At 48.8% G+C, this 115,343-nt stretch carries 106 protein-coding genes, 1 pseudogene and 1 riboswitch (1 of these 108 cut by a window edge); of the genes and pseudogenes, 81 read left to right on the forward strand and 26 right to left on the reverse strand.

The window, feature by feature from the left end:
• The 3 genes from abc-f to AC6ESO_RS03880 all read left to right on the forward strand — a co-directional run.
• A protein-coding gene (gene abc-f, locus AC6ESO_RS03870; RefSeq protein WP_497090215.1) for a ribosomal protection-like ABC-F family protein crosses the window boundary here: on the forward strand, positions 1-533 show its end. The gene continues 1,234 nt to the left of window position 1, outside the view; 533 of the gene's 1,767 nt are visible here — the last part of the coding sequence; its start codon lies beyond the left edge, outside the window; its stop codon occupies positions 531-533.
• Between the two features lie 234 nt (positions 534-767).
• The gene (locus AC6ESO_RS03875) at positions 768-1,487 is read left to right on the forward strand and encodes a hypothetical protein (RefSeq protein ID WP_497090216.1); all 720 of its coding nucleotides are present in this window, start codon (positions 768-770) and stop codon (positions 1,485-1,487) included.
• 47 nt (positions 1,488-1,534) lie between these two features.
• Complete coding sequence (locus AC6ESO_RS03880; protein ID WP_497090488.1) at positions 1,535-1,975, forward strand: GNAT family N-acetyltransferase; 441 nt, start codon at positions 1,535-1,537, stop codon at positions 1,973-1,975.
• Between the two features lie 66 nt (positions 1,976-2,041).
• Here the strand turns inward: AC6ESO_RS03880 and AC6ESO_RS03885 are convergent, their stop codons facing one another.
• Complete coding sequence (locus AC6ESO_RS03885; RefSeq protein WP_497090217.1) at positions 2,042-2,881, reverse strand: 3'-5' exonuclease; 840 nt, start codon at positions 2,879-2,881, stop codon at positions 2,042-2,044.
• A gap of 210 nt (positions 2,882-3,091) precedes the next feature.
• On the opposite strand from AC6ESO_RS03885, the gene AC6ESO_RS03890 reads away from it, so the two are divergent.
• Both AC6ESO_RS03890 and AC6ESO_RS03895 read left to right on the forward strand, forming a co-directional pair.
• Entirely contained in the window at positions 3,092-3,967 is an 876-nt protein-coding gene (locus AC6ESO_RS03890; RefSeq protein WP_497090489.1) for a permease, read from the forward strand.
• The gene (locus tag AC6ESO_RS03895; RefSeq protein ID WP_497090218.1) at positions 3,964-4,869 is read left to right on the forward strand and encodes a TIGR03943 family putative permease subunit; all 906 of its coding nucleotides are present in this window, start codon (positions 3,964-3,966) and stop codon (positions 4,867-4,869) included. Before AC6ESO_RS03890 ends, AC6ESO_RS03895 begins: the two co-directional genes overlap by 4 nt.
• An 88-nt stretch (positions 4,870-4,957) precedes the next feature.
• On the opposite strand, the gene AC6ESO_RS03900 is transcribed toward AC6ESO_RS03895, so the two are convergent.
• The 6 genes from AC6ESO_RS03900 to AC6ESO_RS03925 all read right to left on the reverse strand — a co-directional run bounded on the left by AC6ESO_RS03900 (position 4,958) and on the right by AC6ESO_RS03925 (position 16,081).
• Positions 4,958-6,628 carry a hypothetical protein gene (locus AC6ESO_RS03900; protein WP_497090219.1) on the reverse strand — a complete coding sequence of 557 codons (1,671 nt, stop codon included), beginning with the start codon at positions 6,626-6,628 and terminating at the stop codon, positions 4,958-4,960.
• Complete coding sequence (locus tag AC6ESO_RS03905; protein WP_497090490.1) at positions 6,625-13,344, reverse strand: CLIPPER-2 domain-containing protein; 6,720 nt, start codon at positions 13,342-13,344, stop codon at positions 6,625-6,627. The genes AC6ESO_RS03900 and AC6ESO_RS03905 overlap by 4 nt, the downstream gene beginning before the upstream one ends.
• A gap of 72 nt (positions 13,345-13,416) precedes the next feature.
• On the reverse strand, positions 13,417-14,049 hold the full coding sequence (locus tag AC6ESO_RS03910; RefSeq protein ID WP_497090220.1) for a methyltransferase domain-containing protein: 633 nt from the start codon (positions 14,047-14,049) through the stop codon (positions 13,417-13,419).
• Positions 14,050-14,181: 132 nt separating this feature from the next.
• The gene (locus AC6ESO_RS03915) at positions 14,182-14,682 is read right to left on the reverse strand and encodes an NlpC/P60 family protein (RefSeq protein WP_494817451.1); all 501 of its coding nucleotides are present in this window, start codon (positions 14,680-14,682) and stop codon (positions 14,182-14,184) included.
• Between the two features lie 239 nt (positions 14,683-14,921).
• Positions 14,922-15,377: a cupin domain-containing protein gene (locus AC6ESO_RS03920; RefSeq protein WP_497090491.1), complete on the reverse strand. Its 456-nt coding sequence runs from the start codon at positions 15,375-15,377 to the stop codon at positions 14,922-14,924.
• A 149-nt stretch (positions 15,378-15,526) separates the two neighbouring features.
• Positions 15,527-16,081, reverse strand: coding sequence for a superoxide dismutase family protein (locus AC6ESO_RS03925; protein WP_497090221.1), 555 nt, complete (start codon positions 16,079-16,081; stop codon positions 15,527-15,529).
• A gap of 205 nt (positions 16,082-16,286) precedes the next feature.
• Between AC6ESO_RS03925 and AC6ESO_RS03930 the strand changes: the two genes are divergently transcribed.
• From AC6ESO_RS03930 to AC6ESO_RS03950, 5 genes are all read left to right on the forward strand, one after another.
• On the forward strand, positions 16,287-17,276 hold the full coding sequence (locus tag AC6ESO_RS03930) for a Gfo/Idh/MocA family protein (RefSeq protein WP_497090222.1): 990 nt from the start codon (positions 16,287-16,289) through the stop codon (positions 17,274-17,276).
• A complete protein-coding gene (locus AC6ESO_RS03935) occupies positions 17,277-18,146 on the forward strand; it encodes a sugar phosphate isomerase/epimerase family protein (protein WP_497090223.1) in 870 nt (289 codons plus the stop codon).
• Positions 18,147-18,273: 127 nt separating this feature from the next.
• The gene (locus AC6ESO_RS03940) at positions 18,274-18,675 is read left to right on the forward strand and encodes a DUF2203 domain-containing protein (RefSeq protein WP_497090224.1); all 402 of its coding nucleotides are present in this window, start codon (positions 18,274-18,276) and stop codon (positions 18,673-18,675) included.
• Between the two features lie 190 nt (positions 18,676-18,865).
• Complete coding sequence (locus tag AC6ESO_RS03945) at positions 18,866-19,975, forward strand: SH3 domain-containing protein (protein WP_497090225.1); 1,110 nt, start codon at positions 18,866-18,868, stop codon at positions 19,973-19,975.
• 83 nt (positions 19,976-20,058) lie between these two features.
• Positions 20,059-20,160: riboswitch (purine riboswitch) on the forward strand.
• Between the two features lie 80 nt (positions 20,161-20,240).
• Complete coding sequence (locus AC6ESO_RS03950) at positions 20,241-21,200, forward strand: EamA family transporter (RefSeq protein WP_497090226.1); 960 nt, start codon at positions 20,241-20,243, stop codon at positions 21,198-21,200.
• Between the two features lie 83 nt (positions 21,201-21,283).
• Here the strand turns inward: AC6ESO_RS03950 and AC6ESO_RS03955 are convergent, their stop codons facing one another.
• Positions 21,284-21,472 (reverse strand): hypothetical protein, encoded by a 189-nt coding sequence (locus AC6ESO_RS03955; RefSeq protein ID WP_494817459.1) that lies wholly within the window; start codon positions 21,470-21,472, stop codon positions 21,284-21,286.
• Positions 21,473-21,674: 202 nt separating this feature from the next.
• Between AC6ESO_RS03955 and AC6ESO_RS03960 the strand changes: the two genes are divergently transcribed.
• Positions 21,675-22,370, forward strand: a complete 696-nt coding sequence (locus AC6ESO_RS03960; protein WP_497090227.1) for an N-acetylmuramoyl-L-alanine amidase family protein — start codon at positions 21,675-21,677, stop codon at positions 22,368-22,370.
• A 45-nt stretch (positions 22,371-22,415) separates the two neighbouring features.
• Here AC6ESO_RS03960 and AC6ESO_RS03965 read toward each other — a convergent pair whose 3' ends face one another.
• Genes AC6ESO_RS03965 through AC6ESO_RS03985 form a run of 5 tightly spaced genes read right to left on the reverse strand, consistent with a single transcriptional unit; the run spans position 22,416 to position 25,964 of the window.
• Entirely contained in the window at positions 22,416-22,820 is a 405-nt protein-coding gene (locus tag AC6ESO_RS03965; RefSeq protein ID WP_497090228.1) for a DUF350 domain-containing protein, read from the reverse strand.
• Positions 22,813-24,153 carry a glutathionylspermidine synthase family protein gene (locus tag AC6ESO_RS03970; RefSeq protein ID WP_497090229.1) on the reverse strand — a complete coding sequence of 447 codons (1,341 nt, stop codon included), beginning with the start codon at positions 24,151-24,153 and terminating at the stop codon, positions 22,813-22,815. The genes AC6ESO_RS03965 and AC6ESO_RS03970 overlap by 8 nt, the downstream gene beginning before the upstream one ends.
• Before the next feature lie 3 nt (positions 24,154-24,156).
• Entirely contained in the window at positions 24,157-24,459 is a 303-nt protein-coding gene (locus tag AC6ESO_RS03975) for a hypothetical protein (RefSeq protein WP_497090230.1), read from the reverse strand.
• Entirely contained in the window at positions 24,460-24,936 is a 477-nt protein-coding gene (locus tag AC6ESO_RS03980) for a hypothetical protein (protein ID WP_497090231.1), read from the reverse strand.
• Positions 24,936-25,964, reverse strand: coding sequence for an ion channel (locus AC6ESO_RS03985; RefSeq protein WP_497090232.1), 1,029 nt, complete (start codon positions 25,962-25,964; stop codon positions 24,936-24,938). The genes AC6ESO_RS03980 and AC6ESO_RS03985 overlap by 1 nt, the downstream gene beginning before the upstream one ends.
• 369 nt (positions 25,965-26,333) lie before the next feature.
• On the opposite strand from AC6ESO_RS03985, the gene pyrH reads away from it, so the two are divergent.
• The gene (gene pyrH / locus AC6ESO_RS03990) at positions 26,334-27,071 is read left to right on the forward strand and encodes a UMP kinase (protein WP_494817466.1); all 738 of its coding nucleotides are present in this window, start codon (positions 26,334-26,336) and stop codon (positions 27,069-27,071) included.
• 102 nt (positions 27,072-27,173) lie between these two features.
• On the opposite strand, the gene AC6ESO_RS03995 is transcribed toward pyrH, so the two are convergent.
• The 4 genes from AC6ESO_RS03995 to AC6ESO_RS04010 all read right to left on the reverse strand — a co-directional run bounded on the left by AC6ESO_RS03995 (position 27,174) and on the right by AC6ESO_RS04010 (position 30,015).
• Positions 27,174-27,296 carry a hypothetical protein gene (locus AC6ESO_RS03995; RefSeq protein WP_256208255.1) on the reverse strand — a complete coding sequence of 41 codons (123 nt, stop codon included), beginning with the start codon at positions 27,294-27,296 and terminating at the stop codon, positions 27,174-27,176.
• Positions 27,297-27,385: 89 nt separating this feature from the next.
• Entirely contained in the window at positions 27,386-28,849 is a 1,464-nt protein-coding gene (locus AC6ESO_RS04000; RefSeq protein WP_497090233.1) for an MDR family MFS transporter, read from the reverse strand.
• Between the two features lie 119 nt (positions 28,850-28,968).
• The gene (locus tag AC6ESO_RS04005) at positions 28,969-29,583 is read right to left on the reverse strand and encodes a thymidine kinase (RefSeq protein WP_497090234.1); all 615 of its coding nucleotides are present in this window, start codon (positions 29,581-29,583) and stop codon (positions 28,969-28,971) included.
• A gap of 144 nt (positions 29,584-29,727) precedes the next feature.
• Positions 29,728-30,015, reverse strand: coding sequence for a hypothetical protein (locus tag AC6ESO_RS04010; protein WP_497090235.1), 288 nt, complete (start codon positions 30,013-30,015; stop codon positions 29,728-29,730).
• A 170-nt stretch (positions 30,016-30,185) separates the two neighbouring features.
• Here AC6ESO_RS04010 and AC6ESO_RS04015 point away from each other — a divergent pair, with 170 nt between their 5' ends.
• The 6 genes from AC6ESO_RS04015 (at position 30,186) to AC6ESO_RS04040 (ending at position 39,212) form a co-directional block, all read left to right on the forward strand.
• Positions 30,186-31,286, forward strand: a complete 1,101-nt coding sequence (locus AC6ESO_RS04015) for a threonine aldolase family protein (RefSeq protein ID WP_497090236.1) — start codon at positions 30,186-30,188, stop codon at positions 31,284-31,286.
• A gap of 136 nt (positions 31,287-31,422) precedes the next feature.
• Positions 31,423-33,000 carry a spore germination protein gene (locus tag AC6ESO_RS04020; protein WP_497090237.1) on the forward strand — a complete coding sequence of 526 codons (1,578 nt, stop codon included), beginning with the start codon at positions 31,423-31,425 and terminating at the stop codon, positions 32,998-33,000.
• A complete protein-coding gene (locus AC6ESO_RS04025; RefSeq protein ID WP_497090238.1) occupies positions 32,997-34,109 on the forward strand; it encodes a GerAB/ArcD/ProY family transporter in 1,113 nt (370 codons plus the stop codon). The genes AC6ESO_RS04020 and AC6ESO_RS04025 overlap by 4 nt, the downstream gene beginning before the upstream one ends.
• Complete coding sequence (locus AC6ESO_RS04030) at positions 34,106-35,230, forward strand: Ger(x)C family spore germination protein (RefSeq protein WP_497090239.1); 1,125 nt, start codon at positions 34,106-34,108, stop codon at positions 35,228-35,230. Before AC6ESO_RS04025 ends, AC6ESO_RS04030 begins: the two co-directional genes overlap by 4 nt.
• Positions 35,231-35,371: 141 nt before the next feature.
• Complete coding sequence (locus AC6ESO_RS04035) at positions 35,372-36,928, forward strand: ABC-F family ATP-binding cassette domain-containing protein (protein ID WP_497090240.1); 1,557 nt, start codon at positions 35,372-35,374, stop codon at positions 36,926-36,928.
• Positions 36,929-37,127: 199 nt separating this feature from the next.
• Positions 37,128-39,212, forward strand: coding sequence for a transglycosylase domain-containing protein (locus AC6ESO_RS04040; RefSeq protein WP_497090241.1), 2,085 nt, complete (start codon positions 37,128-37,130; stop codon positions 39,210-39,212).
• Positions 39,213-39,276: 64 nt separating this feature from the next.
• On the opposite strand, the gene AC6ESO_RS04045 is transcribed toward AC6ESO_RS04040, so the two are convergent.
• Positions 39,277-40,869, reverse strand: coding sequence for a phytoene desaturase family protein (locus AC6ESO_RS04045; RefSeq protein ID WP_497090242.1), 1,593 nt, complete (start codon positions 40,867-40,869; stop codon positions 39,277-39,279).
• A gap of 214 nt (positions 40,870-41,083) precedes the next feature.
• On the opposite strand from AC6ESO_RS04045, the gene AC6ESO_RS04050 reads away from it, so the two are divergent.
• The 4 genes from AC6ESO_RS04050 to AC6ESO_RS04065 all read left to right on the forward strand — a co-directional run bounded on the left by AC6ESO_RS04050 (position 41,084) and on the right by AC6ESO_RS04065 (position 43,056).
• Entirely contained in the window at positions 41,084-41,320 is a 237-nt protein-coding gene (locus AC6ESO_RS04050) for a helix-turn-helix domain-containing protein (protein ID WP_497090243.1), read from the forward strand.
• 70 nt (positions 41,321-41,390) lie between these two features.
• Positions 41,391-41,951: a 50S ribosomal protein L25 gene (locus tag AC6ESO_RS04055; RefSeq protein WP_497090244.1), complete on the forward strand. Its 561-nt coding sequence runs from the start codon at positions 41,391-41,393 to the stop codon at positions 41,949-41,951.
• Positions 41,952-42,101: 150 nt separating this feature from the next.
• The gene (locus AC6ESO_RS04060; RefSeq protein ID WP_494817478.1) at positions 42,102-42,383 is read left to right on the forward strand and encodes an autorepressor SdpR family transcription factor; all 282 of its coding nucleotides are present in this window, start codon (positions 42,102-42,104) and stop codon (positions 42,381-42,383) included.
• The gene (locus AC6ESO_RS04065; RefSeq protein WP_497090245.1) at positions 42,376-43,056 is read left to right on the forward strand and encodes an SdpI family protein; all 681 of its coding nucleotides are present in this window, start codon (positions 42,376-42,378) and stop codon (positions 43,054-43,056) included. The genes AC6ESO_RS04060 and AC6ESO_RS04065 overlap by 8 nt, the downstream gene beginning before the upstream one ends.
• A 119-nt stretch (positions 43,057-43,175) precedes the next feature.
• Here AC6ESO_RS04065 and AC6ESO_RS04070 read toward each other — a convergent pair whose 3' ends face one another.
• Positions 43,176-43,604, reverse strand: a complete 429-nt coding sequence (locus AC6ESO_RS04070) for a hypothetical protein (protein ID WP_497090246.1) — start codon at positions 43,602-43,604, stop codon at positions 43,176-43,178.
• A 198-nt stretch (positions 43,605-43,802) separates the two neighbouring features.
• Here AC6ESO_RS04070 and AC6ESO_RS04075 point away from each other — a divergent pair, with 198 nt between their 5' ends.
• From AC6ESO_RS04075 to AC6ESO_RS04105, 7 genes are all read left to right on the forward strand, one after another.
• Entirely contained in the window at positions 43,803-44,363 is a 561-nt protein-coding gene (locus AC6ESO_RS04075) for an RNA polymerase sigma factor (RefSeq protein WP_497090247.1), read from the forward strand.
• Positions 44,347-45,012 carry a hypothetical protein gene (locus AC6ESO_RS04080; protein ID WP_497090248.1) on the forward strand — a complete coding sequence of 222 codons (666 nt, stop codon included), beginning with the start codon at positions 44,347-44,349 and terminating at the stop codon, positions 45,010-45,012. The genes AC6ESO_RS04075 and AC6ESO_RS04080 overlap by 17 nt, the downstream gene beginning before the upstream one ends.
• A 169-nt stretch (positions 45,013-45,181) precedes the next feature.
• Positions 45,182-45,682 (forward strand): LURP-one-related/scramblase family protein, encoded by a 501-nt coding sequence (locus AC6ESO_RS04085; RefSeq protein ID WP_497090249.1) that lies wholly within the window; start codon positions 45,182-45,184, stop codon positions 45,680-45,682.
• A gap of 213 nt (positions 45,683-45,895) precedes the next feature.
• The gene (locus AC6ESO_RS04090; protein ID WP_497090250.1) at positions 45,896-47,308 is read left to right on the forward strand and encodes an MFS transporter; all 1,413 of its coding nucleotides are present in this window, start codon (positions 45,896-45,898) and stop codon (positions 47,306-47,308) included.
• A 172-nt stretch (positions 47,309-47,480) separates the two neighbouring features.
• On the forward strand, positions 47,481-49,049 hold the full coding sequence (locus AC6ESO_RS04095) for a spore germination protein (protein WP_497090251.1): 1,569 nt from the start codon (positions 47,481-47,483) through the stop codon (positions 49,047-49,049).
• 52 nt (positions 49,050-49,101) lie between these two features.
• Entirely contained in the window at positions 49,102-50,280 is a 1,179-nt protein-coding gene (locus AC6ESO_RS04100; protein ID WP_497090252.1) for a Ger(x)C family spore germination protein, read from the forward strand.
• Complete coding sequence (locus tag AC6ESO_RS04105) at positions 50,277-50,507, forward strand: hypothetical protein (RefSeq protein ID WP_497090253.1); 231 nt, start codon at positions 50,277-50,279, stop codon at positions 50,505-50,507. Before AC6ESO_RS04100 ends, AC6ESO_RS04105 begins: the two co-directional genes overlap by 4 nt.
• On the opposite strand, the gene AC6ESO_RS04110 is transcribed toward AC6ESO_RS04105, so the two are convergent.
• Complete coding sequence (locus tag AC6ESO_RS04110; RefSeq protein WP_497090254.1) at positions 50,496-51,602, reverse strand: GerAB/ArcD/ProY family transporter; 1,107 nt, start codon at positions 51,600-51,602, stop codon at positions 50,496-50,498. The two genes, AC6ESO_RS04105 and AC6ESO_RS04110, sit on opposite strands and share 12 nt — an antisense overlap.
• Positions 51,603-51,734: 132 nt before the next feature.
• Here AC6ESO_RS04110 and AC6ESO_RS04115 point away from each other — a divergent pair, with 132 nt between their 5' ends.
• From AC6ESO_RS04115 to AC6ESO_RS04150, 8 genes are all read left to right on the forward strand, one after another.
• Positions 51,735-52,907: a YbfB/YjiJ family MFS transporter gene (locus AC6ESO_RS04115; RefSeq protein WP_497090255.1), complete on the forward strand. Its 1,173-nt coding sequence runs from the start codon at positions 51,735-51,737 to the stop codon at positions 52,905-52,907.
• Positions 52,908-52,962: 55 nt separating this feature from the next.
• A complete protein-coding gene (locus AC6ESO_RS04120) occupies positions 52,963-53,535 on the forward strand; it encodes a TetR/AcrR family transcriptional regulator (RefSeq protein WP_497090256.1) in 573 nt (190 codons plus the stop codon).
• Positions 53,536-53,644: 109 nt separating this feature from the next.
• Positions 53,645-53,968, forward strand: a complete 324-nt coding sequence (locus tag AC6ESO_RS04125) for an NIPSNAP family protein (protein ID WP_497090257.1) — start codon at positions 53,645-53,647, stop codon at positions 53,966-53,968.
• A gap of 221 nt (positions 53,969-54,189) precedes the next feature.
• Positions 54,190-54,927 carry an SDR family NAD(P)-dependent oxidoreductase gene (locus AC6ESO_RS04130; protein WP_497090258.1) on the forward strand — a complete coding sequence of 246 codons (738 nt, stop codon included), beginning with the start codon at positions 54,190-54,192 and terminating at the stop codon, positions 54,925-54,927.
• Between the two features lie 85 nt (positions 54,928-55,012).
• Entirely contained in the window at positions 55,013-55,564 is a 552-nt protein-coding gene (locus AC6ESO_RS04135) for an NAD(P)H-dependent oxidoreductase (RefSeq protein ID WP_497090259.1), read from the forward strand.
• Entirely contained in the window at positions 55,561-56,196 is a 636-nt protein-coding gene (locus tag AC6ESO_RS04140) for a DsbA family oxidoreductase (RefSeq protein ID WP_497090260.1), read from the forward strand. The genes AC6ESO_RS04135 and AC6ESO_RS04140 overlap by 4 nt, the downstream gene beginning before the upstream one ends.
• Before the next feature lie 16 nt (positions 56,197-56,212).
• On the forward strand, positions 56,213-56,449 hold the full coding sequence (locus tag AC6ESO_RS04145; protein WP_497090261.1) for a tautomerase family protein: 237 nt from the start codon (positions 56,213-56,215) through the stop codon (positions 56,447-56,449).
• A 188-nt stretch (positions 56,450-56,637) separates the two neighbouring features.
• Complete coding sequence (locus AC6ESO_RS04150; RefSeq protein ID WP_497090262.1) at positions 56,638-57,102, forward strand: WGxxGxxG family protein; 465 nt, start codon at positions 56,638-56,640, stop codon at positions 57,100-57,102.
• A gap of 71 nt (positions 57,103-57,173) precedes the next feature.
• Here the strand turns inward: AC6ESO_RS04150 and AC6ESO_RS04155 are convergent, their stop codons facing one another.
• Entirely contained in the window at positions 57,174-57,548 is a 375-nt protein-coding gene (locus tag AC6ESO_RS04155; RefSeq protein ID WP_497090263.1) for a hypothetical protein, read from the reverse strand.
• A gap of 173 nt (positions 57,549-57,721) precedes the next feature.
• On the opposite strand from AC6ESO_RS04155, the gene AC6ESO_RS04160 reads away from it, so the two are divergent.
• The 8 genes from AC6ESO_RS04160 (at position 57,722) to AC6ESO_RS04195 (ending at position 66,045) form a co-directional block, all read left to right on the forward strand.
• Entirely contained in the window at positions 57,722-57,991 is a 270-nt protein-coding gene (locus AC6ESO_RS04160) for a CPCC family cysteine-rich protein (RefSeq protein ID WP_497090264.1), read from the forward strand.
• Positions 57,992-58,110: 119 nt separating this feature from the next.
• Positions 58,111-58,905, forward strand: a complete 795-nt coding sequence (locus tag AC6ESO_RS04165; RefSeq protein WP_497090265.1) for a COG4705 family protein — start codon at positions 58,111-58,113, stop codon at positions 58,903-58,905.
• 144 nt (positions 58,906-59,049) lie between these two features.
• Complete coding sequence (locus AC6ESO_RS04170) at positions 59,050-60,174, forward strand: glycosyltransferase family 4 protein (protein WP_497090266.1); 1,125 nt, start codon at positions 59,050-59,052, stop codon at positions 60,172-60,174.
• 178 nt (positions 60,175-60,352) lie between these two features.
• Positions 60,353-61,126: a pirin family protein gene (locus tag AC6ESO_RS04175; protein ID WP_497090267.1), complete on the forward strand. Its 774-nt coding sequence runs from the start codon at positions 60,353-60,355 to the stop codon at positions 61,124-61,126.
• 12 nt (positions 61,127-61,138) lie between these two features.
• Positions 61,139-61,612, forward strand: coding sequence for a MarR family winged helix-turn-helix transcriptional regulator (locus AC6ESO_RS04180; protein WP_497090268.1), 474 nt, complete (start codon positions 61,139-61,141; stop codon positions 61,610-61,612).
• Positions 61,613-61,632: 20 nt separating this feature from the next.
• Positions 61,633-62,187: an NAD(P)H-dependent oxidoreductase gene (locus tag AC6ESO_RS04185; RefSeq protein WP_494817502.1), complete on the forward strand. Its 555-nt coding sequence runs from the start codon at positions 61,633-61,635 to the stop codon at positions 62,185-62,187.
• Positions 62,188-62,335: 148 nt separating this feature from the next.
• A complete protein-coding gene (locus tag AC6ESO_RS04190; RefSeq protein ID WP_497090269.1) occupies positions 62,336-63,730 on the forward strand; it encodes a sialate O-acetylesterase in 1,395 nt (464 codons plus the stop codon).
• Positions 63,731-63,879: 149 nt separating this feature from the next.
• The gene (locus AC6ESO_RS04195; protein WP_497090270.1) at positions 63,880-66,045 is read left to right on the forward strand and encodes a GMC family oxidoreductase; all 2,166 of its coding nucleotides are present in this window, start codon (positions 63,880-63,882) and stop codon (positions 66,043-66,045) included.
• 100 nt (positions 66,046-66,145) lie between these two features.
• Here the strand turns inward: AC6ESO_RS04195 and AC6ESO_RS04200 are convergent, their stop codons facing one another.
• Complete coding sequence (locus tag AC6ESO_RS04200) at positions 66,146-67,369, reverse strand: epoxide hydrolase family protein (protein ID WP_497090271.1); 1,224 nt, start codon at positions 67,367-67,369, stop codon at positions 66,146-66,148.
• Positions 67,370-67,596: 227 nt separating this feature from the next.
• Between AC6ESO_RS04200 and AC6ESO_RS04205 the strand changes: the two genes are divergently transcribed.
• From AC6ESO_RS04205 to AC6ESO_RS04225, 5 genes and pseudogenes are all read left to right on the forward strand, one after another.
• On the forward strand, positions 67,597-68,160 hold the full coding sequence (locus AC6ESO_RS04205) for a TetR/AcrR family transcriptional regulator (RefSeq protein ID WP_497090272.1): 564 nt from the start codon (positions 67,597-67,599) through the stop codon (positions 68,158-68,160).
• 262 nt (positions 68,161-68,422) lie between these two features.
• A pseudogene (locus tag AC6ESO_RS04210) lies at positions 68,423-68,632 on the forward strand (SDR family NAD(P)-dependent oxidoreductase); the annotation flags it as partial.
• An 86-nt stretch (positions 68,633-68,718) separates the two neighbouring features.
• Positions 68,719-68,898 carry a hypothetical protein gene (locus AC6ESO_RS04215; RefSeq protein WP_497090273.1) on the forward strand — a complete coding sequence of 60 codons (180 nt, stop codon included), beginning with the start codon at positions 68,719-68,721 and terminating at the stop codon, positions 68,896-68,898.
• Between the two features lie 159 nt (positions 68,899-69,057).
• A complete protein-coding gene (locus AC6ESO_RS04220; RefSeq protein WP_497090274.1) occupies positions 69,058-69,387 on the forward strand; it encodes an antibiotic biosynthesis monooxygenase family protein in 330 nt (109 codons plus the stop codon).
• Between the two features lie 155 nt (positions 69,388-69,542).
• Complete coding sequence (locus AC6ESO_RS04225; protein ID WP_497090275.1) at positions 69,543-71,582, forward strand: Na+/H+ antiporter; 2,040 nt, start codon at positions 69,543-69,545, stop codon at positions 71,580-71,582.
• 324 nt (positions 71,583-71,906) lie between these two features.
• Here the strand turns inward: AC6ESO_RS04225 and AC6ESO_RS04230 are convergent, their stop codons facing one another.
• Positions 71,907-72,809 carry an AraC family transcriptional regulator gene (locus AC6ESO_RS04230; RefSeq protein ID WP_497090492.1) on the reverse strand — a complete coding sequence of 301 codons (903 nt, stop codon included), beginning with the start codon at positions 72,807-72,809 and terminating at the stop codon, positions 71,907-71,909.
• A gap of 195 nt (positions 72,810-73,004) precedes the next feature.
• On the opposite strand from AC6ESO_RS04230, the gene AC6ESO_RS04235 reads away from it, so the two are divergent.
• A complete protein-coding gene (locus tag AC6ESO_RS04235; RefSeq protein WP_497090276.1) occupies positions 73,005-73,742 on the forward strand; it encodes an SDR family oxidoreductase in 738 nt (245 codons plus the stop codon).
• 61 nt (positions 73,743-73,803) lie between these two features.
• Positions 73,804-74,271 (forward strand): hypothetical protein, encoded by a 468-nt coding sequence (locus AC6ESO_RS04240; RefSeq protein WP_497090277.1) that lies wholly within the window; start codon positions 73,804-73,806, stop codon positions 74,269-74,271.
• Between the two features lie 439 nt (positions 74,272-74,710).
• Here AC6ESO_RS04240 and AC6ESO_RS04245 read toward each other — a convergent pair whose 3' ends face one another.
• Complete coding sequence (locus AC6ESO_RS04245) at positions 74,711-75,214, reverse strand: RrF2 family transcriptional regulator (RefSeq protein WP_497090278.1); 504 nt, start codon at positions 75,212-75,214, stop codon at positions 74,711-74,713.
• 227 nt (positions 75,215-75,441) lie between these two features.
• On the opposite strand from AC6ESO_RS04245, the gene AC6ESO_RS04250 reads away from it, so the two are divergent.
• From AC6ESO_RS04250 to AC6ESO_RS04335, 18 genes are all read left to right on the forward strand, one after another.
• Entirely contained in the window at positions 75,442-75,885 is a 444-nt protein-coding gene (locus AC6ESO_RS04250) for a carboxymuconolactone decarboxylase family protein (protein ID WP_497090279.1), read from the forward strand.
• A 15-nt stretch (positions 75,886-75,900) separates the two neighbouring features.
• Entirely contained in the window at positions 75,901-76,284 is a 384-nt protein-coding gene (locus tag AC6ESO_RS04255; protein WP_497090280.1) for an NAD(P)H-dependent oxidoreductase, read from the forward strand.
• Entirely contained in the window at positions 76,281-77,216 is a 936-nt protein-coding gene (locus AC6ESO_RS04260) for an EamA family transporter (RefSeq protein ID WP_497090281.1), read from the forward strand. The genes AC6ESO_RS04255 and AC6ESO_RS04260 overlap by 4 nt, the downstream gene beginning before the upstream one ends.
• Positions 77,217-77,234: 18 nt before the next feature.
• Positions 77,235-77,696, forward strand: coding sequence for a carboxymuconolactone decarboxylase family protein (locus AC6ESO_RS04265; protein WP_497090282.1), 462 nt, complete (start codon positions 77,235-77,237; stop codon positions 77,694-77,696).
• Between the two features lie 83 nt (positions 77,697-77,779).
• Entirely contained in the window at positions 77,780-78,484 is a 705-nt protein-coding gene (locus tag AC6ESO_RS04270) for a YjjG family noncanonical pyrimidine nucleotidase (protein ID WP_497090283.1), read from the forward strand.
• 19 nt (positions 78,485-78,503) lie between these two features.
• The gene (locus AC6ESO_RS04275) at positions 78,504-78,785 is read left to right on the forward strand and encodes a hypothetical protein (protein WP_497090284.1); all 282 of its coding nucleotides are present in this window, start codon (positions 78,504-78,506) and stop codon (positions 78,783-78,785) included.
• Positions 78,786-79,028: 243 nt separating this feature from the next.
• Positions 79,029-81,686 carry an NPCBM/NEW2 domain-containing protein gene (locus tag AC6ESO_RS04280; RefSeq protein WP_497090285.1) on the forward strand — a complete coding sequence of 886 codons (2,658 nt, stop codon included), beginning with the start codon at positions 79,029-79,031 and terminating at the stop codon, positions 81,684-81,686.
• A gap of 189 nt (positions 81,687-81,875) precedes the next feature.
• Positions 81,876-83,033 (forward strand): mandelate racemase/muconate lactonizing enzyme family protein, encoded by a 1,158-nt coding sequence (locus AC6ESO_RS04285; protein ID WP_497090286.1) that lies wholly within the window; start codon positions 81,876-81,878, stop codon positions 83,031-83,033.
• 278 nt (positions 83,034-83,311) lie between these two features.
• Entirely contained in the window at positions 83,312-85,030 is a 1,719-nt protein-coding gene (locus tag AC6ESO_RS04290) for a sensor histidine kinase (protein WP_497090287.1), read from the forward strand.
• Between the two features lie 27 nt (positions 85,031-85,057).
• Positions 85,058-86,569 (forward strand): response regulator, encoded by a 1,512-nt coding sequence (locus AC6ESO_RS04295; protein WP_497090288.1) that lies wholly within the window; start codon positions 85,058-85,060, stop codon positions 86,567-86,569.
• An 88-nt stretch (positions 86,570-86,657) separates the two neighbouring features.
• A complete protein-coding gene (locus AC6ESO_RS04300; protein ID WP_497090493.1) occupies positions 86,658-88,628 on the forward strand; it encodes an ABC transporter substrate-binding protein in 1,971 nt (656 codons plus the stop codon).
• Between the two features lie 94 nt (positions 88,629-88,722).
• Positions 88,723-89,721, forward strand: a complete 999-nt coding sequence (locus tag AC6ESO_RS04305) for an ABC transporter permease subunit (RefSeq protein ID WP_494817524.1) — start codon at positions 88,723-88,725, stop codon at positions 89,719-89,721.
• Between the two features lie 24 nt (positions 89,722-89,745).
• A complete protein-coding gene (locus tag AC6ESO_RS04310; protein ID WP_497090289.1) occupies positions 89,746-90,570 on the forward strand; it encodes an ABC transporter permease in 825 nt (274 codons plus the stop codon).
• A 1-nt stretch (position 90,571) separates the two neighbouring features.
• Positions 90,572-91,531, forward strand: a complete 960-nt coding sequence (locus AC6ESO_RS04315) for an ABC transporter ATP-binding protein (protein WP_497090290.1) — start codon at positions 90,572-90,574, stop codon at positions 91,529-91,531.
• A 64-nt stretch (positions 91,532-91,595) separates the two neighbouring features.
• The gene (locus AC6ESO_RS04320; RefSeq protein ID WP_497090291.1) at positions 91,596-92,642 is read left to right on the forward strand and encodes an ABC transporter ATP-binding protein; all 1,047 of its coding nucleotides are present in this window, start codon (positions 91,596-91,598) and stop codon (positions 92,640-92,642) included.
• A gap of 22 nt (positions 92,643-92,664) precedes the next feature.
• A complete protein-coding gene (locus AC6ESO_RS04325) occupies positions 92,665-93,768 on the forward strand; it encodes a glycoside hydrolase family 172 protein (protein ID WP_497090292.1) in 1,104 nt (367 codons plus the stop codon).
• Between the two features lie 84 nt (positions 93,769-93,852).
• Complete coding sequence (locus AC6ESO_RS04330; protein WP_497090293.1) at positions 93,853-94,557, forward strand: DsbA family protein; 705 nt, start codon at positions 93,853-93,855, stop codon at positions 94,555-94,557.
• A 93-nt stretch (positions 94,558-94,650) separates the two neighbouring features.
• Entirely contained in the window at positions 94,651-95,358 is a 708-nt protein-coding gene (locus AC6ESO_RS04335; protein ID WP_497090294.1) for a DNA alkylation repair protein, read from the forward strand.
• A 497-nt stretch (positions 95,359-95,855) separates the two neighbouring features.
• On the opposite strand, the gene AC6ESO_RS04340 is transcribed toward AC6ESO_RS04335, so the two are convergent.
• On the reverse strand, positions 95,856-96,224 hold the full coding sequence (locus tag AC6ESO_RS04340; protein ID WP_497090295.1) for a VOC family protein: 369 nt from the start codon (positions 96,222-96,224) through the stop codon (positions 95,856-95,858).
• Between the two features lie 124 nt (positions 96,225-96,348).
• On the opposite strand from AC6ESO_RS04340, the gene AC6ESO_RS04345 reads away from it, so the two are divergent.
• The 11 genes from AC6ESO_RS04345 (at position 96,349) to AC6ESO_RS04395 (ending at position 108,726) form a co-directional block, all read left to right on the forward strand.
• Positions 96,349-97,404, forward strand: coding sequence for a phosphotransferase (locus AC6ESO_RS04345; protein ID WP_497090296.1), 1,056 nt, complete (start codon positions 96,349-96,351; stop codon positions 97,402-97,404).
• A 553-nt stretch (positions 97,405-97,957) separates the two neighbouring features.
• A complete protein-coding gene (locus AC6ESO_RS04350) occupies positions 97,958-99,991 on the forward strand; it encodes a galactose-binding domain-containing protein (protein ID WP_497090297.1) in 2,034 nt (677 codons plus the stop codon).
• Between the two features lie 389 nt (positions 99,992-100,380).
• A complete protein-coding gene (locus tag AC6ESO_RS04355) occupies positions 100,381-101,214 on the forward strand; it encodes a sugar phosphate isomerase/epimerase family protein (protein WP_497090298.1) in 834 nt (277 codons plus the stop codon).
• A gap of 59 nt (positions 101,215-101,273) precedes the next feature.
• Positions 101,274-101,792 (forward strand): GyrI-like domain-containing protein, encoded by a 519-nt coding sequence (locus AC6ESO_RS04360; protein WP_497090299.1) that lies wholly within the window; start codon positions 101,274-101,276, stop codon positions 101,790-101,792.
• 147 nt (positions 101,793-101,939) lie between these two features.
• A complete protein-coding gene (locus AC6ESO_RS04365; RefSeq protein ID WP_497090300.1) occupies positions 101,940-102,332 on the forward strand; it encodes a sulfatase-like hydrolase/transferase in 393 nt (130 codons plus the stop codon).
• Complete coding sequence (locus AC6ESO_RS04370; protein WP_497090301.1) at positions 102,281-103,402, forward strand: sulfatase-like hydrolase/transferase; 1,122 nt, start codon at positions 102,281-102,283, stop codon at positions 103,400-103,402. The genes AC6ESO_RS04365 and AC6ESO_RS04370 overlap by 52 nt, the downstream gene beginning before the upstream one ends.
• A 127-nt stretch (positions 103,403-103,529) precedes the next feature.
• Positions 103,530-104,534 (forward strand): copper amine oxidase N-terminal domain-containing protein, encoded by a 1,005-nt coding sequence (locus AC6ESO_RS04375; RefSeq protein ID WP_497090302.1) that lies wholly within the window; start codon positions 103,530-103,532, stop codon positions 104,532-104,534.
• Positions 104,535-104,925: 391 nt separating this feature from the next.
• Positions 104,926-105,255 (forward strand): ArsR/SmtB family transcription factor, encoded by a 330-nt coding sequence (locus AC6ESO_RS04380; RefSeq protein WP_497090303.1) that lies wholly within the window; start codon positions 104,926-104,928, stop codon positions 105,253-105,255.
• Positions 105,252-105,647: an SRPBCC family protein gene (locus AC6ESO_RS04385; protein WP_497090304.1), complete on the forward strand. Its 396-nt coding sequence runs from the start codon at positions 105,252-105,254 to the stop codon at positions 105,645-105,647. Before AC6ESO_RS04380 ends, AC6ESO_RS04385 begins: the two co-directional genes overlap by 4 nt.
• Positions 105,648-105,737: 90 nt before the next feature.
• Complete coding sequence (locus AC6ESO_RS04390) at positions 105,738-107,993, forward strand: ATP-binding cassette domain-containing protein (RefSeq protein ID WP_497090305.1); 2,256 nt, start codon at positions 105,738-105,740, stop codon at positions 107,991-107,993.
• Positions 107,994-108,378: 385 nt separating this feature from the next.
• On the forward strand, positions 108,379-108,726 hold the full coding sequence (locus AC6ESO_RS04395; RefSeq protein WP_497090306.1) for a CD3324 family protein: 348 nt from the start codon (positions 108,379-108,381) through the stop codon (positions 108,724-108,726).
• 65 nt (positions 108,727-108,791) lie between these two features.
• On the opposite strand, the gene AC6ESO_RS04400 is transcribed toward AC6ESO_RS04395, so the two are convergent.
• Positions 108,792-114,725 carry a discoidin domain-containing protein gene (locus AC6ESO_RS04400; protein WP_497090307.1) on the reverse strand — a complete coding sequence of 1,978 codons (5,934 nt, stop codon included), beginning with the start codon at positions 114,723-114,725 and terminating at the stop codon, positions 108,792-108,794.
• Positions 114,726-115,343 lie beyond the last annotated feature (618 nt).

Genomic DNA, 115,343 nt, shown 5'->3' on the forward strand with positions numbered 1-115,343 from the left:
AAGCGAGGACGATGCTGGCTAATATGGGCTTTGATGCTTCCATGCTGCAGAAGCCGATCGCGCAGCTAAGTCTCGGAGAGCGGACTCGTATTAAGCTGTCGCAGCTTATGATGCGTGAACAGGATCTGCTCATTCTGGATGAGCCGACGAATCATTTGGATTTGCACAGCCGTGAGCAGCTTGAGGAGACGTTATCCGACTATCGCGGAACGCTGATTGTGGTCTCCCATGACAGGTATCTGATGGATAAGATCTGTACGAAGCTGCTTGTCTTCCAAGATGGCGGGATCAAGCGGATCGAATCCGGTTACGAGGCGTTTCGCGAGAAGCCGCAATTACAGTCCGGCGAGAACAAGAAAATGAATGGGGATGCAAAGCAGCAGCTGGAGGAAGAGAAGATGGTTATCGCGAACCGAATCGCCTTCCTACTCGGGGAGTTCAGTTTGCTGAAGCCTACAGATAGCCGTTATATGGAGCTCGACGCAGAGTATAAGCAGCTCCTTGCCCAGAAGAAGCAGTTGAATACACGATAACATTCATGATGAGTTATGTTGGCCTTTTATGGTGCCGCATAACTCTTTTTTTATGGGCGAGCAGCAACCCGGTCATGTGCTTCAATTGCTTGAAAATGAGAAACGACTTCACAGGTTTCGAATATAATATCTTAACGTTTGCAGCAGTGAATGACAACGTATTCACCGCCGCATACTAAGTGCTGACGGTCGCACTAGCATATTCGGCCAACACAACAGGGCGGTGACAACAGCATGCAGGCAGATGTTACCTTGGATTGGGATGTCTACTTATTGGCGGGCGTAGGCTCGAGTCGTACTATTTTTGCGGAATGTGTGAAGGAACTGCAGCGTCGCTATGCCGAAGCCGGTAAAGCTTCGAGCATCAGGGAGCTATTCCCGTATGGCGATCACACACATAATTTCTTTCAACAGCTGGTGAGGGTGCGGAAGGATTTATACCGAATCCGGCGTGCGGTACAGTTTGGAGCTCGCGCCGTCGCGGGGCAGGTGCGCAAGCAATCCTCAGGCAAGCCCGTGCTGTTCATCGGGCATAGCGGAGGGGGCGTAGCCGCTTACCAAGCCGCTGTCATGCTGCATAAAGAAGGCGTGATTCCGGATTGGCGAGTTGTGCAGGTGGGGTCACCAAAGATGCCGATTGCTGCGGACTACATTAGTAAAGTACATTATGTCGTGGCGGTAAACGAGAAAGGTGCGTGTGCCGATTTAATAACGCGGCTTGGCAGTTGGGGCGGCATTAGCCGAAACCGGTATGGCATGTGGTACTGGAATCGTGTAAAATATGCTCCGAAACATATTATTCCGCTTCCGTTGATCGGAGGGCATCAACACTATTTCCGCAAAGAAGCGCCATACATTCATCCCGAGCGCGGCTCTAACCTGGTTGTCATGATCGACATGATCTGGGAACGGGTGGCCAGGGAACTGGCACTTGCAGCTTCGAGTTTGATGTAAGCGCGGTATTGCAGGGCAAGAAGGGGATTTGCGCCATGATCCGTACCATTCAAACGTACCAAGCGACGATGCATGACCTTCCGGAGCTAGCCAATTTATTTGATCTATATCGGCAGTTCTACGGCCAGTCTACCGATCGAGAAGGCGCGCTGCGGTTTCTGAAGGAGCGGTTCGTTCATCGTCAATCGGTCGTATTTGTCGCAACGTGTGATGATCAATTGATCGGTTTTACACAGCTGTATCCGACCTTCTCCTCCATCTCCATGGAGCGGTCGTGGATTCTAAACGATCTCTATGTCCTGGATGCCTATCGGAGCGCAGGGGCCGGGCAGCTTCTGCTCGATGCCGCGAAGCAGTACGGCGAGCAGACAGAGGCGAAAGGAATCGAACTGTCCACCGCGGTTGATAATAGGGCGGCACAGCGCCTTTATGAGCGAAATGGCTATGAGAAGGACGATCATTACTTGCACTATTTCCGTAAATTATAAGAAAAAGCTTGGTTAGCAACGCATCTGCCATGCATTGCGCGCACCAAGCTTTTTTCTATGCTTCGATTAGGCTTCTGTTGTGGATTCGCTGCTGCTGCTAGTGGATTCACTGGTCTCGCTCGTTTCCGCTTTGCTCGAGCTGCGGATTTTGCGCGGGCCTTTAGCCATTTCAGAATTGAAATAGGCTTCAAGCTCAGCAACTTTACGCGGGTCCTCAAGTGTAACTTTACCGCTTAGGACATGCTCCACAATCATCGCCCAAGTCGGCGTAACTTTCTGGGATGCGATAATGCGGATCGCGTTCTTGACGATTTTGCGTTCCTTCGCGTTTGAATAGACGTCCTTGAACTGCTGAATCCGCTCGAAATCCATATGTTCAAATACAGCGCGGAAGATATCCGCCGTCATCCGAGCATCCTCTAACGCACGATGGGCATTGTTCTCTTCACCGCCAAGACCCAGCTCGTTGAGTGCCGTTTCAACGCTTACATCGTTCGTGACGTCCTTGTAACGAATATAGCCTTTCAACAAATCGAAGTAATTAACCGCGATCCAATACGCATCGTCCATCTTATGCATGCGCGTATCGAACACGATCCGCTTCATATCTTCGCCGCCCCAAGTGACGAACAGAAAGTTCTCATTAGAGCCGAGCCAGTTCATAAAGTCGCGAATGACGGCCGGGAAACCTTCTGCCGCATCGATACCTTCTTGCGGAATGCCGGTTTTCTTCTTAATAAATTCGTTGAGCTTGGCAAAATAGACCGGTTTGACTAATGCCGAGAATTCAGCAATGGGCTGCAATTCCGCATTCAATCTGACCGCTCCGATTTCGATAACCTCCATCGGCAATTCACTTGCGAATTTGCGTCCGTTAAACTCGATGTCTAAAATAATGTAGTCCAATTACGAAACCTCCGCTGCATTGTTGTCGTCCTTCATTGTAACAGAATTAAGGCCATGCTGTCTTGCATAGTCGGAAGTCGCAGCTTTATTCGTAATTCTAGCATTTTGAGCCGGATTGATAGATAATGGAGTCCGAATAACCGTTCGTTCGGTACATAGCAGGAGGTGCCTGTGGTTACGTTTCTACAGCTCAATACGATATTTTTAAGCATGATTATGGAAGCGATTCCTTTTATCCTGCTCGGCGTCATCATTTCGGGACTTATCCAGACGTTTCTGTCTGAACGTTGGATCGCACGAATCCTTCCGCGTAACCGTTACTTGGCTTCCTTAATTGGCTGCGGCGTGGGACTGTTCTTCCCGGCCTGCGAGTGCGGGATAGTTCCCATAACAAGGCGGCTGATTCGCAAAGGTGTACCGCTGCATGCGGGCATTGCGTTCATGCTGACCGGTCCGATCATTAATCCGATCGTGTTGTTTGCTACCTATATCGCATTCGGCAACGATTGGAGAATGGTGCTGATCCGCGGTGGAATGGCAATCGTTGTCGCGTATATCACGGCAATCGTCATTTCATACCTGTATCCGAAGCTGCCGCTTAGAGGGATGGAGGGAGCGGGTGCTGAAATTGCAGCCAGTGCCGACATTATTCCTGCTGATAACGTTGGTGTGCCGTTGCGTTCACGCTTATATGAAGTGATGCTGCATGCGATTGACGAATTCTTCTCGGTCGGAAAATATTTGGTATTAGGTGCATTCATCGCGGCTTCGATGCAAACCTTCATTCCTACTTCCACGCTGATGCATATCGGCAGCACGCCAATTACAGCCTCTCTGATGATGATTGGACTAGCGTTCGTGATGTCGCTGTGCTCGGAAGCCGATGCTTTCATTGCTTCCTCGTTTCGGAGTACATTCTCGATCGGTTCCTTGTCTGCTTTTCTCGTATTCGGACCCATGATCGACATCAAGAACACGCTTATGCTGCTGGCTGTTTTCCGTGGAAGGTTCGTTTTCGTACTCATTGGACTGGTTGCGGCTTGCACGCTGGCTTCGTCGTTACTTGTAGGGAGGTTGATGGGATGATTCGTCTCTATGTGCTTGCCGGTTTCGCATGCTTGTTTATTATGATGCACCTCGGCGGCAATTTGAATAAATACATTAATCTGAAGTACGCCTATTTGACGCAAAGCGCGATCGTGATGTTAATGATTCTGTTTCTGTTCGAATTCGTGCGGCTGTATAAGAAGGAGAGAGAAGAGAACAAGCGGAAGCACGCGCATCATGATCATCACGAGCACTTAGACTATATGCATGAACATGCGCATCCACATGCGCATCACGACCATTTCGGCCACTCGCATGAACAACCCATTCGCTGGAAACGGATTGTCTCTTACAGCATCTTGATTTTTCCGCTGCTCACCGGTTTCTTCTTGCCCGTTAAGACGCTGGACTCCAGTTTCGTGAAGGCCAAGGGTTTCTCGTTTCCGAATTTCGATGCTTCCGCAGATAATCCCGGCTTCCATCAGTTTCTCAAGCCTGATTCCAGTGTGTTCTACGGCAAACAAGGGTATGCGAAGGTGTCTCGAGAAGAGCTTCAGGAGTTTCTGCCTTTGAAGGAGGTTGGATTGACGGATACCAACTACTTGAAGGGGCTTGAAGCGGTCTATAACTTCCCGGATGCGTTTATCGGCCGGAAGCTTAGCTTTGACGGGTTTGTTTATACGGGGGAGCAGACGGAAGCGAATCATTATTTCGTATTCCGCTTCGGTTTCATACACTGCGTAGCGGATTCCGGCGTCTTCGGCATGCTGGTTGATTTTCCGTCAGACACGGCTGCCTTTCATAATGATGAGTGGGTACGAGTAACCGGCACGTTATCCTGGTCGTTCTACCAACCCTTCAAGCAAACGATTCCGATGCTGAAAGTGAGCGAATGGAAGTCGATTCCGAAACCGAAGGACCCTTATGTATACCGCACATAGCTTACCAACAGGAAAGGCTCTCCGCTCAGATTTCGAATGAGCAGAGAGCCTTTATTTCCATTTCCAATGTTCCTCGCCATTCTGTGCATTATTCCTCATGGGTTTCGACCACAACCGTAACCTCGTTGGAATAAACCGAGTTGGTGAGCAACTCGCCATTCACTTCGTAACTAAATTGCGCAAGTACACGGAACCTCAGACGGTTTTGGAGTGGATGAGCAGTCAACCGCAGTTGATAGGTGACAATTATCGTCTGGTTCGGTGCCAGTACGCCAATCGGCAGCCCTTCCCCGGGTATGAAAGGAACCTCGACGCCATTCACCCGAACGCTAGCGATTTCCATGCTCGTTTCATCCGGGATGAGTGCGAACAATGTGACGGCGGCCGCATAAGTCCCCGTATTCGTGATGGCTACGGAAACCGCAATATATTCGCCCGGTCCAATGACCGGCGGCGCTGCGCTAAGCTCCGCACGAATAATCGGCATAACTACGGAAGTAGCAACAGCATTGGTTAATACTGCATCTGTAACGACGACGCCACTTGGAAGCCGGAATGCATATTCGACATTTGCTCTATTGATCAGCTCCGATTGGTTGCCTGAACGGGTAACCGTTACAAGGAAGGAAAGAACAAACTGCAAACCGGGCTGCAATGTACCTAGCCGGATGCCTGCATCCGGATTAGCACCGGGCAGCGGACGACCATTTACTTCAGCGCTGCCCTGCGCGAAGAGGGCTCCGGCAGGAATCGCATCGCGTACGGTTACGTCAGCGCCGGTCGTGCCGCTGTTAAAGATGGTAATCGTGTATCGAATAGATTGGCCCACGGTAGCTTGAGATAGACTCGCGGATTTACTGACCGCCAAAGCGGGGCCGGAAACGATCGATGAAACGGCATTCGAGGTGACGGATTGATCGAAAGTGCCGAATTGGAATCTCAACTCGGCACGATTCGATAATTGGGTGTGAACGGGAACATCCAACACAATTACGCTAAATGTCACTTGGATGGATATACCCGGCTGAATCAAGCCAAGTGTAATGCCGGTCACAGGCGAAGCCGATGGAGAGCGAACACCATTAATGGTGACGCTCCCCCGAACGAACAACGTTCCTTGCGGCAGTGCGTCATAGAGCACACTCTGCCGCATCGGCTCTGTACCTTCATTTGCAGCCGTAACGGTATAGACCATCATATCCCCGGTGTACGTGTAAGCGGTATTCACGCCTTTAAGTAAACTTACCTGCTGCACTGTAACAGGCAATGTCACGACATTCGAGCTTTGCGAGCCGGTAATCGTACGACCATCCATCGTTACAAAATAATACTCGGCCGTCGCTTGATTATCGAGCTGACCGGAAGGCGGGGCGGAAACGAGCAATAGTTGGAATACAATCGTTACCGTACTGCCGGGCATGACCTCACCAATCGGTATACCGCCTTCCGGTGTGACGCCCGGTACAGGAGAACCGTCTACAATGACACTGTTCGCAACAAACACGGTACCCGGCGGCAATTCATCTAAGACCGTTACATTTGCGGAGCGATTCCCGCTATTGGTGACCGTGATCTGATACGTAACCGGCAGCGTCAAACCAGCTTGCGTCGATGTGGTAGACAAGACAACGGAAATGACCGGACCGTTCACATTGGTATCTACGATATTCGAGTACGAGAAGCTTGTTGTGCTGCCGGTGGAGAAGGACACGACGGACTGGTTGCGAATCGTCTGCGGCGGGTCCGGGACTGCCATCATACTACAAGCACCTGGAATTGCACGGTAGAAACCGCGCCGACCGCAATCGTACCGATATGGATACTCGTATTCGGGCTATCACCCGGCATCGGTACGCCATTGACGGTGACAGTACCTGCAATGAAGCTTGCACTAGGTGGAAGCGGGTCAACCAGGGTTACGTTGTTAACCGGCGATAAGCCATTATTCGTAACCGTGATGGTATACGTAATCGTATCGCCTACAACAGCATCGATTGCGTTGCTGCTCTTCACAACGGACACATCCGGCGAGGAAACCGGAATGATGACCGTATTCGAGTTTACGGATGCATTAATAACACGGCCATCCGGCGGCGAGAATGTGTACGCGATTGACGCTTGGTTGGCAAGCTGTTGTGGCGAAGGAAGCGCATCGACGGTAACCTGTAACGTGACAAGTACATGGACGGAAGCACCCGGAGGTACAACGCCCACATTAATGCCTGTAACAGGATCAGCTCCCGGCTGAGGAACGCCGCCGACCGCCACGCTGTTCGGGACAAATTCGGCTCCTGTCGGAATGGTATCGAACAGGGTAACAGTCGCTTCGAGATTCCCTGTATTCGAGATGAGCAAGGAGTAAGTAATCGTATCGCCGACTGTAGCATTCGCTGTACTTGCACTCTTCACGACAGACATGATTGGATTATAGACCGGTGTCGTCACGACATTCGACATACCGGTTCCGGAGAACACACCCGATGTAAAGGATACTGTAGACTGATTGCTGATTTGTCCGCTTACAGGCAGTGTATTGACCGTAATGTTAAACGTAACGGTTACAGAAGAAGACGGTGTAATAACGCCAAGCGCAATACCCGATGCCGGGTTCGCATCCGGACGCGGCACGCCGCCTACGATAACCGAACCAGGTACGAACGTCGTACCGGCTGGCACCGGATCGGAGAGAACCGCACTGTTCAGGTTTGCGATGCTTGTATTCGTGACGATATTCGTATACGTGAGGATATCACCGAGAATCGCATCCGTGGCCGAAACGCTCTTCACGATGCTTAAGTTAGGCGATGTGACCGGTATGGTGAGCGAATTGGATGCAGCGGAACGAATGAACGATCTTGAATCCGGCAACGTAAAGGCATAACTGGCTGTCGCTTGGTTGGTTAATTGCTGATTAGGCGGCATTGTGTTGATGACGTATTCGAACGTCGTCAGCACTGTCGCTCCCGGCGCAACAACGCCGACGCTGTACCCGACCGCCGGATCTGCGCCTGCTTGCGGAGACCCGCTTACAATGACGCTGTTTGGCACTAAAGCTGTTCCCGTTGGTGTAGGATCCGTGATTGTAACGGTAGTTGGATAGTTGCCGCTGTTGGTTACGTTAACCCGGTATACGATCGTATTCCCAACGCTGGCCAATGAGCTGTTGGCTGTTTTAACCAGCGTAATAACAGGCTGATATACGGGAGTTGTGACGGTATTAGAGAACGTAACCGCCGAGAATACCCCGGAGGTAAAGCTGACCGATGAGCGATTGCTGACAAGTTCCCCTACCGGAACAGCGGTAACGGTTACGCTGAAGGCGACAGTGACCGTAGCGCCAGCCGGAATGGGGTCAAGCGAAAAACCGGCCGCCGGATTCGCATTTGGAAGCGGCACTCCGTTAATCGTGACACTGCCGGATAAGAAGGACGTTCCTGCCGGAATCGGGTCGGAGAAGATAATGTTGTCGACGGTGGAAATCCCGCTATTTGTCACAAGAATGCTGTACGTCTGAATATCGCCGACCGTGAGTGCCGTTTGTGAAGCACTCTTAACGACATCCACATCCGGAGAGGATACCGGATAGGACAGTGTATTGGATACGGAGGAGCCTGTAAGTGTTCGGCTGTCAGGCAGCGTATAGCTGTAAGCGGCAGCCGCTTGGTTGGAGAGCGATTGCGTTGGCGGCAAGGATGTAATAACAGCGGTAAAGGTGACATTTACTGTAGCGCCGGGCTGAACGGGACCAACGGGAATACCGGTAATCGGATCCGCACCTGCTTGCGGCGAACCCCCGACTATGACGCTGTTCGGGACAAAAGAAAGCTCTGGCGCAAGCGTCGGGTCCGATAGAACAACGGATGCGGCATAGTTTCCGGAGTTGGTGACAGCCATCGTATAGATGACGGTATCACCGACTGAAGCATTTGTTGTACTGGCGCTCTTCACAACACTGATAACCGGCTGATAGACCGGAATGTCTACGCCATTTGAGAAGGAGGAGCTGGAGAATGCCCCGGATGTGTAGGTTACGGTAGCCTGGTTAGAAATGAGTGCAGGCGTCGGTACGGAAACAACCAGTAAGCTGAAGGTAACGGTAGCAGAGCTTCCGTTTGGAATCGTGCCTACATTCACACCTACTGCCGGATTCGCACCTGGTACGGGAGTTCCGTTAACGGCAACGCTTCCCGATACAAACACGGTGCCGCTTGGGATACCATCGATGAAGACGGTATTCGTGATCGGCGCAATCCCGTTGTTCGATACGAGCACTGTGTAGGGGATCGTATCGCCGATCGAAACGGCAGTTGATGTCGAAGTCTTCACCGCAGTCACATTTGGTGAAGACACTGAAATCGAGAGTGAATTCGATAAGGACGTCCCTGACAGCAAGCGCCCGTCAGGCGGGGTAAATTGATAGTTTGCTGTCGCTTGGTTGACGATCTGCTGCGGATTCGGAAGCGAATCTATGACGACGGAGAACATGACGAAGACGGTTTGGTTCACGTTTACCGTGCCAGCATTGATTCCGCCGGAAGGCGTGGCGCTGGGCTGCGGAACTCCGCCGACAATGACACTGTTTGATACGAACGTCGTATTCGCCGGAATCGTATCCGTTACCGTTACGGTGGCAGGAAGATTACCGGTATTGCTGACCGCAATCGTGTACGTGATGGTATCGCCTACTGTGGCAGAGCTTGTGCCCGCCGACTTAACCACGTTAATTTGCGGCTGCGTAATCGGAGTAGTAACGACGTTAGACGATGATGTGCTCGAGAAGCTGCCGGACGTAAAGCTTACTGTCGACTGGTTAACAATTTGATCGGACACAGGCATGATTAGTTTCACCTCATAGGTCACGGTCGCGAAGGCACTCGGTGCCAAAGAACCGATCGGAATACCAGCGGTCTCATCCGCCTGGGGAAGGGCAATACCGTTCACTTTTACACTGCCCGGAACAAAGGCTGTGCCTGGGATCGCTGATCCGACATAGATGATATTGTTGACGTTCGTAATTCCGTTGTTCGTAATGACGGCCGTGTACAGAATCGTATCGCCGGTCGTGATATCTGTTGCGGCTGTGCTAAGCACAACCGATACATTCGGTGCGGATACCGGGATGGTTACCGTATTCGAGTTTGCCGAGCCGTTTACCACGCGTCCAGCCGGTAGGGTGAAGGTGTACGCGGCTGTTCCTTGGTCCACAAGCTGCTGCGGGCTGGGAAGCGAATCGACGGATACTTGAAACGTAACCGTCGATGTTTGAAGCGGCGGTACAATGACGCCGGGAATACCAGTAACGGGGTTTACGCCCGGCTGTGGAACGCCATTGACAAGGACTGAGTTCACAACAAACGTCGATCCTGCCGGAATGTTATCCGTCAGCGTCACGTTAGCGCTGATATTGCCGCCGTTGCTGATTTGCAGCGTATATGCGACGGCATCCCCGAGTGTAGCAGCTGAAGAATTTGCGGTCTTGGAAACCGCGAGTATCGGCGAATAAACGGGGATATTCACCGTATCGGAGAAGGACGTCCCCATAAATGCACCGGAGGTATAGTTGACTGCAGCCCGATTGGATAAGACGGCAGATGTCGTAAGTGACGTCACGCGAACCTGGAAGCTGACGATCGTAATCGCCGACGGCGCCAGCGTCCCGATCAGAATTCCCGCCGCAGGATCTGCGCTTGGAACCGGAATACCGCCAACGGTCACGCTGCCTGTAATAAATGTAGAGCCATCCGGAATCGGATCCGACACGAATACTTGATTAACGGGCACAATGCTATTGTTTGAGACGATGATCGTATACGTAATTACATCGTTCAGGGTCGCTTCCGCGAAGTCAGCGCCTTTACTAATGCTTACGTTAGGCGCGGAAGCGGGAATGGAAACCGTGTTCGAGCTGCCGCTTCCGTTCATCACACGACTGTCCGGCAACGTGTAGGTATACGTAAAGGTACCGAAATTGGTTAAGGTAGGCGGATTAGGCAGCGATTGAAGCACCACTTGAAACACAACACTCACTGTGCTTCCTGCAGGAACTGGCCCGACCGGAATACCGGTTTGCGGTGTAGAACCCGGCCTTGGCGAACCGTTGACGGTGATACTGTCAGCAACATACGCCGTTCCGGAAGGAAGCGTGTCGGTCAACGTGAGCTGCGCTGCGAAATTGCCTGTATTCTGAACGGCAAAGGTGTACGTTAACGTATCGCCTACCGTCGCACGGGTCGTATTCACCGCTTTCTGCGCCGAGATGATCGGCTGAAAGACCGGAACCGATATCGTATTCGATAGGGAGGAACCGTTAAATGTGCCTGAGCTATAGGAAACGGTAGCTCGGTTGTCGATTTGGGCAGGTGATGGCAGCGAGGTGACAGTGAGTTGGAAGACGACTGTTACGGATGCTCCGGATGCAATTGTACCGATGGAAATACCGGCGGCAGGATTGGCAGTAGGCCTTGCGACTCCGCCTACGATGACCGAACCATCTATAAAGCTCGTTCCGGTCGGGAACGGATCGCTGAAGACGACATTCGAAACCGCGGCAACCCCGTTATTGGAGATGAGGGTTGAGAACGTTATCGTATCGCCGACTGTCGTAGCGGTGCGATTCGAGCTCTTCACCACGTTAACATTCGGCAGTGAAACAGGTATGACAAGCGTATTCGACGTGGCTGATCCGCTAAGCGTTCTGCCGCTGCCATCAGGCGGCGAGTAGGTATAGGATGCCGCTGCCTGATTCGTAATTTGCGGCTGAACAGGAGTCGGCAGAGAGTTTACAATGACTTGAAAGGAAACCGTCGTTGACCCGCCGGAAGGAACTAAACCGATGGGAAAGCCGGTGACCGGGTTTGCGCCGGTTTGGGTGACACCATTTACTTTGACGCTGTTCGGGACAAAGGTCGTACTTCCAGGAATATTATCCGTAAACGTGGTTGTCGCGCCAATACTGCCGGAATTGGATACAAGCACGGAATACGTTACGGTCGTACCAACGGCTGCGTTCGCCGTATCTGCGCTTTTGACCATCGTAAGTACAGGTGAATAAACCGGTGTTGTAACGGTATTCGAAGGGATGACACCGCTAATAACGTCCCCGCCGGCTACGCTTTGAAAGGTGAAAGCGGCTTTGGCGACGTTTGGAATTTGAGGCGGATTAGGCAGAGAGGTGACCTTTGCTTTGTATGTAATGGTTACGGAGCTGTTCAGGGCAAGGGAACCTATCGGCACGCCTGCTGTGATATCGAAGGTAGGCTTAGCGACGCCTGCTACAACAACACTGCCGGCTACAAATGCGGAGCCGGTTGGAAGGGCGTCTGAAACGACGACGCTTGCTGCGTTCGCATTACCTGTATTGCCGACCGTGACCGTATACGTAATCGTATCGCCAATGACTGCTCCGGTTACGTTCGCACTCTTGGATGTAGTGATATTCGGCGCGTTAATATTGATCTGCAGCGCATTGGCATTGACGACATAGGCATCCCCTGAGGTGGTTAGCGTCAATACAGCCGAGGATTGGTTGTTGGCTAAGTTGGCAGATACATTGACGTTCGTGATGTCCCAGCCTTGCCGGCCGCCGGTAATATTCGAGCCCGGTGCTCCGTTAATCTGATTTCGCGCCCCAAACGTGCCGGTCGTATTCAGCGCACCGGAATCGTCATTAATCTGAGAAGCGAAGAAATTGTTGGCGAAATTGTTAGTTCCGGATAGAGCAACCTGTGTGCCGGTTGTCGGACCGAATAGCGCCTGGTCGCCTGTGCGATTCGCATCGCCTTCCTGGGCGCTGAATAATGCTCTGCCGCCTAGCGCCCCTGAGACCGGGGTAGCGAATCCGGTTATGGTCGTAACAACCGGGGCGGAGGTGGATTGAACAAGCACGGCTCCCACGCGCAGCGACATGTTTCTAAAAGGCAGCGTAGGATTCTGATAGATGACTGCGAGCGTCCAGCCTGCATGGTTGGCCGTAGGATCCGTAACCGTTATGGTTCCGACAACGGCTCCTACCGTATACGTACCGGCACCGCCTGTCGTGATCTGCGAGGTTACGTTCGCCGATCGCGTATAACCAAAGGCGCCGCTGCCGAGATCGAATGTATTTGCGGTTGCCGCGTCAGGTGTGACGCTGACGTTCGTCGAATTCGGCAAGGTGAGTGTAACGGGATTGTTGATGGCAGCCGATAGATTGACGCCGGGTACGATATACGTACCGCCCCAGATCAATTCCGCATACAGCACTGTACTGCCTGCCGGCAGCACAAGAATGGCAGATGAGTTGTTGAGCAGATAGTTGTTGGTCGTTCCAAAGGGATAGGTACCGAACCGAACTGCTGTATTGGTCGTGACGAATGCGCCGATACTGTCTTGGGTACCGGGAACCCCTTCCACCGTGGAACGGCTTAGACCGAGCGTGTTACCGGTGAAGGTAATCGCGCCGGTTGCGTTGAGGGTAGCCCGAACTACTAGTGCAATGCTCCTCGCCCCCCCTTAGGATTGCTTTTCATATCATGAAGTTTGCACACTAACTCAAACATATGCACCTTTTTAAGGGGCTATGCTGCTACGGAGCATGGTTACCGCATGAGGCTCAGGGTGAACTTCATTACACATCGCCAACCATTCCTCGTCCGTCATCGGCGCCTTCACGACGACAAAATAATACAGAATCTCATCTACAACGTTAGCCTGAAGCTCTTTGAGAACTTCGAGCTCATCAGGCTCGTAGAGATCGGTTAAATAAGGGGCTTGATAGAAAAGCTCCATACGAAGCAATCTGAAATCATAAGGCGGAGGCGTAACGTAGCTGTACGGCGATAGGGGAGGGCAGATCGGTTTTCCCGGAGGTTGTTTAAAAGATGACGTCATATAACGAGGTGTATGTTCATCGAAGCGGTGTTTTAAGAAAGGATTCGAGCTGTGACGAAAATTGTGCGCATATGGGCATAGCAAACAAACGACGCTCTTATGAACGCAGACACGGTATAACTCTCGCAGCGCAAAGTTTAAGTTATCTACATAGGGCAGCATGCGGCTCACGGCAATGAAATCGATGGAGTTATCGGGAAACGGAATTTCAGTATTCAGATCACTGACCAGATTGATACCCGGCAATGCATAACGGTCAATCCCGTAACAGTCAGGGAGCTTATTGGCGCCGCATCCGATATCCAGTTTCATTGTTCGAACCCCCTTACACCCGAATACTCTACTAGCTTCTAGTGTATGGAGTCCAAGGCTAGCCTGTATATACGCTTGCCCAACGAAACGAAAAACGTGCAGAGCACCTAAGTGCCCTGCACGTAAATTGACCTAAATGACATCGCGAGCCGTAATGAATGTTTTGTCCCAAATGCTGCCTTTGAAGGTGGAAATGGTAACGCCGATTCCGACGCGGTACGTTTGAAGTACTTTGCCGTTTCCAATATAGATGCTGACATGATTGATTTTGCCGTCACGATTCGTATCCGAGAAAATAAGGTCGCCCGGTTTCAGGTTGCTTTTCAGCACCCTAGTTCCTTTAAGGGCTTGCTGTCTGGACGAACGCGGGAGGCTGATGCCATTCTTCTTATAAATGTATTGCACGAATGAAGAACAATCGAATGCGCTTGTAATGCCGGATTTGGCACCGAATTTGTAAGGAACGCCCATATATTGTTTGCCCTTATTAATGATGTTTTTCGCTACGACAGAATCGGATGCTGCGTGTGTCGTCTTCGGCGTAAGAAGCATGCTTCCGGCAAAAGCGATAGATAGGCTGAGTGCTACACCTGCTAGTTTTCTACCTATACGCTTGGTTGTTGTGTTATTCATGTCTTCCTCCTATTAATTGAGAGTATAGTGTGATTACTGGATGCCAAGATCACCTGGAGACCACTATACCACAGCAAAAAAAACCACTACTTACCAATGTGGAGGAAAACTCTTCATTACGAACGCTTTCACTGACATTGTTAGAATACGATTAGAAAACATTCATGCAATTCCCATTGACAATGAGAAAAGGCCAATCAGAAAAATCCTGATTGGCCTCTTACCTAATAAAGTATGGTTTAAGTGCGTTTAATGAGCGTGAAATCATCATAATGAAAGCCCGGTGCTACCACGCATGAAACAAATACAGGTTCATCGCCGAGCGGCTTGGCCATCTGCCAAACATTCGCCGGTACTAACGCTTGCGGGCGCTGGCCTTTGGCGATATCCGGACCAATAATAATCTCTTCAGTCGTTTCCGGATTCTCTCCGGTACCGCCTAAGCGGAGCAGAAGCGGGCTGCCGGAGTGCCAGAGCCACAGCTCATCGGACAATACGGTATGCCAATCCGATGTTTCTTCCGGATGCAGGACGAAATAGATGGATGTTGCAGCTACGCGTGCGCCGGAATAGCGCTCGCCCAGAATAGCTTGCGGAATCTCGAATGAGGCTTTCCACAATTCTTTGTACCAGCCGCCTTCCGGATGCGGTTTGAGGTCCAAGGATTGTACAAGCGGTGATAATTCTTTGGTTATCATCAGTTTGGTTTGCTCCTTTAGCTTTTCTCTGTATTGGATCTATAAGTCCATCTCCATGTTTCAATTTAACGTATGACTCGTCCAATTGTAAATGGCCATGAACCTCGATTAAGTGAAGGCCATGGCCACGAATGGTTTACATGTCGTTATTGAATAACGCCGCATACAATGCGATTGCCTGAATTTCCGGAAGGGTCGGTCGCGTAGTCATCGGCTTTCTCGTGGATCACAAGCGCAGTGCCGCCTGCTTTCCTAAGGGAGTTCGGTTGGTTCGGTGCCAATGTAATGATTCGCGTCTCGATATCCACTTTAACGGAACCATCCGCTGCAACCGTGATATTCGGCAGATCCCCAACATGGAACCCTTTTGGATTGTTGAATCCGTGCTGCTTGGTCTGCGGATTGAAATGCGCACCGGCTGTTTTGAAATCAGGTGCTTCACATTTGCCGGTTTCGTGAAAATGAATGCCATGTACGCCGGGCGGCAGGTTTGTCGCTTCAACATGAAGCACGACGGCATCATTCTTCTGGGTTAACGATGCCATTCCGACGTCGGTGCCGGCTGCCCCAATTAGTTTCACTTGCACGACGGTTGGCGTCGTTTCTTGAACGGGATGCGCGCCGGCAGGACCGCCAATCGTTGCGGCAAGCAGGACGAAGCATACGGCTGTTCGCGTTGTGTGTAGCAGAGTTCTTCTCATTGCGCTGCGTAATCCTCCTGTGAATTAATCTCCTAGCTCTTGCTTATCATTGCCTACTTTATAATTGCCCAAACGTGGACATTGCTTAGCAGATCTTGTCGCATATTTGGATTGGTAGCAGTCATGTTTTGTGGTAGCTTAAGGTGGAGATGTCTGATTTAACCAAATGCTATATCTATTCCAAGCAGAAGCGGGAGGCTGAATGATGAGCTTGATTCGAGTTGGGATGATTGGAACCGGCGGCATTGCGGGGTGGCACGCGCGCCAGCTGACGGAGTTAACGGAAGTTCGAATTGCAGCGATAGCGGATCCGAATGCAGCAGGCAGAGAGCAGTTTATGGCTCAGCATCAATTAGGGGATATTCCGGCATTCGCGGATTACGCCGACATGCTGAATGAGGTGGAACTGGATGCGGTAGTGATTTGTTCTCCGCATACGCTGCACTTCGAACAGGCTAGTGCTGTATTGCGCAAAGGGCTTCATGTATTAATCGAGAAGCCGATGACTTGCTCTTCCGAGGAAGCGAAAGCACTGATCGAACTGGCGAATGAAGCGGGTAAAATCATGCAAGTATCGTATCAGCGGCATTTTCAGCCCGAATTTCTCTATATCCGGGATGCGATTGCCAGAGGCGAGATCGGCAAACTGACCTCGATTACCGCTTCTCTGTATCAAGAGTGGAAGCAGGGCACTCCGGGTTCCTGGCGTCAAGACCCTGCGCTCTCAGGCGGTGGATTCTTGATGGATTCCGGCAGCCACATCATTGATGTTCTGCTATGGACGACGGGTCTGACGCCGATTGAAGTCAAACCTCAGCTGCATATGCATGGCACGCCCGTTGAAATCGACACCTTCACTTCCATTCGATTTGCCGAAGGGGCTGTTGCCGGTCTGAACCTTGTTGGTTACGCCCCTTGTTGGCATGAGACATTTGTCTTCTGCGGTGAAGAGGGCGGGATCTTCTATGATAACGGCCGCATTACGCTTCGCCGTTTGAGACAAGAGCCTATCGTTCCTGAACTGCCTGCTGCATCGACCAACCAGGACAAGAGTTTTATTGACGCCATCTTGGGGCGCCATGACGTGCTTGTTCCAGGCGAGTATGCGCTAAAAGTCGTGAAATTATCCGAGATGATTTATGAAGCTGCCGGTTATTCTCCATTGGGACATTTGGAATCAGAGGAGGTAAGTTAAATGACATATTCGATCGGTATGCGAATTCCGCCCATCATTGGCCGCACAGGCATTAAACAAACAGCCGCATGGGCAGCGGAAATCGGACTCGACATCTTGGATCTATCCGAGCTGACTCCGGAAGTGAAGCAAGCCTGCAGCGAGTTCGGAATTGGCATCGGTTCCGTCGATGCTCGTCACACAGCGCAGCTGCTTAGCCGCGATGATAATCGCCGCTCAGAAGCGATCGAAGCAACTAAGCGCCAAATGGACACCATGGCTGAGCTTGGCGGAAGCGTCCTGTTTATGTGTTTGGTTCCGGAAGATCTCACGCTTCCGCGCTCGGAAGGCTTCGCAATTTGGAAGGATTCCTTCCCGGAAATCGTTCGACATGCCGAGCAGCGGGGCATCTATATCGCCATCGAAGGCTGGCCGGGGCCGGCGCCTCATTATCCGACGCTCGGCTGCACGCCGGAAATGTGGAGAGCGATGTTTGAGGCGATTCCATCGAAGCATTTTGGCCTCAATTATGATCCTTCCCATCTTGTGCGCCTTGGCATCGATTACTTACGCGCTTTATCGGAGTTTGGTGAACGCGTTAATCATTGTCACGGTAAGGATACAGAGCTGCTAAATGAAGAGTTGTATGAATCCGGCGTATTATCGGCTACATTCGGCGCGAAATACGGCTTCTCGGAAGGCTCGTGGCGTTACACGATCCCCGGTCACGGAGCTGTCGAATGGAGCAAGGTAGCCGTGCGTTTGGATCGTCTAGGGTATAAAGGGGCGATCAGCATTGAGCTGGAGGACCATCGTTTCTGGGGAACCTTGGAGCGGGAGCAGCAGGGAATTGCGAAAGCGGCACAGCATCTGCGGACTTATTTTAAATAAAAGGAGGAACGAGAATCGGAGTGTCGCTCGTGGACACCTGGTTCTCGTTTTTCATGCGAACGAACTAGGCCGAGCGCCGTTTGACCTTGTTCGTTCGATTCTAGTACACTTAATGTAAGGAGTGGATATGAAAGTGGACCAAATTCATTTTACATTAAGCGAAGCGAATGCACTATTGCCGCAGCTGCAGGAAGACCTGCTGAAGCTGCAGCTGCTGACGCAGCAATTCGAAGAAAAGTTTGATGAATTGCAAGTACTGAAGGCGAGTACATCCAGAGAAAACGACGATCCATTCTTTGAAGTGGAGAGCCAGCTTGAATTCATGAGGATGGAAATTGATCTTCACATCGGAAATTTTGATCGAAAAGGCGTTTTTCTCAAAATGATCAACCCCGGATTGATCGATTTTCCCTCGATTCTCAATGGTGAGGAAATTCTAATCTGTTGGAAGCAAGGCGAAGAGCGAATCTCTCACTATCATGGCTGGAATGACGGTTTTATGGGGCGCAAGGCGTTTCCGGAAGCGTGAAAAAAGATTAAAAAACACTCATAAAGGAGCCTGATTCACTCAGGCTTCTTTTTTGTTCGCCATAGTAGGAATGTCCATCGACAAAAGTTCATATTTTTCTTACAGAAGGTTTGACATGCTTTTCAGAAGATAGCATTTACAATCTAACCTATATCGGAAAGGCCCTTAAATCCAAGGAAGAGGTGTTTCAATGACTAGAACCATCCAGTGGAATGTAGTGGCTTATATGATTTGTGCGTTGTTTGTAACTACGGTGATCCTATCCTTTACCTTTACGAATGCACTGTGGAATTCCCAAATAGCAGGTTTATCTGCTCCGCGCTGGCTCCATCATCAGACAGTCACATCCCAAACGACCCTATCACCTGCCGCAGAAATCACGCATCTTCCGAAATCCATGTTCCAACCCGCTACAATCATCCCCAAAGCAACGGCTGAAGTTGCTGAGCCGATTCGCAAGATCCCCGTACCTGCAGCGCCTGTCGTAGTTTCAAAGACGGCGAATCCTCTTCATACATATAAAGTAACCTCATTCTACCTCAACGTACGTTCCATGCCTGATGCAAGCTCGAAGATCCTGACAGAAGTGAAGCAAGGCGAATTGCTGCAAGTTGTGAGCATGACCGAAACCGGATGGTTATCGCTCAAGGGTGGCGGGTATGTACATGGCGGTTATGCAGTGGAAGTACCCCAAGCAGCACAAACGAATGCAATGCCTGCTGACCAAGTGAAATCAGCTAAAGCGGAAGTATCTACATTATCTGTGATTCATCAGACGGTCAAGAAGGTGAATGCGCCAACGGCTGCTATTGATAATTTACCCGTGAAGAAGAAGCTTGTAACGCCTCTTGGGAAGCTGGCGAAACCAACATCGAAGGTGATGTCCGACTCGGGACTAACCAAAGAGCAAATCGCGACAATACTGAAAGGAACTAAGCTTGCCGGTCACGGAATCGAAGCAGCCGTTCTTGCGATTGAAGATAAATACGGCATCAATGCTTTCTTCACCATCGCCGTCATGAAGCTTGAAAGCGGTAACGGGTCGAGTAGACTGGCGCAAAATAAAAATAATTTGTTCGGATTAAACGCCATCACCGGCAAAAGCGCATATAAAAAGGCCTTTACCTTCGCCACCAAGGGGGAGAGCGTAAGGAAATTCGGACAACTCCTCTCGGACAATTACGTGGAGCGAGGCTATACCACGATCGAGAAAGTAGCGAAGAAATATTGTCCTGCAAACGGCCGCTGGGCAGGGCATGTCCGAAGTATCATGCGAAGTGATTTTCTGAAATTAGCGTAATTACCGTCAATCTCCTGTTGACAGAAGCTCACGAGTCATGTTACATTTCCATGAGTGATCACAAGTAATTGCAACGGAAAATATACTTAACTTCATAATAAATTCGTATAACCTCACGAACCAATAGGGTGAGGGTATCTACAGGAAGCCTTAACTTCCTTACTACGAATACGGAATGATCAGGTGATGATTCTGTATTTGTGGTAAGGAAGTTTTTTGTATTGTTTATTGAATATACGCAAGTGTCGAAAGGGGCATCTTAGATATGAAATATATGATTTCTGTATTTCTTGGCGCGGTCAGTTACGGCATATTGTCGACGATCGTAGTGAAAGCATATGGAGAAGGATACAGCTTAGGCGAGGTTGTAGGTACACAGCTGCTAACGGGATTTATTTTATCCTGGCTGCTGGTCATTATGCTGAAAGTGCACACTAAACGTCAAGCTGCGGATTCAACTGAACCGGCTCAGAAACCAATTGGCTTAACATGGAAACAACGTTTCATGCTGATGTCGGCAGGTATTCCGACGGCGATGACAGGTTTGCTGTATTATCAGTCATTGCGCTACATTCCGAATTCACTTGCGATTGTGCTATTGTTCCAATTCACGTGGATGGGCGTTCTCATTCATGCAATCAGCACACGCAAACGTCCGAACGGTATTATGCTGCTCACGCTTAGCATCTTGTTCGGTGGAACGCTGCTCGCTGCCGGAATTATGGAGCAGGGGATTTCGGAGTTCAACCTGCTTGGTATTACGCTTGGCTTGCTCGCAGCAGTCAGCTACTCGCTCTTTATTATTTTCAGCGGAAAAGCCGTACCGAGTGTTCATCCCGCTCAGCGAAGCTTATGGATGATTACGGGTGGATTAATCTTCGTGTTTATTCTATTCCCGCCGGTCTATCTGTTTAATGGCGTGATCTGGAGCAGCTTGCTGCTGTTCGGTTTCCTGCTTGGTCTGTTCGGAGCTTTTATTCCTCCCGTATTATTCGCGGCAGGTGTTCCGCATATCGGTGGAGGCATGGCTGGTATTCTTGGCGCTTCCGAACTGCCTGTAGCGGTCATGCTCTCAGCGGTTGTCCTGCATGAACAGGTTAGCGCGCTGCAGTGGGCAGGCGTCATCCTTGTATTGCTTGGCGTTGCTCTTCCTGAGCTGGTTAAGGGATCAAGAAACAAAAGCAAAGGCAATGCTCGCAAGAAACTCGAATATTCTGCCGGTTAATTTGTTCGTTGACTGGGTTGAGAAAATAAGTGAAGCCCGATTCCACAAGGAACGGGCTTCATGTTTTGTTTCCGAGTTATAGGCTACTCTTCGTCTTCAGCTTCATTAGCCGCAACGTTAGCCGCAGTTTGGTTCGAAGCCGGGTTGTGCTGGAATACTTCAGCCGCTTCTTCTGCGGAGAACTCGGTGTCTGCTGCACCCGCAACCGGAAGCTTGTTTAATGCCACGGATTGCACGTCTGCTTTCGAAACTTCATTTTGTCCGTTTGCCATGTGTGTGTGATCCTCCTCATTCTTGTAAATTGCAACAGACATTAATGTACCCAAGCAGGTATCGATCTTATGCATGACGAATTGAAAAATTAAACTTTTTATCGATTTAAGCCGTTATTAAGATTAGCTTCATTTCAATTTTAGGTCGAGCTGGTATAGTTGTGGAGCACCAAGATGCAAATGTAAGGAGGAAGTTTCTGAAATGAAGAGAAGAAAGAAGAAGTCACCCGGCACTGCCTTACTTGCTTTAATCGTCTTTGCCGCGGCTTTATTCATATTCCAAGCTCAGAATCGTGCCAATGGATCAAGTGAACATGATGAAGCAGCAGGGGAGCCGATCGTCGCGAGTCAGAACTTGCTTCTTGCCGGCAAAACGATCGTTCTGGATGCCGGACATGGCGGGAAAGACGCCGGTTCGATCGGGCAGCAAGGGACGTTCGAGAAGGATGTCACCCTGCAGACGGTTCTTCACATACGGGACGAGCTGCAGAAGAGAACAGGGGCTAAAGTGATCCTTACTCGCCCTGACGATGAAACCGTATCGCTTGACGAGCGTGTGGAGATCGCAAATGAATCGAACGCAGATGTATTTGTAAGCATTCATTACGATGCCTTCGAATCCAATGATGTAGCTGGGATGACGACATACTACTACAATGATGCCGATCTCGGCCTTGCGGAGCTCATGCATAGCGAGCTTGTGAAATCCATCGATGCTAAGGATCGCGGCGTAAAGGTTGGCAATTATCAAGTCATACGTGAGAACACCAGACCGGCGCTGCTGCTCGAGCTTGGGTATATTTCGAATCATGCGGAGGAAGCGCGTATGCAGTCAGCCGCGTTTCAGGAAACGGTGTCTAGTGCGATTGTATCGGGTATTATAGATTTTCTATCCTAATCGAAAGAGGCACAAGCGATAAACACTTGTGCCTCTTTCTTGTCCTTACATCAAGAACGTTCCGATTACAATCGACGATCCGAGAATAATAGCGCGGAGCAGTTGAGCAACGGACTTATTGCCTTTGGCGATCTCTTCGCACACGTTTAGTTTAGGGGTAAGGAAATCAAATAGGATATAAACAAGGCAGAGCAGGAGAATACCAATCCCCGACCAGATCAGCATCGCTTCCCAGTCATGAGAGCTGTACGATACCATCGCTACGATGATGCCTAGACCGAGCAGCTTGCTGCCCATGTAAATGCCTGCAGCCTCGTTTCCTTTCCGGATTTCCTCCCAGTCGTTGAACCGCGTAAGCTTACTAAATACGAATGCACCAACCAACAGTGCCGCGAGCAAAATAAGGATGCCAATTCCTACATTCAACAGATCATTTCCAAAGTTATTCACGTCTTGATCCTCCTTGGGTTGTGTATGTAATTGCAGCCGGACAATAATAAGCCATATCTCCGGTAATTCGTCCGCCAATTCGAGGCAGAAGGCCGGCGTAGTGTCCGCCTATGACATAAGCTCCCGTCAGCAGATAGCCGTCGAAGGGACCTTCTTCCGTCTCAACACGAGCCTCTTGCATCGTGAACATCTGCTGGTACACTTTCGGCTGGTTGTCATAATAGTCTTGAACCTCTACAAGATCTGCTTCTTCATGACCCCACTCCGCTTGCTGGAATTGTCCTTCACCATCATAGAGGGAGGTGCCTTTGCCTTCGCGTCCCCAATATCCTTTGGCTACATAAGGTGTACCGTCTTGCATGAACGGAGCTGGATCATAATAAGTCGGGAGCAGGTAGTGCTCTATATCTTCGATATCGCTTTGATCGAACAGAGGGAACCCGACGAATTCTTCGGTTTGATCTCGACGTTCATAGAGCGACCAAATCAGCGCCATAAACCCTTTGCTTTGCGTAATGATGCTTTGTGCGGGATTAATCAGCCCAAGCTTGCCCAAGGCAACAAGCTGAATTAAGGCTTCACCGATCGGCTCGTTGCCATGTTCATCGTCTGTATCGTGAATTAAATATTCGAGCGGATATAAGCGATATAACACGGCAATGCGCTGACCGCCGGCATAGAGTCCGTCTCCCGGAATGATTTCGAGTTCTTCAAGGGGAACGTAGAGTGTCTCATATCCGAGCTCATTGACTGCCTGCATCAAATACTCCGTATTCGTACGATCCTCGAGATGCCAGCCATAACTGGAAAATACGATCGGACCCGATAAACCTTGCTTGGCGTAATGCCGAATCAGTTGGTCGAAAGCGGTCTGAATCTCATTGCGCATCCCGATTGAAGCGGCTGTATACGAGGAATAAGCATGAATAAGCATTTCTGCCAGATAAGCCGTTTCAGGAATGCCTGTCGGCGTATCGGTGTTATTTTCGATGCATTTCATGCCATGCGCGTTGATGATCCAATCCTGTCTGGAAACACCGTGATACGGAACTTGCATTCGTGCTGCAGGTAAGAGAGAGGGATGGAGTCCTAATTGCTGAATGAGAAACGCATCGGGCAGATAGTGTTGAGCGAAGCGCAGTCCCTTCCAGTAAATCCGGTCAACCGCTTCGGAAGCGGCTTGCAGCGCGGCTGCTTCTTCGGGTTGGAACAGCGTTACGGCAGGAAGACAGTATTGCTTGCCATTCATCCGGTGATAGGGGATATTGCGGGCAATCTCACCTCTAAATATCTCCTCATGGGTCCCTTCGAGCTGCACAATCCGGTTCATCATGCCTTATCCTCCACTGCTGTGGCTGCCGCTGCTGCCAAATCCCTTGTAGGAGCCGGAGCCGCTGCTAGAGCCTTTGACAACACCGGAGCTGCTAGAACCATTGTCGCTGTACGTCGGATTCTTAGTCGTAGAACCGCCGCTAGAGTAGTAGGTGCCGCCGGTACCGCCGTAATAACCATCATCACAATTCTCGTAGTTCGGGTCGCAGTTATAGCTGGAGCTAGTGTTACAGCCGCTTAACGCGACAGGCACAGCAAGCAGTAACGCGAATTTCAGCACCTTGGCGGATGTAATCTCGTCTTTCATTTAAACGTGAACCTCCTTCATGTACAATAGGACTTTGTTGCGATCATCATCGAGCACGGAATACAAGGACTCGAAGGTACGGTTTTGCTTCACCAAATAATGATCGAGAAGCAGCCTAGCGATATCTTGCGACCCTTGCGTGCGAACCAGCTGTTCGCCGAGCTCGAAGGATCGGCCGTTCCAATAGAGGAATTCCGTTTCCAGGAACACAGATCGGTCACAGCGCTCAAGCAGGGCCGGTTTAATATCCGCGCCATAGCTCTCCAGATCGCCGGTTTGGAAAGTAGCTGCATAGATCAGATGAACACCGGTATCTTCGGACTCATGTGAACTGTGGTGGAGCAGCCTATTCTGGATGACCGTTGCATTAACGAGTTTGCGGACGAACAGTTCATCCGTATCCACGGAATATTGCTTGAGCGTACGCACTACTCGCTGCGATGTTTCATTCCACTCTTGATAACTAATCGTATGCATTAAGCGCGCACCCCTTTGGTTATAGTCTGATAGACTTCGACTTCACAGACGACGAAGAGCTTGGCGTCCGCAGGAATGGGAGCATTCAGCTTCGTGTTAATGGACATGTCTCCGCGATCGGAGATCAATGTCGCGCCTTGCTTCAAGAGGGCGAGGAAGGCATCCTCATACGTTTTCCACTCCGGCGAGACGACTGGTATCGGGAACACATCCGCGCCATGTTGGCGACTAAGCAGCTGCGTGAAAATTTCTACGCTCCCGTCGTTTAGAGCCGATCGAACCGCAAGTCTTGCAACGGCATCATGAGAGAGGACGAATTCATTCACTTTGACATGCTTGAAATTGTGGATATGCTTCTCGAGCATAATCTCTACGGTCGTATGTACCTGCGGAGCGATGCTTTCGATGCTGGAGGCAATTAGCAATGATTTGCCGTCGACTAGCGAGGACTCATCGATGCGATAATCGGCGAAGATGATCGCGGCCTTCGCGCTGGCAATGCCCGCTTGCTCCAAGATTTCGCTGGAGCTGGGATCACCGTTTACGAAGTGTACATTATGTTGCTCATAAGGATGTTGATCGATGGCATCTATAATCACGATATGAGTAGCAGGAGAGATGGATAGCAGCTCTTCCACCGCGTATCTGGCTTTCTTGCTCCAATTGATAAAGATGACGTGCTGTTTGCCTGAATAGGTCAACTTGCCAGCTCTCCTTTGTCGATGATACTGTGAGACCGAATCTATGATTTTGCCGATGATCAAACTGAGTAGACCGATACCGAACACATAAATAAAGAGGGTAAGCACCTTGCCTGCGAACGTATGCGCGAAATAATCGCCATACCCGACTGTAGCCATCGTGGTCATCACCCAGTAAAGCGCGTTGAACCACGATTCGAATGTATCCGGCTCCAACCAGTAGGCTAACGTAGAGAGGATCAGCAGGAAGGCGAGGAAGAGTATGGCGACAGCTGGGTTCTTAAGCCTGAGCAGCTTCAACGACAGCGTGTGCAGAAATAGCGGCATATAAGGGATCCTCCTTCTCTGTTCAGCGTCGCAGTGTACGTTTAACCCGCGAAGCCCTTTACAATAGTACACTATTTCAGTTCATACGAGAACCGTATCCATAGGTGTCAATTTCTTGAAAAATGGACAAAAGGATACAGTACAAAAGTCGGTTATTTGAGTCGGGCATGAGCATAAATGTGTATTGTTTATGAAGGTTGTTTTCCTTTATAATCAAGCATAGTAAACGAATGGAGGCGAAGCCCATGCTAATCAGAGAACTAGGACAAGGTGAGCGTGATGCTTCGTTAGCCATTCCAATTCCATATGTGATCCGTAAACACTAAGGCAGCTGCTTTAGTGTTTTATTTTTGTCCAAGGAGGATTGTTATGAGCACATACAAGAGGGTACTTATCAAGTTAAGCGGCGGTGCTGTTGCAGGCAGCAGCGAGTTTGGGTTTGATCCGAGCAGACTGGAGCATATCGCGGGTGAAATTTTGTCGGTGGTGAGCAAAGGTGTTGAGGTATCCTTGGTTATTGGCGGAGGCAACATTTTCAGAGGCAATATGGCGGAGAGCTGGGGAATTGAGCGCGCGGAAGCCGATAATATCGGCACTCTTGCAACGGTAGTGAACAGTTTGATGCTAAGAGGTGTGCTAAAGGCGAAATGCAGCAACGAAGTACGCGTCATGACTGCCATTCCGCTCACTTCAGTGGCAGAACCCTATATCCGACTGCGCGCGATCCATCATCTGGAGAAAGGGTATATCGTCATCTTCGCAGGTGGGAATGGCCAGCCTTATGTCACAACGGATTATCCTTCTGTACAGCGGGCGATTGAAGTGAATTGCGATGCACTGTTCGTAGCGAAACAAGGGGTAGACGGTGTATATGAGGCTGATCCGAAGAAGAATCGGGACGCGCGGAAATTCCAATCGCTCCACTATAACGACGTTATTAAGAATGACTTGCGGGTAATGGATCAGTCCGCGTTCCTGCTTGCGCGAGATTATAAGCTCCCCATTCATGTGTTTAATTTCGATGAACCGGGTTCGATGGCAGCCATATGTGATGGCGAGATGATCGGTACCTCTATCAATAGTGAATCTGTTATGACTTTCGCTTGATTCAAGGGAGAACGCACGGTGCCTCCTCGAACACAATAAAAAATGGCTGTCTCAAATGTGCGAAGTTGCACGATTGAGACAGCCATCTCTTTATTCAATGACTCAGCAGCTATTACCTTGAGACTTGTTGTCGCTCTCTTCCGAGAGCTTCTCTCCGTATTGATCCAGGCGTCCCGGGTGGGATGCCGGACCTTTCTTCTTCGGTTTGCTGTTTCGACCTGTCATGGTAATGCTCACCTCCGTCATCCATAAGATGAGCGGAGGGAGCTGAAATCATGCACCGTAAAGCAATTTACGGCTTGCGTGCGACAAGATTACCCCATATCCGGTACATGAGCAGGAGTCGGGACACCGCTAGACCGAGGACGCTTCAAGGTGACAGCGAGCAGCAGACCGAAGATCGCCAATCCGGCAAGCGCTAAGTAAGTGTCATGGAAACCGTGTGCCATCGCATCCGGCATTGGCTTCTCGCCTTCAGCCACGTGATGGGTTGTACGGCTGACGATTAATGTGGTTAATCCAGCAACGGCAAACGACGTAACGACTTGCTGCGCAGCGCTTGTAAGCGATGTAACCCTGCTGACCAAGTTGCTTGGCGCAGATTGAATGAGATGCGTGTTCAGCGCCAGGAAGGACAATCCCATTCCCATGCCGAGCATGGCTCGGGGAACAAGGAACATCACGGCACTGTCGGTTGGATCGATGCGCGAGATGAGGAATGCGCCTACCGCAACAATCGACAAGCCGGTGACCACTAGCGGACGAGCGCCGATTTTGTCGTATAATCGGCCTCCTATAGGCATAAACACCCCGGCGGCAAGCGCTTGAGGCAATGTCCACATGCCGGCATGGAACGCGCTCATTCCCATGAGCTCTTGCATGAAGTAAGGCACGGTGAAGATAATGCCGAACATGACGAACTGCAGCACCCACTGGACGATAATGCCGCGCGTAAACAAGGGAGAGCGGAATACACGAAGCTCCAGGAGCGGTTCTTTCTTGCGTTTCAGTTCAACGATGATAAAGAGAATCAGCGATACGGAACCAACGGCAAGACCGATAATGGTCTTATCCGACGTCCAGCTTGTAGAGCCTTCGCTTAGTCCGTAGGACAATCCTGCGAAAGCAAGAGGTCCGAGAATAATGCCCCACATATCAAGCGAAGTGAATGACTTCTTCGGCAGTTTCGGCAGCAGCGTTACGCATAGGATGACGCCGAGAATGCCGATCGGTACGTTGATGAAGAAGATCCATTCCCAGTGGACATAATCGACGAGATAGCCGGCTACGATCGGTCCGAGTGCAGGCGCGAGCAGAATAGGCATTCCCATAAGTCCCATAATCGAGCCTGCTTTCTCAGGAGGGCTGAGCTGGTACGTCATTGCGAATGCGATCGGAAGCACCATACCGCCGCCGAGACCTTGCAGAACGCGGAACATAATAAGCTGTTCTGCTGTCGTTGCCAGCGCGCAGAGCACCGAACCGACTGTAAAGAGAATGAGTGAAATGATGAAGATTTGCTTCGAGCCGAACCGGTCTGTCATCCAGCCGGCTAGCGGAATGACGGCTGCTTGCGCCAGCGCATAACCGGTAACGGTCCACTGCACGGTGCTCAGCGTGCTGTCAAAATCTTTCACAAGAACAGGGATGGCTACATTGACAGCGGTGCTGTCAAGGATAACCATGAAGATGCCGACAATAATGGCCAATAACGGCCCTACAAGTTGTCGCATAGAGGTAAAAGGGATAACAGGTGAATCTGATCGCGCAGCGCTCATGGCAGCCTCCTTGTATAGAAAATCAACCTACTTTTACCACTTTACTTTCCAGTACTCGGGTTGTCAAAAAGGTTCTGAAAATAACAAAAGAGAGGCTTAAATCGCCTCTCTGCGTCTTCTTATTCGGTTTCGGATTCCGGCTCAACCTCGCGGAACGCTTGATTGTAACAGCGTCTGCAAACCGGCTTATAATCTTCATTGCCGCCGATCTGGATTTGCTCGCCCGCATTGACCGGCTGTCCATCGCGGAAACGGATCACCATCGTTGCTTTCCGATCGCAGAACCAGCAGATGGTCTTGATCTCTTCGATCTTATCGGCTTGCACGAGCAGGTTATAACTGCCTTCAAACAGCTGATTCTGGAAGTCGTTCTTCAGTCCGAACGCCATAACCGGGATGTTCAGCTCATCAACAACCTGGGTGAGCTCGATAATATGGTGTTTCTTCAGGAATTGAGCTTCATCGATGAGTACGCAGTAAATTTTCTTAGGACCGGATGAAGTAGATAAATGCGATTTGACGCTTTCATACAGGTTCGTATGTTCGTCGACCGGGATGGCGGCCCGCTCGAAGCCGACTCGTGAGCCGACCAGCTCAGCACCGTCTCTTGCACTGAAAGAGGGGGAATAGATGAGAACTTGCTTGCCTTGTTCCTCGTAGTTGTGGGCTACTTTAATAATTTCAAATGATTTCCCACTATTCATCGTGCCGTATTTGTAATAGAGCTGTGCCATCTGAATCTCTCCTAAGCAATATCGTCCTTTACTTATTTAACATATTTAATTGAAAGTGACAAGCCTGTTATGCAAACGAAACAGGCTGCCGGGCGGTGCCGGCAGCCTGCAGGAATGCGGGCAAAGGAGCTACTGTCGCTGTGATTACATTTTTCCTTTGAGGTCCATCAGATACTTGAATACAACTCCGAATGCACCGACGTAGTAAGCGGTCAACATCATCCAGCCCCAGTGATCGAGAGACTGCATGTTCGCAAACATGAATAACGGCAATACAAAGAAAACCATGTCTTTGAGATACCCAAGTACAAAATCGGTGGAAAATGTGCCTGACTTCATCATTTTGAACATATCCATCAAGAAGTTCAGGCCCATGAATCCGAGTACTGCCCACATCGAGTAGAGCATCCAGTCTGTGAGTGCAAATGTCATTAGAATCACCTCCCCTAAAGAAAGAAGAGTTCTTGCATACGTTATCATATGAGGCATGGACGACATGCGTACTGGGGCAACGCTCATTTTTGGGGCGAGCAATGTTCGGATAGCTTGAAGTGATACCGCCCGAACGAGTACAATATGACGACAGCAATAGAAGGAGATGGATGAACCGCATGACAGCTTTACTAGAAGCGTTTAACCAAACTACCTATCCGGTTACCGGACACAGCAAGTATACGGTGCAGATTTTACTGGATGCATTTCGCGACATCGACGGCAGTGCGGACAGCGACATTTATGGCAATGGCAAGCTGATCGAGGATTTCCAACGTAAAATGGCCGACTTCCTAGGCAAAGAAACCGCCGTATTCTTCCCAAGCGGAACAATGGCTCAGCAGATCGCGCTGCGCATCTGGAGCGATGAGAAAGGAAATAAGAAGGTAGCGTATCATCCACTATGCCATCTGGAAATTCACGAGAAGGACGGACTGAAGGAGCTGCATCATCTGGAGCCGATTCTGCTGGCGGACAAAGATCGGCTGATTACCTTGGAAGATGTAGTGAACATGCAAGAGAATATTTCTTGTTTGCTGCTGGAGCTGCCGCAGCGCGAGATCGGCGGCCAACTGCCCTCCTTTGAAGAACTGGAAGCTATTGCGGCGCATTGTCGTAAACGCGGGATAAAGCTGCATCTGGACGGAGCGAGATTGTTCGAAATTTTACCGTATTACGGCAAGTCGGCAGCGGAAGTCTGCGCTTTGTTCGACAGTGTGTATGTATCGTTCTACAAAGGCATAGGGGGAATTGCAGGGGCTATCTTAGCCGGCGGAGAGGCGTTTACCGAGAAGTCCAAGATCTGGAAGAGACGCCATGGCGGCGATCTCATCAGCCTGTATCCTTACATTGTAAGCAGCGATTATTATTTCGAGCAGCGAGTAGGAAAGATGGGGCATTATCACGAGTCGGCGGTGGAGCTGGCGAAGCTGTACAACGAATGCGAAGGTCTGAAGACGGTCCCGGAATTGCCGGTATCGAATATGTTCCATGTTCACTCCGCGATTCCGAAGGACAAATTGGAACCGATCTTCTTAGAGCTTTATAAGGAGAGCGGAATTGGACTTACCCGGTATATTAATGTCATTAATGATTCATTAAGCGGCTACGAGGTTAGTCTTGGCGATCGCTATGATAACGTTCCTAAGGCGCAGCTAAAGGAAGCGTTTGAGCTGTTGAAACAGAAATTGAAAGCGATCGGCGTCGAATAGGCAACATAGCAGTGAATAAGAAGACAGGCTGTCCAATTTGGGCGGCCTGTCTTCGTTCTTAGCGCGGTATATTTGCTAACAGCTTATGGCAAAATATGAAATACGATCAAGTCAGAAGCGAATGTTGAGGTGCGCCATGGAGTTCTTCCTTCGATTATTTAAATTTCTCAATCGCCGCCAAATTCAGTCCTTCAAGTCAATGAAAGAGGACCACACCCCTGCACGAGGTCAATTGCAAATCAGCTTGAAGGTGAATGTCGATTCGATTCGTGCGATTTTCAGCAAAGCACCTGATCTTGTTATTCGTTCATTCTACTATAAGCAAACGGAGAGTCAGGCCGTTCTTGTCTATTTATCGGGATTGGCTGACAAGAATTCCATCAACAATAACGTGCTGAATCAATTGATGTTTGAAACGGTTGAAACAAGCAATGGAATGAGTGGAAAAGGCGTGCTGCCGTTGCTTCCTGTCACGCTTGGCGATATTAACACGCTGAGCACTCTGAAGCATGTCGAGACCGCTGTTCTGCAAGGCCAAAGCGTGTTTATCATGGATGGTCAGGAGAAGGCGTATGCTTTTGATACGCAAGGATGGCCGCAGCGCGCAATTACCGATTCGCAGATTGAGGCTTCCCTTAAAGGGGCTCACCAAGGGTTTATTGAGACTGCAGGACTAAATATCGCCCTCATCCGCCGCTACATTAGCAGCAGAGAGCTGAAGATTAAAGAGCTGAACATCGGTGCCAGAGTACCATGTAAAATATCGATGCTCTATCTAGAGGATGTCACCCATCCTGATTTAATACAGGAGATGGAGAAACGATTAACATCATTAAATGTGGACTGTATCTTGAATACCGGTGAGTTGGCGGAGTTAATCGAAGATAATCCGTTTTCGCTGCTTCCGCAATTTATTACGACTGAACGGCCAGATACCGCCGCCTCGCAAATTTTGCAGGGGCGCATCTGTGTTGTCGTCGATCGCTCATCAAGTGTACTAATTGCTCCTGCCAGCATCGCTGCATTCTTTCAAGGCATTGATGATTACAGTATACGCTGGCCGATTGCCACGTTTCTGCGTCTATTGCGATTTTTTGCTTGTATCATTGCAGCCTTCTTGCCGGGTATCTATATTGCCTGTATTTCGTTTAATCATGAAGTGATACCGCTTGACCTGATCCTTTCCATCGGTCAATTTAGAGCAGCAGTACCGTTTCCACCTGTTATCGAAGCGTTTATGATGGAAATTATGCTTGAGATGCTTCGGGAAGCCGGTGTTCGTCTGCCCGCACCGGTTGGTCAAACGGTAGGCATTGTAGGCGGTATCGTTATCGGACAAGCAGCCGTACAAGCCGGGATCGTAAGTAATCTGATGGTAGTCGTCGTTTCGTCGACCGCTGTTGCTTCGTTTATTTTGCCCAATTACGATATGGCGGCATCGATCAGGCTCATCCGATTTCCTGTGATGATTATCGCCTCCATGTTCGGCATGATTGGAATTATTGCTGCATTTATGGTCCTCGTCGCACATTTGATCACTTTGAAATCACTTGGTGAACCGTACACTGCACCTTTAGCTCCTATGCGTTTCGGAGATTGGAAGGATGTGTTTATTCGGCTTCCCTTATGGAATATGCTGAAGCGTCCGACGAGCGTGCGATCGCTGCAGAAGAACAGAATGGGTTTAAACCGCCTTGAAGGTGATGAGGAATGACTGGATGGAGCTTAACTGCTAACAAAACAAATTCCATAACGCTGCTGCAGTTTATTCTGATCATCCACAGCATGCAGCTCGGCGTAGGCGTCATATCAATGCCTCGCGATCTTGCGCTGACCGGAGGAACGGATGGATGGATCGCTTTATTGATCGGATATGCTGCGTCGATCATTGCCAGCATCTTGATCGTTCAGATCATGAAGAAATACCCGAATGGGACGATCATCGATCTGCTCACCCACTATTTTGGCAGATTTGTCGGATATGTAATGACACTCGTATTTGGCGTTTACATGTGTTTGTTTGCCTATTTGATACTCGATCGAATGGTTTTGCTGATTCGCAGTTGGATCATGCAGCAGTCGCAGGATTATGTATTGATGCTTCTGTTTGTTGTCCCTGCCTATATGATCGTAAAAGGCGGCGTTCGTACAATAGGCAGATACTCGGAAATTGTGGTCATGTGTTCTTTATGGATGCCGCTTGTCTTATTAAGTCTGTTAAACGATGCTCATTGGCTAAACCTGCTACCAGTTCTTAAAGAAGGGTGGATACCGGTGCTGAGGACCGTGAATACGACCGTCATTTCTTTCATGGGATTTGAAGCAACGTTCTTTATCTACCCGCATCTGGAAAATAAAAAGAAAGCCATATTTGGCGTCGTGATCGCGAACACGTTAACTTTAATTGTTTATTTGTACGTGACTATCCTTTGCTTCGTTGTTTACAGTCCAGATGAAATTCAATTCTTTAACGATACAATGCTTACCGTTGTCAAGGTCATCGAATACCGCTTTCTGGAACGATTCGATATCGTGATGTTGACTTGTTACTTACTCGTGATATCCAAAACCTGGATACCAGCACTTTATATGACGGTGTACTGCACCAAACGATTGTTTCATATCGGAAAAATAGGTAAGCATCTTGTCATACTGCTTACTGGGATGGTAGTGGTTACCTTAATATGGGAACCGGGCTGGAATGGCAGTACGAAGGCGATCCATTATTTCAGTTATTTCGGGATGGTAATGGTTTATCTCTTCCCAATAAGTTTGTGGGCTGTTTTGTCTGTCATGACGCGCTTTCCAAGGTGGCAAAAATGAACCGGTTCTCTCGCATGACATTACTGTTTCTTCTGATGGCATTCGTCCTAACAAGCTGCAAAGACCGCGTTGATCTTGAGAACATTACGCTTGTGCTCATGATGGGCGTCGATTTGGACGAGGATAACAACCTGGTGATCTTCTCCTCTTCTCCTGTCTTCAGCAAGGAAGCGAAGAAGAAGAATGAGACGACGAAAGTAAAAGCGATCACCGGCCGTCAAGCTAGAGGAGAGCTGGAAGCACGCGTATCTGCGCTCGTCAGCAATGGGAAGCTTCAAAATATCCTGATCGGCAAAAAGGTGCTCCAGCACGAAGGATGGATGAATCTGCTTGATGTTTTTTTTCGTGATTCTAAATCCAGAATCAATGCAAGATTGATCGCAGTCGATGGACCTGTCGAAGAGGTTATGTTTTTTACGCCAGAGGACAAACGCAGGCTTCCTCTCCATATTGCGAAGCTTGTCGATACCGCGCACATGCGCAATCTCGTTGAATTGACGACTCTTTTTGATTTTGTTCGGCTTGTCTTTGAGAAAGGGGTCACACCTTATATGACGGAGCTGCACAAAACGCAAAAAGAGGTAGTGGTCACGGGAACGGCGCTGCTGGATGACAAAGGAATCTATCGAGGATCTCTTGATCTTATGGAGAACGAACTGTTGCAGATTTTACAGCATGAGAAGCTGGCGGATTTAACGCTGACCGTTATTTTGCCTGATGTAGAGCATAAAAAGTCGATTTTTGAGACAAGAGCAATAAGCTTTTACATTACGCAAGTAATGCGGAAAGTGATGGTTTCTTATACAGACAATCATTTTCGTTTCGATATCCGTTTAAAGCTGCCTATTCATTTGACGGAACAGATGTTTCGGCTTAATGCAGAGAAACATGCGAAAGAGCTTGAAACGATGATTAATAAACAGTTAGAGCTGGAATTGACGAAACTGGTCAAGAAAATCCAAAAGAACAAATTGGAACCGATCGGACTTGGGCTATATGCAAGGGCTTTTCAATACTCGAATTGGAAAAAGGTTCAGAACGACTGGGGCGGCGCTTTTGCGAAAGCGGAGGTCAACATTCATGTCGATACGAGCATTAAAGATCATGGTGAGATCAATTAGTTGAAGAGGATACCCAAGCGGGGAGGCCGCGAGTGCGGCGCGTTCATAACTTGCTTGGGTATTTGCGTGAAATGATTGAGTTGTAAGGCGTCTAACGCTATAATATAACGAGAAAAAAGTCTAACAGAAAAGGTGTCATTCATGAGTATATTAAACGTAGAACGACTGAGCCACGGGTTCGGTGACCGTGCTATCTTCAACGATGTTTCTTTCCGCTTGCTTAAGGGAGAGCATATTGGACTTATCGGTGCGAACGGCGAAGGTAAATCCACTTTCATGAACATCATAACGGGCAAACTGCAGCCCGATGACGGGAAAGTCGAATGGTCCAAGCGGATGCGCGTCGGTTATCTCGACCAGCATGCCGTACTGAACAAAGGCATGACGATCCGTGACGTGCTGAAGGGCGCTTTCCAATACTTGTTCGACATGGAACAAGAAATGAACGACATGTACGGAAGAATGGGCGACGTTACGCCTGAAGAGCTGGATCAGATGCTCGAGGACGTTGGGACGATTCAAGACACGCTCACGAATCAGGATTTCTACATGATCGATGCCAAGATTGAGGAAACGGCAAGAGGCCTCGGTCTGACGGATATCGGTCTGGACAAAGATGTAAACGATCTTAGCGGCGGTCAGCGTACGAAAGTACTTCTTTCTAAGCTGCTTCTGGAGAAACCGGATATCCTGCTATTGGATGAGCCGACGAACTATCTCGATGAACAGCATATCGAGTGGCTGAAACGTTACCTGCAGGAGTATGAGAATGCCTTCATCCTCATCTCCCATGACATTCCATTCTTGGATAGCGTCATCAACTTGATCTATCACATGGAAAATCAAGAGCTGAACCGTTATGTTGGCGACTACTCGCATTTCCAGCAAGTCCATGAGATGAAGAAACAACAGCTGGAGTCCGCTTTTAAACGTCAGCAGCAAGAGATTGCAGACTTGAAGGATTTCGTCGCACGCAATAAAGCAAGTGTTGCGACGCGTAATATGGCGATGTCCAGACAGAAGAAGCTGGATAAGATGGACGTGATTGAGCTGGCGAAGGAGAAGCCGAAGCCGCAATTCAACTTCAAGGATGCCAGAGCTTCAAGCAAGCTGATCTTCGAAGCGAATAATCTCGTCATCGGATACGACACGCCGCTCTCCAGACCGCTTGATCTGCTTATGGAACGCGGTCAGAAGATTGCGCTGGTCGGGGCAAACGGGATTGGGAAGACGACGCTTCTGCGCAGCATTCTTGGCGAAATCACGCCGATTTCCGGTACGGTACAGCGCGGCGATATCTTGTCGATCGGTTACTTCGAGCAAGAGGCGAAGGATGCCAATTACAACACTTGTATCGATGAGATTTGGAACGAGTTCCCTTCCTTGAATCAATTCGAGGTGCGTGCCGCACTGGCGAAATGCGGATTGACGACGAAGCATATCGAGAGCAAAATCGCGGTATTGAGCGGCGGCGAGAAAGCGAAAGTACGTCTGTGCAAGCTGATCAACCGCGAAACAAACCTGCTCGTACTCGATGAGCCTACGAACCATTTGGACGTGGACGCGAAGGAAGAGCTTAAGCGCGCGCTGAGAGCTTATAAAGGAAGCATTCTTCTTATTTCCCACGAACCTGAATTTTACCGCGATGTCGTAACCGAAACGTGGAATTGCGAATCGTGGACGACGAAAGTATTCTAATTGGCCTTGCATATGTAGAGAAGCGAAAGCCGCTCCCAGCAGTCATTAATGGCTGTTTGGAGGGGCTTTGTCGTTGTTTGACGAAATGCCCAGTAATTACAAAAGGACAAATCCCGACTGAACCACCTGAAAAACGGATCTCACTGCGAACTACTATCTGAGGCAGGGCAGGATAGGAAGAGGTTGGGAGACAAATAGCATGAAACCGATTAGCAAAGAGAGATCCACACTTCGAATGTCGTGGAAAAGGATAGGAATAGCAGCTATACTGACAAGCATCTTAGTCATTGCTTTGGGGTGGGCCGTATTCGGTGCACTGGTTAACAAGCAGGATATTACCCTGTTGGCAAAGCCGCTTCCGGCGGCAACGATCATCTATGACCAAGATGGAAAAGAAGCAAGCCGAATATCACTCAATACGATTGAACCTGTTAAATTCGAGCTTTTGCCGAAAAATCTCATTGATGCGGTAGTCGCAGTCGAAGATAAACGTTTCTTCGAGCATGAAGGGACAGACGTATGGGGCATCGGTCGTGCGCTCTTTACCAACCTGACTAACGGAAAGACGGTACAGGGAGCAAGCACGATTACTCAGCAATTGGCCAAGAACGTCTTCCTGACCCAAGATCGAACCTGGAGCAGGAAATGGAACGAAGTGCTGTTATCCAAAAAAATCGAGGGGAAATACGATAAGCAGCAGATTATGGAGATGTATCTTAACCAGATCTATTTTGGAGAAGGCGCTTGGGGAATTAAAAGGGCGGCAGAGACTTACTTCAGTAAGAAGGTAGAGAATCTGACACTATCGGAGTCTGCGCTGCTGGCGGGTATCATCAGAGCACCTTCGGCCCTTTCGCCATTCAAGCATCTCGCTAAAGCTAAGGAGCGCCGGAATCTTGTCCTTCAGCTCATGAAGGATCAAGGGAAGATAAGTCCAGCAACGTATGAGAAAACGATCCTTGAACCGATTCATCTCGGAAGCGCCAAGCCAAACCGCGGAGAAGGCATCAAATATCCGTATTATGTGGATCAACTGATTCGAGAAGCGTCCGCCCTGTACGGTTTGACCGAGAATGAAATCCTGCACGGAGGACTACGAATCCAGACTACATTGGACACGCGCATGCAGCAGGCTGCTGAAAAGGTTTATTCGGAGAACTCGGTGTTTCCGAGCAGCGGTGCCGACCAGCTTATTCAAAGCGGTGCGGTATTGGTAGATCCGCGTGATGGCGGGATTAAAGCGCTTGTTGGCGGAAGAGGGCAGCAGCCGTTTCGTGGGTTTAACCGCGCCGTGCAGCTGAAGCGCCAGCCCGGCTCCACGATGAAGCCGATATCGGTGTATACGCCGGCTTTCGAACAAGGCTATCGTCCCGAGGATACACTGCTTGATGAGCCGGTCGCGTTCGGAAGTTATGAACCGAAAAATGCAGGCGGGGGCTACCACGGAGAAGTATCGATCTACGAAGCGATCGTTAATTCCTACAATATCCCGGCCGTGCGGTTATTGAATGAGATGGGAATTGATGCCGGGATGGAGGTTGCAGAGCGCTTCGGGATCGAGCTCAAGGATGAGGATCGAACACTCGGACTCGCACTTGGCGGGCTACAAGAAGGCGTTTCGCCGCTTGCAATGGCTGAAGCTTTCGGGGTATTCGCCAATGACGGAACTCGCATACCTGCGCATTCCATTCTTACCATCGAGTCGGCGGACGGAGAAGTGTTGGCGGAAGCCGCTGAGGATGCTGGAGTGAAGACCACCGAGCCTTACGTTGCGCGTACCATGACTCAAATGCTTGAAGGTGTCGTAGAGGAAGGAACGGGGAAGGCGGCAGCCCTTGCAGGCCGGCCTGTCGCTGGGAAAACAGGCACAACCGAAATGCCTGGTACCGGAGGCGAAGGAATCAAAGACAACTGGTTTGTCGGCTACACCCCGCAGCTCGTTGGAGCTGTTTGGCTCGGGTATGATCATACCGATGCGCAGCATTATCTGACTACAACTTCAAAGGCAGCAGCGGCAGTTTTCCATGAGTTGATGGGCGAGGCGCTTAAAGGCGAACCGATACTTGCATTCCCGAAAGCGGCTGGCGGCGGCACGAAGAAACCCGGTAAACCGCCGAAAGCTGACAAAGGAGACAAGGAGAATAAGCCAGGAGATAAGGGGAATAAAGGTCCGGGACATAAAGGACCTGATGATAAAGGTCCTAAGAAAGACCACGGCAAGAAAGGTGAGGGTCGACCACCGAAGGGGCACAACAAGCATGGTGGACCGAAAGATCAGGATTAAATAGGATCATCTTATCCACAACGAAGGCTGCCGGACAATAAATCCGGCAGCCTTCGTTTGGCTCCTAACCAATATCTTCAGCAAGTAACTGCTGCGCCACGATATAACCCGATCCGCCGTTAATGCCATGTCCCGGCCAGGTGGCTGCTCCCAGCATGTACAGATTCGGAATCGCCGTACGATGGCTCGGTTGCGATGGCAGCGGTCTGAACAAGTAGCTTTGTGCGAAATCGTGGGAACCGCCGTAAGGGTCGCCAGGTCCGGAATTCGGATTAAAGCGGGCGATGGTGTCCGGCGTTACGACGGATTTGCCAATAATAGCGTCCGGAATATTCGGAATATGTTTGCCGACTACGGCAATTACGCGTTCCGCGAATCGTTCGGTAAGCTCATGCGTCCAAGTACCGTCGCCAACATCAATCAAACCGGCTGCATCGCCGCGGGGGCGACAAGGTACCTCAAGAACTTGGAGGCGCATAATCGCTTTGCCAGCCGGTGCTCTGGTGGGATCAAGATTGGTCGAGCAATCCACCGTGAAAGTCGGTTTGGCCGGAAGCAGATCAGCCATCCCTTGTGCGATAGCTTGAGTGAAACCGTCAAGCCCATCCGTTAAGTGTGGCTGGCCAACGCGATTGAAGCGAACATCCGGCCACTTCGGCGCTTCTCGGAGTGCGAGATGGATCTGAACGCAGCCTCTTCCATAACGGAATCGCTTCGCTTCGCTGCTGATGCCTTGGCTGACTTCGTCATCCGACAAGAGCGACAGGAACAGCTGATCCGGTCCGGTTGAGGCGACGACAGCATGCTTAGCGTGGAACTCTTCTCCATCAGCCGTGCGTACGCCGACAGCTTTTCCATGCTTAACGATGACCTTCTTGACCATCGTTCCGGTAATGATTTTGCCGCCTTGATCTTGGACCAACCGAGACAAAGAGAGCGCAAGCTGCTCGCTTCCACCTACTGGGATCGGCATCCCGCCGCCCATTAGCGCCATCGAAGTGAGCGGCACCCAGATCCCGCTGCCAATTTCGTCGGGTGTTCGTCCTAAATGCGTGACCCACGAAGCCAACATGGCGCGCGTGACCGGCGATTGGAACTCGCTTACGACATTACGAGCGGTCGAGAAGAGGGAAGGGGCGAATGTCGTTAAGCTTTTGCCTCCAACTCGTTTGTCATAGAGCAATTTATGAATAATTTCGGTAGCCTGCTGACTGGATAAGTCTAAGTTGAAAAGCTCGAATACATCGCCGGCATATGGAGCAAAGGCTTCGAACATGCGGCCAAGCACAGCCCCGTCACCGGGAGCTAGCCGTTCGGCTTCGCGGGCAAGCTCTTCCGCGGAACGAGCGAAGACGGCGGTTTCCCCGTTTTCCATCGATACACCTGTGGGGAGATCCGTATTCACATAATGGAGTCCCCGCGCTTCAAGCTCATTCTTAAAATCCGCATATGCAGGGCCTGTCAGGAAAAGAGGGTGCGCAGCAGCGTATACATCATGCTTAAACCCCGGCAATGTGAGTTCTTCCGTACGCAAAAATCCGCCCGGACGATCGTTCTTCTCCAGCAATAGGACGCTTCTTCCGGCCCGTGTCAAGTAAGCGGCTGCGATGAGCGCGTTGTGGCCGCTGCCAATCATAATGACATCATACTTGTTCAATGACGATCCCCCTTCCAAGACTAACTGCCAGTTCCAGTTTAACGTATACGGGAGAGCAATTAGTGGCGCATATTGTCGTCTATACCAAAAATTTTCTAAAGATTTTTTGTGCATTTGATTAAGCTGGAATACCCATCAATTGACCGTTATTTCTAGTCATTTCATTGACGCACCAAATGTTCCTTTATATATTTATTGAGGGGGTGCGTGAGTGATGGTCATACGCAGTAGACTGAAAGAAGTTATGGAGAAACATGATCCTAAATTATCGATTCGTAAGCTAGCGAAAGAGGTCAATTATCATTTTGATTCGATTCGCCGCATGTATAAAGATGAGATGGTCCAATATCCGCGGGATTTGCTGCTTAAACTCTGTTTATATTTTGATGTGCAGCCTGGGGATCTGATTGGAATTGAACAGGGAAATGAGCGTATGGACGAGCTTAATTGACTAGATTCTATGGTCATGTTATAATTGCGATGACAAGAATTTATGGTCAAAGAGAGCGGGAAACAAGCAAATGGGTATATTTATTCAATTAAACAAGCGTACTGGAGAAACAAAGTCCCACAGGAATCAAGCAAGAAAGCAGGGGCGTATTCCGGCCGTGTTGTATGGTATTGGTAAAGATACTTTATCTCTGGAAGTGAAAGAAACGGAAATGCTGGAAATTTTGAGAAGCAATCCGCGTGCTATTCTGCAAGCTACTACGCCTGATGAGAAAGTGATGCCGATTAAAGTGCAGCACATTCAACGGGAAGTCATGACGGGCAAACTGCTCCATATTGATTTTCATCATGTAAACATGACGGAAAGCATGGACAGCAAAGTGACCATTCACTTCGCAGGCGAAGCGATTGGCGTGAAAGCCGGCGGCACATTGACAGTCATCCTACATGAAGTTGAAGTTCGCTGCATGCCCGGTGATTTGCCTACAACGATGGAAGTAGACATCAGCAACCTTGATGGCGGCGATCAACTACTCGTATCGGATTTGATCTTCCAGGCAGGAATCGAAGTATTGACTGATCCGAAGACAGTCATGATTCAGATCAAAAAGGTTCATGAGGAAATCGCATAATCGAACGCACACGATTGAACATATAAAACCTTTCAGCTTCTGCTGAGAGGTTTTTGTTTGTATAGGGGATTTTCTGCTTGCTTTAGTTAGATATTTAGAATATTATCTAAATATCTAATGCGGTGTTCCATTATGAGGAGTGACACTTACGTGAACGACGCTTTCAAGGCGTTGTCCGATCCGACTCGCCGTCAGATTCTGCAGTATCTCAAGGAACAGGATTTATCCGCCGGACAAATCGCCGATTATTTTCAAATATCAAAGCCGAGTATCTCTCACCATTTAAACCTGCTCAAACAAGCCAAACTAGTTACGGAGGAGCGGCAAGGTCAGAATCGGGTGTACTCGCTGAATATGACTGTCGTCCAAGAAGCCATGGGCTGGTTCCTCGGCATGCTCGGAACGAAAGGAGATTCAACCAACCATGAATGAATCAACCGGACAACCTCCATTATGGACACGGCAAGATTGGCTGCTGTTAGCTGTTAATGCGGCGATTTATGTCATCGTATTTGTCGTGTTCAATCACCGATTGCCGGGAGTCGTAGGTACTCATTACAGCCTTAGCGGTGAGCAGAATGGCTGGATGACCAAAGCCAACATGTGGCTCGTATACGCTGGAATTGGTGTCGCGCTCCCAGCTATATTATCCGTTTTGCGATATGCGGATCCGCGTCGACAGAACTATACCCGGTTCAGCGGTTATTATATGTTGTTGCGATGGGCCATAAGTCTGTTTTTGCATGGTGCTTTCGTGCTGATGATGCTGCAAAATCTCAACTATGATTTGCCGTTCGTCAACATTGTATTCGGAGGAATGGGCATCCTATGGATGATCATGGGTAATCGAATGGGGCAGCTGCGCAGCAATTTCTTCGTCGGTATCAAGACCCCTTGGGCGATCTCCGACGAGAACAACTGGCGCAGCACACATCGGCTCGGAGCACGATTATGGTTCCTCGCGGGCATACTATTGTTCGCAGGCGCGTGGCTGTTCTCGGATCGTTGGCTTATTATTGACTTGATCTTTTGCATTGTGATCAGCTCATTCGTACCGTACTTGTACTCCTACTTGTTGTTTGTTCGATCTAAGAAGCGCCAATAATACGTTGTATCCAGAGAATCCGCGGAATCCGCGGATTTTTTGGTGTGCATGCCATCTCGTGCAGAGGAGAACAATATGTATTTGGATTGAGGGGCTAAAAAAATAAAAGACCCAGTACATCAGGCCTTTTGGAAGTTATTCAAACCATTAGTTGCCCCACTGCCACCAGCCGTTGCCGTTGTTTTGCCAACCGCCGTCGCCGCCCGAACCATTGCTGCCACGCGAACCATTGCTGCCACGCGAACCATTGCTGCCTCGTGAACCGTGGCTACCATGTGAACCATGGCTGCCATGCGAACCGTTGCTGCCATGCGAGCCATGGCTGCCATGGGAACCATCGCTTCCGTGCGAACCGTTGCTGCCATGCGAGCCATGGCTGCCATGGGAACCATCGCTTCCGTGCGAACCGTTGCTGCCACGCGAACCATTGCTGCCCCGTGATCCGTTGCTGCCACGCGAACCATTGCTGCCCCGTGATCCGTTGCTGCCGCGCGAACCATTGCTGCCGCGCGAACCGTTACTTCCTCCCGATCGTGCCATTCTATCAACTCCTTTATATTAGGATCTTAATAAAATATGCTGCGAATCTATCAAATGCTATAGTTGAATGCTCATTTACTAGATAAAGGTCGAGTTTGGATCGATCGGAACCGGAGCATTTGTAAATGCATCCTTTTGAAATGTTGCTTATACCATGCAGCGAATCCTACTCGAAGACCGTCTAATAAGGTGGAGGTGGTTATCCAGTGAAGCCGGCCGGCATACAGAACAAAGAACAATTCTCGAAAGACCCTGCAGAAGCGCTCGAACAGCTCATGGAACGATACGGTGCGATCGTCATGCGTACCGCCTATTTCTATACAGGTGATCGGCATCTTGCAGAGGATATCAGTCAGGAAGTATTTCTAAGAAGCTATCGTAAATGGGAATCTTTCCGCGGAGAGAGCTCCATTAAGACCTGGTTGTCGACCATTACGATTAACGTCTGCAGAGATAAAATGGGGGTTCGCATGTTCACCGAGCAGCCCACCGATCCGAGCCAGATGGAGCGAGGTCGAACCGTTAGTGTCGAGGATGAAGCACTTGAAAGGTTAAAGAAAAGCGAGGTGCTGCAATACTTGCTCCGCTTACCTTTGCCGTTTCAAGAAGCGCTGTATCTATATTACTATCTGGATCTCAGCACCAAGGAAATCGCAGATGCGACTTCGTCACCGGAGGGTACTGTACGTAACAGGCTTCACCGGGCAAGAGAAGCGCTAGCTAAGCTAATTATGAAGGAGGAATCGGCAGATGACAGATGTAGATAATCAATTGCGCCAGCACCTTGGGGAAGAATCGGATGCTATCCTGTTCTCCGAAATGGAACTGAGTGACCAAATAAAGCAGAACATTCGGCAAAGAGCAGCTGCTCAGAAGAAGAACCGAAAATTCTTTTTCCCGAAAATGTGGACGATGGGAATCTCGGCAGCAGTTGTAATCATCGCACTATTCGTGATTATTGGGCAGCAGAACCCGAGCTCGAATACAGCCGATAACGTACCGTCAACCAATCAAGGAACCAGCGGTTCGCAGTTGTCTCAATTGATCACTACGCCGGTAAGCACGATAGAAGAAGCGAAGGCATTCTTCGGACCAAGTCTGCTAGTACCGGATAGCGTACCGGAAGGCTACTCGCTTAAGGAAATTGTAACCGTGGGGATGAAGGATGAACCGGCAAGAGATGTGATCTTCACTTATGTGTCTGGGGAGAAAACAGTGACATTCGCCGTGAGCCGCATGGAGGCCACGTTCCCGGTTGATCTGTTCCAGCCTACGCAAGTGAGTGGTAGAGACGGATTTGTATTTGAACAGCCTGAGCTCGTCGAGTTGTATTGGCTTGTAGACGATATTCAGTACTCCATTACCGGCCCAATGTCGGCGGTAGAAGCAATGAAGATGGCTGAATCGGTAAAATAAAAACAAGGGCTGCCATAGAGGCGGCCCTTGTTTTAGTTCTTCCATCCATTCGCGATGATCAAACTTAGACTATCATAGAAGAAATCATCAACCGTTATGGGAACTGCATCTCAATATTCCCGTATCAGATATTGGGAACTTAGTTCAACACAAACAGGAGGCGAGTACATTGCATTTATATTTCAGAGACAATTTCTTCAATTCGGGTGAAACGGAAATTCTTAATGATCAAGAAGCCAATGTCGGTCGGCTGGACTTGAAGAGTGCTTTCGGCTCTGCGATAGACGTGTATGGGCAAAATAATCAGCTGCTGTGTGCCGGAAGCTTTCCTTTCTTATCCGGTAAATGGGAGGTTAGCGATGCGAATGGAGAACAGTTAGGCGTGCTGAGAAGCCGGTTTACTTTCTTCTCGAAGAAATTCACCTACGAAACGGAAGGGCGGGGCAGCTACGAGATCATTTCGCCGGCATTTTCCAAAGAATACGATATTACCGATGAATCCGGCGCGCTGGTTGCCCGTTTCGAGCAAGTGAACGGATGGTTTTCCTCAGGCGCATTTCAGTTGAACAATCAAAGCGAATACCTGGACTCCTATGAGCTGGTGGCCGTAATAATGGGCATGCATGCGATTCAGAAAAGGCAACGGGCGGCAAGTAGTGCAAACACTTAAAAAGGTTGCGATCAGGCCACATTGGATATTTATTCCGATGTGGCTTTGTGCTGACTGTAGAATCGACAAGCTGGGAAAAATTATTCTTTACTGATCGTTCCCGAAATGATAAGATCACTAAAGAGCAAAGGCGAAACGATCGAATCCTTTTTTTTAGACCATTCGAGAATGATCGTTCCCAAAAAAACAAAATAACAACGGGAGGTTAAATACATGAGTAAACCCATTACAGTAGGTAATGCACCGCTCGAACAGCTGTCTGTTACAGCCGAAAAGAAGTCACTGATCAACGAGCATTTTGTAACGTTCATGCTTGGTTTTACCGTCGTATTGGTAATTATGAACACGATGATGTTCAACTTGGCGCTTCCTAAGGTAGCGGAGCAATTTTCACTCGCCACTTCAACTGCTTCATGGATCGTGACCGGTTATTCGATCGTTTTTGCCATTTCGTCGATTACCTATAGTCGATTATCCGACATTCTATCGATTCGCGCTTTATTCATTGTTGCATTGATCTCCATTGGCGGAGGCTCGCTAATAGGTCTATTTAGCGACGGATTCGGTGTGCTGCTTGTGGCCAGACTCATTCAAGCGTCAGGTGCAGGTGCAATCCCATCACTTGGTATCGTGCTTATAACTCGTTATATCCCATTGTCACGCCGAGGCAGAGCGATGTCGATCATGCTGGCCGCAACATCTCTTGGTTTAGGACTTGGCCCTGTAATCGGCGGGTCTGTCGTGCAATATTTGGGCTGGCATTTCCTATTCGTAATTACCGGTATCACCTTGCTGCTCATTCCGATTTTCCTGCGGATGCTGCCTACCGAGATAGCAGCAGGCGGATCATTTGATGTGCTTGGCGCCTTACTAATCGGGATTGGAACAACATCATTACTGTTATTCTTAACGTCGAAGAGCTTGTTAGCACTTGTCATCGGCTTACTTGCAATCGTATTGTTTACGCTGAGAATCCGTACGGCGAAGAATCCATTTGTGCTGCCTGTGCTTTTCCGTAATAAAGCTTTCTTGGCATTAGGAGCAGTAGCTATAGGAGCCTATATCGTTAGCTTCGGCTTCTTGTTCCTTGCACCGCAAATGTTATCTCACATTTACGGGTTGACGCCGGGAGCATCTGGTTTAGTATTGTTCCCTGGTGCTTTGCTGGCTATGCTTGTTTCAAACCGAGTAGGTCGCATCATTGACCGGTACGGCAATGGAGCATTGATACGTTATATACCTTGGCTGCTCCTAATCTCAGTCGTAATGTTGGCCTTGTTCGCAACACATTCCTTTTATGCCCTTGGTGCTATCTTTATCTTATTGAGCGTCTGCTTCTCAGCCATCTCCAGCTCGGTGTCAAACGAGATGTCAAGATTGCTCCCGAAAGAACAAATCGGCTCCGGAATGGGACTATTTCAATTAATGCAATATATTAGCGGGGCTTTCAGTGTCGCGATCTCGGCCAGCGCGCTTGCTTGGCAGCATGATTTGCCGCAAGTCCGTGCGTTCGATAATATAATCTGGGGTATGGTATTCGTAGCCATGCTTTCGATCGCCAGTGCATTTGTGTACCGCTGGTTAAAGAAGAGAAATACGAATGTAGACGTGAACACCCAGAATTAATAATAGGGGATTCTACAGCCCCAAATCCAAAAGCAACTGACTTGTAATCACAGGTTCAGTTGCTTTTTTTATTGCTGCAAGCAACCTTATCCTTCGTAAGAATCAGCATATTTTTGCCGAATAATGGGGGAAGATAAGGCTAACGAACTTTTCAATAGGAGGCGCTTATTCAGTGAAGGGGTTCAGGAAATGGATACAACGCACACCTGCGTATCCAACTACACCGGAGGATCATTCTGAAGCTGAAGAGTGCACAAATTTAACTTCGGATTTAGAACAAAATGAATTGATTTTCAAAAGGATCTTCGACAAGAGCTCTGATATCGTATTCCGCACGATCCAGTCGGCTGGCCAAAATCAATGGATTGTCATCTTCTTCGCTTGTTCAGTAGAAGAGGAACTGATTGATAAGCATATTTTGCAGCCATTGATTGCCAGAAATAACTATCATGAGCAGGGCATTGGACAAGCCGAAGCTTTGGATGATCACATGATAACCGCTGCGAAAACATACATAACCTCAAGCGTTTCGGAAATTGTTAACCACCTATTGGACAGTCATGCAATCGTGCTTACGAGAGCGGATAGCCGGGCCATGATGATTAAGGTAAAGGGCTCAAAACAGCGCAGCCTGGAGGAGCCTTCTTCCGAGCCGGTCATTCGCGGTCCGAGGGATGGATTCATCGAAAGCATTTCAACGAATATAGGGTTAGTTCGATCCAGGTTGAAAACGCCGCGGCTCAAGATGGAATCTATAACGATCGGGGAATTAACTCAAACCACAGTAGTCATCAGTTATATAAAGGGTATTGCTGAAGACTCCATAATAGAGGAGGTTCGGAAGCGGATAACTCGGATCAAAATCGATGGTGTAATCGATTCAGCCTATATTGAAGAATTCATCGAGGATTCTCCCTATTCTCTATTTCCGCTGGTGCATAGCACAGAACGGCCAGATGTTGTGGCTGCAGAACTGTTGGAAGGAAAAATAGCCATTCTAGTTGATACAAGTCCATTTGTATTAATAGTACCCATGACGTTTTGGACGGGGCTGCAAGCTAGCGAGGATTATTATGTCCGCTGGCCAATTGCAACCTTCGTGCGTTGGATACGATTTATATTTATCTTCATCGCCATATTTGCGCCACCGCTTTATGTTGCGGTAACGACCTTCCACCAGGAAATGATTCCAACGAATCTCGTGCTAAGCATTGCCGGCTCCAGGGAGTCTGTTCCGTTTCCTGCACTGGTTGAAGCCTTACTGATGGAAGTCATCTTTGAGGCATTGCGAGAGGCCGGGATTCGTCTGCCGAAGCAAATCGGACAAGCGGTAAGCATAGTAGGGGCATTGGTTATCGGTCAATCAGCGGTACAGGCGGGGATTATTTCGGCTCCTGTCGTCATCATCGTATCGATTACGGGCATAGCTGCGTTTACGATTCCGCGGTACAGTTTTGCAAATGGAATAAGGTTGCTGCGATTTCCGATTTTATTCCTAGCCGGAACGCTTGGTCTTTACGGTATCGTACTGGGATTTCTCGGGATTTTATTGCATCTTACAGCGCTTCGTTCTTTTGGCATCCCCTATTTTGAACCGGTTGCTCCACTTACCTTTACTAATTTGAAAGATGTGATTATCCGAGCGCCTATTTGGGCGAGAACTCATCGTCCGGCAGCAACAGGAATGAACAATCCGGTTCGTATGCCTGAGGATCAGGATCCAAGCCCTTCGCAAGGGTAACAGCTGTTCGAAAGTAAGTAGCCGGCCCGCTTGAAGTGACGGAGAAAGGGACATGAACTTGAAACTGAAACCATTCCTATACATCGGTCTAGTATGCAGTGTTTTGATGACAAGCGGTTGTTGGGATCGAACGGAAATCAACGACCTTGCATTCATTTTGGGTTCGGCATTTGACTTAACTGAGGATGGTCAATGTGTACTTTCGCTTCAATTGGCCATTCCATCTCCCGGGCTCGCGGGTACCGGTCAGCAAGAGAAGTTTTTTGTTATATCCGCTGCAGGGAGTAATGCGAACGAAGCGTTCGTGAAGCTGCAAAATCAGAGCTCCCGACGGTTATTTACCTCTCATCGCAGCGTTATCTATATTAGCGAAGCATTCGGCAGACATGGAATTAATGATATTCTTGATGTTTTCACGCATGATCCCAAGCAACGCTTGAAAACGTACATCATCATTGTGCGAGGGGGGGATGGGAAAGATCTTCTTCGCACAAGATACCCTTTTGAACAAGTTCCCACCGAAGCGGTCAAAGAAATGGAAGGTTTAGGAGGAAACATATCGGCTACGCTTCGCGACTTTTTTATAGAAGCTACAAGTGAAGGCATCAACCCTGTTATGGGCGCGATCGAGGAGGATCATCATCCCGGCTCTCTAAAAGGAAGCAAGCACGAGTTATTCGCTTTAAAGGGAACGGCTGTCTTCAAGGGGCTAAAAGTGGTCGGTTTTCTAAATCAGGAAGAGACAAGCGGTCTGCTTTGGGCTACGAATCGAATGAAAAATGGCAGAATCAATGCGATGCTACCGCAGTATGGCGGTACTGCCGGGGTAATTATATATAACGCCAAGCGTAAGATCACCTCGAAAGTAAGCGGGGATAAGATTAAAGTTAAAATCCAGGTGCAAGGCCAGGCAAGTTTAGTTGAGAATAATACCCATTTGGATGTCAGTCGACCGAATAATCTTTTAATAATCGAGAAAGAAATGGAAAAATCGATTGAATTGCAAATTCGTAAAACGCTTATTAAAATCCAAAAGACGTACAAGGTGGATAGCATTGGATTAGGACAAAACATATACCGCAACAATCCGAAAGAATGGAAGTTGCTTAAGGACCATTGGGATCAGAAGTATCCTGATGTGGAGGTATCCATTGGGGTTAAACTGAGCATTAACGGAGCTGGGATGGCCGGTGCTCCTTTACAATTACAAGAGAAGGAGATCGTAAAATGATTGTGCAAATAGCGGGATATAATCTACTTTTAGCGGTATGGGCCATTGTGAAAATGCAAGCACTGTGCAGACAGCATAAAATCAAAGAATCCGTGGTATACGGGGGGATATTGGGCATTTCCGCTATAGTAGGTTCCTTATTGATGGCACGTGTTGATGTGCCGAGCTTCACGGAACCGGCTAGGATGATTTTCGAACCGATTGGGAAAATGCTGCTAAAGCAGTGATTGCCGTGTGCTTCTTCGGATCGAATCCAACATGAGCAATAAGAGCGGTATAAGGCTTTGGTTGAAGAAGGCCAAGAGCGGGAACGTAAAGGCGAGATAGTTCAACAGCTCCGATCCATTCTTGAAGATCCATACAGAGCCAACAAGAGACATCATGCTTATCGGTAGTACGATATCACGATAATTTCGAATGCCGAAGAGATGACAAACACACAGACATAAGATAAACAAGCTAATCGATACTTTAACAAAGCAACCCATCACCCATATGGAGACAGCGACCGCCTCCAAACGTTCAAACGATCCTGTAATCCCAATATATTGGATGACGCTTAAGAAGGAATAGGTCAACTTGCCCGTCAAAGGACCGAGTAACGTTATGGTAAGCAATACAATGGCTACAATTGAAACAAAAATACAAGTAAGGGCAATTAAAGAAACTTTTCGCGCTTTATTAGGTTGATTCAAATAGGGGTAAAGCCATCCCAGTATGAAAAGTTGATTCATAAACCCGCCTGCCGGGCTGACGGCACCTTGAAGTACAGGGATTATACCATCTCCTAAAATGGGTTTTAGTTGATTCATATCTCCTTGCATCGCAGCCAAGACGAGCAGAGGAATTAAAGATGTCAAGATAATAACGCTAAGAAGCTCGTTGCATCTTGCGATCACTTCAATCCCGGTCAGAACAGCGAGCGCACAAAGGATCAAGAATGTCAGGCTACCTACAATATGCGGACTTTGCGGTAACAACAGCGTGCTTACAAACCCGACATGCTGTAACGTAATCGTTGTTATCGATACAAACCAGTAATAGATGTAATTGATTCCGATTAATGCCCCCAACCATTTACCGACGATTTTGGAGCTATACTGCGTAATCGTTAATCCCGGATAGCGTTTTCCCAGCGTAATCATCACCCAGATACTAAGGAGGCCGGTTAAACTTGCCGGGAAGAAAGAGAGCCAGGAATTTTGTTTGCCAAACATCACCATGATACCCGGAACCGTCAAGATAATCGTAGAAATGACAAAGGTAATCAGTAAAAAGCCGAGCTGGGTAGCTGAAATTTGTTCTCTAGATTGTACGTTCATCTGCTCTTCTTCTCCTGACTGACGATGATGTACCAAGTATTTACAATGACAGATGGAGATATACAAGTCATTATGTATCGTTGTATGATCATAGCGGTTGAAAATAGAGTCAGATGAATGGAGGTAAATAGAATGGAAAGACCCACTTGGCTTGTTCTGCTTGGCGGCATGATGGCATTGATTGTGGCGATGGGGATCGGCAGGTTCGCTTTTACACCCATCCTGCCGATGATGATGGATCATGGTCTGTTCAGGGCATCAGGGGCGGGTTATTTGGCTGCAAGCAATTATTTGGGTTATTTGGTCGGTGCCGTTATGCTGACGCTGATGCCGATTAGAAATCGGCCATTATGGCTGTTGGTCGGACTTTTTGCCAGTATTGCAACTACATGGGGAATGAGTATGTTCCACAACTTCGAAATATGGTTTATCCTTCGTTTCTTATCGGGACTAGCCAGCGCGGTTGTGTTTATTATCGTTTCGAGCATTGTATTGGAACGGATTTCGGCGTTGCAAACCGGAATTTTCTACGGCGGGGTAGGGACAGGAATTCTGCTTACAGGATTCGCAGTTCCTCTGTTGACTCGAAATGGCGATTGGATCGAAGCGTGGCAAGGACTGGGCTTGATTAGTCTGATTCTTGGCATTGTAGCTTGGTATTCACTTCGAGGGAAGAACTCGAGTAAGCCAGCGATCAACACTACAAATTCTCAGCAGCTTGATTCAGCCTCGTCCGTGCGAAGAATCTTGGTTTGGCTGATGATCGCCTATGGATTGGAAGGTTTAGGTTACATTGTGACCGGCACTTACCTTGTTGCTTTCGCTAAGACGGTTTCGGATATCCCGAACATGGCCCCACTTAGCTGGATGGTGGTTGGTATTGCTGCAGCGCCATCATGTTTGGCGTGGTCCCTGCTAGCTGCAAGGCTGGGAAAGAGGTGGACATTAACGATTGCTATGCTTCTGCAATCGATTGGCATTGCATTACCGGTACTTATATCGTCGACAGCTGCCATATTTATCGGGGCTTTCCTATTCGGAGCCACGTTTATGGGGATCACGACTTTGTTTGTGTCTTATGCAAAAGAGCTATATCCGCACAACAATCGCAAAATTATCGGATTGCTGACAGCTTCGTTTGGTCTGGGGCAGATGATCGGTCCGCTTATAGCCGGACTTCTGATCTCGGGACACGGTAATTATATAGCCGCTTTACTTGGTGCAGCTCTAATTGTCTTACTTGGTGCGCTGAGCCTGCCGCTCGGAATCCGTAAGCATATTCGCATCCCGATCAGTGAAAGATAAAATGACAATAAATTTTCGGGTTGATTTATTATCTACTAGAAGGTAGAATAAGCACATGAGCAAAAACACAAACACAGCAGAAGCCATTTTGGATGCCGCCGAGTCTATGGTGATGGAATCCGGATTCAACGGATTCAGCTACGCGCACATCGCCGAAAAAGTAGGAATACGTACTGCAAGTATCCATTACCATTATCCAAGTAAGGAGGATTTAGGAGAAGCGCTTATTAAGCGATACCGCGAAAGCTTTGTTGCCTTCATTGCAAGAGTGGATGGAGAATCGCCGAACAGTTATGATAAGCTGGTCAAGTTCATCGAACTGTATCGCAGCGGACCGGCCGACAATTATCGGACTTGTCTGGGTGTCATGTTATCGACGGACCTAACCTCATTATCCGATCGTGCACGCGATGGGGTTGCGGAATTCTTTGAAATCAACCTGAATTGGTTAACACAGGTTTTGGAGAATGGCCGCCAAGGGGAAAATCTTCGCTTTGAAGGTGCCGCTGTCGTGCAAGCTCATAAGTTGTTCGCCGCCGTTCAAGGCGCGCAACTCATTGCAAGAAGCTTCAGGGATATGCAGAGATACGACACCATTGCCGAAGGAATACTATCCGCTTTTAAGTAAGAGATAAGGGCGGATGTTTTTCAATACATTATCTACCTATTAATAGGTCATTAATATATTCGATGCTGAATAGGCAAGATAAAAATGATTAAGAGGAGGAATTATCACTATGCTGTACGAATTGCGCGTTTATCATATCATGCCGGGTAAAATGCAGGCGATCCAAGCTCGATTCAGAGATCATGTCATTCAACTGTTCAGTAAGCACGGGATGAAAATCACTCAGTTCTGGGAAGATGCCGATACTGAGAAAAATCAGCTGTATTATATCGTTGAGCATGAGAATATGGAGCAGCGGAACCTCAATTATGAACGATTCCGCAATGACCCCGAATGGCTCGAGTTGAGACGCGTTACGGAGGCAGATGGCGCACTGGTTGCAAAACAAGAAAGCATCTATATGAAGAACGTCGCTTTTTTTGAGAACAAGTAATAGCGGCAGTGCAGGCAGAAGTGGTCGACTAATTGGATTCGAACAGAAGAACATTAGTTGACCAGAAGTACCTGATATTGCCGTTGAAATACTATCTACTAGAAGGTAGAATGAATACATGAAGAACAGCAACTCACATTGTTGGCGTAGAGGCAGAAGTAATCATACTGATTTATCATCAAAACAAACTACCTATTAATAGGTCAAAGGAGATTAAAACAATGAACATGCAAGGTAAAGTAGTCGTTATCACAGGTGGAAGCAGCGGAATTGGCAAAGCAACAGCGATGGAGTATGTAAAACTTGGAGCGAATGTAGTGATTAACGGTCGCCGTGAAGATACTTTGATTGCGGCAGCAAAAGAGCTTGATCCTACCGGTAAACAAGTAGCAGCAGTTCCAGGTGATATCTCTGATCCTCAAGTTGCTGATCGTGTTGTCGCCGCAGCATTAGATAGATTCGGACGTGTGGACACGTTGGTCAACAATGCAGGTATCTTCCTTGCAAAACCATTTACGGAATACACGGATGAGGATTTTGCAAATGTGGTTTCGATCAATATGGGCGGTTTCTTCCAAATTACGCGCCGCGTCGCAGCCGAAATGCTGAAAACCGGCTCTGGGCACATCGTAAGCATTACTACAAGCCTTGTAGATCAACCGATCGCTGGCGTGCCTTCCATCTTAGCTTCGCTTACTAAAGGCGGCTTAAATTCCGCTACGAAGTCATTGGCTATTGAATACGCAGATAAAGGAATTCGCGTGAATGCAGTAGCACCCGGCATTATCAAAACACCAATGCATCCCGCTGACACTCATGATTTCTTGAATAAATTGCATCCAATTGGCCGAATGGGCGAATCAAGCGACATCGTCGACGCGATCCTTTACTTGGATTCAGCAAAATTCGTAACTGGGGAGATCCTACATGTAGACGGTGGACAGAACGCTGGCCGTTGATCCCCATTGAAGAAATAGACCATTATTGCGTGTCCTTATCATCAGACAATAACCAAAAAAACCAAAACGAATGGAGATTATAAACATGAAAACATTAGTCATTATTACTCATCCGAATATGGAACAATCCCGCGTGAACAATGCTTGGCGTGAAGAGTTACAAAAACACAGCGAAATCACAATTCACGAGTTATATAAAGAATATCCAGACGAAAATATCGATGTTGCGAAGGAACAAGCATTAATTGAAGCTCATGACCGGATCATTTTCCAATACCCTCTGTATTGGTACAGCACGCCGGTATTGCTGAAAAGATGGTTCGATACTGTCTTGCAATATGGCTGGGCATACGGACCGGATGGCAGCAAAACCGCAGGTAAAGAAATTGGCGTAGCCATCTCGACCTATGGTTCTGAAGCTTCTTACCAACATGATGGATCCAATCAATTTACGCTAGAAGAAATCTTGCGTCCGGTCGCTGCTCTTGCTAAGTTTATCAGCGCGAAATACTTGCCTCACTTTGCAGTAAGTGATGTGTCTAATCTCTCGGATGAACGATTAGCACAAAGCAAAGTCGATTATATCCGTCATATCAAATCGGTTCAGCCGGTTAGACAATTAGTGGGAGCAAAGTGAAACAAGTAACCATTGACGTATATTTCGATACCGTTTGTCCCTGGTGCAGAATGGGAACAACGAGTCTTCTCACAGCCTTGGAGCAATTGCCGGCTGACATGAAGGCAACGGTTCGCTGGCATGCTTTCCAGCTTAATCCAGATATTCGCCCTGAAGGGGACGATTATCGCAAAGTCATGATTGGCCGCTTAGGCGGAGTCGCCCAGTTCGAAGCACGAATGAAGCAATACAACACTACCGGTGCACAATTTGGCCTCAACTACAACATGGATCTTGTGAAATTCACGCCGAACACGACAAAATCCCATCAATTAGTTGCGATTACGCCAAAGCATCTGCAAGTGCAATTCATTGAGGCGTTGTATAGGGCTTATTTTGAAGAAGGAATTGATATCGGCAACGTGGACGAGCTTGTGCGTATCGCACTTGCAGCGAATGTAACAGATGATGCAGATGAGTTGAAAAAACGCCTGACAAGCGGTGAAGGAATGGATAAAGTAGAATCCGGTCAACGTAACGCTCAGAAGCTCGGAGTTCGGGGAGTGCCTTACTTTATCATTAACGAGAAGGTTAGCCTTTCAGGGCTGCAGTCACCTGAAGAATTCATTAATGTGATGAATCAAACCATCTAACCAGGGGGGAACTATCATGCCGATCGTAACCATTCAAGTGACCAAAGAGGGGACTACGCCAGATCGTCAGTCGATTACGGCGGAAGAAAAGGCAGCCCTCATCAAAGGGGCCAGCGAGCTCATGCTTAACGTGCTCAAGAAGCCGTTTGAAGCGACCTTCGTTGTCATTGAAGAGGTGGACACGGACAATTGGGGCTGGGGCGGATTGCCCGCATTGGAGTATCGCCAGCAGCTTGCTGCTAAGACGAAATAATTAATAACAATCCTTGTTGCAAACCCAGTGCTGAGAAGCACTGGGTTTGCTGCGTTTACATACGAATGTTTCCTCAACTGACTAACGGGTTACCAGCAGAAAGCAAGGATGAAGCATCTCCATCTGGGAGAAACCATACATGTAGCTTATTTTCATGTAGTCAATAAACTTGTGGAGGTTGTGAACGAGTGAAAAAAGCAATCGCAAGTGCTGCTATGTGTGTGACGTTGTCTGCCATGTTTGTAATTCCAGCTATGGCAAATACCTCGATGAGCAATGTGGATACGAACCGGAGCCATTCAAGTATGTATGGAAACGGGAATTTTAACGGAACACCCGGAGCAACAGGTACACCGGATGTTTATGGTATTCCCGGCACGCCTAGGACGTCTACTGATTTGAATTTGAACAATACGAACAATACAAGGAATTATACAAATTATAGTAGCGGCAACTACAGCAGAATACACCCTTACAGAACGCTGACTAACAAAACCATTTCCGGTGTGACAGGTCTGACGAATGCAAATAATTTGCGGGCAACCGCAGTAGACACAGATGATAATGATTTTGATTGGGGATGGCTTGGGTTGCTTGGTCTAATCGGTCTTGCCGGATTACGGAGTCGATCAGGCGAGCGCGATCGTGCTTAGTTAGCGGTGACTTAAAAAAATGGCTACCGATTGTGTCCATATCGGTAGCTTTTTCAGTTGTGAATAATTGTTTAGATTATTGATGGACTAAGACCTGAAATTACAGTTAGTTCCGGTAGTCTAAAACTCTGATCTTCAACTAAGTTTCCGAATTCGTTGATTCCGGTAACCGTTAGCAGTGCTTTGTTCATGGATAGGTCGACTTGAACTTCATAAGCAACATTACCTGCAATAAAGAACTCGCGTACATCAAAAGAATTTGCCGGAAGTACATACGAAATAAGATAACCGGTATAGAATACGCTTGAATCGACGGAAGCGAAAATTTCAACCATCACAGTAAGGGGATTGGATAGATCCAAATTTCTTGTACTCACGACGATATTAGTTGCTGCTGTACCAAAATCTCGGGTATTTGTTACTATTCCTGTAGAATAAGAAGCCATTTTTGTTCACTCCTTTTTATTAAGACATGCTGTATTCTATGAAAATCACATTCATTGGTTACAAATATTGGATAGTTAGAAGCGGCGCGTAAATTGCGGTTTTTTATTTATTTTTTTCGTCGCAACGGAAATACTAAGCTAAGGCTGCCAGTACGTGTGATGGAGCGATGAGAATGACTGATAAATATACATGTCCTTGCTGCGGATATCAGACTTTGGACGAACAGCCAACTGGTACGTACGAGATCTGTCACATCTGTTTCTGGGAAGATGATGGCATTCAGTTTCATGACCCCGATTATGAAGGCGGGGCGAATGAGGTATCGTTAAGACAAGCACAAAAGAATTATTTGGAATTTGGGGCATGCGAAGAAAGATATAAGCAATTTGTCAGCAAGCCTACGCAACAGGATATCTCCGATCCGACCTGGAAACCTTTTTAAGGTGTCACAAAAATGACATGACGAATTTAATAGGCAGGACATGAATAGTTAATAGATCTTTAAGAAATGGTCCTTATGATGAACTCATGATTAGGAGTGCAGAAAGGACCACGATAAAGATGAACATACGATCTGAAGTTAATAAACAGAATACCACCGGTTTACTTGCCAAAGTGCCTGAGATCACCATTTTCTTCTGGATCACGAAGCTGTTGACCACCGGGATGGGGGAAGTCGCTTCCGATTACTTGTTTGAGCGATTGAATCCGATCTTCTCTGCTCCACTGAGCGTTCTTATCTTTGTCATCGCCATGATCCTGCAATTTAAAGTGCGGCGATACATGCCAGGCATCTACTGGCTTGTCGTTGTCATGGTCAGTATTTTCGGTACGACGGCAGCTGACGTTGTCCGCGTGGGTCTTGGTATTCCGTACGCCGTTTCAACGCTCTTCTTCGCTGCAGCGCTTGCAGGTATTCTACTTGTCTGGTACAAGAAAGAGAAGACGCTGTCCGTGCATAGTATAACTACACGGCGACGCGAGATTTTCTATTGGCTGACTGTCCTGACAACATTCGCGCTGGGTACCGCTGCAGGCGATATGACAGCCACAAATATGCATCTTGGATATTTGGCTTCCGGTATCATGTTTACTGCAATTTTGTTTATTCCTGCCCTTGGCTTCTGGCTGTTTGGTCTCAAAGAAATCATCGCCTTCTGGTTCGCTTATATCATGACACGCCCAGTTGGAGCCTCCTTCGCGGATTGGTTAGGCGCAGCACATAGCAGCGGGGGGATAGGGTTTGGTAAGGGACCGGTAACGCTCGTGTTGACAGTGCTGATCGTGATTCTGGTCTACTTTCGAGGAGGAGCGCCAGCTCAAAGCGAAGATATTAAGGCTAGATTGGCAAGCTAGTTTGGATTAAACCTGCCGGACATAGAGCCGTCAGGTTATTTTGCGTTTAAGGGAAAGAATCGCGTTCCTCATGACACTTGTCTAACAATTTAAGATGTTAGGTTGAATAGATTGTCTGAAAGGTCTAGTGGGAGGTCTGCTTAGGTGACGGCTAAGAACAAAATAAAGAAGCGACGTAATTCCCGTACAGCTAAACCCGTGAAGAAGCGAAAACGCAAGTTCTTAAAGAAGAAGAAACGGCATTATCGAAAGCATAGATCGAGAAAACCGCGCCCCATCGTGGAGCAGAGGCCCAAAACCATCGGTTATGTCATCCCGAGCTGTGATATTTCGGGCGGTGTCGCCGTTATTTGTCAGCATGTCAACAGACTTCAAGCCCGAGGGCTTAATATGGTACTCATCAGTATGGATCAAAAATTGTACACGATTGACTGGTTCCCTCAGCAGCAGGTGCCGATCCTAACATTTGAAACGGCTGCTCTGCAGCATTTTGATGCCGTAGTTGCCACGCACTGGTCGACAGCTCACCCGACGCTTCAATTATCAGCAGACCGCAAAGTGTATTTCGTCCAATCGATTGAAAGCCGATTCTATCCCGAAGGCAGTGCAGAGTTCGAAGCCGCCAAGCAAACCTATACGCTGCCTTTTATTTATATGACGGAAGCACGTTGGATTCAGAATTGGCTATTGCAGAACCACGGGCACACCTCGATCTATGTGCCGAACGGCATAGATGAAACGCTTTTCCATCCTACAGAGCCTATTATGCCGAAGAGCAATAAGGTCAGAGTACTGCTGGAAGGCCCCATACTTAATCCGCTCAAGGGAATGGCAGAAGCGTTCCGGGTAGTCCGAGACTTGGATTGCGAAGTATGGTGTGTTTCAAGTAACGGAGAGCCGGATCCTGAATATCGCTGTGATCAGTTCTTCTCGCATGTACCGATGGAGCATATGAAGCACATCTATTCCAGCTGCGATATCTTACTGAAATTAAGCCATGTTGAAGGTTTCTTCGGACCTCCAATGGAGATGATGGCGTGCGGAGGTACTGCAGTCGTCGGGAATTGTACAGGACATGAGGAGTACATTGTTCACGGTTATAATGCGCTGGTCGTTCCGCTTGGGAATGAAGAAGCTGCGAAAGCCAGTTTATATCGGTTAATTCATGATCCTTTTTTGCGGCATCAACTCACTCAGAATGGAATGGCTACCGTACGGAATTGGCGATGGAGCCCTACAGTGGACACCTTATATCAACTGTTTAGCTAATTGTAGCCCCCGAAATCGGGGGCTTTTTCATTTGTCCTTCTTGCGACTGTATCCAGTCGATGGCAGGTTGACAGACATTTATCCTAAGATTATAATAAATTGTGTTAGGATAAATAAATATAGGATGACTTGTTTATTAAGCAGAACAAGAACACACTATAAGAAAGGAGCAATTCATGTGAACATCCAAGTGTTAGGCCCTGAACTACAAGGTAAAGAGGAATTTGACGGCGGCAAAATTCACGCTCAGAAACCACTGGGTTTCTCAGGCCAAGGTGCGATTACCGTCAGACTCGGTCCGCTTTTCTACTGGGCTTGGGGTCATGCGGAGTCAGCTGGAGGCATCGGGTTTCATCCTCACCAGGGGTTTGAAATCCTCTCATACGGGATTAGAGGCAAAGGTCTTCACAGAGACACCCTCGGTACGGAAAGCTATTTGGAAGCCGGAGATATTCAGCTTATGCAAGCTGGTTCAGGTCTTCAGCATGCCGAGAGCGTTGAGGCTGGCTTCGAGAGTTTTCAAATCTGGCTTGAGCCCTATCTGAATGATGCAGTCAAACGTAAGCCGACTTATACGCTTTATAAACATGAACAATTTCCGCAGACGAACCAAGATGGAGTAAATATCAAGACGATACTGGGCGAAGGTACGCCGATTCACCAGTTGGTAGCAGATGCACGGATGTTTGATGTCGAAATTGAACCGGGATCGAGCTACAAACATCGTATTGTGCCAAACCGGACGCTCGGTGTCTTGGCGATAAGAGGTGCAGGCGGTTCCGTTTTGTCAGCCGGACAAGATACGGCTGCATTCAAGAACAAAGATTTTGTCATCGTGCAAAGTGAGCAAGAGGGAGAAGTCAGCATTCGCGCGGAAGAGGAGAAACTTCGCATTTTTATGATTGAAGTTCCTACCGAAGTCGAATATCCTTTGTATAAGAAAGCAAGATAAGGTGGTTATGAAATGGTTGAACCTAATGCTGAAGGTACCGCTCTAGATTTAAGGCTGATTCGCGTCATGAGAAATATGGTGAACACGCTGTTTGGGAGTTTAGAGCGCGATATCACCGGCTACGGTCTCAATATTGAAACCTTCCAAATACTCGAGTTTCTATACAATAAAGGTCCGCATCCCATTCAGAAAATAAGCGATACCTTCTCCATTCCAAGCGGAAGTATCACCTATGTGGTCGATAAATTGGAGAAGAAGGGGTATGTGGAGCGGCTTCCGATTCCAGGCGATCGGCGTAAAACGAATGCCGCGTTGACTAACGAAGGACGCAGCTACTTCGATGCGATCTTTCCTAAACATGTGCAGACGATATCCGACAATTTGTCCTTTGTGACCGATGAGGAGAAGCAACAGCTGATCGAGCTGTTTAAGAAGATCGGGTTTGGTATTCAAGAGCGACAAGAAAACGAAGAAAAAAAAATATAACATTCGTGGAGGTAATTCATATGTTGAAAATCGCAATTATTCTTGGAAGCACACGTCCGGGCCGCAATGGTGAAGCAGTAGCACGCTGGGTAACTGAAATTGCAAACAAACGCACGGACGCAGCATTCGAGCTTGTTGATCTGGCAGATTTCAATTTGCCGCTGCTCGATGAGCCGATTCCGGCATCCATGGGTCAATACAGCAAACCGCATACGATCGCTTGGTCAGAGAAAATTTCATCTTTTGACGGCTACGTATTCGTTACACCTGAGTATAACCACGCTACTTCCGGCGCACTCAAGAATGCCATTGATTTTCTCTTCCACGAGTGGAAAGATAAAGCTGCAGGCTTCGTAGGTTACGGCGGCAGCGGCGGCTCACGTGCAATCGAGAATCTTCGCTTGATCGTTGGCGAGCTTCATATGGCTGATGTACGTGCGCAAGTTGGACTATCGCTCATTACTGATTTTGAAAACTACAGTGTGTTCAAACCAGGTGCGCATCAAGAGCCGGCTGTTAACACCATGCTTGACCAAGTGATCGCTTGGAGCGGCGCTTTGAAAACATTGCGTTAATAACGAGTCGAATGAATACTGCCGTATCAGATCTATATCTGATACGGCTTTTTCCGTTTCCGGACATTGAGGCAGGAGTATGCATGAAAATGGAGAAATAGTAGCGGATAATCATACCATTTAACATGTAAAGGATTGTGATATCCGCATGCGTCAGATTGGCACTATTATTCAAAGAGGTCCTCAGCCTTGGGCCATTATTCAACAGGAGAATGGGGTAGGGAGCATAACGTTATCCGGGGTTTGGGCTGCTCCGGAAGAAGTATCATTCAGGACGGCACAAGTACTCGTTCGGGTTGTTGGAGAGGACGACGCAAGAGAGGTTGTCTCTTGGCAGCCTGCGAACATGTTAGCAGGTCAAGCATGGGAAATCACCTTGAACGCCATCGCGCAAGGCGGACTTTACCGTGTTGAAACCAGCTTGCAGCTTGACGATAATCCTGCCTTAGAATGGGCAACTCGCGGAGATATGATCCATCATATTGGCGTAGGTGATCTATGGGTAATCGCGGGACAGAGCAATGCGGCCGGCTATGGAAAAGGTCCATTCCAGGATGCGCCGCAGCTCGGCATTCATTTGCTCCGCAATAACGGGCAGTGGGATTTGGCCTCGCATCCGTTTAATGAATCGACGGCATCCATTCATTTCGAGAATCGGGAGGGGGCTAATCCCGGTCACTCTCCGTTTCTGGCATTTGGCAAGCTGCTGCAGAAAGAGCTGCGAATCCCTATTGGCTTAGTACAGACCGCCTTAGGTGGCTCGCCGCTGAAGGCTTGGAACCCAGATGAGGATGGCGTACTTCATCGCAATATGATGAATATCATTCAATCCGTCGGCGGCAAGGTGCGCGGCATACTCTGGTATCAAGGCTGCTCCGATTGCTCACCTGCGGACTCGGTTACTTACCTGGAACGATTTGAGCATACCGTTCAGCATTGGCGCCATGAATTGAAGGATGACCGCTTACCGATCTTGACGGTTCAGCTTAATCGCTGCACGGATTCCGCATCGGAAGAAGGCGACCGTTCGTGGGGCCGTGTGCGTGAAGCACAGCGTCAGGCCGCTTTGAATATTCCTCATATTTATGTCATTCCGGCTTTGGATTGTCCGTTATCCGATGGCATTCATAACAGTCCTGCCGGGAATATGATCATTGGCGAACGAATGGGCAAACAAGCATTGGCTCTCGTTTATGAGCGTGCTGCGTTGCATGCGAAAGCACCGTGCCTCACTTCTGCAACCTTTACCGAGAAAAATGCCAACCCTGGCATTCGTTTGCAATTCGCCAACGTTGCCGGTTACTTGCACGCAATCGGACCTGTCTCACAGGTATTTGCTGTGGAGGACGTGAATGGCAAAATCAACGTTAGCAGCTGGCAAATAACCGCTCGCAGTGAGATCACATTGAATCTAGACAGAGCAGCAGAAGGGCGAACCGTCGTACATGCGGCGTATGAAATGAATCCTTCGAGCTTCCTGCCGCTGGATTCCGGAACTTATATGCCGATTCTTGCTTTCTTTGGACAGCAGGTTAGTGAATAGGACAATCAATACGCCCGGCGGATCATACCGCCGGGTGTTTTTGAATCCGCGAAAGCGGATTTTTTGTTTCTTCCTAAGCAAGGAAGAGTCGATTATAGGAAGGGATTTGATGTTACAATAGAGTTGAAAAAATGAGGTGTACCTACTAAATGAAGAGCATGGGGTGGCGCTTGAAGATGAATCCCGTCGATCGGAAGTTTATTTCTGCGGAGTTAGAAACGGTTTTGAAAGCGGTTGCGGACCGTATGGTCCCGGAGGATACTTGGCCATCTGCCTCAGATGCCGGTGTGCTTATGTACTTAGAGCGGCACTTGAACGAGGATCCTGATACTTGGCTGAATCTTATAGAGCCGGGTCTTCGAGCATTACAAGCAGATGCAACTATCCGCTATGAGCGGTTATTCGCTGAATTGACGGAGGAAGAGCGTGATCTTCTGTTGACTGATGTTCAGCGTGGCCAAGTTCAGGACTGGCCTGTTTCACCGAAGCTATTCTTTGATACATTATTGACTTTAGTCATTGAAGGTTATTATGGAAGTCCTGAAGCAGGCGGTAATCGCGAGGGCACGTCGTGGGACATGATCGGGTTCCGTCCAGGTCCTGTTCCGGGAACCGAAGCACCTGTCGAGGAAACCGATTTGCCGCAGCGATCCTTTGATCAGCTGCGCGATCAGTATGATGTCATCGTGGTTGGGGCTGGGGCGGGAGGATCCGTAGCTGCAGGCGTCCTCGCTGAATCCGGACTTCGCGTGCTCGTCGTCGAGCGCGGCAGCTGGCTGCGTTATGATCAGGTTGGCCGCGACCATCTGCGCAATCATCGGTTGAGCAAATACGGTCACAATACCGGACCTGCGGCAGTAGGAAATCCGCGGACGATTCTATTGCCTAACGGGCAGGAGAGAATTACGGTTCCCTTCGAGGGCGACTATCACAATAACGCCATGACTGTTGGCGGCGGTACAAGGGTTTACGGTGCACAGGCTTGGCGGTTTCACCCGGAAGATTTTCGCATGGCGACACGTTATGGCATACCGGACGGAAGCTCGTTAAGCGATTGGCCGATCAGCTATCAGGAGCTTGAACCTTATTACGAGCGCGCCGAATGGGCAGTTGGCGTCTCCGGTGATGGGGATGCCCACGCCGGACGTGGCAAGAGGGAGCGGCCTTATCCGATGCCGGCAATACCGAGAACAATCGAAGGGGAGCGTTTGGCACAAGCTGCCAAGAAGCTGGGATGGGACGCGGGACCGGTGCCATTGCTCATCAATTCTGTTGAACGAGATGGACGCCCGGCATGCGGGCAGTGCGGACAGTGCGTAGGTTTCGCATGTCCGACCAACAGCAAGAACGGCGGTCATAATACGATGATGGTAAGGGCTATCGCTTCAGGTAATTGTGACCTCATTTGCGATACGATGGTGGAGCGTATTGAGACAGAAGGGGGAAGACGCGCCACTGCCGTGCATCTTATCCATGAGCGTCCAGATGGTACATTCCAGCGCAGGCAGATTCGAGCAGGGCATGTTGTGGTCGCAGCCGGCGCGATCGAGAGCGCCAGACTCCTTCTTCAATCAACAAGCGAGATGGAACCAAACGGGATTGGCAATCAATTTGACCAAGTGGGCAGGCATCTTCAAGGGCATGTTTATGCCGGCGCATTTGGCGTCTTTGATGAACAAATTCAAGACGGAAACGGACCAGGCGTAAGCATCGCAACCTTCCGGTTTGAGCATAGCAACGAAGCAGGCGTAATCGGGGGAGGTCTGCTTGCTAACGAGTTCATTCGTTTGCCGCTCATTCATTGGAATCGCGCACTTGCTCCGGATGCTGCGCGCTGGGGAAGTGCTGGTAAGGAAACGATGCGTGAGACATTTCTGCGAACGAGCCAAATTCAAGGTCCAATCCAAGAGATTCCAACAGCCGAATCCAGAGTAAGGCTGTCGCCTTCGGTTAAGGATCGCTTCGGTTTTCCCGTTGTTCAGCTTTCCGGAGGTGTTCACCATGAATCTCTACGCGCTTCGGCCATGCTGGCTGAGCAAGCTGAGAAGTGGCTCCGGGCTGCAGGCGCACGCCAAGTGTGGCGGACGCGGGCAGGCAATGGTCTTAGCGGTGGCCAACATCAATCTGGCACGCTGCGCATGGGAAATGACCCTTCGACATCGGTTACCGATCCAACGGGACGAGTACACGGGTATGACAATCTCTGGGTAAGCGACGGCTCCGTGCATGTTACGAACGGCGGCGTGAATCCTGTATTGACGATAATGGCCCTAGCATTCCGCACCGCGGAGAATCTGCTGAAGTGTAAAGAATAATTTCTAATCATATAATTAGCCGATTGCAGCAGCTCCGAGCTCTAAACACAATCACTTAAAGCGGGAAAGGCTGCTTACGATAAAGCAGCCTTTTTCCCTATTATCGCAAGGACCTGAACCCAGCACGAACCTCTTCGGAGAACAACAGTGGTACTTCCCAAGCAGCGAAATGCCCGCCTCTGTCGACCTTGTTAAAGTAGATTAGTTTAGGGTAAGCTTGCTTCGTCCAGCTCAGTGGAGCTTCATAGAGCTCGTAAGGAAAGACGGTCACGGCAGCCGGAATCTGGACGCCCTTCACCATGAAGAAAGAGAACTTATTCTCCCAATAGAGCCGAGCCGCTGATATAGCTGTTCTCGTCAGCCAGTAGAGTGTGGCATTATCGAGGATGTTATCTCGCGTAAGGCCTTCGGGATGTCCATCGAACGCCTTGATGATCAGCTCCAGACTGCAGACATCATGGTCCATTAAGAATGCAGCTAAACCTATAGGCGAATCCACCAATCCGGTCAACGTCTGCGGGCGTGTGCCCATCATTTCAGCATAGCCGAGATGTCTGTAAACGAAAGCTAACTGCTCGCAAGCACGCTTCTCTTCCGGTGTAAGGTTGGAGGGGAGGGGATTGCCTTTCATGAGAGCCGTATCAATGTGAGGTGGAACCGCGCCTGGCATATTGGTGTGAATACCGAGCAGTCCCGGTGGTTTCATAACGCCCATGAAATCGGTAATAACCGCTCCCCAGTCGCCTCCCTGCGCCACATACTTCGAATATCCGAGTCGCTTCATTAGTTCAATCCATGCGCTTGCGATGCGGACAGGACCCCAGCCGGTCGTAGTAGGTTTGCCGGAGAAGCCGTATCCGGGCAGCGACGGAATGACCAGATGGAAAGCATCCGATGCCTTAGCGCCATAAGCAGTGGGATTGGTCAGCGGGTCGATCACTTTCAGCAACTCGATGATCGAGCCGGACCATCCATGTGTCATGATCATCGGCAAAGCATCTTCGTGCTTGGAACGAATATGCATGAAGTGGATGTCCAAACCATCGATCTCGGTCAAGAACTGCGGAATGCCGTTCAGCGTCGCCTCGCACTTGCGCCAATCATATTCCGTTGCCCAATAACGTGCGGTTTGCTGCATGGTTGCAAGCGGGACTCCTTGCGTTTGATCAGGCACCGTTTCCTTGTCCGGCCATCTTGTCGCGACGATGCGATTATGCAATTCGGTAAGCTCCGATTCGGGAAAATGTATGGAAAACGGCCCCCGAATGGCGGTTTTGTCAGTTTGTTGCCCAACGCTTTGTTGCGTAGTGTTTTCTTGTGCCATTGTATGAACTCCTTTAGATAAAGGCTGATTAGAACTCCGTAAGAAATCGGTAAATGAAAGATCATCATGGATTAATCCGTATAACATATTCAAGCATCCGCCCATTCGGACCAGATAAACTTCGTCGAATGTTGTCCGCTTCTGCTATTCATTGACTTTATGCTTGGAAGAGGCAATAATGTGACTACATTATATTCGTGAGATCAGCGTCGTCAGAGGTGAAGGGAATGAGTAAGAAACAGGATATCATGACTGCTACGCTCGATTTGATTCATGAAGAGGGACTGCAATCGTTTACCTTCTCGAAAATATTCAAACGAGCGAATGTCGGATCCGGCACGATTTATAACTATTTTGCCAATAAAGAAGAACTGGTCAATGCCGTCTATAAAGAGGCACGGACGCATATGGGGCAATATCTGCTCCATGGTTATCAACCTGATGCGAGCCTATATGAGCGCTTTAAGTGCCTTCAGTTTAATCGACTCCAATTCGGTATTGATTTTCCTAAGGAATTTATGTTTATCGACAGCTACTCTTATTCGCCGTATATCTCGCCGGAGCTGCGAAACATGGACGATGACCATCATTCGCGAGAAGTTGTTCTTTCCGTATTAGTGGAGGGACAGAAGCAGGGAATCATCAAAGAGATGGATTCACACCTGTGCCATCAGCTTATCCATGGCATCATTTCGTCCATTTTGAAAGGATATTATGTTCAGAAATACCCGCTGAATGAGCTTCAGGTGCAACAGATTCTGGAGGCATCTTGGAAAGCTATACTTGTGTAATAAGCCATTTGGACCTTGAGGTCTTAAAGGGCTTTTTTTTTATTTGGTTATGGAATTTAAATTCCAAACTTAATCATGGCATACCATGAGTTTCACTTGATGTCCTCGCTGTGGACGGCATTCATTCAGCAATAATACTAGATGCATCCGAAATGCTGACATCGCCCGGTGAAAGTCTTGGAGCAATTTGGTTGGAATATTCATTCCGAAATCCGTTGACTTAAGTTAGATACGGGTCTATACTGAAGGCGTTGGAACAAACATTCCAAACTCATTCCTAACATCAGGGAGGCACCATCATAGACGTTTAGACGTCCTTGTAAATAATGCAGGATATGGGAATGTTTCCTCCATTGAAGAAACATCGATGGATGACTTCCGCGCTCAAGTAGAAACGAACCTTTGGGGCACAATTAATGTAACGAAAGCCGCACTTCCATTACTGAGAGAACAAGGCTACGGTCATATTGTTCAATTTTCGTCCATCGGTGGTCGCACCGGCGCACCGGGTCTGGCACCGTACCAATTGGCTTCCGGACCGATTGGGCTGGCTCCTCCATGCAGCATATCGAACCGCGAGACGAGTACAAAGACACTGTTGGCGGTCTTCTCAAGCATCTGCGCGATACAACAGGTAAGGAAAACGGTGATCCGGATAAAGCCGCACAAGCCATCATCATGATTGTCAATGAAGAGAATCCGCCGCTGCGCCTGCTGCTGGGCAGTGATGCAGTCTAGATTGCAAATGCGGTAGACCACGGCAAACTAGCCGAAACGAAACGTTGGGAGAAGCTTAGCCGATCGGCAGATTTTGAAGTGAAGGAGCTAAGCCCGCAAGTAACTCGCATGTACGAAGAAATGGGCGACTAAATAGATCTCACTCGAGGAGGCGGCGAAATGACACAAATTACAATGAATAAACCGATTCTTACTTTCATCAATGTATTTACCATGGAGCCCGAGAATCAGGATCGTGTGGTTGAGCTGCTTACCAATGTGACGGATGTCTCTGTCCGCTTCGCTAAGGGATTTATCTCATCCAGTCTTCATCGCAGCTTGGATGGGACTAAAGTGACGATGTATGCGCAGTGGAGAAGCGAGGAGGAATACAACGCGATGCGCACTGATCCTAAACCGCTCCCGTATCTCCAAGAAGCTCTAAAGATTGCTAAATTTGAGCCCGGTATGTATGAAGTGGTCAAACTATTTGAGCCTGCTGCAGAATAAATCGACGCTGATAAGAGCCCTTTGCGACCTTGAGTCCAAAGGGCTCTTCTTTCTGTGTTTCAACTGAAGCAGGAAGGTGAGAATATCGGATTGCGATCATGGAAAATATAACGAAATATAGGTACGGACTCGAAAGACCATTGGGGGAAGCCAGGTTGGAAGTATTTATAGTCGTACTTGTACTACTTGTCCTTATAGGTGTGTCGAATATCATTTATCGGTTCGTTCCATTCGTGCCGGTACCGCTCATACAGATTATGCTCGGCGGTCTCATTATCATGCTGCCGGTCGGCATTCATCTTCAGCTGGAGCCGGAGCTGTTCTTTATCTTGTTCATCGCGCCGCTGCTGTACAATGACGGAAGACATACGCCGCGCGAGGAGCTTTGGCAGCTTCGGGCACCTATATTACTGCTCTCAGTAGGGCTCGTTTTCGCAACTGTATTCGTGGTCGGTTATACGATCCACTGGATGATTCCCACAATACCGCTGGTTGCTGCTTTTGCACTAGCAGCCATACTTTCGCCTACCGATGCGATCGCCGTAAGCGCGCTTGCAGGACGAATCCATCTGCCCAAGAGCCTTATGCGACTTCTGGAAGGCGAAGCGTTAATGAACGATGCTTCAGGTTTGGTTGCGTTCAAATTTGCGATTGCGGCGGCGGTGACGGGTGTTTTCTCGCTCCAGAAAGCCGCCTTCAGCTTCATTCTTATTTCCATCGGCGGCCTGCTTGTGGGAGCCACACTTGCTGTGATCATAGCCGGTATACGACAATTGCTGCGCCGCAATGGGCTCGATGATGAAACGATGCACATGCTGCTGCAGCTGCTAACTCCGTTTCTGCTTTATTTATGTGCCGAGGAAGTCGGCGTATCCGGCATTCTAGCCGCGGTTGCGGGCGGGATTGTGCATGCGATCGAGAAGGATCGCGTGGAATGCGACATAGGGAAGCTGAAATCCGTGTCTACCAGTACATGGTCGGTCTATTTGTTTATTTTAAATGGACTCGTATTTGTCATTTTGGGGACGCAAATTCCCGATGTGACCTCGATTATTTTCAAAGATCCGGGCATTAACAATATTGTCGTTATCGGGTACGCCGTTGCTATCTTTGCGCTGCTGCTCGTGCTGCGTTTCGTGTGGACGCTGCTCTTTACGCGTGGCTGGCGGATATTTGGCACCTATAGCAAAGAAGCTTTAAGCTTCAAAGCGCTCATCATGACGACCATCTCCGGTGTGCGTGGTGCGGTTACGTTAGCGGGTGCATTCTCCATCCCTTTATTTCTGCATAACGGAGAGCTGTTTCCGGAACGGGATCTAATCCTATTTCTTGCGGCCTGCATCATCCTGTTGTCCTTGTTAACTGCCAGTATTTTACTGCCGCTAATTGCGAAGAAGCGTGTTGCGGTGGACGAAACTGCACTGGTACAAGAAGAGAACGAATGGCATATTCACATTTTGCAAGCCGCTGTGCGCCAATTACAGCAGGAGAGCAATGAAGTCAATGAGGATGCAGTAGAAGCCGTCATTGAAGAATACAACCAAATGATCCAGCAGCTTGGATTGAAAGACAATCAGTACAAACGTGTATCGCGTTTGAATCAAGATGAAATTGCACTGCGGATCGAGGCGCTGGACATCGAACGCAACTACATCCAGTCGCGGCTCGAGCAGGGCACGATCACGAAGAACCACGCGGAATTCTACAACAAAATGTTAGATCAAGTTGAAATTATTTTGGCGAATCGGCTGCACTTGTGGCTGTTGGTGTTCAAAAGGCTGCTCGGGAGATTAAAAGAGCTGCTCACAGGCGCACCGAATTCCGGGAAGAAATCATTAACGGAGAATGATCTTGAATCGCTGAGGGGACTTCGTATCGAGTGCGGTCAAGTCGTAATTAATCAGATGGGGCCGCTATGCGCACCCGAGAGTGCCAATGATCCAACGGAATGCGTAGTTGCTTATTATAAGCAGCTCGTGAATCGGCTTAGATCCTTTCAGCTTCATAACAAACGCAAGAAAGAAGCTTTCGATGAAACGCGCAGAGAGCTTCATTGGATTGCGGTTCAGGCGGAGCGGTACGAGGTTCAGAATTTATACGAGCAGGGGAAAATCGACCGTGGTTTGGTATCCGAATTGCGGCGCATTATACGGGACCGCGAGGCATCCATGTATGAACAAGTCGAGCTTGGTTAGTTTCTATGTAGTACCATCAACAGGCTTCCGATTATCGGCAGCCTGTTGCTGAGTTAACTGGAATTGTATGAATAACGGGAATCGCCCACATTAAACTAGCACAGTGCGGAAGCAGAAATAATAACTAATAAGATGAAGAGTACTAATATTCCTGCTGCTCCAAAACCGGCGCCACCAACGTGACTTGGGCCACAATGACCTTGGCCAACTCCTCCGACGTTGTTTCCCATTCCATATCCCATAACGTTCATCTCCCTAAGTTTAGGTACGTTGCCAGTATATGTTCATTTGTCTATACTGCAAGGGCTATTATCAGAATGGGCTCTAATGAGTTAGGTACATGTGAACATCCTGCACGGGCGGCCTTCCATAAATCCTGGCATATTCCCGGCTGAACTGGGAAGGACTCTCGTAGCCAACGCGGAATGCCGCATCAGCGGCCTGCATGGATTCTGTGATCATGAGGCGCCGTGCTTCCTGCAAACGCACCGTTTTCTGGTATTGTAAGGGACTCAGTGACGTAATCCGTTTAAAATGTTTATGAAATGCCGACGTGCTCATATTGACGGACTTTGCGAGCTGTTCCACCACGAGGGTCCGATTAAATTGTCGGTTTATGGTTTGAATCGCCCGAGCGATATTGTTCGCATGGCTGCCGATCATTGCGAATTGATAAAGGAGCGCGCCATGTTCACTTTGTAGGACGCGATACAAGATTTCGCGGATCACAAGTGGAGCCAGAACCGGAACATCATCAGGCTCATTAAGCAGCTGCATTAGGCGTACTATGGATTCCAGTAATGCGGGAGATGTTCGATTTACTGTTATTCCACGGCTGTTTTCTGCGGGAACTTCAACAGGACGATTCCTCTCTTTCACGATATCCAGGATCATGTCGGTGTCGAAGCTTAGTTTCAAGCTTAGATAGGGGATCTCGGGCGAAGCTTCGATAATCCGCCCAACGATCGGCAATTCAACAGAAGTGATCAGGTAATACGATGGATCGTAGCGGTAGGTTTCGTCGCCTAATGTGCTTGTTTTTGCCCCTTGCGCCACAACGCATATGGATGGTTTATAGACGGATTCCAGTGGCTCGGACAGTTGTGTAGCATGCATGAGCTGCAAAGATGGCACTACCGTTTGATGCGTGCCAGTCAACGGAGCATGCCGGTGAATCAAGAATGCCAACTGCTGCAAGGCTTGCTCTGTTCGCAGTGGTTCAGTCATGGTGTCCATGCCTACAGCTCCTTCCCGGTAACAATGTCATGTACGCTAATAATAGCGAACCCGAAGAGAATTAGGCAAGAATTGTGCAGGTATGTTCTAACGGCTTCTTACAAACGCTGGCTATAATAAACTTACAAGTCGAGTTCAACCGATAAAATCGATTGGCCAATTCTAAGTTGCTGGGAGAGAACAGATATGAGTTTGAATGGTAAAGTAGCGATCGTCACCGGGGCATCACGGGGTATTGGGCGGCAATTAGCTATTCAACTAGCGCAGTCCGGTGCAAAGGTAGTCATCAATTATGCTTCTAATCCAGGGAAAGCGGACGAGGTTGTATCCGCGATTGAACAATTCGGCGGAGAAGCGATTGCCATCCGCGCCGATGTAAGTAAAGTAAGCGAAGTCGAAGCGTTATTCTCGGAGACGATTGCTCGCTTCGGACGATTGGACATTCTGGTCAATAATGCCGGGATCATGGAATGCACGGCAATCGCGGAAGTGACGGAAGAGATGTTTGATCGGCAATTCGCAATCAATGTGAAGGGGACCTACTTTGCATGCCAACAAGCGATGAAGCATATGGCACAAGGCGGGACGATCATCAACTTCTCCACTTCTGTCATCGGTGCTATGCTCCCAACTTACAGTGTGTACGCCGCAACGAAAGGGGCAGTCGAACAAATTACGCGCCAATTGGCAAAAGAATTCGCTCCCAAAAACATCGTGATCAATTGCATCGCTCCGGGACAAATATCGACCGAATTGTTCTTAAATGGCAAATCGCAAGAACAAATCGATTCGTTCAGCCGTTTGATCGCATTTGGCCGGCTAGGTGAACCTGAAGACATCGCGAATGCGGTCGACCTGCTTGTCAGCGACAAAGCCCGATGGATGACGGGGCAGACGATTCGCGTGAATGGCGGGTTTAACTGAAAATGAAACGAACACCCTCTTATTTCGTTATAATATAAATGATGATACGGAGGTGTTTCAGATGGATTTTCTGAAAGGGATCGGGAAACTGGCGGGCGATGTGACAGGCAGAGTGATCGGAGGTACGGTGCGTGTAGCCGGAGAACTCGTTCATAGCGATTATATGAAAGAAATCGGGAATGATGTGGAGAGAGTTACTTCTAGAACTGGCGAACTTGCCGGTCAAGCTGCAAGCGGCGTATGGGATGTAGGCGCGGGCTTGGTAACTGCGGATAAGCAGCGGGCGCGAGCGGGGCTGGACGATCTCGGAGATGCGGCAACGACAACGGTCCGAGGTGCAGGACAAGGCATCCAATACGTGGTCGAAAGCGGGATCGAAGTGGTGGCAGGCATCAAAGAGAACGATCAGGAATTAATCAAAGACGGCGTCAAGAAGTTGGGAAAAGCAGCCGCAATCACGGTGCTTGCCGTCGGTGTCGTCGATCTTGTTGATGGGCCGGATGGAACAGGTTCATCGGGTACAGTTTAGGTGAGCTAGGTTTGGACGCCCGCGATATTCGCGGGCTTTTTTGTTTTGCTGTTTTAGAGGGCGATTATGCTATGCTGAATTGGTTAGTTTACATGCTGAGAGTTCGATTTTGGAACTCTCAGCATTTTTTTATGCCGATTTCGGCGGTGAGAGTTCGATTATGAGACTCTCAGAGGTCTTGCGAAGGTGTAGTTGGTTAGTTTACATGCTGAGAGTTCGATTTTGGAACTCTCAGCATTTTTCAATGCCAATATCGGCGGTGAGAGTTGCATTATGAGACTCTCAGAGGCCTTGCGAAGGTGTAGTTGGTTAGATTGAATGCTGAGAGTTTGAATTTAAACGCTTATACAACGCCAACCGAACCAAAAAGGACCAGCAGTCCAGTCGCTAACGCGCGCCTGGGCTGCTAGCCCCAACATGCGCCTATCAGCGCCAAATATCAAGCATTAATGCTGGCAGCAAAATATTCACGTGTCTCTTTACGCGCTTGAGGCGATAACACGCGATCCAGTTCTTCTTTTAACCAAGTTAACGTTTTGTTGCGAAGGACATTACGCATACTTTCTTCCGCTTCCAACATGGCTAAGTTAATTACGCAGGGAGTGGCCTTCGAGCACGCGGCATATTCCTCGTCCTGACATAAATAGCTATTATCTTTAATGTTTTTACAGTTGAAAATCGGTGTTGCGCCTTCAATCGCTCGAACAACATCCCAGAAAGAAATGTCATCAGGAGACTTGGCTAATCGATATCCCCCTTTAGCACCGGGAACGGAGCTGACGATACCGGATTTTGTTAATCTACCAAATATTTTAGAAAGGTACGTCTCTGAAACCCCTTGGAATGTAGAGAGCTCTTTGATTCCAATAGTAGAGTCTGGTGGAATATCAATTAAATAGACTAAGCAATGCAGTCCATATTCAACGCCAATACTATACTGCATGCAAAAACACCTGCTTTCTGGAACAATCTATCGTTTGTTAGTTCTCATCTTAGGTGGATTTAAAACCCTTGTCAAATCAGGCGGTTCGGTCATATCTCCTGTAATTTCCTCAGCCTTAGCATTGACATTCAGAATCAAAGAAACTATATTATAGACAAGGTTAATCGGCGATACAACTTATCTATGATTATCCGGCAAGAAAAATTGACTCATGGAGGAGATTCATAATGAAGAAGAGATTCGATCATGTCAGTGCAAGCCCGGGTGCATTGCAAACCATGATGAAGCTGGAAGGTTTTATTCAAACAAGCGGACTAGATGCCAAACTCTACGAGTTGATCAAGATAAGAACATCACAAATAAACGGGTGCGCATTCTGTCTAAACATGCATACACGGGATGCTCGGAAGATGGGAGAGTCGGAGCAGCGCATTCATTTACTTAGCGCATGGCGCGAAGCGCCTTTCTATACCGACAAAGAAAGAGCGGTGCTCGAGCTTACGGAGGCTGTAACCCGTATCTCCGAGCAAGGCGTTCCGCAGGAATTATATGAGCGCGTTCGGGCACAAGTGGATGAGAGTGAGTACGTGGCAATCATTATGGCGATTAACACCATTAATGCATGGAATCGAATTGCGATCTCCACAGGGATGTTCCCTGAAGCAGAGTAAGAGGAGGGACTACACTTGGCAACGGTACTGTACATTGCTGCACACCCACCAGAAAAGGATTCATCGCATAGTTTGTCCGTAGGCCATGCGTTTATCCAAGATTATCGCGAAGCAAATCCTAACGATGAAGTGATTCATCTGGATTTATATAAAATGGATATTCCGCAATTAGATGCGGAAATATTAAATGGCTGGGACCAGTTAAAAAGCGGCAGTTCCTTTGCTCAATGGAGTCCGGATTCTCAAGTGAAGCTGACACGTATAAATGAATTGGTTAATCAAGGCACGATTGGATTAGCTTCCGACAAGAAGCTGCTTCATTTTCAAGCTTCAGGCAGCGTACTTACAAAGGGTTCAGCTGCAAGCAGCCGGAAGCTTCTAATGCTCGTGAATACATGAAACCTATCTTCTTTGTTTTAGCCGGCGCATGCAGCTTTGGATTATTATCCACTTTTGTCAAGAAAGCTTATGAGCATGGTTTCAGTGTCGGTGAGGTCGTCGGCAGCCAAAACCTATTCGGTGTCATTATGCTGTGGATATTGGTGTGGTTATCCGCCAGATCAGCCCAGCAGCCCTCAGAGTATCAAGCAAGCTCAATAACGAAGAGGCAAACACTCTTGCTCATGGCTGTAGGAACAACGACAGGTTTAACGGGTATGTTCTATTATGCAGCGCTCCAGTTTATTCCGGCTTCTTTCGCCATTATCTTGCTTTTTCAATTTACGTGGATGGGCATTCTACTGGAAGCAGTGGTTGAGCGCAGGCGACCAACTAAAGATAAGATGATATCGCTCTTCATTTTGTTAGTCGGAATTGTTATGGCGAGTGGCTATTTAGGTGGATGGCAGGAGGATTTCTCCGGGATCGGAATGATTCTTGGCTTACTGTCCGCAGTTACCTATACGTTATTCATTTGGTACAGTGGCAGAACAGCCAAACAAGTTGCTCCTATCAAACGAAGCGCGATTATGTTGTCCGGCTCGTTTATACTCGTTAATTTGCTGTTCCCACCACAGTTTCTTATAAATGGCTCTTTGTTTGAAGGGCTTTTACCTTGGGCACTGCTGCTTGCACTCTTCGGGATCGTCATTCCGCCATTGTTCTTCGCCATTGGCGTACCCCGTATTGGTGGCGGACTAGCTACGATTTTAGGTGCTTCAGAGCTGCCTACAGCCGTAATCATGTCCTATATCGTACTGAATGAATCCGTCCATTGGCTGCAATGGCTTGGAGTGGGGATCACCATAGTTGGCATTGCCCTTCCTGAAATCATGAAGCGTCAGATGAGACAACCCGAAGTTGCCTATGAAATAGAGATGAAAACAACTTGAAAGAAGAGGTGTATAGACATGGAAATGAGATTAAACTATATGAAAGTACAACCCGAGTCGTTACAGACGTTATTGAAATTGGAAGGTTATGTGAAGAAGAGCGGTCTTGAACACCATTTGTGGGAATTGATTAAAATCCGTGCCTCGCAAATTAACGGCTGCGCGTACTGTCTGGATATGCACACAAAAGACGCACGTGCTATGGGAGAAACGGAGCAGCGTCTATACATGCTTAATGCATGGAGGGAAGCACCGTTCTATACGGATGAGGAACGGGCTGCACTCGCTTTGACTGAAGCGGTGACGAGAATCTCGGATGGCGGTGTCCCGCAGGAGTTGTATGAGCAAGTTCGCGAACATTTTGATGAGGGCCAATTCGTGGATTTGATTATGGCGATTAATGCGATCAACTGTTGGAATCGAATGGCGATTTCAACGGGCATGGTGCCAGGAGAATATCAACCGGCCGCACGCAAATAGTAATTGTAAACAGTCTATCGCTGTACATCGAAGATGTATGGCGATAGACTGTTGCATATTATATAGTTAACAGAGGTGAATTGATGAGCTACAACATACTGCTTTTTGATTTAGACGATACCTTGTTAGATTTCGGCGCGAATGAAATCGAATCGTTAACCCAATTGTTTCAGCATCATGGATATACGTTCTCGGATGAATTATTCCGCGTGTATAATTCCGTCAACAAACAACTGTGGGCGGATTATGAGAATGGGACGATCGGTTTGGATGTCGTGCTTAACTCAAGATTTTCCGAAACGATGTTGAAGCTTGGCAAGGTTGTGGACGGCCCCGAATGGGAGAAGATGTACAGAGAGCTGCTCGGAACCGGAAATCAGCTGCATATCGAAGGTGCGCTAGAAGTTATTCAAAGCTTATCGGCATCCCATAGACTGTTTGTTGTAACGAATGGGATCACTCAAACGCAGATCAAGAGATTAAAGCAATCCGGATTACATGATTTCTTCGAAGCTATTTTCGATTCGCAGAGCATCGGCTATTCAAAGCCTTCTATAGCATTCTTCGATTACGTGACGAGTCATATAAAGGATTTCAATAAAAGCGAAGCACTCATTATCGGCGATTCGTTGAGTACCGATATAAAAGGTGGTATACTCGCTGGAATCGATACCTGCTGGATCAACAGAAAATCACAAACGAGCCCTGCGGATATTCAAAGCACCTATACGATTACTTCCTTAGTTGAACTATTTGCGATTTGCCCGCCTCACCAAACAAACGAATAGAAAGTTGGTTCCTAGTCCAATGTCACAATCGCCGCAAGAAAAAATCTCATTTTCCGGTTTCATGCTGGATCCGAAGTTCGCTGAATTCAACAATATTGCTCACGAGAAGCAGCCTCAAATGAATGCCATTATTGAGTCTTGGGACAACAAAACGTTAGTAACCAACATTACCAAATTAAATCGTGAATTACTCCGCCGTGATGCTCATGGCGTGCAAGAAACTCCGTTTGCCGAAACAAACGAGGAACTGCATTTAATGCTGTATTCGCTGACGATGTACTTGAAAGACCGTTTAGAATAGAAAAGGCATGATTCAGGTATGATTAGCTCTCACCATAGGAATGGTGGGGGCTTTTTGGCGTTTACTCTCATGTGCTTATTCAGGATAGTACATGATTTCGAAAAATGTATAAGCGTTCATTTCGCGCTAATGGAGCATTTTCGGCTATTGTACACTATCCGTCATTTTGATCCATGATGTAGCATCGTAAATGGATAACCTGCAAGTCACCGCCAATCCAAACGTGAAGGAGAGAATTGAAGAATGAAAGGAAAGCCGTCCAAGAAAGCTGTCTTTCGTATGTTCTTGTCCGCAATTATGGTGCTGTCCGCTATCCCTTTGAGCGTCGCAGCTGCAGCGCCGCTCGCGCCCGGAACGCTATCCGCCGCCGATTTCGGAGCAAACGGGGCAGATAATCTCGACGACAAGGCCGCGATTCAAGCGGCAATCGACGCAGCATCGCCGGGGAATACGGTACTCCTCCCGAAGGGGACGTATTATTTGGCAGGTACGGTAAAGGGGAAATCAGGCGTCGCTATTCGTGGAGAGGATCGCACCAGCACGATCGTGAAATACATGGACAATCCGGAGACGTACATGTTCTATTTTCTTCATGTATCCGGTGCTTCGATCAAGAACATGACGCTCGATGGCAATAACAGCACAGTAGCCATGTCAGCCGTAGTATCCGAAGGAGGGGGCAGAAATGAGATGAGCGGGCTGACTGTCAAGGATTTCGCCGCGGTCGACGGTTTCGGTCCTCATGCGTTGTATGTAGTCGGTTCCCAGAACGTACGCATTACGGACAATAATGTCACGAACATCGGAGTAGGCTCCATCTGGGGCGCTGCCGTTCGTGCAGGCTGGGATTCTAAGCATGTAACCGTTGAAAACAACGTCATCGCTAAAACCGGACGCGGAGGCATTCTCATCAATGACGGAAGCTCCGGGGCTATTATTAGAAACAATACAATCACGGGATCCGGCTTGAAGGAGCACGGATTATCCATTGAGCTGCACACGAATTCGGACAATGCCATCATCGAGGATAATCATGTAGACTTCTGGATCAGTGCCGTTCGGTCCAAGAATATCGCTGTGCGCCGGAACGTCGTGCATCCGGCGGACGGAAGAGTCGGTTCGATTGGGCTGGAAATTATGGCGGAGAATGCCGTAACGACGGACAACCTGGTAGATGGCGGGCAGCAAGTAGGCATCCAGCAGTCACCTGGAACAGGGCATCAATTGTGGAGCTACAATGTGGTAAAGAACATGGTTATGTGGGGCATGCAGCTTCAAGGTGCAGGCTCAAGCGAGACGGAACAGTTCCAATATTTCTACAAGAACAGCTTTATCAATACGCAGCTGGGCAATCCGAAAGCCGCTTATCCCGGCTATGAAGGCAATGGGATTCGTATTCACGGGAATGCTCAGAACCTCGCTTTCGATAGCAACCTTATTGCAAACAATGGTAGAAAGGCGATCGAAATTACGGATGCAGCGGGAGTCGATCGCCTCAGTTTTACGAACAACCTTATCTCTGGCAACAAAGGCGTAACGATGGATCCTTATCCGGCAGCTGCGCAGCACTTGGAATGGGCAGGTAATCTTGTCTTCCTTAACGGCAGCAATGCGCAGCCGACTTCGCGCGGGTTTGCGAATGCGAAGCCGGTCGCTGACTTTACGAATCCTGTGCTGGTACGCGCCGGCGCACCGGTCACTTTCGTCAGCACCTCGACGGATAATGGAACGATCGCAACCTATCTCTGGGACTTCGGGGCAGGTTTGCCAAGCGCATCCGCTATGCCAACGTACGTCTACGATAAACCGGGCGTCTACCGGGTGACACTTGTCGTGTGGGATAATGAAGGACGTTCGAACGTAAAAGAAAAGGTTATTCTTGTAAGTCCGGGACTGCCTGACAAGAAGAAGCCTAACGTTCCAACGAATCTCGCTTCACCATCGCAGACAGATGAGACGATAGATTTGACATGGAGTCCAACATCCGACAATGTAGGCGTCGTCGGTTACGATGTCTATCGGGATGGGGCGCTAGTGGGCAGTACTGCGCCAGGGGAATTAGCCTTTACGCTTACGGGGCTGTCGCCGGTCACGACATACAGCATCACGTTACGAGCGCGTGACGCGGCAGGCAATGTCTCTGATTCCAGCGCTGCGCTGAGCGTGACGACGGAACTTCCGGATTCGCAGCCGCCAACAGCGCCAGCTGGATTAACAGCTGCATCCGTTACAGGCACTAGCGCAATATTAACTTGGACAGCTTCAACGGATAACAAGGCGGTTACAGGTTATGAAGTTTATAGGAACGGCAGTCTGGTCGGTACAACTACTGGGGCAACGGCGACTTCGTTTACAGCAACCGGTCTTATTCCGGGGACTTCCAGTGCTTTTACCGTAAAAGCGAAAGATGCAGCCGGCAACAGCTCCGATGCAAGTAACGCCATTAATGCCGTTCTTGCACCGCCTACTTCGCCGACAGTGTATCTCAGTGACTATTCATGGGATTACGGCGTTGCAGGCTGGGGCAATATCCAGCGTGATAAATCATCCGACGGTAAACCGATTACACTTAATGATGTCGTTTATGCGAAAGGTTTAGGAACCCATGCCGAATCTGCAATCGTGTATACGCTCGGAGGCGAATACGCGAAATTCCAAGCGAGTGTCGGCGTTGACGACGAGACTTATGGCAATGGCGGCGTTAGCTTCGAGGTGTGGCTGGATGGCGTACGGGCATTCGACAGTGGCTTTATGGATGCAACAGCACCGACGCAAACTATTGATCTGCCTATCGCCGGTGTCAATGAGCTGAAGCTCGTCGTCACCAATGGCGGTAACGGCGGCGATTGGGATCATGCGGACTGGGGAGATGCAAGAATCCTCTATCCGGCCGGAGAATAACGAGGATTGTTATGAAATGGGAGGCCGATCTTGGATCGGTCTCCTTTTCAGTGAAAATGCGTCCATGAAACAGTCCAAAAAACGTATGATAGTCCATTTGTTTGCGTGCACCGGATGACTATACTTTATTCAGTTCCTTCAATGCAGGGAAAAGGATTGCTATTCATAGGAGTAGGGAGAGTAGATACGATGTCGGATGTTAAAATCACGCATGTCGAGACGATTCTGTTAGCTCGCATGCATGAACCTGAAAGGCAATGGATGACTTCTACCTTTCGGGTAATCAAAGCAGAAGCCGCAATCGTGGTCATTCGTACCGATGCGGGCGTTACAGGGATCGGCGAAGCCTGTGCCTATGGTGTACCCGGTAAGATCAGCGATATGGTAAGGAGAGTGAGCCCTTTACTAATCGGGCGTGATCCGAGAGATCCATCCATCGTGCTGCATCCGAATGGGCAATCCTGGGCATACGACTGTGCGATCTCCGGGATTGATTGTGCGCTTTGGGATATCCGCGGGAAATTAGCAGGTAAACCGGTTGCGAAGCTGCTTTCGCCTAATCCGATTGGCAAAGTGCAGCTCTATGCGTCCGGTGGCTGCAGCTACGATTGGAGAGCTCGGCCGGAGCAACTGATAGAAGAAGCTTTATCGTATATCGCCGAGGGCTATGAGGTATTCAAGTTCAGAGTTGGCACACATTGGGAATGGGATCGCGTAACCGTGGATCGCATGCTCGGTTTGATTCAAGAGCTGTCCCAGGAAGTGAAAGGTCGGATGGAGCTTGCTATTGACGGGAATCAGCGCCTAACGGAAGAGATCGCACTAGCGCTTGGCAAAGGGCTGGATCGGATTGGCGGATTCCGTTGGTTCGAAGAACCGATCCCGCAGAAGGATGTTGAGGGTTACGCGAGGTTGAATGCAGCATTGGATGTTCCCGTTACCGGAGGCGAACAGTACACGACGGTAGAGCAGTTCATTCCATATATGGAACGGAAGTCATATTCTATCATTCAACAGGATGCAGGAATATGCGGGATTACCGCGGCCATGTCGATTGCGCAATTCGGCATGCAGTACGGTGTTCCGACGATCCCGCATAACTGGCATAATGGCGTCATGACGATGGCGAACGCACATCTGGTTGCTGCGCTTCCAAATCCGATTCTGTTTGAATTGTGCCGCATTCAAGGGCCTTTGCAATGGGGAATTGTGAAAGAAAGCCCAGTTATTCAAGGCGGATGGCTCGAGCTTACGGACAAACCGGGACTCGGCGTGGAACTGGCAGAGGATGCGCTTGAGCGATTCCCATTTGTAGAAGGCAATTACTACGTCTCTATTGATAGATAAGTAGGTTTGGAATCGAATGTCTATGTAGCTAATCGAATGGCTTGCAGATGTCTCTCTAATAGGAGAAGCCGTCTGCAAGCCTTTTTCTATTGGGGTCTACAATTATCGATCCATTTCTTCGATTTCCGTTAGAATCTGACAGAAAAGTTCGCAGACCTTTGCCTCATTGATCTCTGGAAAAAATCTCCTTATAATGACCTTACCGATTTATGAAAGCGCAACCAAAGCCATTTCGGACTATAGACAGCTGTTACTACCATTTAGGAGTGAAGCCAAGGATGAAATGGATTAAAGTTCGGTCACTCAAGTACAAAATCATTATTGCATTCATTGTCATTTCACTCCTTCTGGTCATCCTGCAGGCGGGTTTCTTCCAGCATTGGATTAGCGGGATTATCCTGCGGCAATCGGAAGCCAATTTACAGGAAACCGTTCGGCAAATCGGGAAGCAAGTTGATCTTCAATACAAACAAATCGATGCCAACGCTCGCGTCATACGCAACAACCAAGTGTTAAAGAACTATTTGAAGGATTTGAAACAGCATGCCATCAACTATCAAATCGCGAAATACCAGATTGCAAGGCAAATCGTAAGGCTGCCTAATTTAGAAATGATCGAGAACATCTACATATTTCCGGTTGGCTACGCACCGATGAACCTCTATTATTCCGATGCGATATTCGAAGCAGACAAGCTTACCGAGCAATTGATGACAACCAATCGGCCGACCAGCCATGAGGATGTCATTTGGACGGTGCAGCCGCAAACGCATCTCATTACAATGATGATGCTCATCTATGATGGAGGAGAACTGCTCGGTCTGCTCAGAGTTGATCTCAATGAGAAATTCCGAGATCAATTGGACGATGTGCGATTAGGCGAAGAAGGGAGTGTGTTCCTGCTCAAAGATAACACCATCATGTTTGCCACGGATAGGAGGCTTATTAATCAGAAGGAATCCCGTTTAGCGCAGCAGCTCGACTCAGGCACGCAGGTCACCTTCACACTGGATTATCAGGGATGGAAACTGATCGGGGTAGTACCGAACAAAGAAATCCTTAATCAAGTCAATCAAGTGAATAAAGTGTTACTGCTAATGGAATTGATCGTGTTTGCGTTCATCTTTCTATTTGCCTTGCTCATCCTACGTATGATTCTAAGTCCGCTGAAACAGATATTAAGAGGGATGGAGAGCATTGAGCAAGGCAGACTGGATGTTATCGTGAATCGAGAAGGAAATGACGAATTCAGCGTCATTATCAGGCATTTCAACCATATGGCAGAACGGGTCAACCGTTTGATTAAGACCGTGTACTACCAACAGCTAACCTATCGAAAAGCCGAAGTGATCAATCTGCAGTCGAAGCTGAATCCCCATTTTCTATATAACACGCTCGATATGATTTACTGGATGACGGTGGTCAAGGATGAGGAAGAAATCGGCGAAGCGATTATTTCTTTGTCCACGATATTGCGCTATTCCATCTCTCATCAGAATGAATTTGTCACGGTCTCGGAAGATATGGAGCAATTGGAGAATTACTTGAAAATTCAGCGCATGCGCTTTGAAGATAAACTATCCTACGTGTTTCATCTTGATCCTGCGGTTGCAGACATTAAGATTCCGAAGCTGCTCATTCAGCCGCTAGTGGAGAACGCCATTAAATATGCGTTTCAACAAATGATGCTTGGCGGCATCGTTATCATTCGGGGTTTTGCCCAAGACGGCGACTTGTATCTCGAGGTCGAGGACAATGGGACCGGCATGCCTTCAGAGAAAGTAGAGGCTTTACTGGCATCATTCGAGCAGAAAAGCTTAAGCAGCGGTCTTGGCATTCAACTAGTCAGGCAGCGAATTGCTTTTATCTATGGAGAGGGGTTTGGATTGTCCATACGGAGCGAAATCGGCCGCGGAACAACCATTACGCTGAAGCTGCGGACAGATGCAGGCGTGCCGCAAGAGGAGCTTTGGAAGGATGAAGCCATGCATGCCTAACTTATTGGCAGGAAGGGGAGGTCTGCTTTGAGAATCGTACTCGTCGATGATGAGAGGTCAGTACTCAAAGGGTTGCAGCATATTTTCGCCAAACACTGCACGGGGCATGAAATCGTCGGGACAGCGCAAAGTGCGGAGGAAGCGCTGCATGTCATGCAGGTTACGGAGGCGGATATCGTCATTACGGATGTGATGATGCCGGGGATGAACGGAATTGAGCTTACTCGCGAGATCAGCAAGTTGTATCCGTATGTGTATATTGTCATATTGAGCGGCCACGCGGAATTTGATTATGTTCGGGAAGCGATGCGGTGTGGTGCAATCGATTACTTACTGAAGCCATGCCATTACCAGACGGTCATCGACCTGTTGGATAAGATTAAAGGGAAAGCAGCAGAGAAAGAATCGGAGCACGAGAAAATGTCACACAAACAGCTGCTCGAGAAGTTAATCAGCGGGAGTCTCGAGCTTCCCGATAGCTGGTCGGTACCCTATGATTTGCAGATGGCGCTCTTCTCGGGTCATGAGAACATGGACACCCGATTAGAAGAGCAGATCCTTCATCAATTACTCCATGCGAACATCGAGCGAGCGGCCTTGGATGCGGTGATTTATGAAGGGAAATGTATCGTTCTTTATCGCGGTGCGATGAATGCAATAGCCTTCAAGCAGCTGCTCAACGAATGCCGGCTGGCGATGCGCAAACAGAACCGAACTATAGTTGCGGCTTTACATCGTTTTACTAGTGCGCCTAGATCGATTGGGCAAGCCTATGAAACTTGCCTTAAATACTGTGAGTTTCTAGCGTTTAATGAGTATTCCGCCGTTATGGATGACGACATGTACAAAGAGCAATTGAACCAGCCGGAGCCATTTACGATAAGTGAATACTTCTCGGGAGACCGATTTGGCAAATATTATGCCTTAGCGGATGCAAAGAAGCTGCGACACTATATCGAAACCATCCTGCAGCAGCTTCATCGTGTTCCCAGCAGATTTGAGCCGGTTCGGTTAAAGCGAGAATTGCTGAGTGAACTCATTTATTTAGAACATGTACTAAAGGATCATGGTTTAGAGCCGTTCTTCGGCGGCCACATCGATTATGTGCAGGAAATGAAGGGAATCCGTAATGTTAAAGAGCTGCTCAGCTGGCTGAAGACCTATTTTATGTCCGCTATTATGTGTATGACTGACGAGAATCATAATCCGCATTATATCCAATCCGCCATCCGTTATATCGAGATGAATTATATGAAGAACCTCACGCTTAAAGAGGTGGCTGATGCCGTCTATCTGAATGCGTGGTACTTTAGCTCCCAATTCAAGAAATATACCCACGTCACGTTCAGCGAGTACATCAATCTCATCCGCATTCGAATTGCCAAGGAGTTTCTCAGACAGCAGGATTTAAAGGTCTATCAGGTGGCGGAGATGGTAGGCTTTCAAGATGCAGCCTACTTTAGCACGGTGTTTAAAAGCATTGAACATATGAGTCCCAAAGAATATCAGCAGTCCTTTCTAATCGCCAATGATTCTTAATGAAATCCAAGTATTTTGAAATTAATCAATCCTTCTAATCGCTATACTCGGATTATCCCAATAGAAGGAGGAGTGTTCATTGCGAATCATGAAAAGGCTTACAGTGCTGTTCATACTCACGGCGCTGATCATCACAGCTTGCAATAACGACAATGACAAGGGCAGCTCTACTTCAGACACGAACAAGAATAATACGGCTGTAGGAACGGACGGCAACAAGGATTCGGGGGATTCCAAAACAGACGGCAAGATGACCGATGTCGGTACGCCGAGAAGCGAAACGTTAATCGTCGACATCTTAGGCGGCCGCAGCCCTGACCCGGATCGGTACAATCCCTATGTACCGGGAGCCGTTGCCATGGATGCCGGCGTGCATCAGCTCATGTTCTCGAACTTATGGGAAATCGATACGCAGAAAGGCACGCAGATCCCGGATTTGGCTGCTACGTTCCCAGAACCATTGGATGCAACCAATACGAAGTTTTCGTTCAAAATCCAGGAAGGTTTGACGTGGTCGGATGGCCAGCCATTCACGGCGCATGACGTGGAATTTACGGCAACGATGATTACAGGCGCGAAGGAGCTCGGCTACAACGGCTACTTCACGAATCTGATCAAGAGCATGAAGGCGACCGATGATTACACGATTGAAGTCGAAACCGTTAATCCGGAGACGAGATTGGCGCAGAAGCTCGGTGTCGTGATTTGGGGGAATAGCTTCCGCGTCATGCCGAAGCATATTTGGGAGAAAGAGGATCCGGCAACGTTCAAGTTCTCGAATCCGATCGGCGTAGGTCCGTACAAGCTGAAGGATCGCGATCCTCAGGGGAATTGGTTCCTCTGGGAGAAGCGTGAGGATTGGCAGAAGAGCGATATCGGCAAGCTTGTAGGCGAGCCCGGCCCGAAATACATTTTGTTCAAATTCTTCGGACCGGAGGAGAAACGGATTATCGCGATGATCCAGCATGATATGGACATCCTGCAGGATATTACCCCTGAAAGCTGGGATGTGCTGCGGCAGAAGAACGAATATGCCAAAGCTTGGTACGAAGACTTCCCGTACGCAACGATGGATGATCCGTGCGAGCGCGGGATGTCCTTTAATACGGCGAAGGAGCCTTACAACAATCCGGATGTCCGCTGGGCTCTCACATTGATGACGGATATTAAGAATGTATCGATGGCTACCTTCGGCGGCATGCTGCGCGTATCTCCGATCCAGCTGCCACCGATCAAAGTGCTACAGGACACTTACCATAAGCCGATGTTAGGATGGCTGAAGGATTTTGCCCTCGAAGACGGTTACAAACCGTTCGACGACAGCTATGCCGCTGGTATTGTCGACATGCTGAAGCAGCAGGGCATTGAAGGCTTGCCGACCGATGAGAGCGCGATCAATGACACCTTCGGCGTAGGCTGGTGGAAGTTCGATCCGGCTGAAGCGGCGAAATTGCTGGAGAAGAGCGGATTTAAGAAAGACGGCGACAAATGGCTCCTGCCAAACGGCAAACCATGGACCTTGACCATCAATGCACCGGCGAACTTTGAAGTCCAGTCGATGCGATTGGCGTTTGCAGTGGCGGATTCCTGGCGCAAGCAAGGCATTGACGTCAATGTGCAGCAGATGGAAGGCGCTTCCTTCTGGGACAGCGAATCAACCGGAGCGTTCACAGTCGGCTCTTACTGGCCGGCATGCGGCTTGCTGCCGGATACGACGGCGAATATGACCGGCTGGCATAAGCAGTACATCGTGCCGATCGGCGAGCAGGCGCCGGGTAACCGCAACCGTTGGGCGAATGACCGTGTGAGCTCTTTGCTTGACGAGCTGGACAGCTTGCCGAGCGACGATCCGAAGGTGATCCGGAACATCACGGAAATCAATAAAGAATTCGTCAAGGGCATGCCGTTTATTCCTATGTTCGGTACATCCAAGTTCGTACCGGTCGATACGTACTATTGGGATGGATTCCAAACATCGGAGAATGCGTTCGAGGGTCCATGGTGGTGGTGGTCGCAGTTTAAGTTCTACACCCCACATTTGAAGCCGACAGGCAGATAACACGGAATCCGTTTCCGAATACATACCGGGCTGCAGAGGTCCGGTATGTATTTTTCCGAAAAGGCGATTAACGCAGGCGGGGAGATGCTGCTTTATGGGTTTTTACAAATTTTTGCTGTCCAAAGTTCTTTCCTTTGTGCTCGTCGTGTTCATCGGCATCACGACCGTATTCTTCGTGCCCCGGTTCATGCCATCGGATCCGGTAGAAGCGATGATCGGCAAGATGACGGCAAACCAAGCATTCATGGAACCGGATGCGATCATTACATTGCGTGAAACCTTGAATGAATCCTTCGGTCTTGAAGGCTCGATGTGGGATCAGTATTGGGGATTTGTGAAGCGGGTTATCGTGACGCAGGATTTCGGCCCTTCACTGGCCAGCTATCCGAATCCGGTCAATGAATTAATCGCGAAAGCACTGCCCTGGACAATGGGATTGTTATTAATCTCGACGATCATTGCATGGCTGATCGGCAATATAGTCGGCTTGCTTGCAGGGTTTCTCAAAGATAAATCGTACTCCAAGGCGATGGAGGCCATCTCCATCATGATCTATCCGATTCCGTATTATATTTTGGCGCTGATTCTGATCATGCTGCTGTCGTATATTTATCCGATTTTCCCGTTATCGGCTACCTTTCAAGGAGATGGGTTTTCATGGGAGCATATAAGAAGCATTGTCTATAACTCGATCTTGCCGGCGTTCTCCATGATACTCGTTGGAACGGGGTGGTGGGTGATTAGCATGAAAACCTTGTCGTCCGGCATCGCCGAAGAGGATTACGTTCAATTCGCCAGACTCAAGGGCTTAAGCGAGCGCAGAATTATGACCAAATACGTGCTGCCCAATGCGGCGCTTCCGCAAGTTACGATGCTGGCGCTTCAGATCGGAACGATCTTCAATGGGGCGTTAATTACGGAAATCCTGTTCGGATATCCGGGAATCGGGACTCTTATTTACACCGGTATTCTGCAGGCTGACTATAACCTGATCATGGGGACGATTACGCTTTCTATTATCGCAGTGGCAGCGGCTACTTTTATCGTGGATTTCTTATATCCGTTCCTCGATCCAAGGGTTCGATATAAATAAGCGTGCTTGGGAGGTGAGTGACACGTGAAGCATTGGAATATTCGTTTAAAGCTAGGTGTAGCCATGCTGAGCATCTTCATTATTCTGGGCTTCATCATTCCTTTCTTCTATCAGGGAAATCCGATCGAATGGGGAACGTATTTGAAGAATCTTAAGCCGAGTAAAGATCATATCTTCGGAACGACGAACCTTGGTCAAGACACGTTCTGGCTGCTCGCCAAATCGATCCAAAACTCGTTCATTATCGGCATTATCGTTGCTTTCTTCGCTACTTTGATCGGCGTATTGTTAGGACTTTGGGCCGGCTTTAAAGGCGGCTTTATCGATCGGCTGATTACCATTATGACCGACTCTTTTATCGTCATTCCATCGCTGCCCATTCTGATTCTGCTCGGAAGTCTCATGCAGGGCAAGGCTTCGCTCTTCATGATCGCGTTTGTGTTAATTATCTTTAACTGGCCCTGGCCGGCGCGTCAGCTTCGCTCTATGGCGTTATCGCTCAGCGAACGTGATTTTATCAGTACCGCCATCTTCTCTGGGCAGAATACGCTGAAAATCATCGTTAAAGAAATCTTTCCTTTTGTCACGGGCTGGTCGGTAGCTAATTTTGTCAATACGATTCTCGTGGCCATCGGCTCTGAATCCGGCTTGGCCGTTATCGGGATGTCAAGCAACGAGAAGGCTACGCTCGGCACGATGATTTATTGGGCGAATCAGCATCAGGCCATGCTCTCCGAGCGCTGGTGGTGGATTGGATCTCCGGTTGCAGCGATCTGCTTGATCTTCATATCGTTATTCCTGGTTATGACGGGCTATCAGCAATATTCTGCGCTAAAGAGAGGGAAGTAAGATGCTGAAGCTAAATCAGGTAAGTGCGCAATATAACATGTTGAATGGCTATGTGAAGGCCGTCGATAAAGTAGATTTCGAGGTTCGGAAGAACGAGATATTCGGCATTGCGGGCGAATCCGGCTGCGGAAAGTCAACGCTGCTCAAGGTCATGTATGACTTGATCAACTATCCGCTTGAAATCGCATCCGGTTCTGTCGAAGTGCATACTTCCGACCGGAAAGGTGCGCCTGTCGTCTACCGTAACGGCGAGATCCATAAGAGCTGGTGGAAAGATATTTCCTATGTGCCGCAAGGTGCTATGCATGTAATGAATCCGGTGACCCGAGTGAGAAACCAATTCTTCGATACTATCAGCAAGTTCCATGGCGTGAAGAACAAGAAAGCGCTGGAGCATGAAATCACGGCTTACCTGAAGGAACTGGAGCTTCCGCCGGAGGTGCTCAAAGCTTATCCCCATCAGTTAAGCGGCGGAATGAGGCAGCGGGTGTTAATCGCGCTTGCTACGTTCTTGCATCCCAGTATCGTACTTGCAGATGAGCCGACGACAGCGCTGGATGTCGTTGTGCAGCGCGGAATACTCACCATGCTGTCGCAGGTGCAGAAGAAACTAATGAATTCCATGGTTATCGTCTCTCATGACATGGGGGTTCATTATCAGATTACGAATCGAATGGGCATTATGTATGCCGGTCAGATGATTGAAATTGGCCCGACGGACCGGATCTTTAATGAGCCGCAACATCCTTATACCAAAATGCTCATTCATGCACTGCCGAGAATCGGAGATAACAGTCAGAAGGAAGGCATACCGGGAACGCCGCCAAGCTTGAAGAACCCGCCTGCCGGCTGCCGATTTGCCGCAAGATGCCCGCATGTGACGGAGGTCTGTCGGTTGGTCGAGCCGGAGCGGGTAAATGTTGGCGAGGGTCATTATGCGAGCTGCCATTTACTCAGTTAGCAGTTAGGCTGCGTCTTATCGAAATGAGTTCATGCGGAGTAACAGCTATGAAGGAGGTGTTTGTTTGGCTGCAAACATTCTGGAAATCCACGGTCTCTCCATGCATTACAAAATCGGCGGCATGCTGCTGGGGACCAAAATTACAGCGGTAGATCATATTGATTTAACCCTTCCGGGAGATAAACCGCAAATCATGAGCATTGTCGGTGAATCCGGTTGCGGGAAGACGACGCTCGCGAAGATGATTTTGCGCCTGCTCGAGCCGTCTTTCGGCGAGGTTGTCATAGAAGGTACGCCGCTGTCTTTCTATGCGAATCGAAAGAACAAGAAAGCTTTTCTAAAGAAAGTACAGCCCATCTTTCAAAATCCATTCTCCACGTTCAGCAGCCGCAAGACGGTGGATACCTATCTCTATGAAACGGCACTCAATCTGGATATTGCCAAGACGAAGCAGGAAGCAAAGCGGATCATCACGGATGTTCTGAAATCTGTTGGCCTTGATCTGGCGAATGTGGCCGGCAAATATCCCAATCAGTTTTCCGGTGGGGAGCTGCAGCGGATATCGATCGCGCGGGCGCTCATTCCGAAGCCGAGGCTTATCGTAGCGGATGAACCGGTCGCCATGATCGACGCTTCGCTGCGCATGAACGTCGTCAATTTATTCATGAAGCTGAAGGATGAATATAACGTCAACTTTATTTATATTACGCATGATCTATCCACCGCTTATTATGTCAGCGATTATATTGCGACGATGTACAGGGGAAATTTAATCGAATATGGCAAAGCCAAAGAAATATTGAACCATCCAGCACATCCCTATACCGAGCTCTTGCTGGAGTCGATCCCGCGGGTCGGGAAGAAATGGGATGAAGACATGAAGCTTCCTGATCTTGAGAGCAAAGAATATGGCCTTGGCGGCTGCAAGTTTGCCGGTCGATGCGTGTATGCCCAAGAAATATGCCGGTCGGCCAAACCGGAGATGCTTCAACTGAATGCGGATCATCAGGTGCTTTGCTTCAAGCACAGCGGCTATCAAGTCGCGGCAGGAGAAGCTAGAATCGGCGGAAACGTTGCTGCCACTAGCAATCATTCAGATCTTAGCTTGTAAATAAGAGTAGGAGGTAGTTCGCATGCTGCACAATCAAGGGTTAGGATTCGGTTTATCTACGGCACCGTTGATGACGAATGGAAAAACTCGTTCGATCAGCGCCGAGAATCCGAGGGGGGAAGTAGGTGCCGGCGGGAAGGAAGCCAGTAATTTAGGCGTTGGCCGGAAGGGCAGGCCGTGTATTACGCTTCAGCAGGGGGAGACGGTCACGTTGATGGAAGTGGACGGGCCAGGTGTGATCCAGCATTTCTGGATTACGGTTACGGATCGGACAGATAAAGGGTATTTCGTGTTGCGAGATCTGGTAATACGGGTGTACTGGGATGATGAGGCTGAGCCCTCGGTAGAAGTGCCGCTGGGCGACTTCTTCTGCAACGGATTCGGTGCCCGGAGCCTCGTGAATTCGCTGCCGATCGTCGTCAATCCGACCGGGGGCATGAACTGCTATTTTCCAATGCCATTCCGTTCCAAAGCCAAGATTACGATTGAGAATCAGCATGCGCGCGAAATCGGGGGATTTTTCTATCAATTTAGTTATACCTTGGTCGATGATATTCCGGAGGAAGCAGGTTATTTCCATGCACAATGGAGACGGGAGAATATTACGACCGCAGCACAGGATTTCACCATCCTTGATAATGTAAAGGGGAAAGGACACTACATCGGTACTTACTTGGCTTGGGCCGCGCTGGAGCGGTATTGGTGGGGGGAAGGGGAAATCAAGTTTTATATGGATGGCGATGAAGAGTGGCCGACCATATGCGGAACGGGGACGGAAGATTATTTCGGAGGCGCTTGGTGCTTCTATGAGAAACGGGATGGGAAAATCGTCGAAGTTCCCTATAATACGCCTTATCTGGGCTATCCCTATTCGAAGACGGATACGACGCGCAGCGACATCTTCGGTGAAGACAGCGTTCCGATGCATGGCTTGTACCGCTGGCATTTAATGGACCCGATTCGCTTCGAGAATGAGCTTAAGGTGACCATTCAACAAATGGGGCATAACAGCCGCGCTTTGTTCGAGAGAACGGATGATGTGTCCTCGGTGGCTTACTGGTACCAAGCCGAGCCGCATGCTGCATTCCCTGCTTTGCAGGCTGTTGAAATGCGCTGGCCAAGGTAAAGTTACGTTGTTTAATACTGCTTAAATGAAAGGCTGCCTTGGCAGTCTTTCTATTTATGCTTATGTAGAAAGGCGGGAACGATCATGGATGCGTTGGTTGATAGCAAGAAAATACCCGGTGGAACGAAACGATTAATAGCATTGGAGAAACAAAAGCTAAAGGAACGAAAACGATGGATCTTCTTCAGCATCTGTTTCGCAGCAGCCGCATCTATCGCATTAGCGGTCGTATTCGCGCCTAAGCCAGAGCCGGTTGCGTTCGATTACCAGCAGCTCCCCATGCTCGGTTCTGCTGACGCGCCGGTGAAAATTGTCGAGTTCGGTGACTTTAAGTGCCCGGCTTGCCGCTACTTTAGCCAGGAAATTAAACCGAAGCTGGTACAGGACTTTATTGATAGAGGGACAGTAGCGCTGTATTTTATGAATCATACGATCATCGGACCGGATTCCTTTGCTGCCGCTATGGCGGGCCAATCGATTTATCGTCAGAACCCTCATGAATTTTGGAACTATTATGATGCGATTTATAAGAATCAAGGCGATGAGCGGGTTGCTTGGGCAACGCCGTCATTTCTCGTTGAACTAGCCAAGAATGCTCAGCTTGAGGTGGATTATGAGAAGTTGAAGCAGGATATCGAAAACGAGGCGTATGCGGATGAAGTGATTGCCCATAACGCGAAGGCTGAGAAGCTGATTACTTCTACGCCGACGCTTTTTATTAATGGGGTTAAATACGTGGATTTCGCCGATTATGATAAACTTAAGAGAGCAATCGCCAAGGCAGGTTAGGGCTTAACTAATGCTGCAATTTTCATTATAATAAAGGAAGAAGAAGTTAAAACAGGCTGTTGAACGACTACATAAATAAGGACGTGCGATGGAATGAATTTGGAAGCGGTCATGCAGGAGCTTGAAGCAATCGGCAAGGAACGCAGCAAGAAAATATACATGTCCAATGGGGCGCAGGAACCGCTGTTTGGAGCGACTACAGGCGAGATGAAGCCGATCGCGAAGAAAATTAAAATCAATCAGCATTTAGCCGAGGAGCTATACGCTACGGGGAACTACGATGCAATGTACTTCGCCGGCGTAATTGCGGACCCGAAGGGTATGACTGCGGCTGATTATGACCGATGGATGGATTCGGCTTATTTCTTTATGCTGTCTGATTATGTGGTGGCCGTAACGCTGGCGGAATCTGATATTGCCCAGGAAGTTGCCGATAAATGGATTGCCAGCGGGGAAGAGCTGCGCATGTCAGGTGGCTGGAGCTGTTACTGCTGGCTGCTCGGCAATCGAAAGGATAGTGAGTTTTCCGAAAGTAAGCTTGCCAACATGCTTGATCAAGTTGCAGCTACGATCCATGATGCTCCCGAGCGTACGAAATTTGCGATGAATAACTTCATTTATACCGTAGCCGTGTCTTATACGCCTCTCCACGACAAGGCTGTCGAAATTGCGAAAGCAGTTGGCCCCGTAGAAGTGAACAAGGACAAGGCAAAGAGCAAGTTGATATCGGCTGCCGATAATATTCAGAATACTATTGATAAAGGGCGAATTGGATTCAAACGTAAATATGTTAGATGTTAAATTGGAGCTATAAAGTGGAAGCATAAATAAACGAGCGGCAGCGATCTTTTGGATTGGCTGCCGTTTGTTGTTGGTGCGAAGGGGGGACACAAGTGAGAAGGAATTTCTATCTTCACCTGATCATGCATTATATCATTATGTTGGTTCCCCCAGCGATAGCTGCGCTTCTATTTGAATTTAATGACAATTTCAATACGTATTTAGAAGAGTACATTGGCTATACCGTGGGATTAACGGGGTTAATTATTATGGGGCTCTTATCCATGTTCCTCCATAGTTATATCATCATGTCGATCATCTACTTGATCATTAAAATGATTGTATTATATCCGCTCTTCATGATGATGTATGTATCATTAAGGCGAGTTACATGGTTACCTATTGTGATAAGTTCCGTGCTGAGTGTATGGGGAGTGATCTTTGGTGCATTTATTATGGTCGCGGCAAATCAGTGAATTCTTAGGATAATAGCAGTCTGATATTCAGCAAGGCTGATCTTAGAGCGCTTCGCCAAAGTAAATCGTGTGTCCCTGATCATCCTCGATGACAAACTCCCTAGTACTCCAATCCGTCTCATGCACGTCTTTAATCATAGTGACCCCTCGAGCTTTCAGCTCCTCAGCCAAAGAGGCGGCATCATCCGTTTGCAGGTAGAGAGTGAAATGGTCTCCATCGCGAGTATAGGGGATTGAAGGATCCTGTTCACAAACGGACTTGAGATGAAAAATCTGGTTGCCTGCACGTATGCCGGCATAAAAATCTTCATATCGGAATGCGAGTTCCAAGCCTATCAGAGTCGTGTAGAAGCGTATGGAACTGTCTAAATTCATCGTTCGCAGCTGCGGAATAACGCCTGCTATTTTCATTATTACTCCTCCTAACTAGAGTGGGAATGCATGCGTAAAGGATCATTATCTGTTCCTAATTATACCTTTTCTACTAGACTAAATCGAAAGTTAATGTCATTAATAATCAAAGCGTGTATAGGGAGTGAATGGTCTGAAAGTAAAATATCGCATAGAAGATCGAGTACTTGCCTCAAATCTGGATAGAGAATACGGGATACAAGTTGAAACCATTCAATTCATTCCTTTTGGGGATTCAGCTTACTCTTACCGGCTGGCGTGCATGAATGGAGAGCGCTATTATCTGAAATTATTTGATCATAACAATGACAGACATAGAATGAGTATCGATCGTTTTCCTTATTACTTGCCATTGACTTGGAACATGTATCATCAAGAAGTGTTTCAAAAAATCACTTATCCAATTAAAAACCGGATTGGCGGATTTTCAACAACAATAAACGAGATTACGGTCGTATTATTTAACTATATTCACGGCGAGTCATTGGCTGATGCCTATCCGTTCTCCATAGAGATTCTTAAGAGCATTGCCGAATCGGCAGCTGCAATTCACAAGAGTAGTCCCTTGATAGATAAGACTATGATCTTAATAGAATCATTTGATATTTCCTTTGAATTTGACCTCGATAATTGTATTTCGTTGCTTGAAAGCACGATGACATTTGACAATCCTAGTAAACAAGCGCTAAGAGCGCATGTAGGGCCCCAAAAAGAGCAGATCATGAACCTGCTGGATCTCGTTCGTAAACTTCGCCATTCAGCGATAGCAGATACGAAAGAAAAAGTAGTGTGCCACGGGGATATGTGGGGAGGGAATTTGATTCGTCAGGGCAACGAATTGTATGTCGTCGATTGGGAATCCGCGATTTTGGCGCCTCCGGAATTCGATTTGATAGGCTATATCGGTGAAGAGTTCGATGTTTTCTATTCCGCTTACTTAAAGCATTTAGGTAAATCTGTGGCGATTAATCTCGATTTATTGCGGTTTTACTCCTACCGCCACCATCTTCGGAATCTAACGAATTGGCTAATGAATATTCTGTTTCGCAACACAGAAGAAGCGCAGAATGAAAACGACTTGGACATGATCCTTCATCACTGCATGAATCGTTGGGATCGTATTGAACCGATGATTAAGGAAGTTGCAGTTATCCTTCGGAAAAGGAGCGCTGGAGAGTGAAAATGAAAATTTCCATTTCCGGATTGCTAGCTTCCGTAGGATGCATCGTTTTGTGTTGTATATTTTTGTTTTGGAACCCATATTCCAATACGCCAATAAGTCACTCCACATTTCTGATCATTTTTGCGATGTTGATTTTACCTGCAGTTCTGGGGATCGCAGCCTCGTTTAGAAATAATCGAATCTTAATGGTAATAGTTGTGCTATGGACACTTCCTTATGGACTTTATCTAAGTGTCGTGTCGATACCTAGTGTTTGGAATCTCTATGGTTTGGTTCTATTTCTATACCTGAGTTCAGTGATTGGGATGACAAGAGCATTGAGTGACTAGGCAAACATAACAGAAGGGGGAAGGGCAGGACTCAGAATTAACGTTTGCTGCCAAACATAAACAGTTCTATTCTAAATGTGGATTCATTCCTTGCTCGGGTGGGGTGTAGAGAAGCACTTGATTGCCTCTCGAAAGTAAAAAGGAACATCAAAATGGTAAAGCCGGGCAATCCACTTTCCAAAATGAAAGCGCTATACTTTTAGTGCGAGCGCAAGTATAGCATGCTTAGCGCGAAAAGTACGGCACACACCATGGTTATGGAAGATACGTATGCCGTGCAAGAAGTAGAGGGGAGGAAGGGGGACTTAATTGTAAACGCTGGCTTCATCAAGTTGAAACGTCCACTAAGAGAGGAAGTGCGGGACATGCGATTATTCAAATGGTTGGCTTCCGCCGCTTTGTTCCTGACGGTCGTCACGGGATTGCTGCCGGTTAAGGCTCTGCCTCAAGCGCCTCATGTTTATGCGGATAACCCCAATCACACGTTGGTAGGTGCCATTCGCTGGGATGCTTGGGTTGGCACGCTGAACACCGACGGGGTCGGCGCACCTCAGGTTGGACTGCAGGTCGAGCAGACGCTCGGACCGAATAAGTACCATTTTCGGCTGCCGTATTTCGGTGTAGAGACCGGGACCAACTCCGTTAACGCCCGGCAGTTGACCCAGAGCCTCATGGACCAGGACATCGCCTTCGCCAAATACGCGGGCATCGATTACTGGGCATTCTGCTTTTATCCGGACGGCAGCGGAATGGACACGGCAAGGAATCTGTACGATTCCAGCACGCACAAGAGCGATGTGAAATACACGTACATCCTCGGAACGGGCAGCTTGCCGTCCACGAAATTCGACTGGCTGGTGAGCAAATTTCAAGAAAGCAATTACCAGAAGGTGATGGGTGGTCGGCCGCTGCTTTATATTTTCGGTGGGACAGGTGGCTATAGCGCGACGGATATCGGCTCGATTCGTAGCAAGGCGACCGCGCTAGGGTTGGCAAATCCTTATGTCGTCGTCATGTCCGATAATTCGTCCGCAGCATCGAGCGCGGCGACTTCGATCGGAGCGGATGCGATCAGCGCTTATATCACGTGGTCGGGTGGTGGTGGCGCATACTCGGGCTTAGCCGCCCAGGACCAGGTGAACTGGAACAACCACAAGGCTACCGGCAAAAAGGTTATTCCGTGGGTGACCACGGGCATGGACACGCGTCCACGTTACGATCATCCGGTGAGCTGGACGTCGGTCGGACCGAACGACTGGGTACAAACCGCGACGCCGTCCGAAATCGCAGCAAACCTGACGAATGCGCTGAGCTGGGTCGGCAGCAACGCTTCGACTGCTGAAGCAAACGCGGTCATCATGTACGCGTGGAACGAATACGACGAGGGAGGATGGATCGCACCGACACTTTACGATGGCACGGAGCGTCTCGACGCGATCAAGAACGTGCTGAAACCATCCGCGAATCCGGCGAATCTAGCGCTGGATCGCGACGCTTACAGCAGTTCTTCCAACTGGGATGCCAGCCAAACGGCATCCAAGGCGTTCGATAGTAACGGCGCGACGAACTGGCAGGCCGCTTCAGGTTCGACTTATAACGGGCAGTGGGTGCAGGTAGACTTTGGTGCTAACACGCGGTTCAATCAGGTAAAACTGTCGGAGTATGGCAGCCGTACAACGGGCTATCGCATCGAATATTGGAACGGCTCGAACTGGACAACAGCCTATACTGGTACAACCATCGGAAGCGTGGCTTCTTCATCAACGGTGTCCTTCCCAACTGTGCAGGGCACGAAAGCAAGAATCTATTACACCGGTGGCAGTTTCACGCCGATCCTTTACGAGTTCGAGATTAACCGTCAATATGTCAATCTTGCCGCGGGCAAAACCTACGCCAGTTCCTCCAATTGGGATACGGTCCAAACGGCGGACAAAGCCTTCGACGGCAACGTCGGCACTAACTGGCAGGCAGCCCTCGGTTCCACCTATAACGGACAGTGGGTGGAAGTGAATTTCGGCGCGAGCACGACGTTTAACCGAGTCGCGTTGTCGGAGTATGGCAGCCGGACGTCGGGCTATCGCATTGAATATTGGAACGGCTCGAGCTGGGCGACGGCATACACCGGTACTTCAATTAGCGGTCCCGGAGCGCCGACAGTCGCGACGTTCACCGGCGTGACGGGCACGAAAGCGCGCATCTACTACACCGGCGGAACTAACACGCCGATTTTGTACGAGTTCGAGATTTCCAATTGATCGTAGTGCGCGATTGGGGAGGAAGCCTGGTTAGAGAAGTGAAGCGGAGAGTTCGATTTTCGAACTCTCCGCTTCATTTTTGCTCTAATCTCACATTGAGAGTTCAAGTTTACGACTCCCCGGTTTGACAGTTACACGCATACGAATCACGCTGCCAGCCATTATGCTGACCGAATTATCGTCATGGAGAACGGGGAAGTGGTCGAAGAAGGGAAACATGCACATCTACTGCTGCATTCGGGGCGGTATGCGGAGCTCTACCGATTGCAATATGCATAAACATAGTCTCAACTGATCGCCAACTTATCATGGAATAGGAGGAAAATGGGAACGGAAATGGAATATGTTCCAGGAAGAACATATTTTCGTAACCATGGGAGGCAAACCGAATGAAAATTAGCATTTGTTCGTTCAGTTTTCACAGATTGTTGGCGGCGGGGAAACAGGATATTTTCCAATATATTAAGGATTGCAAAGAACTAGGGTGTACGCAGCTTGATCCCTGGAACGCACACTTAGCCGAGTTGAATCATGGCGAGGAAGCGCTGCATGCCGGTGCTAACCCTGACCAATCGCAACATCTGACAGCTATGGACGATGAGTTTCTGGAACGCGTGAAGCTCGCGGCAGATGAAGCCGGATTGCCGTTCGGCTGTATCGCGGTTGACGGGGCGCATATTTATGAAGAGTCCGGGGAAGCGCGGGCTAGCAATCGGCAGCGTGCATACCGTTGGATCGAAATTGCCGAGAAGCTCGGCGCATCCCAAATTCGTATCGACTCTGGCGGACCTCAGCAATGGACGGACGAAGTTTTTGGTATTGTCGTTGAAGGTTATCGGGATCTCATTGATCGTGCCGAGCGAGCCGGAATCCAAGTAATCGTGGAGAATCATTGGGGGCCGACCGTAGATCCGGATAATATAGTCAAACTTCTGGAAGCGGTTCCCGGGCTGGGCTTGCTGCTGGATTCGTGGAATTGGGCACATGGCAAGCAGGCTGAAGGCTGGTTGAAGTGCGCGAAATACGCAACGGTCACTCATATCAAATCCTTTTACTTTACAGAGGATGGTCAGGAACTGACTCAGAATGTTCCTTCTTTCTGTAAGTTGCTTCAAGATAATGGCTTTGAAGGTACCTGGGGCGTAGAAAGCGTGCCGGCAGACGGCAATGAAATCGAAGGAGCTCGTAAGACGATTCAGTTAATTCAACGCTCTGTTCGCTAAACCTTTCTCGAAGATTCATGATTGGTAACCAATAGGAGATTGTGAGAGGAGATGTCGTCATGCAGAACACGATTGCAGTTGAGTTGGTTGAAGTTGCTCCATTTAAGGCACTGGCAGTTCGGACGGGGATGACGGAGGACAAGAGTGGAACTCGGAAAGCATGGAGCGCGTTAACAGAGCAGGTACCTCTTAATGATGCGAGGCTTTCTGATGTTCCTAATGCGTATGTATTTATACCGCAAGAGCAATGGAACAAACAAGTTGACACGCTCTGGGTGGGACTCGCGGTGGACGAATTCGGCGAAGTTCCTGCTGGTATAGAAACATTAGAGGTTTCCGGAGGTCTATGCGTCAGCGCTCGTGTATCAGGGAATGAGGCACATATGTGGAGCGTTTACGATGCCATATTTGCGTGGCTAGAGCAGTCAGCTGACTATGAACTCGATTCAAGGGAAGGCGTACTCGGCATGGAGACCGTTCCTTATGAACCGTTGAATGCGTTAACCGTACCTTACACGGAAATCGAAACTTTCAACTTCACGATGCTTTACCCGGTACGAAGAAAGTCCGTCATTTAACTACATTAACTTTCAGGCGTAATGGCTCGGCTAGCATTTATGTGATAGAGACGGATTCCCGTTCCTTCAGGGAGTCCGTCTTTTAATCGTTCATATTGGAGCCAGTCGCGCAGATACCATTAAGGATGGGGGATGAGAGGCATGCCGATGAGTGAGCGAAGACCCAACATTATTATTTTCAATCCGGACCAGTGGCGGGGCAAGGATGTGGGTTGTTTAGGTAATCCGGTTGTCCAAACGCCGTATACGGATGCGCTTGCCGAAGAGGGAGTGGCATTCTCCCGATGTTTTGCCCAGAACACGGTATGTACGCCAAGCCGTTGTTCATTCATGACCGGCTGGTATCCCCATGTACGGGGTCACCGGACCATGCATCATATGCTGTCGCCGGAGGAGCCGTTTTTGCTACAAGAGCTTAAGGATTCGGGGTATACCGTGTGGTGGGGTGGCAAAAATGACGTCGTAAGAGTGGAGCATCAGACGGAGGTTTGCAATATTCGCGTATCCCGGAGGATGTTATTTACGACCGCATCGCTCTGACTCCTAGGGAACAGGACGATCCGCTGTTTTATACCCATTATCGGGGCAAACTTGCAGAACACGAAATTGTCAGCAATGATGATGCGCTCGTTCAGGCAGCGATTGCGTTCCTGCAAAGTGGTCCTCAGGAGCCGTTCTGTATCTGTCTTACTCTGCATGATCCACATGTCCCTTTTCAGGTTGAAGAGCCTTATTATTCGATGTATGATCGCGAACGGCTGCCGCCCCTGATTCCAATGCCGGACAACGGAACGAAGACAAGACACCTGGATGAAATTCGATCACGCATGAAATTAGGTGACTTGCGTGAAGAAGACTTCAAAGAAATCCTCGCCGTTTATTATGGCATGATCACGAAAACAGATGCGGCGCTTGGCAGACTGACGGATGCACTCAAGGGATCCGACCATTGGGATGACACCGCGATATTCCTATTTAGCGATCATGGTGAATATGCGGGAGATTATCGAATGGTTGAAAAAACGCAAGTGACGTTCGAGGATGACTTGACCCGTGTGCCGCTCGTCATCAAGTATCCTGCTTCAATACCGGTACCGAATAGAACAGAGCCGGTAGATGCACTCGTGGAACTGATCGACTTTTATGCGACTGTGGCAGAGCTAGCTAAGCTTCCCAAGAAGCATACTCATTTTGGAAAATCATTGATTCCCATTAGTATAGGCGCAACTGCCGAGCACCGGGAACATGTCTTCTGCGAGGGAGGCGCTTTGATAGATGAGCCGCACACGCATGAGCCTGAGCCCGCCCGATCGCATGTATATTGGCCGCGAGTAAGTGTGCAGTCCGACTTTCTCGAACAGCATGGCAAAGCAGTCATGATTCGCTCGAAGGAATGGAAGCTTGTCCGTCGGCTCTACGAAAGAGACGAGCTATACCATCTATCGACAGATCCTGATGAGCTGCTCAATGTCATAGACGACGAGGATTGCCGGAACATTCGGCTGCAATTGACGGAACGAATCGCGGATTGGTACTTAGCGACAGGTGATGTCGTGCCGTATAAACTAAATCCACGTTCGAACACGGAGATTGTGCCGACATACGAATAACTGCATTTCGCCCAATCCACTTCCTAAAATGGGACATGCAACCATTTTCGCGCTTCCATCGTCTGAGTAGGTAATCCATGATCGAGTTATTTACCGATCTACTACGACGATAAGGAGATGGAAACGGATGAAACATAAAATTACAGCTGCGATAGTAGCGGCTACGGTTATGGCCGGTGCTTTCTTCTCGCTGCCTGGCACAGAGCGGGCACAGGCGAATGCCGCCTCAACAGCGGCGATTCAAATTGAAGTGATGGGGAAGGCAACCCCGACGGATGCCGCCCCGATTATCGACCATGGCCGAGTGCTCGTGCCGCTGCGTGCAGTCAGTGAAGCTTTCGGAGCGAAAGTAGAGTGGAATGCCAAGACAAATACGGCGATCGTTCGAAAGTGGGGCGTTACGGTCCGCTTCACTGCGTTTAGCAGCGTTGCAGTAGTCGAGCGCGATCAGCCCGGTGGTACGAGCAAAGCGACTGAGCGGCTAGAAGCAGCCATGAAGCTGCATGGTAATCGTGCCTATGTACCGCTTCGTTACCTGGCTGCTCAATTTGGCTATGCCTCCGATTGGCATGACCGGAGGGTGTTCATTTCATCCTACATCGGCAAGAAGAAGCATGATACGCTGTATAACGGCAGCCTGGCTGAAGCACGCCTAGTAGCGGTTGGTCTCAGCTATAATCCGCAATATGCGATTAAGCCATTGATCGCGGAGAACGTCGGCGAGACCGATGGGGCGACGATGCTGTTCCCCGAAGGGGAAGCGCTGCGATTCATCCGTATTGATGGAAATCTAGCGCAGCTGATCGAGATCATTGACGATCAAGGGGTTGTAACATGGGCCGGCAGATTATCCGGGGTCATCGAGGATCAGCTCCGGATCTTCATGAAGGGGAAATGGACGGACAGCGTCGGCACCGCACCGAAACCCAGCGGCGATTTCATTTATTATAACAGCGGCATATTCGGCGAGACCGGATGGACGGAATACGGTGTTGTCAATTCCGAAGGAGCGTTTACGCAGACGGGCTACAAACACTACGGATTTGGCGAAGTGGATACCGAGTCAGGGACGCTGGAAATCGCCAAGAAGGGCGAGAAGCGTACCGATGCTGCCGGCACATCAACCAGCTGAGTAACTTCCAACACTAGCAGCAGATCGAAGTGATCGGCAGCTTAGCGATGTTAGTTGGAAGTGTAGACTGCGCTAACGAACCGTAGGGGATCTCTATTTGACGATTCGTTAGATTTCCGAGGAATGCAGGATGATAGTTAAAATGGCCGTCGAAACTTTGTCGACAGCCCGGGCAGCAGGTCAATTCGATCTGCTGCTTTTTAGTTGCTACTATGCAACATGCACAGACAAAACGGTTATAGAAAAGCGTGGTTGAGATGAAAATAAGAGGCAGGGCTGCTCCGAAGTTTCAACTTGCACGCAGTTGACATGACGCCAAACGAAGTCCTATAATAAACATGTCACCAAATGGTGTCCAATACCACAGTCAACAAAATTAGGAGAGGGTGTTGTGAGCGAGAACAATCAGTTGCGGGATACGTTTGACGCGATTGCTGATCCAACCAGACGCCAATTGATTCGACTGCTGGCAGAGGCGGAGGAATTGCCGCTGCACGAATTAACGGCACAGTTTGAAATGGGCCGTACAGCGGTATCCAAGCATTTGACCATCCTTAAAGAAGCCGGACTCGTACTTGACCGTAAGGTCGGCCGAGAAACGCGATTTCGATTAAACGCCGAACCGCTCCGAGAAATTCAACATTGGGTTTCTTTTTACAGCAAATTTTGGAACGCGAATCTAATCCGTTTGCAGCACCTATTAGAGGAGGACGAGGAATGAGTTTCACTTTAAATTTGGATTATCAATATACTGCAACAATAGAGAAGCTATGGAGTGCTTTAACCGATCCTACTAAACTTGCCAAATGGGTGATGGAGAATGATTTCAAGCCCGTCGTCGGTCACCGTTTCCAATTCCGCCAGAAGCCGACTGAATATTGGGATGGTATCGTCGAAGGCGAAGTGCTTATCGTAGACGAACCAAGCACGTTGTCTTACACTTGGGGAACCGGTGAGGAGAGACACACGGTTACTTGGACGCTGCACGATCTTGGAGACGGAAAGGTTAATCTTCATCTCGAGCAAACCGGCATCTCCAATGAACAAGCGCTCAATGGCGCAAAATATGGCTGGGGTGCAATGCTCGGTCAGCTAGTCAAACTGTTTGAATAGTACCCGAAACGATATAAACCGGCTGCATGTGGAATGCAGCCGGTTTATGCTGCTTCGGACAATGATTATGATCGGGAGGGGAACGGCAGCATGAGCGAAATCAAGCAAGAATATATCGTCATCTCGGGAGCAAGGGAGAACAATCTGAAGAACGTCTCTTTACGCATTCCGAAGCGGAAAATTACGATCTTCACGGGGGTATCGGGATCGGGTAAGTCATCGATCGTCTTCGATACAATCGCCGCGGAATCAACGCGATTGCTGAACGAGAACTTCAGCATGTTTGTGCGCACCTTCTTACCTAAGGTTCCGCAGCCTGAAGCGGACGCCATCGAGAACCTGAGCATGGCCGTCATCGTGGATCAGAAGAGGCTTGGCGGAGGCTCCCATTCTACGATGGGCACGATTACCGACATTTCTCCCATTGTCCGTCTACTCTTCTCCAGGGCAGGCAAGCCTTATGTTGGGCCAGCGAACATGTTCTCCTTCAACGATCCGCAAGGCATGTGTCCCGAGTGTAATGGAATTGGCCGCAGCATGATCGTGAACATGGACAGAGCGGTAGACATGACCAAGTCGCTAAACGAAGGGGCCATCATGCTTCCGGATTACAAAGTTGGCGGCTGGGAAATAAACATGATCTTGCAGTCGGGCTCCTTCGACGTGGACAAGAAGCTGAGCGAATACTCGGAAGAGGAAATGGAGCAACTCTTATACGCGAAGGCGCGTAAAGTCGAGATGGATTTTGCCGGCAAAGCGATGAATATTACGGTGGAAGGCGTCATCGAGAAGTTTACGAACAAGTACATCAAGCGTGATGTAAAAACGATGTCCGATCGGACGCAGCAAGCGGTGGCGCCGTTCATCATCGAGGGCTCCTGTTCCAGCTGCCACGGCGCGAGACTTAGTCAAGCTGCGCTTAGCTGCAAAATCAACGGACACAATATTGCGGAATATTCAGCCATGGAAGTCGGGCAGCTTATCCGAGTCGTTCGGGAGATCGAGGATCCGGTTGCCGCTCCGGTCATCAAGTCGCTGACGGAACGGCTGCAGCACCTTGTCGACATCGGTCTTGATTACTTGACGCTGGATCGGGAGACGGACACATTGTCCGGCGGTGAGTCGCAGCGTGTCAAAATGGTCAAACATCTGAGCGGCAGCTTGGTCGATGTCACTTATATCTTCGATGAACCTAGCGTAGGTTTGCATCCCCGCGATGTTCATCGATTAAATGAATTGCTTCAGAAGCTTCGCGACAAAGGTAATACCGTGATTGTCGTTGAGCATGATCCTGATGTTATCAAGGTGGCGGATCATATCGTGGACGTCGGGCCTCATGCCGGCAGCCGCGGAGGAAACATCGTATTTGAGGGAAGCTACCAAGGCTTGCTGGAGTCGGGTACGCTCACGGGCAACCACATGAAGCGGCCGCTCCAGCTGAAGCAGGATTGCAGGAAACCATCCGGCAAACTGACCGTCAAGAATGCTACGCTGCACAACCTGCGGAACGTAAGCGTTGATATTCCAACCGGTGTTTTGACGGTTGTTACAGGTGTCGCCGGCTCGGGTAAGAGTACGCTGATTAACGACGTCTTCCTTAGTCAGCATTCCGATGCGATTGTCATCGATCAATCGGCCATCGGCATCTCATCCCGGTCGAATCCGGCCACGTACACGGGTATTATGGATGACGTGCGCAAGGCATTTGCTTCGGCGAATAAGGTCAATCAGGGCTTGTTCAGCTTCAACTCCAAAGGCGCTTGCGAGAACTGCCAGGGGCAGGGCGTTGTGTCAATCGATCTATCTTTCTTGGACAGCGTTGATCTGCCATGTGAGGTTTGCGGAGGCAGACGGTTCAAGGAGGAGGTGCTTGAATACAAGTTTAACGGCAAATCGATCGCGGATGTGCTGGAGATGACCGTGGAGCAGGCACTGGAGTTCTTCGAGCTCAAAGAGGTCGTGCGCAAGCTCCAGGCCATGAGCGATGTGGGACTGACTTATATTACGCTCGGACAACCGATGAGCACGCTCTCCGGCGGGGAATGCCAGCGCATCAAGCTGGCAAGCGAACTGCATAAGAAAGGGAGTATCTACGTGATGGACGAGCCGACGACCGGGCTGCATATGTCCGATATCGGTCATCTTCTGGCGATCATGAACCGCCTCGTGGATGCCGGCAATACGGTCATCGTGATCGAGCATAACCTTGAAGTGATCAGCCAAGCGGATTGGATCATCGATATGGGACCGGATGGAGGCAGCAGAGGCGGACAGCTCGTGTTCGAGGGGACACCTTCGCAGATTACGCAGGCGCAGCAGTCCATTACGGGGAAATACTTGCAGTAATCACGCCATCCACAAGAATTTTGCAGCCCGATTCGCACGAAAAAACAACTATACCCGTTCTTTCACTTGTCTGCACGCATCTGAATATGCGTTAATATAGATGTCGGGCCCGACAAAATCTTCATGAAAGGAGCTGATTCAATTGATCAAGCACACGGAGGTGGCTTTCGCCTAAAGCGAAGGTCACCATAAAGAGGGAGGCCTTCCGGCCTCCCTTTTCTTACAAAAGGAAGACGGCATGAACCGTTTTCACTTATAATGAATATTGAAGCACGATTTTTAAGAATGATCGTGTTTTTTCCATATTAATGAGAGGGGGAAGGAAACGTGAACAAATCGCATTCAGATGGCGTTGTATTGGCCGATACGATTAAGGAGGTTTACGTTGAATTACAAGAACGGAAGAGATGTGCTTCCCCCTAGACTATTGGAGGAGCTTCAGCGCTACATTCAGGGCGAGCTAATTTATGTCCCGAAGCAGCAGAGCGAGCGCGCCGGTTGGGGCGAGAAGAGTGGATCACGCGTCATCATCGGACAGCGCAACGAAGAGATCTTCCAGCGTTACGCAAACGGAAGTACCGTACAAGAACTTGAGCGACAGTATCATCTGTCCGGAGATAGCATTCGCAAAATCATTATCAAGCTGCGCAGCGCTTCAGCATTCCCTTTAACCGAGGGAGAGGGCCTGGAAGCGCCGACCGCTTATGAAGCGGTTCAATCAGGCAAACATTGAGGAACAAAACAAGCTGACGTCGGTTAGACCCGATGTCAGCTTGTTTGTTTTACAGCGTTATAGGATTAGTAAACTTCCAACTCGAACAGAGAGTAACCATACTGCGTATTGCGCTCTGTGCCATGAACCTTGATTAAACGAGCATCGACCGGCGTAATGAAGATGTTGTCGATACCGCCGTCTCCTTTAGCTGTCGCATAAACGGTTGTCCAGTTCTCGCCATCTTGTGACACTTCGATGGAGTATGCCTTTGCGGAGGCATTCTCCCAATTCAAGAGCACGCGGCTGATCGTATTCGTTGTGCCGAGGTCAACACTGATCCACTGGGGATCGCTGAATGCCGACTCCCAGCGTGTGCTTTTGTTTCCATCGACAGCACGCTCGCCGCCTTGAAGGGCACCTTCAGAAGCAACGGTGCTCTTGTTAAGTGCAAGGTTGATACCCGCTGTAATTGGCTGTACTACGGAATCAGCCTTGTATCCCAGCGATTGAACGGTCACCACATAAGGATTGGATTCCGTGAACAATTCCGCATGAAGCGTGATTGTGCCGGCTGTCACGGTGTATTGATTCGGTTGAAGGGTAACGCCGTTCAGCTCAACCGCGCTGATTGCGTTTCTCCAAGCCGTGTCATCCTCGAATGTGATGTCGATTGGTTTACCAAGCGTGTTCTCTGCGGCATCTGCTGACAATGCAGGTGCTGCGAGAGGAGCTTTGTCACCGGCATATACCTCGAATTCCCATAGCGAGAAGCCGTAAGGGGAACCGCGCTTGATTCCGTTCATCTTCACGTATTGGGCTTGGACAGGAGCGAAGGAGATATCATCGATACCGCCATTGCCATTGTCCGTGGCGAAGACAGTCGTCCAAGTTTCCCCATCCAAGGAGACATCGATGGTGTACGCTTTGCCGTAGGCATTTTCCCAGTTGAGCACAACGCGGTTAATCGTTTTTGGTGATCCGAGGTTGATGCTCATCCATTGATTATCGGCAAATGCGGATTCCCAGCGGCGATCCAAGCGACCGTCAACGGCATCGCTGCTAGAGCGGTGATACTCCGGTGAAGAAGCTGTTGCTTTACCGAACGCAAGGTTCAGCGGATTAGGGTTCGTACCCGGATCCGGAGTAGCGTCCGGATCCGTATGGCCAGGCTGATCGATAGCGCCTATAGCTTGTTGAACGGATACTTCTGCGTAATCCTTCGCTTGAACCGAGATCACATACGACTTAGCTTGCTTAAACAAAGAAGCGTTGAATGTGATTTTTCCGGCACTCACCAGATATTGAGATGCGTTGATCGTTGTGCCGTCAATCTTGACGGATTCGATCGCATTTCTCCATGCCGCATCGTCGTTAAAGCTCACTTCAATCGGCTGGCCTACTGTAGTGTTTGTCGTATCGGCTGTCAGTTCCGGCGCGCTTGGCAGTCCCGTACCGTTACCATACACTTCAAGTTCCCACAACGAGTAACCGTAGTTAGTAGTCCGTTCCGTGCCGTTTACTTTAACGTAACGGGCAGAGATAGGAGAGAAGCCGATATCGTTGATGCCGGGCTTGCCTGTCGTTGTCGTATAGACCGTTTTCCAAGCCTTGTTATCCGTGGAAACTTCCACGGTATAGCTCTTACCGGCTGCATTCTCCCAGTTCAGAAGGACGCGGCTGATGTCTTCTTCCTTACCGAGATCGACCGTTAAGGACTGCGGGTCTGTGAAACCGGATTCCCATCTCGTTGCTTTGTTTCCGTCAACCGCATAACTGCTTGATTGATTCGGAGTCGACGATGTGAATGTCGGTTTGCGCAGGGCAAGGTTGACGTTCGAGTTCGTTACGATCGGCTGCTGAATGCTTGTCATGGCGAAACCACTCGATTCGATCGTAATGTCATAGTTGCCGGCGGCAGGGAATAGGGAGCCGTCCAGCGTGATTTTGCCCGGTGCAACTTCGTATTTCTCAGCGGCTACCGGCGTCCCGTTCACTTTCACGGTCTGGATCGCTGTTCTCCAATCTGCGAAATCTTCGAAACCGATATCAATCGGTTGTCCTGCACGGTTCACCGTCGAATCTGCAATCAGATCCGGTGCGTCCAGGCTGCCTGCAGGAGTGCCGAACACTTCCAGCTCCCATAGGGAATAGCCATAGTTTGTCGTACGTTCTGTACCTTCTACTTTGACATATCGCGCATTCACGGCAGGGAACGTGATGTCGTCGATGCCTTCGTGACCGCGGGAAGTGGAATATACAGCTGTCCACTGTTGACCGTCTGCCGAGATGAGCACCTTGTAGCTCTTACCGGCAGCATTCTCCCAATTCAAGCGAACATGGCTGATTCGATATTCGGACTTCAAGTTAACCGCTACAAACTGCGGGTCGCTGAAAGCCGATTCCCATCTCGTATCCAGTTTGCCGTCTACAGCATAAGAGCCCGGGTTATTCGGTTTGTCCGACGTGAACGTTGGCTTGCCCAGCGCCAGATTGACAGTTGAATTCGTGATGACCACTTGCTGAACGCTAGTGTCTGGGAAGTCAGCGGCCTTCACTACGATCGAATAGCTGCCTTCAACCGGGAACAATGAGCTGTTCAGGGTGATTTTGCCTGCTTGTACGATATAGTCCGATGGGTCAAGCGCTGCTCCGTTCACTTGAACGGTATTGATGGACTCGCGCCATTTCAGATGATCGGCAAACGTCAGCTCGATCGGCTGCTTGATCATATTACTTGTTTTGTCGGATGCAAGCACGGGAGCCACGTTCGCATCCGAATCCGTCACTTTCGTCGGATCGACTTTAACAAGCGCTTTCGGACCGACTTTCGCCGAACCCGTGATACCGGCAGCATTATGGAACGTTACCGTGATCGCTTCGTTCGTAGGGTTCCACACCTCGGCAGAGTAAACGGAACCTTTCTTGTAAACGGATGCGCCGGTCCAACCGCTCGCCCAGATGTCATCCGTACGCGTGCCAAGCGTAGCCATATTGTGTACGAACCAATAGGTGTTGAAAATTTCGTTCTTCTGGGTGTTATCCACCGTGAATTTATGGAGTACAGCTTGCGGATTGCTTAGCGCTTCGATTGGCCATACGATATGGTACCATGCATTCTCAGGACCTTTGTTATCCTTCACCATGCCGTTGTACAAATCGGCGGCTTTGGCTGGATCGAAACCATAGCTCGTTAGATACTCGCCTGTTGGCAGCCAGTGGATGCCGTAAATATTGACAGGATCTCCACTAAAGAAGGTACCGAAGTTATATGCGCTTCCGTAAACTTGTCCAACAGATTTGTGGGCGAACTCAGGCAGCCAGTTGTCGTTATCATAGTTGAACCAGTATTGTTCGACGGCCTTCAGTTCAGTTGTGAAGCCATAGATGGAGATATCGCGGGTAGCTTTGTCACCGGACAGTAAGCTCCACATGTATTCACCCACCCAGCCGAAGAGGGACTCGCCGGCAGCTTCTTGGTTGTTCCCGTTGTTGTTGTCTCCATAACCGCCGGCCCATGAATGGCCTTCGTAGGGATCAAAGTTGCGGAGGAACGGATAAAGCGGATCTTTCTTGGACGGATTGGCGTAGTCGCGAATAAGATGCTCGACCATGCCGCCATAATTGTCCTTGAAGTCTTGATCGTACGTTGCGAGTACGGCAGAAGCGAAGACGAAGTAACCATAGGTGAAATGGTGGTCCGTCAAGCCTGTGTTCGCGCCGAATTCGCTGTTTTTGTAATACATCGTGCCCCAAGTTGGATCGTAGTACATGAAGTAATCCGGCTCGCCTTTGGAATACGTGTACCAGTCCGTTAAGATCGTTCTCAGTCGTGCAAGAAACACTTCCTTGTACGCTTGGTCTCCGATTTGATCGGCGATTAATACGCCCATTGCCAGCGGATGCAGCACTTTACCTTGCCAGTAAGCATCGCCTGACATGATGTTCTTCGATGTCGATTCATCCAGGTAGCTTAATTGCTCTAGCAGTGCTTCGCGGGAATACGAAGAATCCCCCGGTTCGGTGAATTGCGGTACGATTCCGTTAAACTGATCCTTTGTCGTGAACGAATTGCCTTCATGCAGCTTAAGCGTTCCGCGAATGGATGGATAAGTAAGAGGAGTCAGGGACGACGAGGATTGCTTCCATTGGTGCGGGAGCAGTGCCATCAAGGTCGTTGGTTCCATATCCGAACGTTTCTGGTCGATCTCCACATTGAAATTCGTTACCACTTCAGATGTAGAATCGTCGAAGCTCGGCGTTACAATCGTATTCGCAACGAATGCGTAACCGTGCTTATAGAAATAATTCAAGTCGCCTGCGGCAGGCATCGATGCTACGGACAAGTAGTTCTGTCCGCTGCCTAAGCGGATTTTCACTTTGTTGCCGACTTTCATGAAGACAGAACCTTCCGGAGCGAAAACCCCGTAGTTCCGGGTTACTTTATTCGCTTGCGGGGAGCCGTCTACGTTCGTCACAGCAAAACCGATATGATCTGCCGTCAAAGAAGCGCCTTCGGCAGCGAGCACCGGATTGCCTTTGTCGTCATAGAAGCGGGTGGACACTGGGAAATACAACTCCGATGTCGTCGGATCGCTGAATTCCGAATACAAATACGGCGAGCCTTTAACGAATGTTGTCTTCATTTTCTCCGTGTCGTTGTCGCTCAGCGCTACAGTAGCGGACCAATCGCCATAACCGGTAATTTTGTTCTTCACGTTGGTGGTGCTGATGTTGCCGGCATGCAGGTAGAAATCCGGCCCGCCATCTGCCGCTTGCGAGTTGCCCGTATCATTCACCCAACCAGCGCCAGGATTCAGGATACCGAGGCCGAGCGTGGAGTACTTGGATTTCAACGGGAGCGTGATCAGACTGTCGCTAAAGTTCTTGATCAAGACCGATTGCCACCAGTCATTCGATGGAATAGGTGCATGCAGCTCATCCGACTTGTTCATCGGTGGACGCGGCTGCGGCATGTTGATATCGCTTGTTAGATAGCTGCCTTTACCGACATTAACCGTCGAAGCGGTAGGGAGTGCGGGAATCGTGTATTCCGGCTTCGGATCACCATTCACATAATCGTAAACGCTGAAATTGAACAGGGAGTAGCCATAGCTCGTCGTGCGGCTAATGCCGTTCATTCTTACATAACGGCCCTTTGCATAGACCGGTGTGTCGATCCATCCATCTTGCCCGTTCATTTCCCTATAAATGGTCGTCCAATTGACAGCATCGTCAGACACTTGCAGATCATAGATGCGGCCAGCCGCATTCTCCCAGTTCAGGCGGACGCGGCCAATATCATGCACGCTGCCGAGGTCCACATAAATCCATTCGTTGCTTGTATGGGCGGAGGACCATCTCGTCGTCAGGTCGCCGTCGTTCGCGTTCTCCGGCGGCATAGCGGGTTTATCTTTGTCGGCTTTCTCGAAGGAAGAAGCTACGACCGGTTTATTCTTGGCAACATCTTCTCCGAGCACGATCGGAATGGGATTGGTGCCACCCGTACCATAAACCTCGAATTCATACAGCGATACCCCATATCCACCGTTGCGCTCCAAAGAAAGCATTCGGACATAGCGTCCTTGACCGGATAGGCTGATGGTATCGATACCGCCGTCCCCTTTGGTGTCGGTGTAGACGTCCTTCCAATTTGTTTCATCGTCGGACACTTGAATCTTGTACGACTTGGAGTAGGCATTCTCCCAACGGATGACGGCCTTGTCGATCGTCGCATGGGCACCAAGGTCTACATAGATCCATTGCGGATCTGCGCTGAACGCACTGCCCCAGCGGGATTCCAGGCTGCCATCAACGGCTTTCTCAGGCGTTAAGCCGCCTTCGGTTGATGAAGCATAAGCCGCTCCTCCATACGTAAGAAGGTGTGAAGCCTCAGCTCCCTTAGCACTGGCTGCTGCAACGATTGATCCGTTCCAGGAACCGAGAAGCAAGGAGAGGGTGAGCACTGACTTGGTTGTCAGGGGCATCTTCCTACGAACCTTTCTTGCAAAAGAACTCATTCCACCAATTCCTCCTCTTTTTGCGCCTCAAGGGCATTTTGAACGACATTTCTCGACAGGCAAGAGACGTCTCAATCCCAAATTCAGGATGGGATTTTTTTCAGCGCAATTATATCCCTTGTCGAAATTAGTTCACAATGAGCGTTACAGCCTACTCCTTGGACAGCGAGTAGGGCTATATGCTTATGGATAAGGTTGGCAGTAGTACTTGTTTATTAAAGTCAATTGTAAATTTATAGAAATCCATTATTTGGTCATGTTAACTTCCGAGTGGAAGAGGAGTGGCATTGCGATCATTCAGAGGTTTTCTTGCATGCCTGAAATGCCATAGGTCTACAGGCCTTAATGCTGAATTGCCTATGCATTAGGTCATAATAAACAAATTTAGGAAAACTTAATATTGTCTCCTGGCAAAAATTAGTCAAATCATCCTGTATTGGTGAATTCAAGAGACATTTGTAATAGGTTGAGTTTCAAAGTGCTAGACCCATTTTTCGTTCGCAGGTGCACGTAATAGCCGCTGGGTCTAAACAAATTCTCATAAAATCCAGGCACCTCCATAAACTATTATTTGGCATTGAAAGCGTTGTCAAAAATAACGATAAGAGGTGAATTAAC

It is taken from the genome of Paenibacillus rhizoryzae (assembly GCF_059686995.1).

Bases quoted from the DNA above. Each gene is read 5' to 3' on its own strand.
- AC6ESO_RS03875 (WP_497090216.1), top strand. From the start codon at position 768: ATGCAGGCAGATGTTACCTTGGATTGGGATGTCTACTTATTGGCGGGC.
- AC6ESO_RS03890 (WP_497090489.1), top strand. From the start codon at position 3,092: ATGATTATGGAAGCGATTCCTTTTATCCTGCTCGGCGTCATCATTTCG.
- AC6ESO_RS03895 (WP_497090218.1), top strand. From the start codon at position 3,964: ATGATTCGTCTCTATGTGCTTGCCGGTTTCGCATGCTTGTTTATTATG.
- AC6ESO_RS03900 (WP_497090219.1), bottom strand. From the start codon at position 6,628: ATGATGGCAGTCCCGGACCCGCCGCAGACGATTCGCAACCAGTCCGTC.
- AC6ESO_RS03910 (WP_497090220.1), bottom strand. From the start codon at position 14,049: ATGAAACTGGATATCGGATGCGGCGCCAATAAGCTCCCTGACTGTTAC.
- AC6ESO_RS03915 (WP_494817451.1), bottom strand. From the start codon at position 14,682: ATGAATAACACAACAACCAAGCGTATAGGTAGAAAACTAGCAGGTGTA.
- AC6ESO_RS03925 (WP_497090221.1), bottom strand. From the start codon at position 16,081: ATGAGAAGAACTCTGCTACACACAACGCGAACAGCCGTATGCTTCGTC.
- AC6ESO_RS03930 (WP_497090222.1), top strand. From the start codon at position 16,287: ATGAGCTTGATTCGAGTTGGGATGATTGGAACCGGCGGCATTGCGGGG.
- AC6ESO_RS03935 (WP_497090223.1), top strand. From the start codon at position 17,277: ATGACATATTCGATCGGTATGCGAATTCCGCCCATCATTGGCCGCACA.
- AC6ESO_RS03940 (WP_497090224.1), top strand. From the start codon at position 18,274: ATGAAAGTGGACCAAATTCATTTTACATTAAGCGAAGCGAATGCACTA.
- AC6ESO_RS03945 (WP_497090225.1), top strand. From the start codon at position 18,866: ATGACTAGAACCATCCAGTGGAATGTAGTGGCTTATATGATTTGTGCG.
- AC6ESO_RS03950 (WP_497090226.1), top strand. From the start codon at position 20,241: ATGAAATATATGATTTCTGTATTTCTTGGCGCGGTCAGTTACGGCATA.
- AC6ESO_RS03955 (WP_494817459.1), bottom strand. From the start codon at position 21,472: ATGGCAAACGGACAAAATGAAGTTTCGAAAGCAGACGTGCAATCCGTG.
- AC6ESO_RS03960 (WP_497090227.1), top strand. From the start codon at position 21,675: ATGAAGAGAAGAAAGAAGAAGTCACCCGGCACTGCCTTACTTGCTTTA.
- AC6ESO_RS03970 (WP_497090229.1), bottom strand. From the start codon at position 24,153: ATGATGAACCGGATTGTGCAGCTCGAAGGGACCCATGAGGAGATATTT.
- AC6ESO_RS03975 (WP_497090230.1), bottom strand. From the start codon at position 24,459: ATGAAAGACGAGATTACATCCGCCAAGGTGCTGAAATTCGCGTTACTG.
- AC6ESO_RS03980 (WP_497090231.1), bottom strand. From the start codon at position 24,936: ATGCATACGATTAGTTATCAAGAGTGGAATGAAACATCGCAGCGAGTA.
- AC6ESO_RS03985 (WP_497090232.1), bottom strand. From the start codon at position 25,964: ATGCCGCTATTTCTGCACACGCTGTCGTTGAAGCTGCTCAGGCTTAAG.
- pyrH (WP_494817466.1), top strand. From the start codon at position 26,334: ATGAGCACATACAAGAGGGTACTTATCAAGTTAAGCGGCGGTGCTGTT.
- AC6ESO_RS03995 (WP_256208255.1), bottom strand. From the start codon at position 27,296: ATGACAGGTCGAAACAGCAAACCGAAGAAGAAAGGTCCGGCATCCCAC.
- AC6ESO_RS04000 (WP_497090233.1), bottom strand. From the start codon at position 28,849: ATGAGCGCTGCGCGATCAGATTCACCTGTTATCCCTTTTACCTCTATG.
- AC6ESO_RS04005 (WP_497090234.1), bottom strand. From the start codon at position 29,583: ATGGCACAGCTCTATTACAAATACGGCACGATGAATAGTGGGAAATCA.
- AC6ESO_RS04010 (WP_497090235.1), bottom strand. From the start codon at position 30,015: ATGACATTTGCACTCACAGACTGGATGCTCTACTCGATGTGGGCAGTA.
- AC6ESO_RS04015 (WP_497090236.1), top strand. From the start codon at position 30,186: ATGAACCGCATGACAGCTTTACTAGAAGCGTTTAACCAAACTACCTAT.
- AC6ESO_RS04020 (WP_497090237.1), top strand. From the start codon at position 31,423: ATGGAGTTCTTCCTTCGATTATTTAAATTTCTCAATCGCCGCCAAATT.
- AC6ESO_RS04025 (WP_497090238.1), top strand. From the start codon at position 32,997: ATGACTGGATGGAGCTTAACTGCTAACAAAACAAATTCCATAACGCTG.
- AC6ESO_RS04030 (WP_497090239.1), top strand. From the start codon at position 34,106: ATGAACCGGTTCTCTCGCATGACATTACTGTTTCTTCTGATGGCATTC.
- AC6ESO_RS04035 (WP_497090240.1), top strand. From the start codon at position 35,372: ATGAGTATATTAAACGTAGAACGACTGAGCCACGGGTTCGGTGACCGT.
- AC6ESO_RS04040 (WP_497090241.1), top strand. From the start codon at position 37,128: ATGAAACCGATTAGCAAAGAGAGATCCACACTTCGAATGTCGTGGAAA.
- AC6ESO_RS04050 (WP_497090243.1), top strand. From the start codon at position 41,084: ATGGTCATACGCAGTAGACTGAAAGAAGTTATGGAGAAACATGATCCT.
- AC6ESO_RS04055 (WP_497090244.1), top strand. From the start codon at position 41,391: ATGGGTATATTTATTCAATTAAACAAGCGTACTGGAGAAACAAAGTCC.
- AC6ESO_RS04065 (WP_497090245.1), top strand. From the start codon at position 42,376: ATGAATGAATCAACCGGACAACCTCCATTATGGACACGGCAAGATTGG.
- AC6ESO_RS04080 (WP_497090248.1), top strand. From the start codon at position 44,347: ATGACAGATGTAGATAATCAATTGCGCCAGCACCTTGGGGAAGAATCG.
- AC6ESO_RS04090 (WP_497090250.1), top strand. From the start codon at position 45,896: ATGAGTAAACCCATTACAGTAGGTAATGCACCGCTCGAACAGCTGTCT.
- AC6ESO_RS04100 (WP_497090252.1), top strand. From the start codon at position 49,102: ATGAACTTGAAACTGAAACCATTCCTATACATCGGTCTAGTATGCAGT.
- AC6ESO_RS04105 (WP_497090253.1), top strand. From the start codon at position 50,277: ATGATTGTGCAAATAGCGGGATATAATCTACTTTTAGCGGTATGGGCC.
- AC6ESO_RS04110 (WP_497090254.1), bottom strand. From the start codon at position 51,602: ATGAACGTACAATCTAGAGAACAAATTTCAGCTACCCAGCTCGGCTTT.
- AC6ESO_RS04115 (WP_497090255.1), top strand. From the start codon at position 51,735: ATGGAAAGACCCACTTGGCTTGTTCTGCTTGGCGGCATGATGGCATTG.
- AC6ESO_RS04120 (WP_497090256.1), top strand. From the start codon at position 52,963: ATGAGCAAAAACACAAACACAGCAGAAGCCATTTTGGATGCCGCCGAG.
- AC6ESO_RS04125 (WP_497090257.1), top strand. From the start codon at position 53,645: ATGCTGTACGAATTGCGCGTTTATCATATCATGCCGGGTAAAATGCAG.
- AC6ESO_RS04130 (WP_497090258.1), top strand. From the start codon at position 54,190: ATGAACATGCAAGGTAAAGTAGTCGTTATCACAGGTGGAAGCAGCGGA.
- AC6ESO_RS04135 (WP_497090259.1), top strand. From the start codon at position 55,013: ATGAAAACATTAGTCATTATTACTCATCCGAATATGGAACAATCCCGC.
- AC6ESO_RS04145 (WP_497090261.1), top strand. From the start codon at position 56,213: ATGCCGATCGTAACCATTCAAGTGACCAAAGAGGGGACTACGCCAGAT.
- AC6ESO_RS04155 (WP_497090263.1), bottom strand. From the start codon at position 57,548: ATGGCTTCTTATTCTACAGGAATAGTAACAAATACCCGAGATTTTGGT.
- AC6ESO_RS04160 (WP_497090264.1), top strand. From the start codon at position 57,722: ATGACTGATAAATATACATGTCCTTGCTGCGGATATCAGACTTTGGAC.
- AC6ESO_RS04165 (WP_497090265.1), top strand. From the start codon at position 58,111: ATGAACATACGATCTGAAGTTAATAAACAGAATACCACCGGTTTACTT.
- AC6ESO_RS04180 (WP_497090268.1), top strand. From the start codon at position 61,139: ATGGTTGAACCTAATGCTGAAGGTACCGCTCTAGATTTAAGGCTGATT.
- AC6ESO_RS04185 (WP_494817502.1), top strand. From the start codon at position 61,633: ATGTTGAAAATCGCAATTATTCTTGGAAGCACACGTCCGGGCCGCAAT.
- AC6ESO_RS04190 (WP_497090269.1), top strand. From the start codon at position 62,336: ATGCGTCAGATTGGCACTATTATTCAAAGAGGTCCTCAGCCTTGGGCC.
- AC6ESO_RS04195 (WP_497090270.1), top strand. From the start codon at position 63,880: ATGAAGAGCATGGGGTGGCGCTTGAAGATGAATCCCGTCGATCGGAAG.
- AC6ESO_RS04200 (WP_497090271.1), bottom strand. From the start codon at position 67,369: ATGGCACAAGAAAACACTACGCAACAAAGCGTTGGGCAACAAACTGAC.
- AC6ESO_RS04205 (WP_497090272.1), top strand. From the start codon at position 67,597: ATGAGTAAGAAACAGGATATCATGACTGCTACGCTCGATTTGATTCAT.
- AC6ESO_RS04215 (WP_497090273.1), top strand. From the start codon at position 68,719: ATGCAGCATATCGAACCGCGAGACGAGTACAAAGACACTGTTGGCGGT.
- AC6ESO_RS04220 (WP_497090274.1), top strand. From the start codon at position 69,058: ATGACACAAATTACAATGAATAAACCGATTCTTACTTTCATCAATGTA.
- AC6ESO_RS04230 (WP_497090492.1), bottom strand. From the start codon at position 72,809: ATGACTGAACCACTGCGAACAGAGCAAGCCTTGCAGCAGTTGGCATTC.
- AC6ESO_RS04235 (WP_497090276.1), top strand. From the start codon at position 73,005: ATGAGTTTGAATGGTAAAGTAGCGATCGTCACCGGGGCATCACGGGGT.
- AC6ESO_RS04240 (WP_497090277.1), top strand. From the start codon at position 73,804: ATGGATTTTCTGAAAGGGATCGGGAAACTGGCGGGCGATGTGACAGGC.
- AC6ESO_RS04245 (WP_497090278.1), bottom strand. From the start codon at position 75,214: ATGCAGTATAGTATTGGCGTTGAATATGGACTGCATTGCTTAGTCTAT.
- AC6ESO_RS04250 (WP_497090279.1), top strand. From the start codon at position 75,442: ATGAAGAAGAGATTCGATCATGTCAGTGCAAGCCCGGGTGCATTGCAA.
- AC6ESO_RS04260 (WP_497090281.1), top strand. From the start codon at position 76,281: ATGAAACCTATCTTCTTTGTTTTAGCCGGCGCATGCAGCTTTGGATTA.
- AC6ESO_RS04265 (WP_497090282.1), top strand. From the start codon at position 77,235: ATGGAAATGAGATTAAACTATATGAAAGTACAACCCGAGTCGTTACAG.
- AC6ESO_RS04270 (WP_497090283.1), top strand. From the start codon at position 77,780: ATGAGCTACAACATACTGCTTTTTGATTTAGACGATACCTTGTTAGAT.
- AC6ESO_RS04275 (WP_497090284.1), top strand. From the start codon at position 78,504: ATGTCACAATCGCCGCAAGAAAAAATCTCATTTTCCGGTTTCATGCTG.
- AC6ESO_RS04280 (WP_497090285.1), top strand. From the start codon at position 79,029: ATGAAAGGAAAGCCGTCCAAGAAAGCTGTCTTTCGTATGTTCTTGTCC.
- AC6ESO_RS04285 (WP_497090286.1), top strand. From the start codon at position 81,876: ATGTCGGATGTTAAAATCACGCATGTCGAGACGATTCTGTTAGCTCGC.
- AC6ESO_RS04290 (WP_497090287.1), top strand. From the start codon at position 83,312: ATGAAATGGATTAAAGTTCGGTCACTCAAGTACAAAATCATTATTGCA.
- AC6ESO_RS04300 (WP_497090493.1), top strand. From the start codon at position 86,658: ATGAAAAGGCTTACAGTGCTGTTCATACTCACGGCGCTGATCATCACA.
- AC6ESO_RS04305 (WP_494817524.1), top strand. From the start codon at position 88,723: ATGGGTTTTTACAAATTTTTGCTGTCCAAAGTTCTTTCCTTTGTGCTC.
- AC6ESO_RS04315 (WP_497090290.1), top strand. From the start codon at position 90,572: ATGCTGAAGCTAAATCAGGTAAGTGCGCAATATAACATGTTGAATGGC.
- AC6ESO_RS04325 (WP_497090292.1), top strand. From the start codon at position 92,665: ATGCTGCACAATCAAGGGTTAGGATTCGGTTTATCTACGGCACCGTTG.
- AC6ESO_RS04330 (WP_497090293.1), top strand. From the start codon at position 93,853: ATGGATGCGTTGGTTGATAGCAAGAAAATACCCGGTGGAACGAAACGA.
- AC6ESO_RS04335 (WP_497090294.1), top strand. From the start codon at position 94,651: ATGAATTTGGAAGCGGTCATGCAGGAGCTTGAAGCAATCGGCAAGGAA.
- AC6ESO_RS04340 (WP_497090295.1), bottom strand. From the start codon at position 96,224: ATGAAAATAGCAGGCGTTATTCCGCAGCTGCGAACGATGAATTTAGAC.
- AC6ESO_RS04350 (WP_497090297.1), top strand. From the start codon at position 97,958: ATGCTTAGCGCGAAAAGTACGGCACACACCATGGTTATGGAAGATACG.
- AC6ESO_RS04355 (WP_497090298.1), top strand. From the start codon at position 100,381: ATGAAAATTAGCATTTGTTCGTTCAGTTTTCACAGATTGTTGGCGGCG.
- AC6ESO_RS04360 (WP_497090299.1), top strand. From the start codon at position 101,274: ATGCAGAACACGATTGCAGTTGAGTTGGTTGAAGTTGCTCCATTTAAG.
- AC6ESO_RS04365 (WP_497090300.1), top strand. From the start codon at position 101,940: ATGAGTGAGCGAAGACCCAACATTATTATTTTCAATCCGGACCAGTGG.
- AC6ESO_RS04375 (WP_497090302.1), top strand. From the start codon at position 103,530: ATGAAACATAAAATTACAGCTGCGATAGTAGCGGCTACGGTTATGGCC.
- AC6ESO_RS04385 (WP_497090304.1), top strand. From the start codon at position 105,252: ATGAGTTTCACTTTAAATTTGGATTATCAATATACTGCAACAATAGAG.
- AC6ESO_RS04390 (WP_497090305.1), top strand. From the start codon at position 105,738: ATGAGCGAAATCAAGCAAGAATATATCGTCATCTCGGGAGCAAGGGAG.
- AC6ESO_RS04400 (WP_497090307.1), bottom strand. From the start codon at position 114,725: ATGAGTTCTTTTGCAAGAAAGGTTCGTAGGAAGATGCCCCTGACAACC.